We start from the raw sequence: 86,547 nt of genomic DNA on the forward strand, positions 1-86,547 counted from the left end.
GCGGTGGACCTGGACATGGTGGTGGCGTTCAGCAAACGGGCCCGGGAAATGGGCGCACGGCATTTGCTGGTGGTCAGTGCCTTGGGCGCCGACCCGAAATCATCGATTTTCTACAATCGGGTGAAGGGCGAGATGGAAGAGGCGCTCAAAGCGCAGGATTGGCCGCAGCTGACCATCGTGCGGCCGTCTCTGCTGCTGGGCGAGCGCATCAAGCCGCGGCTGGCAGAGCAGTTGGTTTCACCGTTGTCCCGGCTGATTCCAGGGAAATACCGGGGGATCGAGGCCTGCACCCTGGCCCGTGCGCTATGGCGCCTGGCCCTCGAAGAAGAAGACGGGGTGCGGATTGTGGAGTCGGATGAATTGCGCAAGCTGGGCAAGAAGTAAGCCGCTCCCACAGGACCGTGCAATCCCTCACAGCCCCCCTGTGGCCTGGAAGCCTACACCGGCAGCAGTCAGCAAGGACAACGGCAGCAACAGGGTATCAAGCAGCATGCTCCCTGGCAGGTCCAGCCCCGGATAGCTCGGGGCTTGAGCCCCAAACCGATCCTGCGGGCAGCAACCACCGTTGATCACATACAGATCCAGACGCGTACCGGCATACACCACCGGCGCCCCTGGCTTGTTGGCATCCAGCGTGCGCACCGTGGCACAACCACTCAGCAACCCCAGCGCCAGCAAGCCGGCCAGCGCCCGTTTCAATCATCCACCCCGAAGTGGTGCTCGCCCCAACGCGGCAGCATGTCCTGGGGAATGTTCAGCAGGTTGAGAACACGCGCCACAACGAAGTCGACCAGGTCGTCGATGGTTTGCGGCTGGTGATAGAAGCCCGGCGCCGCAGGCAGAATCACCGCGCCCATCTGCGACAACTTGAGCATGTTCTCCAGGTGAATGGTGGAGAATGGCGCTTCGCGGGGCACCAGAATCAACTGTCGGCGCTCCTTGAGGGTCACGTCGGCTGCGCGCTCGATCAGGTTGTTGCAGGCCCCGGTGGCAATCGCCGACAAGGTGCCGGTGGAGCACGGCACCACCACCATCGCTGCCGGCGCGCCCGAGCCCGAGGCCACTGGCGACATCCAGTCTTCCTTGCCATACACGCGGATCTGCCCATCGGCAGCACCGGTGTATTCGGTGAGGAAGGCCTGCATCGCCTGGGGCTTGGCCGGCAGCAGCACATCGGTCTCGGTGGCCATTACCAGTTGCGCAGCCTTGGAGATCAGAAAATGCACCTCGCGGTCCTCGCGCACCAGGCAATCGAGCAGGCGCAGGCCGTACTGGGCGCCTGAAGCGCCCGTCATGGCCAGGGTAACGCGTTCCGGCCCGTTCACTTCAGCGCCTCGGCCAGCTTGCCATGCAGGCCGCCGAAGCCGCCGTTGCTCATGATCACCACGTGGGTGCCCGGGCGGGCCTGGCCCTTGATGCGTTCGATGATCGCTTCGAGGCTGTCGGCAACCACACTCGGTACCTTGCACTGCGCAGCAGTAGCACCGAGGTCCCAGCCCAGGTTGGCCGGCGCGTACCAGATCACTTGGTCGGCGTCGTTGACGCTTTCTGGCAGGCCATCGCGGTGTGCACCCAACTTCATCGAGTTGGAGCGCGGTTCGATTACCGCGATCACCGGCGCCTCGCCAACGCGCTTGCGCAGGCCGTCGAGGGTGGTAGCGATGGCAGTCGGATGGTGAGCGAAGTCATCGTAGATGGTCACGCCCTGTACTTCGGCAACCTTCTCCATGCGCCGCTTGACGCTCTTGAAGGCGCAGAGGCCCTCGATGCCCATGGCCGGCACCACGCCTACATGGCGAGCGGCTGCCAGGGTAGCCAGGGCGTTGGCGACGTTGTGCTGACCGGTCAGCGCCCAGTCCACCACGCCTTGCGCCTGGCCCTCGAACAGCACTTCAAAACGCGAGCCATCGGCGCTGAGCAGGCGGGCCTGCCACTGGCCACCTTCACCCGTGGTGTGTACTGGGGTCCAGCAGCCCATGCCGATGACCCGCTCCAGCGCTTGTTCGGTGGTCGGGTGGATGACCAGGCCTTCGCTGGGGATGGTGCGCACCAGATGGTGGAACTGCCGCTCGATCGAGGCCAGGTCCGGGAAAATGTCTGCGTGATCGAACTCAAGGTTGTTGAGGATCGCAGTGCGCGGGTGGTAGTGAACGAACTTTGAACGCTTGTCGAAGAAGGCACTGTCGTACTCGTCGGCTTCGACCACGAAGAACGGCGTAGCCCCCAGGCGGGCCGACACCGAGAAGTTCTGTGGTACACCGCCAATCAGGAAGCCCGGGCTCATGCCGGCGTGCTCCAGCACCCAGGCCAGCATGCTGCTGGTAGTGGTCTTGCCGTGGGTACCGGCCACGGCCAGCACCCAACGGCCTTGCAGCACGTGGTCGGCCAGCCACTGCGGGCCGGAAACATAGGGCAGGCCCTTGTTCAGCACGTATTCAACCGCCGGGTTGCCGCGCGACATGGCGTTGCCGATCACCACCAGGTCGGGTGCCGGCTCCAGTTGAGCCGGGTCGTAGCCTTGGGTCAGCTCGATGCCCTGGGCTTCGAGCTGCGTGCTCATCGGCGGGTAGACGTTGGCGTCCGAGCCGGTCACGCGATGGCCAAGCTCCTTGGCCAGCACTGCCAGCGAGCCCATGAAAGTGCCGCAAATACCGAGAATGTGAATATGCATGGTCGACCTCGCAAAACATCGAGGCAGGGTAGCCCAGGGCGCGACAAATCGCACCCGCTGTTTCGCTCAGTCGCCCCGGGTGATGCCGTGTTTGCGCAGTTTTCGATACAAGGTATTGCGGCTGATGCCCAAGTGTTCGGCGACACGGGTGAGGTGCCAGTGTTTTGCCTGCAGCACCTCAATGAGCGCTTGCCGTTCTGCGTCCTGCAACACCTCGGTACCCCCACCGGGTTCATTGTCGGACCTGTGGGAGCGGGCGTGCCCGCGAACGGGGGCAGCGCCCTCGCCTTGTGTCGGCTGGGCAGACGGCCTCGCGGGCGCGCCCGCTCCCACAGGCCCAGTGTTGCTGCGCACAATGGCAGGGAGATCCGGGAAAGTGATGCGGCCACCTTCGCAAAGCGCCACCAGGGTACGCAGCACGTTGCGCATCTGCCGCACGTTGCCCGGCCAGGCGAAGTCCAGCAGCGCCTGGCGCGCCCTCGGTTCGATGTCGATCAGTTGGCCCTGCGCCTCCTGGCGCAGCAGGAAGTCCAGCAACTGCGCCTTGTCACTGCGCTCGCGTACGGCCGGCAATGCCACTTCCAGGCCATTGAGGCGGTAATACAGGTCTTCACGGAAACTGCCCTGCTCGACCCGCTGCAGCAGGTCACGGTGGGTGGCGCTGACAATGCGCACGTCCACCGCCTGTGGCTCGCCGCCGATCGGCACTACCTGACGCTCCTCCAGCACACGCAGCAAGCGTGTCTGCAGGGCCAGCGGCATGTCACCGATCTCGTCCAACAGCAAGGTGCCACCATCGGCCTGCAACAGCTTGCCGCGCATGCCCTCCTTGCGGGCACCGGTGAAGCTGCCACCGCGGTAGCCGAACAGCTCGCTCTCGATCAGGCTTTCAGGGATCGAGGCACAGTTGATGGCCACGAAGGGTTGGCTACGGCGTTCACTGGCCTGGTGCACGGCCTGGGCAAAGGCCTCTTTGCCGCAGCCGGTCTCGCCGCGCAGCAGCAGTGGCACATCGCGCTCGAACACCCGCACACTGCGGCGGAAATCATTCTGCAACGCCGGGTCGAGCAGGCATACCAGCGGCTCTGCAACACGCGTGGGCCGCGGTTGAGCAACGGGCACCGACCATACAGGCGCGCGCGCCTGCCCGCGCAGGCTGGCGAACACCTGGCGGCCGTCCAGGGTGCGCAGCGGCCAGGCCGTGCTGCCACCGGGCGTGGCGCGGCCGAACAGCTCATCGTGGCTGCAGGCAAAAAACCGCTCCAACGGCTGGCCCAGCACACCACTGCGTACGCTGCCCAGCAGGTTCAGGGCGCTCTGGTTGGCCGCGCAGATCCGGCCATCACCGTCGAAAGCCAGCAGGCCCTCGCTGAACAGGCCGACCGACTCGGCCTGCAGGTGAAAACGCAGCAGCCACTGCTGCTCGAAATGGCGCAGGAAGTAGCAGCTTTCGATCATCTTGGCCGACAGGTTGACCAAGGCCATGGTATGGAACTGGCTTTGCCGTGAAACGTCGGGGCGTGCCGAGGATACGTCGAGCACTGCCAGCAACTCGCCATGGGGGTCGAACACCGGGCTGGCCGAGCACGTCAGCCCGGTGTGGCGGCCGCGGAAGTGCTCGTTCTGGTGGATGGTCAGCGCCTGGCGCTCGACCAGGCAGGTGCCGATGCCATTGGTGCCTTCACGCGCCTCGCTCCAGTCGGCGCCCAGCCACAGCCCGGCATGCTCGAAGCTGCGCCGCTCGCTGGCCGCGCTGACGCAATTGAGGATCACCCCGCGGGCATCGGTCAGCAACACCGCATGGCCGGCCCCGGAGAGCTGCTGGTGCAGGCTGTTCATTTCGTGGTCGGCGATCTGCAGCACCTGGCGCAAGCGCTCGCGGCTTTCCAGCAAGCGCCCGTGCTCGAGCACCACTGGCGCCTCGATCACCGTTGGGTCGAGGTGGTAGTCCTCCAGGCAACGTAGCCACGAGCGGGCAATGGAGGGGTCGCTGACGCCCTCGCCAGCACCACCATGGGCCACACTGTGGACCTGCCGGGCATGGCGGCTGAAGTGATTGCTCTGCATTGTTGTAGTTCTCCGCAGATAGCGCGTGCCACCAGCATCCTCCACCGGCGAAGGCATTGCAATGCACCCGCGGGTGACGTGTCGTGAACGGCACAAAATGTCACCCCCAGGCGTACCGCAACCGGCACAGGCTGGCTGCCACGTGCCCGCCACACCCGCCCAAGCCATTGATTTTACGGGTGCCGCGCACGCTGGCCCAACCTTTGCTCTACGCTTTCCAACTCCCTAACAAACACAATAGCCAGGAGACACACCATGCGTTACGCACATCCCGGTACCGAAGGCGCGAAGGTTTCCTTCAAGAACCGCTACGGTAACTACATCGGTGGTGAGTTCGTTCCTCCGGTAAAGGGTGAATACTTCACCAACACGTCCCCGGTGAACGGCCAACCGATTGCCGAATTCCCCCGCTCCACTGCCGAAGACATCGACAAGGCACTGGACGCTGCCCACGCTGCCGCCGACGCCTGGGGCCGCACCTCGGTGCAGGATCGTTCCAATGTGCTGTTGAAAATCGCCGACCGCATCGAGCAGAACCTCGAGCTGCTGGCCATTACCGAAACCTGGGACAACGGCAAACCGATCCGCGAAACCCTGAATGCCGACATTCCACTGGCGGTCGATCACTTCCGCTATTTCGCGGGCTGCATTCGTGCACAAGAAGGTGGCGCCGCCGAGATCAACGAAGGCACCGTGGCCTACCACATCCACGAACCGCTGGGCGTGGTCGGGCAGATCATCCCGTGGAACTTCCCGATCCTGATGGCCGCCTGGAAGCTTGCACCGGCCCTGGCCGCTGGCAACTGCGTGGTGCTCAAGCCGGCGGAACAGACCCCGCTGGGCATCACCGTGCTGCTGGAAGTGATCGGTGACCTGCTGCCCAAAGGCGTGCTCAACATGGTGCAGGGCTATGGCCGCGAAGCAGGTGAAGCGCTGGCGACCAGCAAGCGCATCGCCAAGATTGCCTTCACCGGCTCTACCCCGGTTGGCTCGCACATCATGAAATGCGCCGCCGAAAACATCATCCCGTCTACCGTGGAACTGGGCGGCAAGTCGCCGAACGTGTACTTCGAAGACATCATGCAAGCTGAGCCGAGCTTCATCGAGAAAGCGGCCGAAGGCATGGTGCTGGCTTTCTTCAACCAGGGCGAAGTGTGCACCTGCCCATCGCGGGCGCTGGTGCAGGAGTCGATCTACCCGCAGTTCATGGAAGTGGTGATGAAGAAGGTGCTGCAGATCAAGCGCGGCGACCCTCTGGACACTGACACCATGGTTGGCGCACAGGCTTCGCAGCAGCAGTTCGAGAAGATCCTCTCGTACCTCGAGATCGCCCAGCAGGAAGGTGCCGAGCTGCTGACCGGTGGCAAGGTTGAAAAACTCGAAGGCTCGCTGGCCACCGGTTACTACATCCAGCCGACCCTGCTCAAGGGCAACAACCGCATGCGCGTGTTCCAGGAGGAAATCTTCGGCCCGGTGGTCAGCGTCACCACCTTCAAGGACGAAGCCGAAGCGCTGGCGATTGCCAACGACACCGAGTTCGGCCTGGGCGCCGGCGTGTGGACCCGCGACATCAACCGCGCTTACCGCATGGGCCGCGGGATCAAGGCTGGCCGTGTATGGACCAATTGCTACCACCTGTACCCGGCGCATGCCGCGTTCGGTGGCTACAAGAAGTCCGGGGTTGGGCGTGAAACCCACAAGATGATGCTCGACCACTACCAGCAGACCAAGAACCTGCTGGTGAGCTACGACATCAATCCGTTGGGCTTCTTCTAAGCAACTAGCTGCAAGCTTCAAGCTTCAAGAATAAAGCGAATCGCCCGCCGACTCGCTTTTCTCTTGCAGCTTGCAGCTTCAGTCTTGCAGCTCCCTGGCTCGCTTCCTGCAGTACCCATCACCATCGGCGCGGAACCCTTCCGCCCACCAAGAAAAACAACAGGTGAAACTATGCCAAGCGATCAATCCGCCGGCTCGCCGGCAGGCTCTTCCGTCGACTTCGAGAAGGTCGGTTCGGACTATTTCCAGCAACGTGAATTGAAAAAAGGCGCGGCCGGCTGGGTGCTGCTGGTCGGCCTGGGGGTGGCCTATGTCATTTCCGGCGACTACGCCGGCTGGAACTTCGGCCTGGCCCAGGGTGGCTGGGGCGGCATGTTCCTCGCGACCCTGCTGATGGCCACCATGTACTTGTGCATGTGCTTCTCGCTGGCCGAGCTTTCCTCGATGATCCCGACCGCTGGCGGTGGCTACGGCTTTGCCCGTAGCGCCTTCGGCCCCTGGGGCGGTTTCCTTACCGGCACGGCGATCCTCATTGAATACGCGATCGCCCCCGCCGCCATCGCGACCTTCATCGGCGCCTACTGCCAGTCGTTGTTCGGCATTGGCGGCTGGATGATCTACCTGGCGTTCTACGTGGTGTTCATCGGCATCCACATCTTCGGGGTGGGCGAAGCACTGAAGTTGATGTTCATCATCACGGCCATCGCCGCCATTGCCCTGGCGGTGTTCCTGGTGGCCATGGTGCCCCATTTTGATGCAGCCAACCTGTTCGACATCGCCAAGACGGACGCCGTCGGCGCCAGCAGCTTCCTGCCGTTCGGCTATGTCGGGGTATGGGCGGCGATCCCGTATGCCATCTGGTTCTTCCTCGCCGTCGAAGGCGTGCCGCTGGCCGCCGAAGAAACCAAGAACCCCAAACGTGACCTGCCACGCGGCCTGATCGGCGCCATGCTGGTGCTGCTGGCCTTTGCCCTGCTGATCCTGGTGGTCGGCCCTGGCGGCGCGGGTTCCGAGGCGCTGAAAGCTTCCGGCAACCCTCTGGTCGAAGCATTGGCCAAAGCCTACGGCGGCGCTACCTGGATGGGCAGCTTCGTCAACCTGGTCGGCCTGGCCGGGCTGATCGCCAGCTTCTTCTCGATCATCTATGCATATTCGCGGCAGATTTTCGCCCTGTCCCGCGCCGGCTACCTGCCGCGCAAACTGTCGGAAACCAACAAGAGCAAGGCGCCGGTCATGGCCCTGGTCATTCCTGGCATCATCGGTTTTGCGCTGTCGCTGACTGGCCAGGGCGACCTGCTGATCCTGGTGGCGGTGTTCGGCGCCACGCTGTCGTACGTGCTGATGATGGCCGCGCATATCACCCTGCGCATCCGCCGGCCGAAGATGGAGCGCCCTTACCGTACCCCTGGCGGCATCTTCACCTCCGGCCTGGCCCTGGTGCTGGCGTGCATCGCCGTGGTCGCCGGTTTCCTGGTGGACCCGCGCGTGGTGATTGGCGCCGCAGTGATCTATGCGGTATTAATTGCCTACTTTGCTTTCTACAGCCGCCACCACCTGGTAGCGGGCACCCCGGAAGAGGAATTCGCCGCGATCCAGCAGGCCGAAGAGGCTCTGAACTGACCGGCGCCACCCGCCGCGGGGCAACCCGCGGCTCTGGAGATTCTGTATGGCAAGTTTCGTACACACGGTCGGCCACCTGGTCTACCGCTTCGACAGCCTCAAGGATGTCATGGCCAAGGCCAGCCCGGCGCGCTCCGGGGACTACCTGGCAGGCATTGCGGCAAGCAACGACGGCGAGCGCGTAGCCGCGCAGATGGCCTTGGCCAATATCCCGCTGACGCATTTTCTCAACGAAGCCCTGATCCCCTACGAAGCCGACGAGGTCACCCGGCTGATCATCGACAGCCATGATGCCCAGGCATTTGCGCCGGTCAGCCACCTCACCGTCGGCGGCCTGCGTGACTGGTTGCTGAGTGAAGAGGCCAACGAGGATAGCCTGCGCGCCCTGGCGCCGGGGCTGACCCCGGAAATGGCGGCGGCGGTATCGAAGATCATGCGCGTGCAGGACCTGGTGCTGGTGGCGCAAAAAATACGTGTGGTCACCCGTTTTCGCGGCACCATGGGCCTGCGCGGGCGCCTGTCGACCCGCCTGCAGCCCAACCACCCGACCGACGAGCCGGCCGGCATTGCCGCCAGCATTCTCGACGGCCTGCTGTACGGCAACGGCGATGCCATGATCGGCATCAACCCGGCAACCGACAGCATTGCCTCGATCTGCGCCCTGCTGGAAATGCTCGATGCCATCATCCAGCGCTACGACATACCCACCCAGTCCTGCGTGCTGACCCACGTCACCACCTCCATCGAAGCGATCAACCGCGGCGTGCCGCTGGACCTGGTGTTCCAGTCCATCGCAGGTACCGAAGCGGCCAATGCCGGCTTCGGCATCAACCTGAATGTACTGCAGGAGGGTTACGAGGCCGGCCTTTCGCTCAAGCGCGGCACCCTGGGGCAGAACCTGATGTACTTCGAAACCGGCCAGGGCAGTGCGCTGTCGGCCAATGCCCACCACGGGGTCGACCAGCAAACCTGCGAAACCCGCGCCTATGCCGTGGCCCGCCACTTCAAGCCGTTCCTGGTCAACACCGTGGTCGGTTTCATTGGCCCGGAGTACCTGTACAACGGCAAGCAGATCATCCGCGCCGGGCTCGAAGACCACTTCTGCGGCAAGTTGCTGGGCGTGCCGATGGGCTGCGACATCTGCTACACCAACCACGCCGAGGCCGACCAGGACGACATGGACACCCTGCTGACCCTGCTGGGGGTGGCCGGGATCAACTTCATCATGGGTATCCCCGGTTCCGACGACATCATGCTCAACTACCAGACTACCTCGTTCCACGACGCGCTCTACGCGCGCCAGACCCTGGGCCTGAAGCCTGGGCCGGAATTCGAGGCATGGCTGGCCCGCACCGGCATCTTCACCCAGGCCGATGGCCGGGTGCGCTTCGGTGACAACCTGCCGCCGGCGTTCCGCCAGGCCTTGGCACAGCTTGCATAGGGATCACCATGGACCATCGCACCCCTACCCCTGAAAACCCTTGGCTGGCCCTGCGCACGCTGACCCCGGCGCGTATCGCCCTGGGCCGCAGCGGTACCAGCCTGCCGACCGGGGCGCAACTGGACTTCCAGTTCGCCCATGCCCAGGCCCGTGATGCCGTGCACCTGGCGTTCGACCACGCTGGCCTGGCTACCCAGTTGGCTGAACGCGGCCGGGAAAGCCTGGTGCTGCACAGCGCCGCCAGCGACCGCCACGAATATCTGCAACGGCCCGACCTGGGCCGGCGCCTGAACGAAGCATCGGTCGCCACCCTGCGCCAGCACGCCCAGGCCAACCCAGGTGGGGTCGACCTGGCCATCGTGGTTGCCGATGGCCTGTCGGCGCTTGCCGTGCACCGGCATACCCTGCCGTTGCTGAGCCGGTTCGAGGAGCAGGCCGCCGCCGACGGCTGGACCAGCGCACCGGTGGTGCTGGTGCAGCAGGGCCGCGTGGCAGTGGCCGATGAGGTGGGTGAACTGCTGGGCGCGCGCATGACAGTGATGCTGATCGGCGAGCGGCCCGGGCTCAGTTCGCCCGACAGCCTGGGGCTGTATTTCACCTATGCGCCAAAGGTCGGCCTGACCGATGCCTACCGCAACTGCATTTCCAACGTACGCCTGGAGGGCTTGAGTTATGGCATGGCCGCACACCGCCTGCTGTACCTGATGCGTGAAGCCTGTCGGCGCCAGCTGTCCGGGGTGAATCTGAAGGACGAAGCCGAGGTCCATAGCATCGACAGCGAACATGGCCCCGCGCAGCGAGGCAACTTTCTGCTTGGCGAGGGCTGAACACCCTGTCATGCAAAGCGGATTGTGCCGCGGGCCGGGCTTGGGGCAGCATGCCCTCGAAGCTGCTGGCAATCCGCTGTTTTCCCTAATGGACTCTGAGGGCCGCACATGCGCATCATCAAGGCAACACTGGAACACCTCGACCTGTTGACGCCTATGTTCGTCAAATACCGTGAATTCTATGGGCAATTGCCCTATCCCGACAGCTCGCGCAGCTTCCTGGAAAAACGCCTGCAGCGGGACGAATCGGTGATCTACCTGGCGCTCCCGGATGATGACGACAACAAGCTGCTGGGCTTCTGCCAGCTGTACCCGAGCTATTCGTCGCTGTCGCTGAAGCGGGTATGGATTCTCAACGATATCTATGTGGCCGAAGACTCCCGGCGCATGCTGGTAGCAGACCACCTGATGCGCGAAGCGAAGAAAATGGCCAAGGAAACCAACGCCGTGCGCATGCGCGTGTCCACAAGCAGCAACAATGACACGGCGCACAAGACCTACGAATCCATCGGTTTTCGTGAAGATACCGAGTTCAAGAGCTACATCCTGCCAATCATCCCGGATTGACCTGCGTCCGCCCCTGCGCGGGCAAGCTCGCCCAGGGTCGGATACGGCACTACCGCGTGCAGTAACCCCCCGCTACAAACTCCCCGGGCATGATCGTCACTTAGCCGTATAATGGCCCGCCTGTCATGTGTGAAAATTTACCCATCCGCCGGTAAACCGAGCCTACGCCCAAGAACACAGGTGCTGTACATGGATTTCAACCCGCTCGACCTTATCCTGCATCTCGATGCCTACCTCGATTTGCTGGTCACCAATTACGGCCCCTGGATCTACGCCATCCTGTTTACCGTGATCTTCTGCGAAACCGGGCTGGTGGTGATGCCCTTCCTGCCGGGCGATTCGTTGCTGTTCATCGCCGGCGCCGTTGCCGCAGGCGGTGGCATGGACCCGGTATTGCTGGCCGGCCTGCTGATGGCTGCTGCAATCATGGGCGACAGCACCAACTACGTGATCGGGCGCACGGCGGGCGAACGTTTGTTCAACAACCCCAATTCGAAGATCTTCCGTCGCGATTACCTGCAGCGCACCCACGACTTCTATGAGCGCCACGGTGGCAAGACCGTGACCATGGCGCGCTTCCTGCCCATTCTGCGCACCTTCGCGCCGTTCGTGGCCGGTATAGCCCACATGCATTACCCGCGCTTCCTGGGCTTCAGCGTGGCCGGCTCGCTGCTGTGGGTAGGTGGCCTGGTCACCTTGGGCTACTTCTTCGGTAACGTGCCTTTTATCAAGCAACACCTGTCGCTGATGGTCGTGGGCATCATCATCCTGTCGTTGGTACCGATGATCCTCGGCCTGCTGCGTACCCGCCTGGGCCGCGCGGCCAAGGCGCACTGACCGGCCAGCATGTGGTCGTTCCGCGCCTGGCGGCGCAAGCGTGCTTTGGCACGCTACCCGATCACGCCACAGCAATGGCAGGCCGTACGCGAGTGCCTGCCGATGCTGGACGGCATCACCGACGAAGAAGACCACTGGCTGCGCGAAGCCTGCATCCTGTTCCTGCTCGACAAGCACCTGACGTGCCTGCCGGGCGTTGAACTGGGCGACCAGCAGCGGCTGCTGCTCGCCGCCCAGGCGCAACTGCCACTGCTGCACCTGGGCGAACTGAACTGGTACCAGGGCTTTCACGAAATCGTCCTCTACCCCGACGACTTCAAGAGCCCGCAGCGCCACCGCGATGCCAGTGGCGTGGAGCACGTGTGGGACGGCGAGCACAGTGGCGAGGCCTGGCAGCAGGGCCCGATCATCCTGGCCTGGAACGGCGTACTGGCCAGCGGCGGCTGGGAGGCCTACAACCTGGTCATCCACGAACTGGCGCACAAGCTCGACATGCTCAATGGCGATGCCAACGGCCTGCCGCCGCTGCACAGCGACATGCCGGTGGCCGAGTGGGCCACCGCCATGCAGCAGGCCTACGACGACCTCAACCGCCAGCTCGATGCCAACCCCGACGCCGAAACCGCCATCGACCCCTATGCGGCAGAGAACCCCGCCGAGTTTTTTGCCGTCACCAGCGAATACTTCTTTAGTGCCCCCGACCTGCTCCATCAGGCCTATCCATTGGTCTATCAGCAGTTGGCGCTGTTCTACCGGCAAGACCCGCTGGCGCGCCTGCGCCGGCTTCAGGCCGAGCACCCCGACTACCGCGAAAGCCACGCCTGACGCGGCCGCACATCAGGCCAGGCGTGGCATGCCCTGGCAGAATGTGCCTATAATCGCCGCCACTTTTTTGGTCAAACACGGGGGCACTGCCCAATGAGCTACAGCAAGATTCCGGCGGGCAAAGACCTGCCGAACGACATCTACGTCGCCATCGAGATCCCGGCCAACCACGCGCCGATCAAATACGAGATCGACAAGGACAGCGACACGCTGTTCGTCGACCGTTTCATGGCTACCCCGATGTTCTATCCAGCCAACTACGGCTTCATCCCGAACACCCTGGCGGACGACGGTGATCCGCTCGACGTGCTGGTCGTTACCCCGTACCCGGTCGCCCCAGGCTCGGTTATCCGCGCCCGCCCGGTTGGCGTACTGAACATGACCGACGACGGCGGCGGCGACGCCAAGGTCATCGCGGTTCCTCACGACAAGCTGTCGCAGCTGTACGTCGACGTGAAGGAATACACCGACCTGCCAGCCCTGCTGATTCAGCAGATCGAGCACTTCTTTGCCAACTACAAAGACCTCGAGAAGGGCAAGTGGGTCAAGATCGAAGGCTGGGAAGGCGCTGACGCTGCCCGTGCCGCGATCACCAAATCGGTCGCTGCCTACAAGGGCTGATACCGGTTGCAGGAAGAACCCCGCCATGGCGGGGTTTTTTTATGGCCAATCGCTGTACTCGGCGAATACTCCTACACAGCCCTACAGCTGTGCCCTACAACTAACCACTTTTCATACAAGTCCAGTCAACATCAAGTTGATATCCTTGCTGGCACCGCGCCGCTACACTCGCTGGCATGAAGACCTCCGGTGACCGCCTCAGGGCCCTGCTGCACGAATGCGGCCTTACCCCTTCCGATTTCGCTGCCCAACGCGGCGTCACGCCGCAGCACGTCAACAATTGGGTCAAGCGCGGCGTGCCCTTGGCACGGCTGGACGAAATGGCCGACCTGTTCTGTGTGCATCGCCGCTGGCTGCACACGGGCGAAGGGCCCAAGCACCCCAGCCCGATCCTGCGCAACGCCCGGCCGCGAAAGTTGCACACGCCCCCGCCGTCCCCGCTGCTGGTGGACCATGGCCGGCTGGTCAAGGTGCCGTACTACGAACTGCATGACGGCCTGCTCAGCCCAGTCGCCAGCAAACACCTGCGCCTGCCGGCAAAAGCGCTGCAGGGGTTGGGGGTTAGGGCCGACGATGCAATCAGCTTGACGATGCCTGACAGCAACATGCTGCCGCTGATCCCGCAGGAGGCGGTGCTGGTGATCGACGTGAGCATGACCCAGGTGTTCGAGGGCGAAACCTACGCCTTGCTGCACAACGGCGCGCTGAGGGTGAATACCCTCAGCCTCGGCCAACATGGCACGCTGTACCTGCACAGCCATGACCGGCGCAACTATGCGGTTGAGCGCTACACCCCGGCACAGCGCCAGGCGCAGGGCCTGGAAGTGCTTGGCTGGGTGTTCCACTGGTCGTACTTTCGCCAGCAGCGGCCCGGTTGAAACACCCTGTGCCATTTTTTGCTGGGCATCCAGAGCGTGCCCTTGTATGCTACGCCGCACATTCAGCCCCGACCGGCGCAAGCCGCAGTCCAGAGGGCTCGGCGACATCTCACACGGGTGTCTGCCATCTCTTCCAGGCCTTTGATGGCCACACAGTTAAGGCGATTGCGGCTTACCATAAATTAGTCGGAAGCGTCCCCGAGAAGCCGGCCACAAGCCGGCTTTTTAATGCCCCACATGCTCGCCTGCCCCCCACGCTATCGCCCAAGGTCGTAGAGCCGCGGCTTGCCAGCGGGGTGCCCACGTGCGGTATGCTGTGGCGGTCTTCAGGGCGGGGTGAAAGTCCCCACCGGCGGTAAATCGAAAGATGAGCCCGCGAGCGCCCCGGCCATGCCGGGGGTCAGCAGATCTGGTGCAACTCCAGAGCCGACGGTCATAGTCCGGATGAAAGAAGGCGTCAGGCAGGGGCCATCCGGGCGCCCCTGCGCGCGCATTTTGTTCGCCCCGAGACGTTCATCGATCATTCACGAGGAGCGTTTCATGTCCACCCAGCACCACGCGCACTACCCCAATGTTTCCGCTGCCATCGCCGCCTTCAAGGCTGGGCGCCCGGTCCTGTTGCTGGACGATGACGACCGCGAAGACGAGGCGGACATCATTGCCGCCGCCGAAAACATTACGCTGCAAACCATGGCCATGATGATTCGCGATTGCAGCGGTATCGTCTGCCTGTGCCTGGACGAAGCCACCGTCGACGCGTTGCAGTTGGCGCCCATGGTGCAGAACAACCAGGCCCGCCATGGCACCGGCTTCACCGTCACCATCGAGGCGGCCGAAGGGATCACCACCGGGGTTTCTGCCCAGGACCGCCTCACTACCATTGCTGCGGCACTGCGTTCCAGCGCCGAACAGCGTCATATCGTCAGCCCGGGGCATGTATTCCCGCTGCGTGCGCGCAATGGCGGCGTGCTGGCCCGCCGGGGGCATACCGAAGGTTCGGTAGACCTGGCCCGCCTTTCCGGCCTGCGCCCGGCGGCAGTGCTTTGCGAACTGATGAACCCCGACGGGACCATGGCCCGTGGCGAACAGGTGGCGGTGTACGCGCGGCAGTACAATTTGCCGGTGCTGACCATCGAAGAGCTGGCGCGGTACCGGGAGGCGATGGTGGCGCTGGAAGCCGAGCCGGCCTGACAGGCCCAATTCGCGGGCACGCCCGCTCCCACAGGTATTGCGCAGCGCTGAAGGCTGTGATGTAGCTGTGGGAGCGGGCATGCCCGCGAAAGGGCCTGTGAAACCAACCTCATGGCCCCGGAAGTTTGCTCCCCCCGCCCCGCTCTGCTAGTGTCGCGCCGTTCTGAATGCCACCGAGACAGTCGCCATGGCCCGCAAAAAATCCTCCCTCGATTTCGAGCAATCCCTCGCAGACCTGCAAACCCTGGTCGAGCGCCTGGAGAACGGCGAGTTGTCGCTGGAAGACTCGCTGGCTGCTTTCGAGCAAGGCATCGCGCTGACCCGAGAATGCCAAGGTGCCCTGGCGCAGGCCGAGCAGAAGGTGCAAATTCTGCTGGAGCGTGACGGCGAGCTGGCTGCCCAGCCCTTCGACGCGGAGCCCGAAGCATGATCGGCAGCTACCAGGCCAGTTGCCAGAGGCGGGTCGATGCAGCCCTCGAACCGCTGTTCGTCGCCCCGACCAAAGAACTCGAACGCCTCTATGCCGCCATGCGCTACAGCGTGATGAACGGCGGCAAACGCGTGCGGCCACTGCTGGCCTACGCCGCGTGCGAAGCCCTGGGTGCCCCGGCCGAACAGGCCAACGGCGCGGCCTGTGCGGTGGAGCTGATCCATGCCTACTCGCTGGTGCATGACGACCTGCCTGCCATGGATGACGACGACCTGCGCCGGGGCCAGCCAACCACGCACAAGGCCTTCGACGAAGCCTGCGCCATTCTGGCCGGTGACGGGTTGCAGAGCCTGGCGTTCAGCGCCCTGCTCGATCCGCACCTCAGCCCGCAGGCCGACAGCGTCCGCCTGGCCATGGTCCAGGCCCTGGCCACGGCCGCCGGCCCAGCCGGCATGGTGGGCGGGCAGGCCATCGACCTTGGCTCGGTCGGGCTGAAGCTCGACCAGCGGGCACTGGCATTCATGCACAGGCACAAGACCGGCGCTCTGATCGAAGCCAGCGTGCGCCTGGGCGCACTGGCCAGCGCCCGTGCCGGCCAGCAGCAACTGGACGCCCTGCAAACTTATGCACAGGCCATTGGCCTGGCATTCCAGGTTCAGGACGACATACTCGACGTGGAAGGCGACACCGCCACCCTGGGTAAACGCCAAGGGGCAGACATCGCCCGTGACAAACCGACCTACCCGGCCTTGCTGGGCCTGGACGCGGCCAAGGCCTATGCGATCGAACTGCGCGACCAGGCGCTGGTCGCACTGGAAGGGTTCGGCGAAAAAGCCGAGCCGCTGCGGGCACTGGCGCGCTATATCGTCGAGCGCCGCAACTAAGCACGGATACCCGCGCCATTGGGGTGTCACAAGCAGTGGTCGAATGGGCACTTTTCCCACAATGGGGTAAACTGCCGCGTCTTCACACACCTATAACGACTCGCCTGATGCCCACGACGTTTCAAGAGATTCCCCGCGAACGCCCGGTCACGCCGTTGCTCGACCGCGCTGACACGCCTGCCGGCCTGCGCCGGCTGGCCGAAGCCGACCTGGAGACCCTGGCCGACGAGTTGCGCCAGGAGCTGCTGTATACCGTGGGGCAGACCGGTGGGCATTTTGGTGCCGGCCTGGGCGTGATCGAACTGACCATCGCCCTGCACTACGTGTTCGATACCCCGGACGACCGGCTGGTGTGGGACGTTGGCCACCAGGCCTACCCGCACAAGATTCTGACCGGGCGCCGTAACCGCATGCTCAGCCTGCGCCAGAAGGACGGTATCGCCGCCTTCCCGCGCCGCAGCGAAAGCGAGTACGACACCTTTGGCGTGGGCCACTCCAGTACCTCGATCAGCGCAGCGCTGGGCATGGCCATTGCCGCCCGCCTGCAGAACAGCGCGCGCAAGTCGATCGCCGTGATCGGTGATGGCGCCCTCACCGCCGGCATGGCCTTCGAGGCGTTGAACCACGCCCAGGAAGTCAATGCCGACATGCTGGTGATCCTCAACGACAACGACATGTCGATTTCGCGCAATGTCGGCGGCCTGTCCAACTACCTGGCCAAGATCCTGTCCAGCCGCACCTACGCAAGCATGCGCGAAGGCAGCAAGAAAGTGCTGTCGCGCCTGCCCGGTGCCTGGGAAATCGCCCGGCGCACCGAAGAGTACGCCAAGGGCATGCTGGTGCCGGGCACACTGTTCGAAGAGCTGGGCTGGAACTACATCGGCCCGATCGACGGCCATGACCTGCCGACCATGATCGCCACCTTGCGCAACATGCGTGACCTGAAGGGCCCGCAGTTCCTGCACGTGGTGACCAAGAAGGGCAAGGGCTTCGCCCCCGCCGAACTCGACCCTATCGGCTACCACGCCATTACCAAGCTGGAGCCCGCCGACAAGCCTGTCGCGCCGAAGAAGGCCAGCGGGCCGAAATACTCCGCGGTGTTCGGCCAGTGGCTGTGCGACATGGCCGCTGCCGACAACCGCCTGGTGGGCATCACCCCGGCGATGAAAGAAGGCTCCGACCTGGTCGATTTCAGCGAGCGCTACCCGCAACGCTACTTCGATGTGGCGATCGCCGAGCAGCACGCCGTCACCCTGGCAGCCGGCATGGCCTGCGAGGGCAGCAAGCCCGTGGTGGCGATTTACTCCACCTTCCTGCAGCGCGCCTACGACCAGCTCATCCACGATGTGGCGGTGCAGAACCTCGATGTGCTGTTCGCCATCGACCGCGCCGGGCTGGTGGGCGAAGACGGGCCGACCCATGCCGGTAGCTACGACCTGTCTTACCTGCGCTGTATCCCGGGCATGCTGGTGATGACCCCGAGCGACGAGAACGAGCTGCGCAAGATGCTCAGCACCGGCCACCTGTACAACGGCCCGGCTGCCGTGCGCTACCCCCGCGGCACCGGCCCGAACGCGCCGATCAGCGGCGACCTAGAGCCGCTGCAAATCGGCAAGGGCGTGGTCCGCCGCCAAGGCCAGAAAGTCGCCCTGCTGGTGTTCGGCGTGCAGTTGGCTGAGGCCATGCAGGTTGCCGAGCAGATCAATGCCACCGTGGTCGACATGCGCTTCGTCAAACCGCTGGACGAAGCCCTGGTGCTGGAACTGGCTGGCAGCCATGAGCTGCTGGTCACCGTCGAAGAGAACGCCATCATGGGTGGCGCTGGCGCTGCGGTAGGCGAGTTCCTGGCCAGCCAGGCCGTGGTCAAGCCGCTGCTGCACCTGGGCCTGCCTGATATCTACGTCGAACATGCCAAGCCGGCGCAGATGCTGGCCGAGTGCGGGCTGGATGCGGCCGGGATTGAGGCTTCGGTGAAAGCCCGCATGGCCAAGCTCGGCTTGTAATCCCCGGGGCCGCCTTGCGGCCCTTTCGCGACACAAGGCCGCTCCTACAGAGACCGCGCCGCTCTACCGGTTTGTGCAATACCTGTAGGAGCGGCCTTGTGTCGCGATCGAGGGCGCAGCCCTCGCAAAATGGTACTGCTTATGAAGAAATCTGCCTGTGCCGCGCTACTCTGCGCCCCACATTGTTAATCGCCGCCGAACGCGATGACGCGCTGAAGCTTCCCGACGTGCTGATCAGCGCCAGCCGCCAGGTCGAGTCACGCACCGCCACCAGCGCCGCCAACACGGTCTTCACCCGCGCCGACATCGACCGCCTGCAACCCACCAGCATCACCGACCTGCTAAGCCGCGTACCCGGCGTGCAAGTGGCCCCCACTGGCGGCCGTGGCAGCCTGCCGGGCATCTTCATACGCGGTACCAAGGCGGCCCAAAGCCTGGTGCTGGTGGATGGCGTACGCATTGCCAACGCCACTTCGGGCGACAGCGGCCTGCAGTTTCTCGACGTTGACCAGATCGAACGGGTGGAAGTGCTGCGCGGCTCGCGCTCGGCGGTGTACGGCAGCGATGCCATCGGCGGGGTGATCCAGATCTTCACCCGCCGCAGCAACGCGCCCGGCCTGCAGCCGCGGCTGCGCATCGCGGCAGGCAGCCACCAGACCGTCCAGCGTAGCCTGGGGCTTTCTGGCGGCAACGATGCGACCCGCTTCAACCTCGGTGCCAGCCTGGATGAAACAGCCGGCATCGACTCGACCGGCACCTCCTTCGCCAGTGACGGCGACCATGATGCCTACCGCAACCAGTCCTTCAACCTGAGCCTGAGTCACACCTTCAGCGAGCGCTTCGAGGCCGGGGTCAATCTGCTCGACAGCCGTGGCCGCAGTGAATACGACAACCCGTTCGGTGGTTTCGACCCCGTAACCTTCGAGAGCTTTGGCCAGAAGCCCTACACGGACTTCAGCGTCAGCAGCCTGGGCAGCTATTTCGATGCACAGCTCAGCGATACCTGGCGCTCGCGCCTGGAACTGGCCCACAGCGAGAACCGCGACGACAAGCGTGACAAGCTGAGCGCCGAGCGCTTCGTGTTCAACACCTACCGCGATCAGCTGACCTGGCAGAACGACCTCGCCCTGGGCGAACGAAACACATTGCTGATCGGTGGGGACTGGTATGAAGACCGTGTCCATGCCAGTACCGACTTCACCGAAGACAGCCGGTGGAACCGGGCGGTCTTTGCCCAGCACCGCTACCAGGGCGAGCAGTTTTCCACCGAGCTGGGCGTGCGCCACGACCGCAACCAGCAGTTTGGCGGCCAGACCACCTGGAGTGGCAGCCTGACCGTGCCGCTGAACGCGGATAACGATGTGCTGCTGTCCTACAGCGAAGGCTTCCGCGCACCGACGTTCAACGACCTGTATTACCCGCAATACAGCAACCCGAACCTGGACCCCGAGCACTCGAAAAGCTATGAGCTGCAGTGGCGCAGCCAGCTGGCGACCACCACCCGCCTGGAGACCTCGCTGTACCGGACCGACCTGCGCGACGCAATCGTATTTGGCCAGGACTCGATCCCGCGCAACGTCGCCTCGGCACGCATCAACGGCCTGGAAATGGCCCTGTCCCAGCAATGGGCCAGTTGGCACGCCCAGTTGGGCATGGCGCTGATCGACCCACGTGACCGTGACACTGGCCACACCCTGGCCCGCCGCGCCCGGCGCACGTTGAGCCTGGACCTAGACCGTGACTTCGGGCGTTTCAGCGCGGGCGCCAGCTGGCAGGCCGTCAGCAGCAGCTATGACGATGAGGCCAACCGCAACCGCATCGGTGGCCACAGCTTGCTGGGCCTGCGTGGCAGTTGGGCAGCCAGCGACGAAGTGAAACTGGAAGCCAAACTGGATAACGTGCTGGACCGCCGCTATAGCCGCGCCCTGTACAGCTACGAAGGGGCCTACCACCCGTACCGCGAAGAAGGCCGCACGGTGCTGTTCAGCGTGACGTGGACGCCGGGGCTTTAGCGGCCAGCAACGCACACAAGCGGGCGGTGGCTTCGATCATTTGCCCGCTCGGGCGCTCCAGGCCTTTATCGGGTACCACCAGCAAACCGGCGTGGGCAACGGCGCGCAACTGCGGCCAGGCCAGCCAGCGGGTCAACTGCGCCTGGTCACCGGCCAGGATGACCTGGGGGTTGCGTAGCAACACCGACTCCACACTCACCTGCGGCGCCGGTTGGCTGAGGTCGGCAAACACATTGCGCGCCCCGCATACGGCCAGTGCGTCGCTCACCACTTGTCGGCCACCAAGGGTGTACAAAGGCCGATCCCACACCTGGTAGAACACTTGCAAGGGCTCGTCGCGTCGGTACTGCTGGCGCAGTTGCCGCAACCGCTCGCGCAGGGCCCGGGCATACTGCTGCCCTTGCTCGGCACGGCCGACGCGCTCGCCAATCGCGGCGATCTGCTCGATGAGCTGGTCCAGGTCATGGGGTTCGGCGCTGAAGGTCGTGATGCCCAGGCGTTTGAGCTGCTCGCGTTGCGCCGGCGGCACGCTGCCTGGCCACAGCAGCAACAGGTCGGGGCGCAGGCTCAGCAGGCGCTCCATGTTCAGTTGGCCTTGGCGGCCTACCGAGGGCAAATCGCGCAACGCATCTGGCCGTTCGCCCCCATCAAGCACACCCACCAGCAGGTCATCGGCCTGCAGTTCGAGCATGATTTCCGTCATCGAAGGCGCCAGGCTGACCACTCGCAAGGGTTCGCCAGCCAGTGCGCCACAGGCGAACAACGCCAGCAGGCCAGGCAGCAGGCGCATCAGCCGAGCTGTCGTGGAATGCGGTAGAGGTACAAAACCACCACGGTGGATATCGCCAACAGGATCTGCGGCACTGCTTCAAGACCGACCCCTACAGACAGCGCCGCCACCCAGGCCGGGAAGCAGGCGTACAACATGGCCGGGCGCCGTACCCGTGCCAACTCGATCCACGCGGCAGGCTCTTCAGCAGTACCCAAGGCTTTCGAGGTGCCGATGAGTGCACGCTTGTAGGCAGCGAAACGCGGCAGGCTGAGGAACATGGTAGCCGCGCCGGCAATGAACAACGGCATGGCCAGAATCGGCACCAGCGCCTCATCGCCGCCAAAAGCCCAGCTCATGACCGGCAGCGGCAGCAGGCCCACCGCCAGGTACTGCCACCAGGCCAGCGCCAGCCGCCGCTTGACCTCGGCACGGGTCACGCCTGGGGCACCTCGCCCTGGTGTTCGTTGCCCAGCATGTGGCCAAGCTTGCCGGCTTTGGTCGCCAGGTAGTAGCGGTTGTGCGGGTTGTGCCCGGTATGCAGCGGTACACGCTCGGCAACCACGATGCTCATGTCGGTCAGGGCTTTGACCTTGCGCGGGTTGTTGGTCATCAGCCGCAGCGCCTTCACGCCCAAGTGTTCGAGCATGGGCAGGCACATGGCATAGTCACGCTGGTCGGCGGCAAAGCCCAGGCGCTCGTTGGCTTCCACGGTGTCCGCCCCGCCGTCCTGCAGCTCGTAGGCGCGAATCTTGTTCAGCAGGCCAATGCCACGGCCTTCCTGGCGCAGGTACAGCAATACGCCGCGGCCCTCGCGGGCGATTGCCTGCAGTGCGGCCTCCAGCTGCGAGCCGCAGTCGCAGCGCTGGCTGAACAGGGCATCGCCGGTCAGGCATTCGGAATGCAGGCGCCCCAGCACCGGCTGACCATCCGCGATGTCACCCAGGCTGAGCACCACATGCTCCCGGCCGGTGGCTTCATCAAGAAAGCCATGCATGGTGAAGGTCGCGAAGGGCGTCGGGAGTTTAGAGGCGGCAACAAAGACGACGGGCACGTTGTGCTCCTGGAAAAAGTGGGACATATCTCGTGAGCCGATTGTATCAGCAGGTTGCACACTATGGGCTGGCTGAATACCGCGGGGTAAGATCGAAAAGTTCGATACTCAGGCAAGGCAGGCCCGGCCTTAGTGCGGTTTACTATCCGCAGTGAACGGATAGGGCTGCCGCCAGTGTTGGAAAATAGGCTTCAGCTCACCACTGCGCACCAGCTCAGCCATGCGCTTGTCGAACAGGTCACACAGGGCCTTGGCCTGGTCATTGCGGGCAAAGGCCAGGTACAGCGGCAACTCAGCCACATGGGTGCGGCGAAAGCGTTCGGGCTGGGACGACTGGTTCAGTACGTAATCGACTTCAGTCTGGGAATCGATGTAGAAGTCTACACGGTCATGCTCCAGCATCGGCAGGATGCCTTCGCGGCGCTGGATTTCACGGAACTCATGCACATCGGGCAAGTAGCTGCCGTAGGCGTAGCCACGTACCCACGCCAAGCGGTACTTGCCCACATCCTGCGGCGTGGGCACAGGCTTGCTGGCCAGCCCCAGCGCATAGATATGATCCATATCGAAGTGCCAGCGCGGGTACAGGTTGTCGCCGTTCTCTTCCTTGTAGGAGCCGACCCAGGCATCAGCCTCGCCCCGCTTCACCAGCCCGACCGCGCGACTGTAGGGTGCGCTTTGGGCCACCACCTTGACCCCGGCCGGCTCGAACACCTTGCGCAGAACGTCCCAGGCAACGCCGGTACCGTCAGCATTGGTGTAGTCGACCCACTCCTCGCTGACCAGCTGGATCTGCTTTGGCAGGCTGTCGGCAGCCAGCGCCCACGGGGCGACACTCAGCAGCACCGCCAGCAGCACAACCCTCATGGCCATTCACGCGCTCCCTGTTTCAGGCAACCGCCCACACCAGAACCTGCATGCCCAGCCAGGCGAACACACCGGCCAGGATATCGTCGAGCATGATGCCGACGCCCCCGTGCACATGGCGGTCGATCCAGCGGATGGGCCACGGCTTGAGGATGTCGAAGAAACGGAACATCAGGAACCCTGCCAGCAGCCACTGCCAGCCTTCCGGCACCAGCCAGAGGGTGATCCACATGCCAACGATTTCATCCCAGACAATGCCTTCATGATCGTGCACACGCAAGTCAGTGGCGACTTTGCCGCACAGCCAGAAACCGAACAGCATGCTGATGCCCAGCAATAGCCAGTAGCCCCAGTCGGGCAGCATCTGCCACAGGGGGATGAACGGTATGGCCACCAGCGAGCCCCAGGTACCTGGCGCCTTGGGCAAGGTGCCGGAACCAAAGCCGAACGCGATGAAGTGCCATGGGTTGCGCCAGACCGAAGGCGGAACGAACTCCGCAGGCACCTGATTGGGGTGATCGGTCACGGTGTCTCCCTAAAGTGTTGATAGCCCCGCTGGGCGGGGGTGATGTCCTGGCCCTGTGCGTCGCGCAGGGTCACACCGCGACCTTGCAGCACACGACCAATGGTGTGTACCTCGATGAAGCCAAGCTCGGCCAGGGGCGGCAGTGCTGCGGGCGGCAAGGTGAAGGCCAGTACGTAATCATCGCCACCGGTGAGTGCTGCCTGCAGTGCCGCTTCGTGGCCGAGGAATGCCTGCAAGGCAGGAGACACTGGCACCTGGGCCAGGTTCACCTCAAGTGCCACTCCGGATGCCTTGGCAATATGCCCACAATCGGCTAGCAGGCCATCGGAGACGTCGAGCGCCGCCGTGGCCCTGCCCCGCAGCCATGTGCCCAGGGTGAGCTGCGGCATCGGCGACCAGTAATGGGCCAGCAACGGCTCGGCCAGCTCGGCAGGCGCCTCGCGCTCGCCCAGTACCAGGGGCAAGGCACCGGCGGCCTTGCCCAGGGTGCCGCCAACACACAGCAAGTCGCCTGGCCGCGCACCGCTGCGGCGCAACGCCTGGCCAGCCGGCACCCGGCCGAACACAGTCACGGTGATGCTCAATGGGCCCCGGGTGGTGTCGCCGCCAATCAGGCTCATGCGGCAGCGGTGCGCCATGCGGCTTAGGCCGTTGGCGTAGGCTGCAAGCCAGTCCGGGCCAACGCTTGGCAGGGTCAGGGCAAGGGTGAAGCCGATCGGGGTCGCGCCCATGGCAGCCAGGTCACTGGCCGCCACGGCCAGCGACCGCTGGCCCAGCAGTTGTGGGTCGCAAACGGCAGGGAAATGCACCCCGGCCACCAGCGTGTCGGTCGACACCGCCAATTGTTCGCCAGGGGGAAGGTCGAGCAAGGCGCAATCATCGCCGATCCCCAAGGCCACGCCTTCGCCGCCTTGCGCACAGGGCGCGGCAGCGAAGTAATGGTTGATCAGCTCGAATTCACCCATGGCCAGGCAGCGCCGGGATCAGCGCTTGTTCGCCTTGACTTCTGCTTCACGCAGGGACGGGGCAAGCTTGTCGAGCACACCGTTGACGAACTTGTGACCGTCGGTAGCACCGAAGACCTTGGCCAGCTCCACGCCTTCGTTGATGACCACGCGGTACGGTACGTCGACGCGCTTGATCAGCTCCCAGGTGGACAGGCGCAGCACGGCCAGTTCCACAGGGTCGAGCTCGTCCAGACCAATGGTCATGCACGGGGCCAGCGCTTTGTCGATTTCGTCCTTGATCGCCGGGACCCCATGCAGGATCTCGCGGAAATAGGCACCGTCGACGTCGGTGAAATCGTTATCCACCCGGAACTGCGCTTCGACCTCGTTCAGCGAATGCTGGGCCATGTGCCACTGATAGAGGGCCTGGGTCGCAAGCTTGCGGGCTTCGCGACGCTTGGCGCTCTTGGAGGGCTTGCCGGCATCCGCAGGTTTTGGATCGCGCGGGTTGAAACGATCGCTTTCGTCGCTAATCACTTGGCCTCCAACTGCGCCAGCAGGCTGACCATTTCCAGAGCGGACAGGGCAGCTTCAGCACCTTTGTTGCCAGCCTTGGTGCCGGAACGCTCGATGGCCTGCTCGATGGAATCGACGGTCAGTACGCCGAAGGCCACCGGAACACCGAACTCCATGGACACCTGGGCCAGGCCCTTGGTGCATTCGCCCGCCACGTATTCGAAGTGCGGGGTACCGCCACGGATCACGGCGCCCAGGGCGATGATCGCGTCATAGGCGCCTTGCTGGGCGACCTTCTGTGCCACCAGCGGAATTTCGAATGCACCCGGGGCACGGATGATGGTGATGTCGCTTTCGCTGACACCGTGGCGAACCAGGGCGTCAACGGCACCGCTTACCAGGCTTTCGACAACGAAGCTGTTGAAGCGGCCAACCACCAAAGCATAGCGACCTTTGGGGGCGATGAAGGTACCTTCGATGGTCTTCAGGGTCATTCCGATATTCTCATATTCAAGAGCGAGGCCGCTTGCAAGCGGCCTCGACAGGGGTCTGGACTCGAGCTGGGGGCGTCATTGCCGCCTCAAGTCACTCGGAGGGCACGTATTCTACAACTTCCAGATCGAATCCGGATATCGCGTTGAACTTCATTGGCGAACTCATCAGGCGCATCTTGCGCACCCCGAGGTCGCGCAGGATCTGCGAGCCGGCACCCACGGTGCTGTAGGTGGTCGGTGCCTTGGCCGGTACGTCGCCTGCGCTTTCGCGGATGTGCGCCAACAGCACGTCGCCGTCCAGCGGGTGGCCCAGCAGCAGGACCACGCCGCTGCCGGCTTCGGCCACGGCCGCCATGGCCGCGCGCAGGCTCCAGCGGCCCGGCTGCTTGACCAGCAGCAGGTCGCGCAGCGGGTCCATGTTGTGTACCCGCACCAGCGTCGGCTCTTCGGCGCAGATCTTGCCCAGGGTCAGGGCCATGTGCACGTCGCCTTCCACCGCATCGCGGTAGGTGACCAGGTTGAACTCACCCAGCTCGCTCTCTACCGGTTGCTCGGATACCCGTTGCACGGTGCGCTCGTGAATCATGCGGTAGTGGATCAGGTCCGCAATGGTGCCGATCTTCAGGCCATGCTCGGCAGCAAAGACTTCCAGCTCGGCGCGGCGCGACATGGTGCCGTCGTCGTTCATCACTTCGCAGATCACGCCGCTTGGCTCGAAACCGGCCATGCGCGCCAGGTCGCAGGCCGCTTCGGTGTGGCCGGCACGCGCCAGGGTGCCGCCGGGCTGGGCCATCAGCGGGAAGATATGGCCAGGGCTGACGATGTCTTCGGCCTTGGCGTCCCGGGCAGCAGCGGCTTGCACGGTGCGCGCGCGGTCGGCGGCGGAGATGCCGGTGGTGACGCCTTCGGCGGCTTCGATCGACACGGTGAACTTGGTGCCGAAGCCCGAGCCGTTGCGCGGCGCCATCAATGGCAGCTTCAGCGTTTCGCAACGCTCACGGGTCATCGGCATGCAGATCAAGCCACGGGCATGCTTGGCCATGAAGTTGATGTGTTCGGGCTGGCAGCACTCGGCGGCCATGATGATGTCGCCTTCGTTCTCGCGGTCTTCGTCATCCATGAGGATGACCATTTTACCCTGGCGGATGTCTTCGACCAGTTCTTCGATGCTGTTGAGCGCCACGCGGCACCCCCTTGTCAATCAGGATTTCAAGAAGCCGTTGGCGGCCAGGAAGCTTTCGGTAATGCCACTGCCCTTGCTCGGTTCGGCGGCCTTGTCACCCAGCAGCAAGCGCTCCAGGTAACGGGCCAGCAGATCGACCTCAAGGTTCACCCGACGCCCTGCGCGGTAGTCGGCCATGATGGTTTCGGACAGGGTGTGCGGGACAATGGTCAGCTCGAACTCGGCGCCATTGACTTCGTTGACCGTCAGGCTGGTGCCGTCGACGGTGATCGAGCCCTTGTGGGCGATGTACTTGGCCAGCTCCTTCGGTGCGCGTACGCGGAACTGGATGGCGCGGGCGTTATCGCTGCGCGAGATGATTTCACCCACCCCGTCGACATGGCCGCTGACCAGGTGCCCGCCAAGGCGGGTGGTAGGGGTCAGGGCTTTTTCCAGGTTGACCTTGCTGCCGCTCTTGAGGTCGATGAAGGCAGTGCGCTTGAGGGTTTCGACGCTGACGTCGGCCCAGAAGCCGTCACCAGGCAGTTCCACGGCGGTCAAGCACACGCCGTTGACGGCGATGCTGTCGCCCAGCTTGACGTCACCCAGGTCCAGCTTGCCGGTTTCGACGTAGACGCGAACGTCCCCGCCCTTGGGGGTCAGGCTGCGGATGCTGCCAATGGATTCGATGATGCCGGTGAACATGGGGTCTTCCTCAAAACGGTTTGCACGGGGCAAGCCCGGCATTATACGCCGGGTGCCGGCAGGGGCACGGCTGTGACCCGCCAGTCATCGCCCACTGCGCGCATTTCGGTAATTTTCAGCCGCGGTGCTTCACTCATCCGCTCCATCGGCCAGTCCAGCAATGGGCGGGCATGGGAGCCGAGGAAGGTACCGGCGACGAACAACTGGTACTCGTCCACCAGGCCAAGGCGGGCAAAGGCACCGACCAGGCTGGCACCGGCTTCCAGCAGCACTTCATTGACGCCACGCGCGCCCAGGGCATGCAGCAGCGTCGCCAGGTCGACCTGGCCATTGTCACCCGGCAGGCAGAGCAGCTCGTGGCCGGCAGCGGCATAACCAGGGTCATCTGCGACAGCTGTTACCACCAGGGCCGGGCCGGCCTGGAAGAATGGTGCATCCAGCGGCAGGCGCAGGCGGCCATCGACCAGCACGCGCAGCGGTGGGCGGCTAAGGGCCAGGGCGGTGGTTTCGGCATCCAGGCCCAACTCGCTGCCCCGTACGGTCAGGCGTGCGTTGTCGGCCAGCACGCTGGCGGCGCTGGTCAGCACCACACTGGAGCGGGCGCGCAGGCGCTGCACGGCCGAGCGCGCAGCCGGGCCGGTGATCCACTGGCTTTCACCACTGGCCATGGCGGTACGGCCGTCAAGGCTCATGGCCAGCTTGGCGCGCACGAACGGCACGCCATGCTCCATGCGCTTGAGAAAGCCCGGGTTTAGGGCGCGGGCCTCCGCCTCGAGCACACCACTGGCCACTTCGATGCCGGCCTCGGCCAGGCGCCGCAGCCCCCGCCCGGCCACTTGCGGGTTAGGGTCCTGCATGGCCGCTACCACCCGGGCCACCCCCGCCTTGACCAGCGCTTCGGCGCACGGGGGCGTGCGGCCATGGTGGCTGCAAGGCTCCAGGGTGACATAGGCACACGCGCCACGGGCGCGTTCCCCGGCCTGGCGCAGGGCATGCACTTCGGCATGCGGCTCACCGGCGCGCACGTGCCAGCCCTCCCCGACCACTTCGCCGTCGCGCACGATCACGCAGCCTACGCGGGGGTTCGGGTGGGTGGTGAACAGGCCTTTGCGCGCCAGCTCCAGCGCACGCGCCATGTAGTGGGCGTCAAGAATCGCGGCTTGGCTGGGCATGTTCACTCTTTGGCCGGCTCGCGGGCCAGGCGGTCGATTTCTTCACGGAACTCGTCGAGGTCCTGGAAGCGCCGGTACACCGAGGCAAAGCGGATGTAGGCCACCTCATCGAGCTTGCGCAGCTCGGCCATGACCATTTCACCCACCACCAGCGACTTGACTTCGCGCTCGCCGGTGGCACGCAGGCGGCTCTTGATGTGTGCCAGCGCCGCTTCCAGGCGCTCGACGCTGACCGGGCGTTTTTCCAGCGCCCGCTGCATGCCGGCACGCAGCTTGTCTTCGTCGAAAGGCTGGCGCGTGCCGTCTTGCTTGATCAGCCGGGGCAGCACCAGCTCGGCGGTTTCGAAGGTGGTAAAGCGCTCGCCACAGGCCACGCATTCGCGGCGGCGGCGCACCTGCTCGCCCTCGGCGACGAGGCGAGAGTCGATGACCTTGGTGTCGTTGGCACCGCAAAAGGGACAGTGCATGGTGGCAGGCAACAAAAAAAGGGAGGGCCATGGTAGCGCATTGCACTGGCAAGACAAGCCAAAGGGGTTAACATCCATGGGAAATCTGCCCGTTAAGGACTCCTCCATGCACTACCGAGCGCTCGTCGTGCTGTGCTGCGCCGCCCTGCTCGCCGCCTGCGGCAGCGACAGGCCGAAGACCGATACCTCCGTTTCGCCGGCACCGGCCCGCGTGGCCAAAACCACCGAAGCGCCCGGCCCGCTTCCGGCCTACCAGCGCGAATTGAGCGGTACTTTGCTGGAAATCCCGGCCGGCGCCGACGTGGAACTGGCGTTGCTGGTGATCGACGAACGCGACCGCCCGCAGCGCCTGCTGGCCAGCAGCAACCTGACCGCTACCGGCCAGGCCCTGCCCTACCAACTGCGCTTCAACCCCGAAGCGTTCCCGGCCGGCGCACGCGTGGAATTGCGTGGCCGCGCCAGCCGCTCCGGCCAGCTGATCATGCACCTGCCGCCCCTGCGCATCACCCAGGCGCAGACCCAGGCCACCGGGCCACTACGTTTCGAGAAGGCGCCCTGAGTGGCGCCGCTTGCCTTGCAGCAGGCCCTCAGCGGCCTGATAGGTGAGGCGCGACTGGTCGTCCGCGAACTGCCCGGCTGCGCCTTGAAACTGTGGCTGATCGACGACCAGAATATGGACCGCGCCTTTAGCAGCGACGAAACCCGGCGCATTCTCGAAGACCCGCCCTACTGGAGCTTCTGCTGGGCCAGTGGCCTGGCCATGGCCCGTTACCTGGCCGAGCGCCCGGAATGGGTGGCCGGCAAGCGGGTGCTGGACTTTGGCGCCGGGTCCGGCATTGCCGGCATCGCTGCCGCCCGCGCGGGCGCCCGGGAGGTGGTGGCCTGCGACCTGGACCCACTGGCCCTGCAAGCCTGCCGCGCGAATGCCGCGCTGAACGGAGTGCAACTGGGCTACAGCGACGACTTCTTCGCCGAGGACGACCGCTTCGACCTGATCCTGGTCGCCGACGTGCTGTACGACCGGGCCAACCTGCCGCTTCTGGATGCCTTTCTTGGCCGTGGTCGCCAGGCCCTGGTGGCCGATTCGCGGGTACGCGACTTCAGCCACCCGCTCTATCAGCAGCTGGGGGTGCTTGAAGCGCTGACCCTGCCCGACCTGGCCGAGCCGCACGAATTCCGCCGGGTCAGCCTGTACCACGCCAGCCGCGACACCTTATAGTGGTGTTATTCACGAGTTTGCGAGAAGCGCAATGAGCCAAGACACGCCTTACATTTTCGACGCTACCGATGCCACCTTCCAGCAGCTGGTGATCGAGAACTCCTTTCACAAACCGGTGCTGGTGGATTTCTGGGCCGAGTGGTGTGCGCCATGCAAGGCGCTGATGCCCTTGCTGGCGAAGATCGCCGAGGGCTACCAGGGCGAACTGCTGCTGGCCAAGATCAACTGCGACGTGGAACAACAGGTGGTCGCCCAGTTCGGCATTCGCAGCCTGCCGACCGTGGTGCTGTTCAAGGACGGCCAGCCGGTGGACGGCTTTGCCGGTGCCCAGCCGGAATCGGCGATCCGCGCCATGCTCGAGCCGCACGTGCAAATGCCTGCCGCACCGCAGGCATCGCCGCTGGAACAGGCCAAGGCGCTGTTCGCCGAAAGCCGTTTCGCCGAAGCAGAAGCGCTGTTGCAGGCCCTGCTGGGTGAAGACAACAGCAATGCCGAGGCACTGATCCTGTACGCCCGTTGCCTGGCCGAACGTGGCGAGCTGGGGGAAGCGCAGGTGGTACTGGACGCGGTCAAGAGCGATGAATACAAGGCCGCACTGGCCGGCGCCAAGGCCCAACTGACCTTCCTGCGCCAAGCGGCCAGCCTGCCGGAAGTGGCGGAGCTGAAAAGCCGCCTGGCCCAGAACCCTGAGGATGATGAAGCCGCCTACCAGCTGAGCGTCCAGCAGTTGGCACGCCAGCAGTATGAGGCGGCGCTGGAAGGGTTGCTGAAACTGTTCCAGCGTAACCGCAGCTATGACAATGGGCTGCCGCAGAAGGCGATGCTGCAGGTCTTTGAATTGCTGGGTGGCGATCACCCGCTGGTGGGGGTTTATCGTCGCAAGCTGTCGGCGGCGATGTTCTGACCTGAAGCTGATGGCGAGGGCTTCGCCCTCGTTCGCGGGCACGCCCGCTCCCACAAGGTGGACCTCAACACCGGTTTATCCAACCCAGTGATAAACCGGAGCATCCCCACCGTTTTCCACCTTAACCTCACTGCTGTGGCGCAAACGCACCAGCAGCCGCTTGCCCGCCGCTGTACTGCCGGCCAGCCCTTCCAGCCGGTCGAGCAATTGCGGCCCGCTCATCTGCCCCGCCAGGCGCAACACCTCGCGCGCCGCCGTCCATTGTCCGTCATCCTGCCGTGGCGCAGCCACCGGGGCCGCCGCAACGGCATGCGCCGCTGCCGGCACCTCGATCTGCCGCCCCAACTGTGCCCACTCTTCAGGCTCAAGCTCGATGGTGAGGTCCACCGGCCATTCCCCAATCTGTCCACGAATTCTCACGATGCATTCCTTGAGCAAGGTCGATGGCCCATGCTACCGCAAGATGAAACCTGCGCCATGCGGGCTGGCAGGACGCAGAAAAGTTGTTATAACATAACCCAATCATCCAGCCCGCCCCGGAGCCTTCCATGCGTCGCCTGTTGCTCGCCCTGCCCTTCGCTTTGCTGCCACTGGCCGTGGCCCATGCCCACGAAGACCATGACCATGATCACGACCACGCCCATGGCACCTTGGGCGCGCATGAACACGGCGTGGCCAAGCTCAATGTCGTCCTCGACGGCAATACCCTGGAACTGGAGCTGGACAGCCCCGCCATGAACCTGGTTGGTTTCGAGCACGCTGCCAGCAGCGACGCCGACAAGGCCAAGGTTGCCGCGGTGCGCCAGCAGCTGGAGCAACCGTCGAAGCTGTTCGGCCTTGCCTCGGCAGCCGGCTGCAAGGATGACCAGCAAGCGTTGGAAAGCCCGTTGTTCGGTGACGCCGCCAAAGCGGACGACGACGGTGACGAGCATGAGAAGGGCCACATGCACAGCGACATCAATGCCCATTACCAGTTGACATGCGCCACCCCGGAGAAACTCACCCAGCTGGACCTGGCCCCCCTGTACAAAGCCTTCCCGGCCACGCAGAAAATCAACGTGCAGCTGATCGGCCCCAACGGCCAGAAAGGCGTCGAAACCTCGCCCGCCAAGGCCATGGTCGCGTTCTGAGATGAATCAGGCACTGATTGAACTGCAGGACCTGGTGTTCGCCTGGCCAGGCCAGGCGCCACTGCTGGACATCCCGGCATTTCGCCTACAAGCCGGTGAGGCCCTGTTTCTCAAAGGCCCCAGCGGCAGTGGCAAGACCACCCTGCTGGGCCTGCTGGGCGGGGTGAGCCGAGCGGACCAAGGGCGAATCCGGCTGCTTGGCCAGGACCTGGCCGCGCTGGGCCAAGGTGCACGCGACCGGTTCCGCGTCGACCACACCGGCTATATCTTCCAGCAGTTCAACTTGCTGCCCTTCCTGTCGGTAAGGGAGAACGTCGAACTGCCATGCCGCTTCTCCCGCAGCCGGGCGGAACGGGCCATCCAGCGCCATGGCAGTGTCCACCAGGCGGCAGGCGAACTGCTCGCCCACCTGGGGCTGGGCGACCCGGCACTGCTGGCGCGCCGTGCCGACAGCCTGTCGATAGGCCAGCAACAGCGGGTAGCCGCAGCCCGCGCGCTGATCGGTCAGCCCGAGCTGGTGATTGCCGACGAGCCGACCTCGGCGCTGGACGCCGACACCCGTGAAGTGTTCATCCGCCTGCTGTTCGACGAGTGCCGCGCTGCTGGTGCCAGCCTGCTGTTCGTCAGCCACGACCAGAGCCTGGCGCCGCTGTTCGATCGCCACCTGTCGCTGGCCGAACTCAACCGTGCCGCCAAGCCCGTGGAGGCCTGATGTACCTGCTCCGCCTTGCCCTGGCCAGCCTGGCCAACCGCCGTTTCACCGCCTTTCTCACTGCCTTTGCCATCGCCCTGTCGGTATGCCTGCTATTGGCCGTGGAGCGGGTGCGGACCGAGGCCCGTGCCAGCTTCGCCAGTACCATCAGCGGTACCGACCTGATCGTGGGCGCGCGCTCCGGCTCGGTGAACCTGCTGCTGTATTCGGTATTCCGGATCGGCAACGCCACCAACAACATCCGCTGGGACAGCTTTCAGCACTACGCCCATGACCCACGGGTGAAGTGGGCGATTCCGATCTCGCTGGGCGACTCGCACCGCGGCTACCGGGTAATGGGCACCACTGCCGACTACTTCGAGCATTACCAGTACGGCCGCAAACAGCACCTGCAGCTGAGCCAGGGCCGCGAATTCGCCAGTGACCCGTTCGAAGTGGTACTCGGTGCCGAAGTGGCCGATGCACTGCATTACAAGCTGGGGGACAAACTGGTGCTGGCGCACGGTGTGGCTGCAATCAGCCTGGTCAAGCATGACGACAAACCGTTCACCGTCGTGGGCGTGCTCAAGCGTACCGGCACACCGGTCGACCGCACCCTGCACATCAGCCTGGGCGGCATGGAGGCGATCCACATCGACTGGCACAATGGCGTGCCGGCACGTGGCGCCGGGCGCATCAGCGCCGAGCAAGCACGCAGCATGGACCTGCAACCTGCCGCCATCACGGCGTTCATGCTGGGCCTGAACAACAAGATCGCCACATTCAGCCTGCAGCGGGAAATCAACGAGTACCGCAACGAACCGCTGCTGGCGATCCTGCCTGGCGTTGCCTTGCAGGAGCTGTGGAGCCTGATGGGCACGGCGGAACAAGCCTTGTTCGTGGTTTCGCTGTTCGTTGTGCTCACGGGCCTGATCGGCATGCTCACGGCCATTCTCACCAGCCTCAACGAACGCCGTCGGGAGATGGCGATCTTGCGTTCCGTAGGGGCCAGGCCGTGGCATATCGCCGGGCTGCTGGTGCTGGAGGCGCTGTCACTGGCGGCAGTCGGCATCGTCGCCGGGCTGGGCTTGCTGTATGCGGGTATCGCCCTGGCACAGGGGTATGTACAGGCCAACTACGGTTTGTACTTGCCGCTGGCGCTGCCGAGCGCTCATGAATGGAGCTTGCTGGCTATCATTCTGGCGGCTGCACTGCTGATGGGCAGCGTGCCAGCGTGGCGCGCCTATCGGCAGTCGTTGGCCGATGGCCTGTCCATACACCTATGAGTGCGCGTAATGATCAAACACCTCACCGCCTGCTTCGCGGGTAAACCCGCTCCTACATCGGGTCGCGTTCCCCGTGCAGGAGCGGGTTCACCCGCGAAGAAGCCGGCACTGCAAACGCTGCTGATCCTGTTGCTTGCGGCAGCGATGCCGCTTTGGGCCGCCGAACCCAAGGAGCTCGACTGGCCAGCGCTGATCCCGGAAGGCGCCCCGGTCATTCCACCGCAACTCACCCCCTTGCACGACATGTCGCAATTGAGCAACGCCCTGGCCGCCGAGTCTGCGCCAGCAGCCCGGCAGCAGGCGCCGAACGCGCCGGTGGTGAAAAGCCTCGATGGCCAGCAGGTCAAACTGCCCGGCTACATCGTGCCGCTGGAAGTCAGCGAGGAGGGGCGCACCACCGAGTTTCTGCTGGTGCCTTACTACGGCGCGTGCATCCATGTGCCGCCACCGCCCTCGAACCAGATCGTGCACATTTTCAGCGAAATGGGCGTGCGCGTCGAAGACCTTTATCAACCCTACTGGATCGAGGGAAAGATGCAGGTCAAAGCCTCCAGCAGCGAACTGGCCGACGCCGGCTACCAGATGGAAGCCGAGAAAATCTACGCTTATGAGCTGAAGTGAGCGCTATTACCGGTTCATGAAGACGCTTCGTTGAGCTGGGTCAAACATTCTGTTTAGACCCATCCGTACCATTGGACTACTCGATTATTAACGTCCTCTGGGAGCTTCCATGAACAAGTCCTTGCTCGGTGCCGCATTCGCGGCCCTGGCCTTCGCCGCCCCTGTTGCCCACGCCCACCAGGCGGGGGATGTCATCGTTCGCGCTGGTGCAATCACCACTGCGCCGAATGAGAGCAGCAGCGACCTGAAATTCGACGGCAACAAGGTTTCGGGCACCAAGGCGACACTGGACAGCGACACCCAGCTGGGCCTGGCCTTCGCCTACATGCTCACCGACCACGTTGGCCTGGAGTTGCTGGCGGCTACGCCGTTCAAGCACACCGTAGGCGTAAAAGGCCTGGGTGGCGGGCTGGATGGCAAGCTGGCCGACATCAAGCAACTGCCGCCGACACTGTCGCTGCAGTACTACCCGATGGAACCGAACTCCAAGTTCCAGCCGTATGCCGGCGTCGGTATCAACTACACACTGTTCTTCGATGAAGACCTCAGCAGCGCCCGCAAGCAGCAGGGCTTCAGCAACCTGAAGCTGCAAGACTCGGTAGGTATCGCCGGGCAGTTGGGCATGGACTACATGCTCACGGACAACCTGCTGGTCAACGCCGCGGTCTGGTATGTGGACATCGACACCAAGGCCAGCGTCAACGGCCCCACCGCGCTGGGCTACAGCAAGACCAAGGTCGACGTGGATGTAGACCCATGGGTGTACATGGTCGGCCTAGGCTACAAGTTCTGACCTGAACACTGCAGGGCGGCTTCGGCCGCCCTTGCGCGTTGCAGCCACAGCCAATAAGCCAGGGCCGCCGCGCTGATGGCCATGCCCAGGCCGCACACCGCTACCCACCCCCAGTGCGCATAACACCAGTTCGCCAGCACCGCCCCCACCCCGCTCCCCAGCGAATAACAGCACATGTAGGCCGCAATCAGGCGGCTGGCCATTTCGCCACGCCCGGCCAGCAACACCGTCTGGTTGGTGACATGCACTGCCTGCACGGCAAAATCCAGCATCAGCACGCCAAGGACAAAGGCCATCACGGATTGCCCGAGCATGGCCGTGGGCAGCCATGAAAGCGTCAGCAGCAACAGCGCCAGCCCCGTGGTCCGCTCACCCTGCCCTTGGTCGGCCAAGCGCCCGGCACGCGATGCGGCCAACGTGCCCGCTACACCTGCCAGGCCGAACAAACCGACCTCGGTATGGCTGAACGCCAATGGCGCAGCGCTGAGGGGCATGACCATGGCACTCCACAGCACGCTGAATGCAGCGAAGATCAACCCGCCAAACACGCCACGCTGACGTAGCAGCCGGTCGTGCCGGTAAAGGCTGAACTGGCCGGCGATCAGTGCGCGGAAGCTGGTGCGATGCCGGGTTGCAGGCACGGCGGGCAAGCTGCGCCACATCACTGCGGCCAGCACCACCAACAGGCTTGCAGCCACCCAGTACACGCAGCGCCAACCTGCCAGGTCAGCCAGCCCGCCGGAGACCAGCCGCGCCAGCAAAATACCCAGTACCACGCCACTGGTGACGGTACCTACCGCCTGCCCTTGCTGACCGGGGGCGGCCAGGCTGGCAGCGTGCGCCACCATCAATTGCACCATCACGGCCATCAGCCCGGCGATGGTCAACGCCAGCAGCAACACCGCCCAGTTCGGCGCCATGCCGACAGCCGTCAGCGCCAGTGCCGAAAACAGCAGTTGGCCCAGCAGCAGGCGTTTGCGGTTCACCCGGTCACCCAGCGGCACGACCAACAGCAAGCCCAAGGCGTAGCCCGCCTGGGTTGCACCAACCACCCAACCAATCTGCTGCCGCGCTACACCCAGGTCGGCAGCCATCGAGTCCAGCAACGGTTGCGCAAAGTACACCGTTGCCACTGCCATGCCGCTGGCAGTGGCAAGCAGTAGTGTTATCCAGCGTGTCAGTGAAGGCTGCATGGCCCGACCTCGATAATCTGGTTTCATTTTGAAACTACATGCTGGCTATTTAGCAAATGTGGTTTTAATCTGCAACCAGTCATTCAGAACAAGGTGGCTCCATGCTCGCTGCAAACAACGCGCAATGCCCCGTCGCCCGGGCCTTGGAAGTGCTGGGTGACCGCTGGGCGCTGATGATCCTTCGCGACGCTTTTGATGGCCTGCGTCGCTTCAGTGAGTTTCAGAAGAATCTGGGGCTGGCGAAGAACATCCTCGCCTCACGGCTCAAGTGGCTGGTGGAAAGCGGTTTGCTGGAGCTGCAGCCAGCCTCGGATGGCAGTGCCTACAAGGAATATGTGCTGACCGGGAAAGGGCGCGCAGTATTTCCGCTGGTGGTGGGTTTGCGGCAATGGGGGGAACGGTATCTGTTCGAGGCGGGTGAAACGCGTTCCGCGCTGGTGGACGCCGGCAGCGGGCAGGGGCTTGAACCGTTAGAGGTGAGAAGCCTGGATGGGCGGATGTTGCGCCCCGAGGACTGCGTGCGCAAGGTGGTGCGCCATGGCTGATCCAGGGGCTGCTGCGCAGCCCTGTCGCAACTCAAGGCCGCTTGTGTCTTGAGAGAGGGATCTGGTGTTGCCACAGCCGAAGAGGGTGTAGATCAACAGCAAAATGCAGGACTCGAAGATCACACGGTTCCTGTGGGAGCGGGCGTGCCCGCGAACACCGGCGCAGCCGGTGCCAGCCACCGCGTCGCCTGCTTCGCGGGCAAGCCCGCTCCCACAATGAATCGCGCAGGCTTTTCGAATTTTGAGAAAGACAGTGGCTCCTACAGGCAGGGCATCGCTTGGCCCGTGACTTCAGCTTTTACCCAGTAGCCGGGCCAGCCCCTCGACCATCGGCGTAGCCTGCGGGAATGCAAACCGCGCCAGCAAGCGCTGGTTATCGGCCCGCGAATGGCGAATATCACCTGCTCGCGCCGCCGCGTAGGTCACCGCTGGCAAGCTGCCCACGACTTTCTCCAGCGCTGCGAGCATCTGGTTGATCGACGTTGCCTGGTTGAGGCCGATGTTCACCGCACCCTCCTCGACCTGCGGCTGCTCCAGTGCCTGCACCATCACTTGCACCAGGTCGCCTACATACAGGAAATCGCGGGTCTGCTCGCCATCCCCGTACACGGTGATCGGCAGGCCCTGCACAGCACGCTCGCAGAAGATGCTGATAACCCCGGAATAGGGCGAGGACGGGTCCTGGCGAGGCCCGAAGATATTGAAGAAGCGGAACACCACCGGCTCCAGCCCGTGCTGACGGCGGTAGAAGTCCAGGTATTGCTCACTGGCCAGCTTGTCCACGGCATAGGGCGTCAGCGGTGCCTTGGGCGTATCCTCGGCGATCGACTCGCCCTCGCCATTGTTGCCATACACGGCGGCACTGGAGGCGAACACCACCCGGCGCAGACCGTGCTCGCGCATGGCTTCACAAACATTGAGGGTGCCGATGAAATTGCTCTGGTGGGTACGCACCGGATCTTCGACCGAAGCCTGCACCGAAGCCACTGCGGCCAGGTGCACCACGGCACTGCAACCTGCCGCAGCCCGCATGACCAGAGCAGCATCGGCGACATCGCCTTCGATCAGTTCCAGCCGTGGGTGGTCGATCTGCAGGTTGTCCCGTCGGCCAGTGGACAAGTCATCGAGAATGCGTACGGCGTAGCCTTTGTCCAACAACGCATCGCACAGGTGGGAACCAATGAAGCCGGCACCGCCGGTGATCAGGATGGGGGCATCAGCCATGGCGGTAGAAACGGTCCAGTAGGGGCGGCAAGCCGGCGCGCCAGGCACGCGGCTTGATGCCAAAGGTATGAAGGATTTTTTTGCAGGCCAATACGGCATGCTGCGGCTCTTCGCTGGCATCCGGCCGCGCGGCATGCGCTTGCGCCGTGGGTGCCTGCACTGCCAGCTGGCGATATTGGCCGGCCTCGGCCAGGATCGCCTGGCCCAACACCAGCGGCGTGGTCGCCTCGTTGCCGGCGTAATGGTAGGTGCCCCATAGCGGCGCGTTGCAATCGAGTTGCTTGAGCACAGACAGGATCACCCGGGCCGCATCGTCCACAGGTGTGGGATTGCCGCGCCGGTCATCGGCCAGCAGCAACTCAGCCGGTTGCTCGGCACGGGTCAGGAAACGACCGAGCGAGCCATCGATGCTTTCGTCCAGCAACCAGCCAAAGCGCAGCAGCACATGTTGCGGGCACGCCGCACGCACGCTCTGCTCGATCCGCCACAAGGCCTGGCCCCGCAGCCCCAAGGGTACGGGCTCGTCCTTCTCGCTGTAGGCAGTGGCCCGCGAGCCATCGAATACCCGGTAGCTGGAAGGCTGCACCAGGGTGATCTGGTGGTGCTGGCACAGCTCTGCCAGCCGCTCTACTGCCCGCTCCTGCTGCGCCAGGCGCGGCTCGCTGACCGACTCGGCCTGGAACCAGTCGAAGTAATAGGCCAGGTTCACCAGGGCATCGGGGCGATGGTCGTCAAGCAACTGGGTCAGGCTCGCCGGCGTCCAGCCGTTCTCGGGCGGGCGCGGCGCCAGGAATGCGATGTCCTCCTCGGCCCCAAGACGAATCAGCGCTTGCCCGAGGGCATTGCCACCACCCAACAGCATTAGGCGCATACGCATAGAGTCAGCAGATCCGGAGAGGTTGATTAAGGAAAGTGGGTCATTTTGCGGTTTCCGGGCGGGGAAGTCCAACCACAGGGCTTATTGAGTCAAGCCGCCTATTCAATCTCAAACAAACTGTTGCGCAACGGCCCCACGCTCAGCCGTTCCCTGACGTCATCGTCTATACGCGGATCATCCGGACGGTACAGTTTGACCTGTCGGTACGCATTGATGCGATTGATCTCCTCACCCAGGTACTCCCACACCACCCGTGTGCAGGCCGGGTTGCGCCGGTCGCCGCTGGAAACCCCGGCCTTCAGGCCGTTCAGGCGGGTGATCCGGCTTTTGAAGCTGGGAATCAGGATGGTCTGGCTCATTTCGTTGAAGGTCAGCGACTCGTAGTCGATGAGGAATACCCGGTCCTGCAACTGAAACGCTGCGCCCAGATAGCGACAACGGACTTCGGCATGCAGGTCCGTGGCGCTGGAGCGCTCCTGCCGCTCCTGGCGCTCGAACAGGAAACGCCCCCGCTCTTCCCACAGGTGCACCAGCGACACCAGGATCGTGCCGGGCACCGACATGCAGTTCGAATACTCGAAGTAATAACCGCAATACCGCGACAGGTTGCCAGCGTGCTCATGCAGCGGGCGGAACAGTTCACTGATCGGGTCGCTGGGTTGCTCGGCCAGGGTCGAGACGCGGGCACCGATCAGGCGGGCGAACTGCTCGGCTGGCAGGTTCAGCTCGTAATCCTCGACGCCAAAGAAATCACCGATGCGTTTCAGGTTGAAAGCCGTCGGACGGCTCTGCCCGCTGAGGTACTTGTTGAACTGCGCTCGGTTGATCGAGAGCTGGCGGCAAACTTCGGAAATAGAGCGGTAGTGGCTGCAAGCCAGTTTGAGGTTGGTAGCGAAATGCTCACTCATGTACGGAATCCAGGTGACGCGAATGACGCCATTGTAGCATCAAGTCGCATCAAGTCAGAGCAACCCGCGAAATTGTAACGACTCTTGTCATGGCCAACCATGCGCCCCAACGAATAGCGGTGCGCCTGCCGTCCGCTGATCAATCCACACGAAGAATAAGAATCGAGGTCATTTTCCAATGCTCGAAGCACTCAACGATTTCCTCTCGGGGAAACTCCTCATCGTGCTGATCGTCGGTCTCGGCGGTTACTTCACCATCCGTTCGCGGTTCGTACAGTTCCGCCATTTCGGCCACATGTTCGCCGTGTTCAAGGAATCGCTGCGTGGCCAGGCAGGCCAGTTGAGCTCCTTCCAGGCCCTGATGCTGAGCCTGGCTGGCCGCGTGGGCGCCGGTAACATCGCCGGGGTCGGCATTGCCGTGACCTTGGGCGGCCCTGGCGCGGTGTTCTGGATGTGGGTCACTGCCCTGGTCGGCATGGCCAGCAGTTTCTTCGAATGTACCCTGGCCCAGGTGTACAAGCGCGCCGATGGCGACGGCCTGTACCGTGGCGGCCCGGCCTACTACATCCAGCATGGCCTGAAGCTGAAAAGCATGGCCATCGTGTTCTCGATCCTGCTGCTGGTGACCTACGGCTTCGCCTTCATCGGCCTGCAGTCGTACACCGTTACCCATTCGCTGCAAAATGCCTTCGACTTCAAGCCGAGCCACACCGGGCTGGTGCTGGCCGTGCTGCTGGCCATCACCTTCATCGGTGGCATCAAGCGCATCGCGGCGGTCTCGGACCTGCTGGTGCCGGTCAAGACCCTGGCCTACATCGGCGTGACCCTGTACGTGATCGGCACCCAGATCGACCACGTACCCGCCATGCTGGAAACCATCTTCAAGAGCGCTTTCGGCCTTGACCCTGCGTTTGGCGGCCTGCTCGGCAGCGCCATCGTCATGGGCGTGAAGCGGGGCGTGTTCGCCAACGAAGCAGGCTTGGGCAGTGCACCGAACGTTGCCGCCGTGGCGGCAGTGAAACACCCGGGCGCGCAGGGCGTGGTCCAGGCCTTCAGCGTGTTCCTCGACACCTTCGTGATCTGCACCTGCACCGCACTGCTGATCCTGCTGTCGGGCTTCTACACCCCAGGCTTCGAGGGCGACGGCATTGTCCTGACCCAGAACTCGCTGGCCGCGGTGGTGGGTGACTGGGGCCGCGTGTTCGTCAGCGTTGCGCTGTCGCTGTTCGTGTTCACCTGCATTCTCTACAACTACTACCTGGGCGAGAACAGCCTGCAGTTCCTCAGCCGCAACCGCGTGGTACTGATGGTGTTCCGTGGCCTGGTACTGGCGCTGGTGGTGTGGGGTTCGATGCAAGACCTGTCGACCGTGTTCGCCTTCGCCGACATCACCATGACCTGCCTGGCCTTCGTCAACCTGATCGCCCTGGCCCTGTTGTTCAAGATTGGCCTGCGGGTGATGCGCGACTACGACGACCAGCGCAAGGCCGGTATCAAGCAGCCAGTGTTCGATTCGACCAAGTTCGCCGACCTGGACCTGGACCGCAACGCTTGGCCAGCCAACCCTCAGCTGGAAACAGCCGCTGACAAAGCAGCCGTCCAGGCCCAGCCACAGCGCTGATATCCTGCCCTGCCCAAGCCGCCCCGTTCGTGGGCGGCTTTTTTCTCCGCTCACCGCCACGGATGCTTTCCATGCGTGCAGTCAAGAATCTTCTCGTTCTCTATACCGGTGGCACCATCGGCATGCTCGAAACCCCGGAGGGCCTGGCACCGGCCGGCGGTTTCGACGGGCGGATGCGTGAACACTTCGCGCAACTGTCCGATGCCCCCCAACTGCAGTGGACCCTGCAAGAGCTGAACCCGCTGCTGGACAGCGCCAACATGCAACAGCACAACTGGCTGGCCATGCGTGATGCCATCGTCACGGCGGTGGATGCTGGCCATGATGGGGTGCTGGTGCTGCATGGCACCGATAGCCTGGCTTATAGCGCGGCTGCCTTGTCGTTCCTGCTGCTGGGCTTGCCCGTGCCGGTACTGCTGACCGGTTCGATGCTGCCGGCCGGCGCCGCCGACAGCGACGCCTGGCCCAACCTGTGTGGCGCGCTGCGCCTGTTCGAACAAGGGCTGGAAGACGGCGTGCAGTTGTACTTCCATGGGCAGCTGGTGCACGGTTGCCGGGCTACCAAGTTGCGCAGTGAAGCGTTCGATGCGTTCGTTGCCCTGCCGCGGCATCGCGACAGCCAGCGTGCGGCAGTCATCCCGGCCGAGCTGGATTACCGCCAGCCGCGCCAGCCGGTCAACCTGGCGGTCGTGCCTGTGTTCCCCGGGCTGCAGGCCAGCCATCTGCAGGCCTTGTTGGGCAGCGGCGTGCAGGGCTTGCTGCTGGAGTGCTATGGCAGTGGTACCGGGCCGTCGGATGACCTGGCGTTGCTCGAGGTACTGCGTGCAGCGCGCCAGCGCGGTGTGCTGCTGGCGGCAATCAGCCAATGCCCTGAAGGCTCGGTGGTATTCGATACCTATGCGGCAGGCAACCGACTGCGTAGCGCGGGCCTGGTCAGTGGCGGCGGCATGACCCGCGAGGCAGCGCTGGGCAAGATGGTTGCGCTGCTGGGGGCAGGGTTGGATGTGGAATCAGCAGAACGCTGGTTTGCCCTGGACCTGTGTGGGGAGCGGGCGTAGGCACTACCCGCACTCGCCCGGGCAAGAAAAGAAGATGGCGGAAGGCAGCGGGAGTCGAACCTGCCCGGGAACGGCTGCCGTCCCCAACCGGGTTTGAAGCCCGGCCGCGCCACCGGGCGCGATTGCCTTCCTTGAACTCAGTGCCTGGCGTACTGCTGGGCCAGGGCGCTGTCAGCGCGAATGTGACGCTGCTCGGCCACCCTGCGGGTCAGGCCGATGCGGTCGAAGTATTCCAGAATCTGCACACTGCGCTTGCGACCGATGCCCAACATATCGCGAAATGCAGCAACCTGCACTAATGAAGTGCCAGCCGCCTGCCCTAGCAGCAGCTCTGTCATGCGCTGTAGCGTCGCTGCGGGGTAGAACAGGTCGCGCACCACCTGGTGCACTACGCCTAAACGCGCCAGCTTGCGCAACAACAAACGAACGTCAGCTTCAAGGCAGTTCTCTTCTGCCGCCAATGTCCTGACCCAGGGCGGATCGAATTGCCCCGCCAGCAACCTGGGCTGCAGGCGCGCCCACAGTGCCTCGTCGGCTTCACTCAACTGGACCTTGTGATCCGGCAAATGCAGCCAGGGCCCACTGGCGGCAATCGCCCCGTCCTCTAGCAGTTCCTCAAGCAGGCTGACAAACGCAGGCCGCTCCAACGGCAATGCAGTAAAGCGCCGCAGGCGGTCACGGTCGGGGCCCAGCTGATCGGGTTCTTGCTCGTGGAAGCGGGCAAGTTGCGCCAGCACCTGCCGTTTCAGCGCCTGCCACTGGGCGCTGGCGAACAGCAGCTGGCCCTGCCGCGTGGCCACCACCAACACGTTCGCCGGTAGCTGCCAGGTTTCGCGCAGGCGATTGAACTGTCGCTCCAGGCGCTGCGGGTCGATACCACCGGGCGCACTGGCGAGCAGTGCCGGCAGTGCCTGCTCCAGGCCCTGAGCATCTCGCAGCGCCTGCAACTGGCGTAAACGCTCGTGGCTGCGGCGCTGGCGGCTGGGGGCAAACGGATCGAGTACCTTGCCGCCGCCCAAGGTGCGCTGAGCACGCTGGTCGCGCAGTACCAAGCGGTCGCCATGCACGGCCTGCAACGGCGCATTGAGCAGTAACTGGGCAAACATGCGCTGGCCGGCGGCCAGGCTTTCACCTTCCAGCAACGCGACACGGGCCGTCACGTCCTGGGTGCCGAGGTGCACATGCACGGCACTGAAGTGCTCGAACGCCCGCAGCTCGCCCGGCAGCAGGTTCAACTCGATATCCACCCGAACACTGGGCGCGTGCAGCCACTGCGGTAGCAGCCAGTCGCCACGGTGAACTTGCTCCGCGCTAAGGCGTTCGGCTGCGATATTGAGCGCTACTCGCTGGCCGGCCTGCGCTACCAAGGCGGCCTGGTTTTGTGCATGCAGGCCTCGCACCCGCACCGCCTTGCCGGCCTTCCCCAGGACCAGGGTATCGCCGGCACTCACCCGGCCGGCCAGCGCCGTGCCGGTCACCACCACCCCCGCACCGGTGACGGCGAAGGCGCGGTCGATAGCCAGGCGAAAACCGCCTTGCGCACTGCGTTGCCGCACAGCGGTTTGCGCCTGCAGCAAGGCTTGGCGCAACGCGTCGATGCCCTCCCCGCCAAGGCTCGACACCGGGAACTGCCGCGCCCCGGCATAGGGCCCTGGCGCCAGCAGCTCACTGACCTGCGCCTGCACCTGGGCCAGGCGCGCCGGCTCGACGCGGTCGCACTTGCTGACCGCCACCAGTGCCTGGGGGATACCCAACAGCTCGATGATTGCCAGGTGCTCACGTGTCTGCGGCATGACGCCATCGTCTGCCGCCACCACCAGCAGCACCACATCTATGCCATGGGCCCCGGCCAGCATGTTGTGGATAAACCGCTCGTGGCCCGGCACATCGATGAAGCCCGTCAGCGGTGCACCTTCGGCCAGCGCCGCGTAGCGGTAACCCAGGTCGATGGTCATGCCCCGCTCACGCTCTTCCTGGCGCAGGTCACCGGCCTGGCCGGTCAGTGCCTTCAGCAGTGCGGTCTTGCCATGGTCGATGTGGCCGGCGGTACCAACGATCACTGCACCGGCCCCAACTGCAACGCCGGCAATTGCGCCAGCCATTGGGCTTCGTCGTCCAGCTGGCGCAGGTCCAGCCATAGCGCGTCGTCGTCGATGCGACCAAGCACCGGCACCGGCAGGCCCCGCAGGGCTCGCTCCAGCACGTGCAGGCTGCGCCCGCGCAACTTCTTCGACACCTGCGGGCGCAGGCACAGCGCGGCACTGGGCAGGCGCGCAACCGGCTGGCTGCCACTGCCTATCATGCCCAGCGCAGGTTCTACGCTGACGACCCATTGCGCACCAAGGCGGGCCTGGAGGTCTGGCAGCAGGCGTTCGGCCTGGGCCTGGATATCGGCCTGGCCACGGGTCAACAAGCGCAAACTGGGCAGGCGCTCGGCCAACCGGTCCGGGTTGCGGTACAGCGCCAGCACCGCTTCGAGTGCGGCCAGGGTGATCTTGTCGACCCGCAGCGCACGCTTGAGCGGGTTTTTCTTGATTCTGGCAATCAATGCCTTGCGCCCGACGATGATCCCGGCCTGCGGGCCGCCCAGCAGCTTGTCGCCACTGAAGGTCACCAGATCGGCGCCATCAGCCAGGGCCTGGCGCACCGTGGGCTCGGCCGGCAGGCTCCAGCGGGTGAGATCGAGCAAACTACCGCTGCCGAGGTCTTCGAGCAGTGGCAGGTCATGCTGGTGGGCGATTCGCGCCAGCTCGGCGGTCGGCACCTGGGTGGTGAAACCTTGAATGCTGTAGTTGCTGCAGTGCACGCGCATCAATAACCCGGTTCGCGGGCCAATGGCAGCTTCGTAGTCGCGGGCATGGGTGCGGTTGGTGGTGCCGATCTCGTGCAGCTTCACGCCGGCGCGGGCCATGATGTCCGGGATGCGGAAGGCGCCGCCGATCTCGATCAGTTCGCCGCGCGCGATAATGCCCTCCTTGCGCGCACCCAGGCTGTTGAGCGCCAGCAGTACTGCCGCGGCATTGTTGTTGACCACGGTAACCGCCTCGGCGCCGGTCAGCTCGCGGATAAGGCCCTCGATCAGGTCGTCGCGGTCACCACGCTTGCCGCTGGCCAGGTCGAACTCCAGGTTGAGCGGGTAGCGGGCGGCGGTCTGCATCGCCTCGATGGCTTCTTCCGGCAGCAGGGCACGGCCGAGGTTGGTATGCAGCACGGTGCCGGTGAGGTTGAACACTCGGCGTACCTGGCTGCGTTGCTGGGCGGCCAGACGTTCGCCGGCGCGGCCCAGAAGGATCTCGAGAGACAGCTCGGCGGCACTGAGCTGGCCGCTGCGCGCGGGCTCCCGCAGGTCGTCCAGCAATTGGCGCAGGGCGCTCAAGACCGCATCGCGGCCGTGGCGGTCGATCAGTGGGAGGCAGGCCGGATGGCGCAGGAGGGTGTCGATGGACGGCAAACGTGGGGTGTCGCTGGCGAGGCTGTTGGACATGCGGTACTACCTAGGATTGATCCGTCGTCGGTACTGGCCTGTTCGCGGGTGAGCCCGCCCCCACAAAAGCCTGCGCAGGTGTCTGATCCTGTTCCAGGTCTTGTGGGAAAGGGTTCACCCGCGAAGCAGGCGACTCGGTTTTTCAGTGTAGACACTCACCCACTAACCGGGCGCAAGCATCAGGTTGGGCGCCAGGCGATGAAAACCTTCCTCGTCCAGGCGCATGTCCAGCGCAAGGCTGGCCAGGTCGTCGGCCAAGGGCTCGGCCGCTGCGTCGTTTTCGAGGTAGTTCTGCTTGAGGTAGCTTTCACACCCCGGGCAGCACTCGGCCCGCAGGGGCGCCTTGCCGGGTAGATGGCGGTCATTCTCAAGGCTGGTATAGCGCAAGTCCTTGCTCGACTCGCAGTACACGCACTTGACCCGCACCACATGCCACTCACAGGCACACAACGAGCACACTAGATAGCGCAGGCCGTTGTGCTTGCCACGGTTGCGTACCACCCCGGCCATCGCTGGCGAGCCGCAAGCCGGGCACTGGGCCAGACTGCCAGCGGGTTTGAGTTCAGGCGCCGGCAATGCCAGCAGCCAACTGGACCAGGCCGCCTGCAACGCAGCCCCGAGCAATGGCACCAATGCGGCCGGCACCGCGTCATAATGCCCTGCCAGCAACGCCAAACCCCAACCTTTGCGCTGGTTGTCATCACTGCCACGCAGCACCTGCAAGGCCTCCGCCAACGGACCATGGGGTTCGTCGCCAAAGTGACCGAGCAAGGCCTGCAGCCAGACCAGCCAAGCTCCGTCACGTACCAGGCTGTCTGCCGCCAGCGGCGGCAAACCATGGCTTATGCACAGGCGCTGGCGCGCCTCAGCCACCGGCAGGGCGCCAGGGGGGTTATCCACAAGCTGCTGCTGCACACGGCACAACCGCGCAACCAGCCTCAGATAGTCGCCCAGGGCATTGCCCTGGGCCAGCGTGTCCAAACGCGCAGCCCGCACTTCAAACAGGTTGGCCGGCGGCAGGTGCAGAAACGGCGGCATCACCGCCGACGCTTCGATCTGCCCAGGTTCGAGTATCGTGCTCAAGCGCTCATCCTTCTTTTCGTCCGTGATGACTCGGCGGCTTGTCGCCAGTCACCTCGCGATACCACAGTTCATGGTGCTTGCGTGCCCAGGCGCGGCTTACCCAGCCGTGCAGCATGGCGCCAATCGAGCCTTTGATCCAGATACCGGCGTAGATGTGCACGATAATGCTGAGGATCAGCACGAAGGCCGCCAGTGCATGCAGCAACGCCGACAGGCGAATTACCTCGATGCCGAACCAGTGGCTGAAATACGCTCGCCAGATCACCACACCACTGACCAGCAAGACCAGCATGCACACCAGCAGGGTCCAGAACAGCAGCTTCTGCCCGGCGTTGTACTTGCCGATCGGCGGTACGCCCTCCTCTTGGTTACGCATCACCCGGTCAACCCGGCGCAGCCAGAGGCGATCATTCGCGGTGATGAAGTTGGCCCGCCAGAAGCGCACCACCAGGCCAACGAAGAACACGAACATCGCCACCCCGAGAAACGGGTGCAGGATGCGCGTCCACGGCCCACCGCCAAACAGGTTGCTGAGCCAGAACAGTGCCGGGTGAAACAGCGCCAACCCCGACAGCCCGGCGAGAAAAAACAGGATCGCCACCAGCCAGTGGTTGCTGCGCTCGTTGGCGTTGTAGCGCAAGATGGGTTTGTTGTCGTTCATGGCCGCTGCTCCCCTTGCCCACCGGGCTTGCTCGGATCATAGACATGCACTGCAGGGTCCACTGTCTGCACGCTCGGGTCGGCTGCGGCCGGGTGTTCGTCCTCCTCCACCCGCTGTGGCCCGACCCGCACATAGTGGAAGAACCCGGCCAGCACCGCTGCGCCCATCGCCAACAACGCCAGGGGCTTGGTAAAGCCCTTCCACAACCCTACCAGCGGGCTGATCACCGGCTGGTCCGGCAGGCCGGCATACAGTTTGGGGGTATCGGCATGGTGCAACACGTACATCACGTGGGTACCGCCGACGCCATCCGGGTCATACAACCCGGCGTTGTCGTAGCCACGCGATTTCAGGTCGACGATGCGTTCGGCGGCATGCACCTTCATCTCGTCCTTGGTGCCGAACACAATTGCCCCGGTCGGGCAGGTTTTCACACAAGCCGGCTCCAGGCCCACGGTCACGCGGTCGGAACACAGGGTGCACTTGTACGCCTTGTGGTCTTTCTGCGAGATGCGCGGAATGTTGAACGGGCAGCCGGTGATGCAATAGCCACAGCCAATGCAGTGGTCCTGGTTGAAGTCGACGATACCGTTGGCATGCTTGATGATCGCCCCTGGGCTTGGGCACGCCTTGAGGCAGCCTGGCTCGGCACAATGCATGCAGCCGTCCTTGCGGATCAGCCATTCCAGGTTGCCGTCGTCGCGCTCGTGCTCGGTAAAGCGCATCAGCGTCCAGGTCTCGGCAGTGAGGTCCTGGGGGTTGTCGTAAGTGCCATGGTTGTGGCCGACCTCGTCACGCAGTTCGTTCCACTCCGAACACGCCACCTGACAAGCCTTGCAGCCGATGCACTTGGTGGTGTCGATCAGCTTGGCGACTTCCTGCTGCTGGCGTACCGAGGGCGGCACGGTGGTGGTGGCCGAGCGGGCGATGATGTCTTGGCTGGCCATCAGAGTTTCTCCACTTTGACGAGGAACGACTTCGACTCTGGCGTCTGCGTGTTGCCGTCACCCAGGAATGGCACCAGGGTGTTGGTCAGGTAGCCATGCCGGGTTGCGCCGGTGAAGCCCCAGTGCAGCGGAATGCCGATCTGGTGCACGGTCTGGTTGTTGACCTGCAGCGGGCGAATCCGCTTGGTCACGACCGCCACCGCGTCGATATGGCCACGCTTGCTCGACACCCGCACCCGGTCGCCAGCCTTGATGCCTTTTTCATTGGCCAGCACCTCGCCGATCTCGACGAACTGCTCGGGCTGGGCGATCGCGTTGAGCCGGCAATGCTTGCTCCAGAAGTGGAAGTGCTCGGTCAGCCGGTAGGTGGTCGCCGCGTACGGGAATTCATCGTGCTTGCCGAGGGTGTCCCATACCGAGTCGAAGATGCGCCCGGCCGGGTTGCTGATCGCCTTCTTGTTCTGCGGGTGCAGCGGGTTGATGCCAATCGGCGTTTCGAACGGCTCATAGTGCTCGGGGAACGGGCCTTCGGCCATCTTGTCGATGGCGAAGAACCGCGCCACGCCCTCGGGGTTCATGATGAACGGGTTCATCCCCGCCTCGGGTGGCGAGTCGACCTTGAAGTCGGGCACGTCGGTTCCGGTCCAGGTCTTGCCGTTCCACCACACCAGGCGTTTCTTTTCCGGATCCCAAGGCTGACCTTGCGGGTCGCTGGAGGCACGGTTGTAGAGGATGCGGCGGTTGGCCGGCCAAGCCCAGGCCCAATTCTGCACCTGGTGCATGCCGTACGGGTCGCTGTTGTCGCGGCGAGCCATCTGGTTGCCCTGCTCGGTCCAGCAGCCGGCAAAGATCCAACACCCCGATGCCGTGCTGCCATCGTCCTTGAGTTGACCGAAGCCCGACAATTGCTGGCCAGCCTTGAGGGCTGCACCGGCAGCATCGGTAAGGTCGGTGACCGCCCAGCCGTTCATTTCCTTGGCCAGTTCCTCGGGGGATGGCTCATCAGCAATCTTGTACGGCCAGCTGATGTTCATGATCGCATCAGGGTAGGTACCGCCCTCGGTCTGGTAACGCTGACGCAGGCGCAGGAACAGCTCGCTCATGATCTGCACGTCGGTGCGTGTTTCGCCCGGCCCGTCGGCACCTTTCCAGTGCCACTGCAGCCAGCGGCTGCTGTTGACCAGCGAGCCATCTTCCTCAGCGAAGCAGGTGGTAGGCAGGCGGATCACTTCGGTCTGGATGTTGGCCGTGTCAACGTCGTTGAACGGCCCCACGTTGCGCCAGAACTCCGAGGTTTCGGTGGCGAGTGGGTCCATGACCACCAGCCACTTGAGCTTGGCCAAAGCCGCAGTGACGCGGTTCTTGTCCGGCAGCGCGGCGATCGGGTTGAAGCCTTGGCACATGTAGCCGTTGACCTTGCCCTGCCCCATCATCTCGAACATGCGCAGCACATCGTAAGCCGGCACATCAAGCTTGGGCAGCCAGTCATAGCCCCAGTTGTTTTCAGCCGTGGCGTTGGCACCGTACCAGGCCTTCATCAGGCTGACATGGAACTTGCCGTAGTTCTGCCAGTAAGACAGCTGCCCCGGGCGCAGCGGTTTGGAGGCGCGCTTGTCGATATAGGCTGCGTAATCCTGTTCGGCATCGCCGGCCAGGGTCAGGTAGCCCGGCAGCGAATTGGACAGCAGGCCAAGGTCGGTGAGGCCCTGGATGTTGGAGTGGCCACGCAACGCGTTGACCCCACCACCGGGCATGCCCACGTTACCCAGCAGCAACTGCACCATGGCAGCACTGCGGATGATTTGCGCACCGATCGAGTGTTGCGTCCAACCCAGGGCGTAGAGAATCGTCATGGTCTTGCCCGGTACCGAGCAGCTGGCGATCTCTTCCCAGACTTTCATCATGGCGTCCTGCGGCATGCCACAGGTCATGCTCGCCAACTCCGGGGTATAGCGGCTGTAGTGCTGCTTCATCAGCTGGAACACACAGCGCGGGTGCTGCAGTGTCGGGTCGACCTTGGCGTAGCCATCCTCACCCAGCTCATAACCCCAGCCGGACTTGTCGGCGTACACGCGCTTGGCCTCGTCGTAGCCGCTGAACAGCCCGTCTTCGAAGCCATAGTTCTCTTTGACGATAAACGACACGTCGGTGTAATTGCGCACGTATTCGTGCTGGATCTTGTCGTTGCTCAGCAGGTAGTTGATCAGCCCGCCCATGAAGGCGATGTCGGTACCGGTACGGATTGGCGCGTAGTAGTCGGCCACCGAAGCCGTTCGGGTAAATCGCGGGTCGACCACGATAAGCCGCGCCTTATTGTGCGCTTTGGCCTCGGTCACCCATTTGAAGCCGCACGGATGCGCTTCTGCTGCGTTGCCACCCATCACCAGGACCAGATTCGCGTTGGCGATATCGGACCAGTGGTTGGTCATGGCGCCACGGCCATACGTCGGGGCAAGACTTGCCACCGTCGGGCCATGTCAGACACGTGCTTGGTTATCGAACCCCAACATGCCTGTTGCGCGGATGACCTTGTGGGTCAGGTAGCCAGCCTCGCTGGAGGCGGCGGAGGCAGCGAGAAAACCGGTGGTGAGCCAGCGATTGACCGTTTGCCCCTGGGCGTTCTTCTCGATGAAGTTGGCATCGCGGTCCTGCTTCATCAGGTCGGCGACACGGTCGAGCGCCTCGTCCCAGCTGACCCGCACCCACTCGTTGCTGCCCGGCTTGCGCATCTCGGGGTACTTGAGACGGCTGGGGCTGTGGATGAAGTCGAGCAGGCCGGCGCCTTTCGGGCACAGGGTGCCGCGGTTGACCGGGTGGTCGGCGTCGCCTTCGATGTGGATGATGTTCTGTTTGACGTTCTTGCCCGCGTCACCCTGGCTGTACAGGATCAGGCCGCAGCCGACCGAGCAGTACGGGCAGGTGTTACGGGCTTCTTTGGTGTGCGCCAGCTTGAAGTGGCGCACCTGCTCGGCGAAGGCAGGTGTCGGGGCCATGCCCAACGCCGCTAGGCTCGAGCCTCCAAGGCCGACGGCGGCGACCTTGAAGAACTGCCGACGGTTCAGGTCCATCGTGCACTCCTGATCAGGTTTGGACGCTCGGAACATAGCCGGCGCCTCTTGAGTAATCACGGTGGCGGCTTTTTGATGGCCGCCAATGAATAAGACTAGTCAAGAAACGAGAAGGTGCGATGACATGGGTCAGGGAATGGGCAGCGGGCTTTACTGCCGGTCGTTCACCGATCCTGAAGGACGAAAGCCTCCTTGCCCAAGCCGCAGTCAGGGCAGCGCCATTGTTGCGGGACATCTTCGAATGCCGTACCCGCCTCGACACCATGTTCCGGATCACCCCGTACCGGATCGTAGACGTACCAGCAGGTTTCACAATAGTACTCGCCACCCCGTTTCGTCATCACTATCTCCTTGTCCACTACGTCAGTGATCCTACCCTCAGGCTCACCCTATCCTGCGTAATGCGTCGACCAGATAATCGACCATTACTTTGACTTTCTGTGACACATGCCGACCAGGCTGATGGAGGACCCACGCCATCCCCTGCAACGCTCCCACGTACTTCCACTCGGGCAGCACTTCCACCAGCTCGTTGGCGGCTATCGCCTCGCCAGCAAGCCTCACAGGTAGGCAGGAGATACCAAGCCCCGAGAGGGTGGCATTCAATACAGCCTCGGCACTGTCTGAAACGTAGCGACCTAAAAAACTGACATCACAACGACCTTGGGCCGATAAAAACTCCCAAGTCTGGCTCTCGCGGATATCGGAAAAAGGTATGCAACTATGCTCCACCAACGCCGAAGGATGTTCGGGTCGACCGTACTTTTCTAGGTAGCTGTCTGCAGCACAGACTATAAAGTCGATAGGGAACAACTTACGCGCTACCAGTCCTAACGGCGGGGCCTTGGTAATTCTGATACCGATGTCGATGCTTTCTGCGATGAAGTCCAAGTTCCCATCACTTGAAATGAATTGCACATTAACACCTGGGTAGCGCTCAAGGAACTCAGGGATAAGTTGATGACACGTCCCATGCAATGAGCGGGGCACTGCGATCCGAATAAGCCCCTGCGGGCTTTCGTGAAAGCGCTCCTTGAGTCTGAATACATTTACAGAGGACTGAAGCAATTCTTTGCAGTGCGAATAGACCTGAGCCCCTTCGGCATTGACTTTCAATTGCCGGGTACTGCGCTCTAGCAAACGAATCGATAATGCATTTTCAAGCTTAGATACTTGCTTGCTGACTGCCGATGCGGTTACACCCAGCCGGGCCGACGCATCCACAAAACTTCCCGCCTCCACCACAACAGCAAACGCCGCCATGCAAGGCAACATATCTACATGAGTTTTTTGAAGATAGCCTTGATAGTCCATTATGATGACCACTCATATTTATAGGCCAACAACCAAAACATACGCCCTTGGCACAGGGCCCCAAAAAATCACAGCAAACATTTGTATTGTTTTGAAAGCATCACCCGTAAAGATGCAGAAGCACAGCCCCTAACAACACCAGACTAACCCCGCCGATCTGAATAACCGACAGCCGCTCGCGATAAAAAAAGTATCCCAGGATCGCAGCAATGCCGCCCGACAGGGTGCTGATGACAGTGACGACGGCAACCGAGCCATTGAGCGCCCCCCAGGAAAACGCGGAGAACCCGCCTAGGTTGAAAAGACTGGCACCGCATAATGAGCCAAAAGTCTTCAACCCAATAGTCGCGCGGTCCCGCAGCAACCTGAAGGCTTCCGGGATGAGAAACATGACCCCCACTGCATAGCCCAGCGCTAACATGTTCACCGGCCCTAGTGCCGGCAGGGCGAACTTGCCCTGAATCCAAAAGCTGATGCCGTAAAGCATGGCCGCCAACAAGGCAAACCCTACAGATATCGTGCTGTTGGTCTTGCGTTCGAAATCACCTCCGAGATCACTGCGACTCGCCAGTAAAACTCCGAAGACGCAAACGAGAATGCCGCTCACCTGCCAGGCTGACAGCGCATCCCCGCCCAGCCACGCCAGCAGGGTTGTAAAAACTCCATACGAGGTGACTAGGGGTGCCACAACCGCCGTTTTGCCGACAGCGAAAGCCTTCGACAACGCCAACGCCCCCACCACAGTACACAGAGAAGCTACTATCCCTAACCCTACCGCACGCCATGGCGCAGATATGAATTTTCCCCACTGACTGGCTGAAATGACAATAATGATCGCCATTAACAAAAGCCCCAGAAACTGTCCGAAGAACACTGCCCGCTTTACCCCAACCGCTCGTGCGTTCACGCCGACCAAAAAGTCCGTCGCCCCCCAAAACGCCGCCGCCAACAACCCCATAAATACGTCCACAGCAATGTTCCTTATTATGACTTATCCATGCACCCCTCCGAACAATAATCGGGATCATGCCAAAAATCAAACCCCTGTATGGGTTGAGACTTAATAGCTAGGCGCACTTTTGCGAAAACGCCCGCCCAACAACCCAAATACCAGACTAGTCAATACCATTGAAACAAGAGCAAGCATCAAAAGAACACTATAGGAACTTTCCGACAAGACTCCAGCCTGAAGTCCTACGCCGAGCAACACTAATTCCACAAGACCTTTTGTATTCATCAGTACGCCAATCTCAATGGAAACATTTAGTCGCAACCCCAATACCCTGCCGGCAATATATGAGCCCAGAAACTTACCGAAAGTCCCCGCCAGCAGGAACAACAGCAACCACAACCAAAAATCTGGCTCGCCGAAAGCATTCAGTGAAACCTGGATACCCGACCCGGCAAAAAAGATCGGAGTAAGAAACAGATGACCGAACCTCCCGATCCATCGACGCCATGCCTGCTCCATTGAGAACAGGTCGTGAAACACGTATGCCGCCATGACCGCGCCGATAGCCTGGTGAAATCCGAGCATCGCGGTAACCTGCGCTGATGTCAGGCAGTAGACAAAGGTAAGCGCGACACGGGAACGTTCACTTAGCGCAGTGTGACCGATCCATTTTTTCAACAATGGGCGGACCACTAGGAACATCAGACCGGCATAAGCCACAAGACCGCCTACCCTGAACACGCTCTCGAACACGCCAGCCGACCCACCGGACTGCAATGCCAACACCAGCGCTAGTGCAAGCCAAGCGAACACATCGGTGTACACCGCCGCCGAGAGCGCCAATCGACCAGCTTGTCCGTCGATGCCCGGATGCTCCTGGATAATCCTCACCAATACCGGCAGCGCAGTCACCGACAGTGCAACACCACAGAAGATCACGTAGGACCAATAAGGCTGCGTCGGCGCGATGGACGCCTTCGACCAGGCACCAATGACACAGCCCAGGAAAAACGACAGCACGATTCCGAGGCTCGCAATCAAGGCCGGAGCACGCTGCGTTCCCCGTTGCTGTCCGACACCTGCGGCATGCCAGGGCACTTCGACCATCAGTATGATCAACCCCAGTTCGCCTAGCGCCCGGACAATCTCCATCGAGTTGGGTGTCAGCACCTTCGCCGACACTTGCGGAAACCATGCCCCCAGTAACGTGGGCCCCAGCAGTATGCCGGCAACAATTTCCCCGACAACCCGGCTCTGGCCAAGCATTGTCGCCACACGACCGCAGACTGCACAGGCAAGCAAAATCAAACACACCAGCACTAACCAGCTCGACATGGATTTCCCCTCACCCAAGACCCGCCGTTGATCCTCTAGCTAGGCAAGCACCAGCTTCAGACGCTCATGAACGGTTTCCGCATCTCTGCGCAGTACTTCAGGATCTGTATGGATGAGATAGACAAAACCCCAGGTCGACAGAAAGTCCCGCGTTGCCTCGATGACCTCGCCCTTCTCCACGAGAAAGCCAAGTTCATGGAACGAATCGAGATGCTTGACCAGCTTGATACCTTCAATTCCCGTCACAGTGCCGCTCTGTTCAGAAATCAGGCAACAGATACAGAAATGTTTGTCGTAGTGCGGGACCGCCAAGCTTAGTGGTGCATGACCCAGGTAGATATCTATGTTGAGGTCGTAGCAGTTCAGCCCGGTGCACAACTCGATTAACGAAGGTACATTCGCCCCGGGCAGTCGACCGTTCTGTTCGATGATGAAGTGTCCCGCCGGGTTTATCTTGAACTCAAGATCATTGATCCCGACATTGGCTTCGATGGCCGAATTGACCCGAGATACGTAGGCAAATGCCTCGCGTGCCTGATCGCTTATGGGCGAAATGGATCGAATATTGCGATAGACGCTGGGGTTGTCGCCAACCCGGATCTTTTCGTATTCCGCGAAGCAGAGAATCTGTCGCCCCATCGCTCCCAGATTCGCCGTAACGATGAAGTATTCAGGGCCTTCGACATATGCCTCCACCAGTGCATACTTTTCCTCTTGTGCCCCAGGCTCAAAATTGCTTTCGATAGCCGCCAGTGCCTTGTACGTATCACTCCTAGACTGGCAAACCTTAACATTCCTCGCACCTGTGCCCAGGGTCGGTTTGACCACCACGGGGAATGCAATTCCCAGATCATGCCCCTCGGCCAGTTCATCCATGGACAGCCTGAACGCAGGCATCACCGGAACTCCCTCTTGTTGCAGGCGATGCTTCATTTCAAGCTTGTTCATCCGGGCCAAATAGGTCGGGACCGGATTGCCTGCCAGCCCCAGGTGGGCCGCCAAACGGTCACAGATTCGCAGTGCAGAATCGGAACCGGGGATAACCGCATGCACATTCTTTCCCGCTATGCTGACCTTGGCCTGCTCCAGGCTCTCGACATGTACGACCTCGTCAAAACCGTCCACCCCATGAAGCTTCTGCAAACGCCCCGGAAAATGCTTGCGTGTGACCAGGGCCAATGCGTGATACCCCTTGCGGCGAATATCCTGTCCGTAGCGCCGTCCCGAGCTGATCGGGTCGATGACGACCACTGTTTGTCCTTGAGTGCTCATCCCAGGCTCCGCATGGTCTTGTACATGAACTGGTAGTAACGCAGCGCGACGTTGTAGCGGATCATTACTCCCAGCGAGAGTTCACGTACCACATCCTCGCCACCCGCCGCGTAATGCTGCAGCACTGTTTCGTACCAAGCGGCGCTGTGCCTGGTGTCGATGCTGATATGGGCCTTGTGATAGGCAATCACGTCTTTTGGCAAGCCAAGGCGCTCCATGGCCGCCGTAGTGGCGCCAAAGCGTACCGGCGCCGATCCCTCCACCAACCCCATCGCACCAATGAGGCGCATGTTGTACTCGCGGCGTACGGCCCACATCAGCAGGATGTTGCCATTCATCAGACATTCAAGTGGTGGCAACTCCACACTGATACCCGTCTTGTCCAATAGGTCCCGCATGTAGCTGGACGAAGTGCGGAACATTGTGGTGTGCACGGCGGCAAAGTCACCATTGCCCATTTCATCCCAATAGTTCTCGCCGGCGACCATCTTGCAATGAATCGGCATTCCCAATTGCGCCACTGCCATTAGGTCATCGAACGAACCATCGACCATTTCTTCCATGCAGATGTAGTAAGCGACTTGTTCGATACTGGCCTGATGGCGCATGAAGTCCACGAAGAATCGGATATCTTCGTTGATCTTTTTCTCGCACATCACGTACCACGGGAGAAACTCTTCCTGCGTGGTGGGCAGCTCCCGCAGATCCACCAGGCGCTCCTCAGCGGCAGTCCATTCATCCTCGAGGCATTCCACAACGTTGCGAGACAACCTGACCGACTGTCGTGCGGCGACCAACTGTGCCGGGTCACCGAGAAAACAGCGGTAATAGTCGGCGAGTTTCTTTTGAGTATCACGAGCCAATTGTGTCATTTCCCCTCCTCAGTACAGAACTGTCGGCAATTCACTGGAGCGCAGGTCAAAAGCGTCATGGGACGGCCCAACCTCGTACAATCTCGTGAGGCGGTTGTGGGCTTCGAGAAGGGTGGGGACATGGCCTTCCTCGACCCACCACAACACCATCCGAGGGCTTGAGATGGGATTGAACCACTCCCTCCCACGCCGCATGAGCGCCTTGTGCGGGGTGTTGTAGAGAAAGTCCTTGAGCGACTCGACATTCCTCCACAGCGAGAGCGTGTAGAGATAGCCCTCGCCCCATAACTGATCCAGGAGCGGCTGGTCCTCATCGGTCTCACGCCAGATGAATCCCGGATGCTGTTCCGCCAAACCGTTCACATAACCGGTCGAGCTATAGAATCCTTCCATTCTTCTGTCCCCTTTGGGGAACCTGGGCTTCACAAGATCGAACTGTGCAAGTCTTCGTTTCATGACGCCTCCCAGCTTTGGACTTCAATAATGTTTCTATCGGGATCACGGACGTAAACAAAAGTGCAAACACCCACCCCCTCGACAGGTTGTTTCGCCAACTTGCCAAGCAGCCATCCGCCTGCCCCGATCACTTTTGCGCATACCGCTTCAAGATCAGAAACTTCGAATGCGACGTGGGTAAAACCACGCGAATTGGCAAACTTTTCCGGCGCGCCTCGGAAGTCGCCATACTGGAATACTTCCAGCGTTGGACCGTCATCCCCGTACCCTGGCAGTCGAAGATGAAGGCCTTCGATCTCTGGTTGGACCAATCCAGTTCCATCTGCAACTGATTGCCCTGAAAGCCGACGCACGGGGCCGACTGGAACACAGCCGAAAACATCAATATAGAATCTGGCTATCTTTCTCCAGTCGCTTGCGACGAGGTTAGTATGTGAATACTTGACCTTGGCCATGCTTACCCCCGAACTTAGTCTCGAAAGACAAAAGTCTCATGCTCGACTTGCCGATCCTTATCCCGCGCCCGTTCCCACGTGGTATTGAGAATGATACGAACTACATCTTGAGTCAGCGGCTTTACCCGATGCAGCGTGGTATCGGCCTTAAGCAGATAAACATCACCAGTGAGGTGAAAGTAAGAGTCGATCTTGTTTTCCACCAACAGGTTTTCTACCCGGGGGGACTGCTTGTCCCAATTAGTATGTGGTACGCACTCCAGCAGCCCTCCGGCCTCAAGCGCCGGGGCTTCGACGATCCAAATGATCGTGTAGGGGTAGTCGCCCCAATGCCAACCATGGGTATCGCCTGACTTGTGCTGGCTGTTGATGATGAAGTTATCCCATTTCCATGGAGTTGGGATAACTTCCTCCTTGACTATATGCCCTATCAAACTCATCAAGTAACGAGACTTATAAGCATTCGGAATATATCGTCCATGAGCCTCGATGCTTTCTTGGGGAACATTGCTCAAGTAACGCGGGGTATTACCGGTTGACTCAATTAAAAAATCCCGGCGCTTGGAAAAATTTGCCAACAGATACTTTACATCCTCAGAAATTCGATCTCGCACATCAGGATCGATCAAGTGATTTATTTTTAAGTACCCATCTCTGGCGAACCGATGTTGCTCCCAAAAAAAGTCGCGACCTTCGAAAGGGTCTGTTTCCAGTATATCCTTCCCCTGCTCCATACCTTTTTTAACAGCAGCACTATCTGACATAAGAACACTCCGCACTTATCAAGGGGTCATGCATTTACCAACAGATTCAAATCCTAACCCCTAACTTTGCACGGATACACCCCACACACAGACTTGCACTCGTTCCTCAAACCATATAATTCACTCTTAAAAGTATCGCACCTTAATACTTCTGGTCAGATAGCCGACCTGACTGGAGGCGGTGGAAGCAGCGAGAAACCGATGGTGAGCCCGCGGTTGACCGTTGTCCCTTGGGCGCTGCTCTCTATTTAGTTGGCATCGCGGTAAGCACTTCGCCTCAACTGACTCGCGCTAACTCTTTGCTGCCCGACCGCGCATTCCTGGGTACCTGAGGCGGCTGGAGTTGTGGATAAAGTCGAGAAGACCCAAATTACTGACCAGCAATAGCAGGTGTTTCGGGTTTCGATGGTGTGCGCAAGCGAGAAGTGACGCACTTCGGCAAAGGTCGGCACCGGGGAGATGCTTAACGCCGCCAGGCTCGAGCCCCAAGGGCCACGACGGCGACCTTGAAGGAGTGTCGACGGTTGAGATTTATCGTGCACTTCTTATCAGATTTGAGCGCTCGAACATGGCCAGCGCCTCTAGGTAGTCGCGGCGGCGGCCAATGGATGGCCGCCAAGAAGTGAGACTAATAAGCCATCGAGAAGGTGCGATGACATGGGTCATGGTCCGATCACACATCAATTTCGGAAATGGACTACATCATCAAACGCCAGCTACCTGTTAGCTTCACGAAAAAGCCTACGGATGGTGCCCCGATGAACAATAACTACAGCCGTGTCGCAATCTTCATGTGCGTATTCTTACTGGCAGCATGGTCAATGGCTGAACCTTTAAAAGCCTCCCCTGCCATCACCGCCGAAGCCGCCCGGACAATGACCGCCGCCGCCGAGCGCGCCGCCCGCGCCCAGGGCTACGCCATCGTCATCAGCATTGTCGACAACCATGGCAACCTCAAGCACTTCCACCGTATGGACGGCGCCAGCAGCGGCAGCATTCAGGTAGCACAGCTCAAGGCCATGACCTCGGCCCGCTTTCCGCTTTCTTCCAGATCGCTCGCAGACAGAAGTGCCGGGCTTCCCGCCAACCCCTACGCGTCATTGCCGGGCTTCACTCTGCTAGGCGGCGGCCTGCCGATCATGGACGCCAACGGTCAGCATATCGGCGGCATCGGTATCAGCGGCGCGACGCCCGAGCTGGATGCGCAGTTCGCCCAAGCTGCGCTGGATGACGACGACGTCTGAACTGGCACAGGTTCTCTGTGCGGCAGGGACTTGGAAAAATTTTTTTGGGTACTTGAGGCGGCTTATTGATAGCTATCAATGGATAAGGCTAGTCAAGAATCGAGAAGGTGCTACGCCCTATCGCAGCAGATGCTGCCGCTATCAGGTACCGCGTCGCCTGCTTCGCGGGCCAGCCCGCCCTCATAGAACAACAGATAACTTATTGATTTAGCAGGGGCTCTGTGGGAGCGGGCGTGTCGAGGCGTCGAACCGCCGCGAACACCGGCGCAGCCGGTGCCGTCCACCGCGTTGGATTCTTCGCGGGCGCGCCCGCTCCCACAGAGGCCGCGTCGCGCTTACGAATTGAGTTCTCTGCGCGACAGCGCAGCCCATAGGGCTGGGTGATCTCCCACAGGTGCTGCGCATGCTTCGAGATAACGCGGCACCTGTGCAGGCTGTGTGGGAGCGGCTTCAGCCGCGAACACCGGCAACGCCGGTGCCATCCACCGCTGGCCAATCAGCAAGGCGGCAGGTTGCGCACCACATTCAGCGCCGCGCTGCTCTGGGCCACCGGCATGATCTCGACGGTATTGATGTTCACATGCGCCGGCTGCTCGGCGATCCAGGCCACCGTAGCAGCGATGTCCTCCGGCAGAAGGGCTTGCACATCACGATAGAGGGCTTGCACGGCATCCAGGTCGCCATTCAGGCGCACCATCGAGAAGTCGGTGCCTGAGCACAGCCCCGGCTCGATGTTGCTCACCCGCACGCGGGTGCCCGCCAGGTCGGCGCGCAGGTTGAGGCTGAACTGGCGGACGAAGGCCTTGCTGGCGCCATACACGTTCCCGCCCGGGTAGGGATAGGTGCCGGCGATAGAGCCGATGTTGATGATCATGCCGCTGTCGGCTTCCACCATCTGCGGCAGGATCTTGTGGGTAACCATGGCCAGGCCGGTGATGTTGGTGTCGATCATCCGCTGCCAGTTTTCCGCGCTGCTGGCCTGGGCACGGTCTACGCCCAGCGCCAATCCGGCGTTGTTGACCAGCAGATCGATCTGCAGGGAAGCATCACGAATCTGCTCGACCGCCGTTTCAAGCGACATCGGGTCGGTGACATCCAGCGCCAGCGGAATGAAATTGACGCCAAGTTCTGCCTCCAGGGCCCGCAGTTTGTCCATGCGCCGGGCGCCACCAATCACGCGGTAGCCTTTGCCGATCAGGCTGCGGCAGATAGCCCGGCCAAAGCCCGAGGAGGCGCCGGTTGCGAATGCGGTTTTCATCAGTTGTCTCCTATGGATTGGATCAGACCAGGTACTTCACGCCCAGGCTGGTGAACAGGCAGAGCATCGAGAACACCAACGCCTTGCGCACCACTTCGTTGCCTTTACGCAGGGTCAGGGCGCTGCCCATGTGGTTACCGAGGATGTTGCAGGCCACCAGCGGCAACGCCAGCAGGTAGACAACCTTGCCGGCAATCACGAAGGCCACCAGGGCCCCAATGTTGGAAGCGAAGTTGAAGGTTTTGGAGTTGGCCGAAGTGGACACCAGGTCCATGCGCAGCAGGTAATGGAAGGCGATGATGAACATGCTGCCGGTACCGGGGCCTAAAAAACCGTCATAGAAACCAATGGCCAGGCAGGTCAGCGGCACCACCGTATACAGCATGCGCGATGACAGTTCGCGCTCCTCGACCGGGCGGTCCTTGGGGGTGAGGAAAATGAGGATGCCGAACGGGATCAGCGCCAGGATGATCTTGCCTACTGCCTCTTGGGAGATAGACACGATCAGGTGCGCCCCCAGGTAGGCTCCGAGCAGCGAGAACGGCACCCCGACCAGCGCTACCTGCCAGACCATCTTGCTATTGGCCAGGAAGTTGCGGATGGCCGCCAGCGTGCCGAGGGTACTGACCAGTTTTTCCTGGCCCAGGGCCACCTGGGGCGGCATGCCAACCAGCAGAAAGCCTGGCACCAGAAACAACCCGCCACCACCGGCAATGCTGTCGACGAAGCCGGCAATGAAGGCGATCGCGCCGAGCATGAAGATCGCCAGCACCCAATGTTCCGCCCAGAAGGCGCCTAACAGCTCCATGGCATTACTCCCTTGCATCCGCATATTGAATCGATTCAATTATTGTATTTACAAAAATATAATCGATTCAATTTATTTTTCACACGTCCGCGCTACGAATTGATGCGACTTAATTAACACTATGATTTCATTAGATTTTATTAGAATCGCTAGCGCATAGTCTCAATGGCGAGAGCCTGCGGATCGCCATGCACCGCACCTACATGACGAACACGAACGACTCAATCGAGGTAGTTTATGCGCAAGAATCTCAATTACACTCCTCAGACCTTTCGTGCTAGGCTTCCGCGTTCTCGCAGACTCTGGTGCCATTTCTATGTGGGTTCCTCATTACAGCGACCTGACGCAGCCGGTCTACCTGATGATCGCCGACGCCCTTGAGCAAGACATTGGCAGTGGTCGGCTGATGGCTGGCGAACGCTTGCCCACGCTCAAGGACCTGGCCGAATCACTGAAGGTGACCCCTGGCACCATCGGGCGCGCCTATGACGAAGCCGCCAAGCGCGGCCTGGTGGTGGGCGAAGTCGGCCGCGGTACATTCGTGCTGCAGCAGCGGCAGGTGCAAAGCCCTACCCCAGCCGCACGACCGAAACCCGCAAGCACCGAGCGCGAGAGCGGCCAGATCGACCTATCGATCATCAAGCCCAACGACGCCCACATGACCGACTGGCTGCGCGGGGCCATCAATGAACTGGCCGAGTCGCCTGACCTGGCTCAGGTGTTGGACTATGTCACCGAGGGCGGCCACGCGACCCACAAGCAAGCCGGCGCAGCCTGGATCCAGCGCTGGTTGCCGGAGGCACGCTGGCAGCAGGTGGTGCTGACTGCCGGCGCCCAGCACGGCCTGCTGGTGGCCATCAGCAGCCTGTCGAAGAGCGATGATGTGGTGCTGTGCGAGTCGTTCTGCTACCCAGGTATCATCTCGCTGGCCCACAGCATGGGCCGCCGCCTGCGGGGCGTGGCCATGGACGAGTACGGGCTGGTTCCCGAGGCGCTGCGCGCGGCGTGCCTGGAGCACCGCCCTTCGCTGCTGGTTTGCGTCACCACACACCAGAACCCGACCAACTCGATCATGCCCCATGCGCGGCGCGAGGCCATCGCTGAAATCGCCCGCGAATTCGACCTGTTCATCGTCGATGACGACATCTACGGTTTTCTCGAACCAGCACCGGATTACAAGCCGCTTGCCGCGTATGCCCCTGAGCGCTCGGTGTACCTCACCAGCCTGTCCAAGAGTGTGCTGCCGGCACTGCGCATCGGTTACCTGTACGCCCCACCGCAAACCCTGTCGCGGCTATCGTCGATGGTACGTAGCAGCGTCTGGATGCCCTCACCGTTGATGGCACAACTGGCCAGCAACCTGATCAACAGCGGTATGGCCGACCAGTTGGTGCAGGTACAGCAGCAGGAAGCGGCCGAACGCCAGCAAATGGCCCGAGAGATCCTGGGCAAGTACAGAATCCGCAGCCAGCCCAACAGTTTCCACATCTGGCTGGAGCTGCCCGAGCCCTGGACCAGTGACGAGTTCGCCAATCTGGCGCGCAGTAATGGCGTCACGGTAGTCAGTGGCAGCCAGTTCCTGCCCGAGCGCAGCCATGCCACCTGCGCCGTGCGTATCGCCCTGATGGCGCCCAGCCGCCAGGAGCTGGGCTTTGCCCTGACCAAACTGGTTAGCCTGCTGGATTCGCCGGAGCCGCGGTTGTTCTATTGATCAGACTTGGTACTTGACCAAATCCGGGGCCGCGCAAGCTGTTTAGATTTTGAGGAAGACAGTTGCTCCCACAGGCCATAAAAAACCCAGGGCAAATGCCCTAATGCCAGTCAGTTAAGCGATTGGGGCCGCTTTGCGGCCCATCGCCGGCAAGCCGGGCTCCCACAGGAACAGTGCAGACCTCAAGCTTTGCGCGGTCCCTGTGGGAGCTGGCTTGCCGGCGATGGGCTGCACAGCAGCCCCAATGTGCCTTATAGGCTTAACTGACTGGCATTAATTAGGGCAAATCCCCGGGTTTCTGACCTGGCTGAACGCCTACCGCTCTGATCAGAACGGAATATCGTCATCGAAGCTGTCAAAGTCGGCCGCCGGCTGCGGTGCAGGCTGCTGCGGCGCCGGGCGCTGAGGGGCCTGTTGCGGGCGCGGGGCCTGCTGGCGTGGGGCCTGGTTGTACTGCTGCTGGCCACCGCCGTAGTTGCCGCCACCCTGGTTGTACGGGTCACCGCCCTGCTGCTGGTTCTGCGGACGGCCGCCGAGCAACTGCATGGTGCCGTTGATGTCGACGATGATCTCGGTGGTGTAGCGCTTGATACCGTCTTTTTCCCACTCGCGGGTCTGCAGCTTGCCTTCGATGTAGCACTGCGAACCCTTGCGCAGGTACTCGCCAGCGATTTCGGCAACCTTGCCGAACAGCGACACACGGTGCCACTCGGTACGCTCGACCTTCTGGCCCGACTGCTTGTCGGTCCACTGCTCGCTGGTAGCCAGGCTCAGGTTGGTCACGGCGTTACCGTTGGGCAGGTAGCGGACTTCGGGATCCTGGCCACAAGTGCCGACCAGAATGACTTTGTTAACCCCACGGGCCATAACGTTCTCCTAGGCTTCGCACGCCGAAGAGGCTGGATTCACCAGTCGCTCGAGGGTCGCACGGTCCAAAATTTTCGTATCCAGTTTGATATAGATGGCCGCTTCCTCAGCAACCACCACAGCGTCGGTCACACCCGGCACGGCCATCAGTCGCTCGGTCAGGCCGGCTTCCCGGGCCGCCTCTGGCGTCAGCGGCATGCGCAAGCTGGTCACATACGGCGGCTCGTTCATGGACAACGCGACGATCAGCCAGATTGCACACAACACCGCACAGCCGAGGAATACCGTGTCCAGCCCACCGTGCTGGAACAGCCAGCCACCCAGAATTCCACCCAGTGCCGCACCAAGGAACTGGCTGGTGGAATAAACCCCCATTGCCGTACCCTTGCCACCGGCAGGCGACACCTTGCTCACCAGCGAAGGCAGCGAGGCCTCCAGCAGGTTGAATGCGGTAAAGAATACCACGGTGCCAATCACCAGTCCGCGCAAACCGTCAGCCCACTCCCAGAAGTATATCTCTGTCAGCAGCAGGACACTGACTGCACCGGCCAACACACGCTTCATCTTGCGCTTTTTTTCGCCGTAGATGATGAACGGCACCATTGCAAAAAATGAGATGAACAGTGCGGTCAGGTAGACCCACCAATGCTGCTCTTTTGGCAGCCCGCCACGCTCGACGAAGGCCAGGGGCAGCGCGACGAAGCTGGCCATGAGGACGGCGTGCAGCACGAAGATGCTCACGTCCAGGCGCAAAAGGTCCGGATGACGCAGGGTCGGGCCGAGTGCTTTGTGCGCCACACCCGACTCGCGATGCTGCAGAAGGCTGTGGGTACTGGGCACGACGAAGGCGATCAGCAGGATGCCGACCAGGGCAAGCCCGGCAGTGGCCAGGAACAATCCTGACAAACCAAAGGCACTTGTCAGCAGTGGCCCGACGACCATGGCCACAGCAAACGACAGGCCGATGCTCATGCCGATCATGGCCATGGCCTTGGTCCGGTGTTGTTCACGGGTCAGGTCCGAGAGCAGCGCCATGACGGCAGCCGAAATTGCCCCGGCACCTTGCAGGATGCGCCCCGCGATCACCCCCCAGATAGAGTCGGCCTGGGCCGCCAGGACGCTGCCCAGGGCAAAGATCACCAACCCCAGGTAGATGATCGGGCGCCGCCCGATGCGGTCGGAAATCATCCCGAACGGAATCTGCAATACCGCCTGGGTCAGGCCATAGGCCCCAATAGCCAGGCCAATCAGCGCAGGTGTGGCACCGGCCAGGTCCATGCCGTAGGTGGCCAGTACCGGCAAGACCATGAACATGCCCAGCATACGAAAGGCAAAGACCAGGGCCAGGCCACCAGCAGCGCGGGTTTCGCTGCTGCTCATGCGCTCGTTGTGGGTGTCATGCATGGCGTAACCTCGTGTGAACCGGCGGCGATTCTATCAGTCCGACAGCTTGACGGCATCTACGCGACGCTTTGCCGCGTACTGGCAGGGGGCCGTATAATTCTTTGTTTATGCCCGCCAAGCGAGGCCGCAGTGGACAAGATCCTGATTCGTGGGGCACGTACCCACAACCTGAAGAACATCGACCTGACCTTGCCCCGGGACAAGCTGATCGTGATCACCGGCCTGTCCGGTTCCGGCAAGTCTTCGCTGGCGTTCGATACCCTGTACGCCGAAGGCCAGCGCCGCTACGTGGAATCGTTGTCGGCCTACGCCCGGCAATTCCTGTCGATGATGGAAAAGCCCGACGTCGACACCATCGAAGGTCTGTCCCCGGCAATCTCCATCGAACAGAAATCGACGTCGCATAACCCGCGCTCGACGGTCGGCACCATCACCGAAATCTACGACTACCTGCGCCTGCTGTACGCCCGCGTCGGTACCCCACGCTGCCCGGACCACGACATTCCGCTGGAGGCGCAAACCGTCAGCCAGATGGTCGACCTGGTGCTGGAGCGCCCCGAAGGCAGCAAGCTGATGCTTCTGGCGCCGGTGGTGCGCGAGCGCAAGGGCGAGCACCTGGCAGTGTTCGATGAAATGCGCGCGCAGGGTTTCGTACGCGCCCGGGTCAACGGCAAGCTCTATGAGCTTGATGAGTTGCCCAAGCTAGATAAGCAGAAGAAGCACAGCATCGATGTGGTAGTAGACCGCTTCAAGGTGCGCGCCGACCTGCAGCAGCGCCTGGCCGAATCGTTCGAAACCGCGCTGAAACTGGCCGACGGGATTGCCCTGGTGGCACCGATGGACGACGAGCAAGGCGAAGAGACGATCTTCTCCGCCCGTTTCGCCTGCCCGGTGTGCGGCCACGCGATCAGCGAGCTTGAGCCCAAGCTGTTTTCCTTCAACAACCCAGCGGGTGCCTGCCCGACTTGCGACGGCCTGGGTGTGAAGCAGTTCTTCGACACCAAGCGCCTGGTCAATGCCGAGCTTACCTTGGCCGAGGGTGCCATCCGCGGCTGGGACCGCCGCAACGTGTACTACTTCCAGATGCTCGGCTCACTGGCGGCACACTACGGCTTCAGCCTGGAAGAGCCATTTGGCGAGCTGTCTGCCGAGCACCAGAAGGTGATCCTGCAAGGCAGCGGCAAGCACAGTGTCGACTTCAAGTACCTCAACGACCGCGGCGATATCGTCAAGCGCTCGCACCCGTTCGAAGGCATTGTGCCGAACTTGGAGCGCCGCTACCGCGAGACCGAATCGGCCACCGTGCGTGAAGAACTGGCCAAGTTCCTCGGCACCCAGCCCTGCCCGGACTGCCGCGGCACCCGCCTGCGTCGCGAAGCGCGCCACGTGTGGGTTGGCGAGAAAACCCTGCCGGCGGTCACCAACCTGCCCATTGGCGATGCCAGCAGCTATTTTGCCGAACTGACCCTGACCGGCCGCCGCGGCGAAATTGCCTCGAAAATCCTCAAGGAAATCTGCGAACGCCTGCAATTCCTGGTCAACGTCGGCCTCGACTACCTCACCCTGGACCGCAGTGCCGACACCTTGTCGGGGGGCGAGGCCCAGCGTATTCGCCTGGCCAGCCAGATCGGCGCAGGCCTGGTGGGGGTGATGTACATCCTCGACGAACCGTCGATCGGCCTTCATCAACGCGACAACGACCGCCTGCTGGCTACGCTCAATCACCTGCGCGACCTGGGTAACACGGTCATTGTGGTGGAGCATGATGAAGACGCCATCCGCCTGGCGGACTACGTGGTGGACATCGGCCCAGGTGCGGGCGTACATGGCGGGCAGATCGTTGCCGAGGGTTCGCCGCAGGAGATCATGGACCATCCTGACTCGCTGACGGGCAAATACCTGTCAGGGCGCAAGAAGATCGTCGTGCCCGCCAAGCGCACGCCGCGCAACAAGAAGCTGCAACTCAAGCTGAAGGGGGCACGCGGCAACAACCTGCAGAATGTTGACCTCGAGGTGCCGATTGGCTTGTTGACGTGCGTGACCGGGGTATCTGGCTCGGGCAAATCGACGCTGATCAACAACACCCTGTACCCGCTGGCAGCGACCGCCCTGAATGGCGCGAGCAGCATCGAGGCGGCGCCGCACAGCAGCATGGACGGCCTGCAGCACCTGGACAAGGTCGTGGATATCGACCAGAGTCCGATTGGCCGTACGCCGCGCTCGAACCCGGCTACCTACACCGGCATTTTTACTCCGATCCGTGAGCTGTTCTCCGGCGTGCCCGAGTCGCGCTCCCGCGGTTATGGCCCTGGGCGCTTCTCGTTCAACGTCAAGGGCGGCCGCTGCGAGGCCTGCCAGGGCGATGGCTTGATCAAGGTGGAAATGCACTTCCTGCCCGACATCTACGTACCCTGCGACGTCTGCAAGAGCAAGCGCTACAACCGCGAGACCCTGGAGATCAAGTACAAGGGCAAGAACATCCACGAGGTGCTGGAGATGACCATCGAGGATGCCCGCGAGTTCTTCGATGCGGTGCCGGCGTTGGCGCGCAAGCTGCAAACACTGATGGACGTGGGTTTGTCCTACATCAAGCTGGGGCAATCAGCGACCACGCTGTCCGGTGGTGAGGCGCAGCGGGTGAAGCTGTCGCGTGAGCTGTCCAAGCGTGACACCGGCAAGACCCTGTATATCCTCGACGAGCCGACTACGGGCCTGCACTTTGCCGATATCCAGCAACTGCTGGATGTGCTGCACCGCCTGCGCGACCACGGCAACACCGTGGTGGTGATCGAGCACAACCTGGACGTAATCAAGACGGCCGACTGGCTGGTGGACCTGGGGCCTGAGGGTGGCTCCAAGGGTGGGCAGATCATTGCCTGCGGTACGCCGGAGGAACTGAGCGAGATGAAACAGTCGTATACCGGGTATTACCTGAAACCGCTGCTGGAGCGGGATCGGGCCTGAGGCATTTGGGGGCGCTTTGCGCCCCATCGCGACACAAGGCCGCTCCTACAGGCGATCGCATGAACCTTTGGGTTGCGCGATCGCCTGTAGGAGCGACCTTGTGTCGCGATGGGCTGCAAAGCAGCCCCCGGCTATTACATCTGCGATTGCAGGTAATTTTCCAGGCCAATGGCCTTGATCAGACCCTGCTGCTTTTCCAGCCAGTAGGTATGATCTTCTTCAGTGTCGGCCAACTGCGCACGCAGAATGTCGCGGCTGACATAGTCCTTGTGCAATTCGCACAACTCGATGCCTTTGCACAACGCAGCGCGCACTTTGTATTCAAGCTTGAGGTCGGCTTCGATCATTTCCGGCACGGTGCTGCCGACTTCCAGGTCGTCTGCACGCATGTCAGGCGTACCTTCGAGCATGAGGATACGACGCATCAGCGCATCAGCGTGTTGCGCCTCTTCTTCCATCTCGTGGTTGATACGCTCGTAGAGTTTGGACAGGCCCCAGTCTTCGTACATGCGCGAATGAATGAAGTACTGGTCGCGTGCCGCCAGTTCGCCCTTCAGCAGCGTGACGAGGTAGTTGATTACGTCTGGATGGCCTTGCATCGCCCTGTTTCTCCATGTGGAAGCTTCTATGCCACATAGTGTGAACCAGCTTTTGCCCAGGGTCACTGAAAAACGCGCGAACCGTGCAAAAAATCGTCTAAACAGTAGTGATATTCATTGAAAAACCGCCCAAATGAGGGCGGTTCTTCTTATCACTTCGAGTTAAGCGAGATTCACGCCCAACGCCTTGGCGATGCCTTCGCCATAGGCCGGGTCGGCCATGAAGAAATACTGCAACTGGCGCTGGATGACATCGTCACTGACACCCGCCATGGCCCCGGCGATGTTGCTGATCAGCAGCGCCTTCTGCTCGTTGCTCATCAAGCGGAACAGCGCGCCGGCGTGGCTGTAGTAGTCGTTGTCCTCACGGTGATCATGGCGGTCCGCTGCACCGGTGAGCGCCAGTGCAGGTTCAGCGTGACGCGGTGACTGCTTGGGTGCGTCGGCGTAGCTGTTAGGCTCGTAATTCGGCGCCGCGCCATAACTGCCGGTCGCCATGGAGCCGTCGCGCTGGTAGCTGTGCACAGCGCAGCGCGGTGCATTCACCGGCAGTTGCTGGTGGTTGGTACCGACACGGTAGCGGTGGGCGTCAGCGTAGGCGAACACGCGGCCCTGCAGCATGCGGTCGGGTGACAGACCAACGCCAGGCACCATGTTGCTTGGCCCAAACGCTGCTTGCTCGACTTCAGCGAAATAGTTGAGCGGGTTTCGGTTAAGCTCCAGCACCCCCACCTCGATCAGCGGGTAGTCCTTCTGCGACCAGGTCTTGGTAACGTCGAACGGGTTTTCCTCACGGCTCGCCGCCTCCGCTTCGCTCATGACCTGCATGCACACGGTCCAACGCGGGTAGTCGCCACGCTCGATGGCTGCAAACAAGTCGCGCTGAGCATAGTCCGGATCGGTACCGGCCAGGCGTGCCGCTTCTGCGGGGGCGAGGTTCTTGATGCCTTGCTGGGTCTTGAAGTGCCACTTCACCCAGGTGCGCTCGCCTTGCTGGTTGATCAGGCTGTAGGTGTGGCTGCCAAAGCCGTGCATGTGGCGATAGCCATCCGGGATGCCTCTATCCGAGAACAGAATGGTCACCTGATGCAGCGCTTCAGGCGAATGCGACCAGAAGTCCCACATCATCTGGGCGTTCTTGAGGTTGGTCTGTGGGTGGCGCTTCTGGGTGTGGATAAAGTCCGGGAACTTCAACGGGTCGCGAATGAAGAACACGGGGGTGTTGTTGCCCACAATGTCCCAGTTGCCTTCTTCGGTATAAAACTTTACAGCGAAGCCACGCGGGTCACGCTCGGTATCGGCTGAACCACGCTCGCCACCAACGGTGGAAAAACGCAGGAAGGTTTCGGTTTGCTTGCCGATTTCGCCGAAAAGCTTGGCGCTGGTGTAGGCCGTTATATCGCGGGTGACGGTGAAGGTGCCGTACGCACCCGAACCCTTGGCGTGTACGCGGCGCTCCGGAATGTTCTCGCGATTGAAATGGGCGAGCTTCTCGATGAGGTGGAAGTCGTCGAGCAACAATGGGCCACGTGGGCCGGCGGAGCGGGAGTTCTGGTTGTCGGCTACTGGTGCACCGCTGGCGGTGGTAAGAGTCTTGCTCATGGGCTCTCCTTATCGGTCTTGGAACGCCGGCTGATCGGCTATGGGGAGAGTATCGATGAGCCGGACTACGAGAACAAATTCATTAGATGACTTGTATCAATAGAAATAAACAATAGTTGCAGACACAAAAAACCGGGCACTAGGCCCGGTTCTTTGTAGCAGACAGAACGTCTTACTCAGCAGCTTCTACAGCACCGCCGACAGGACGATCAACCAGCTCGACGTACGCCATAGGCGCGTTGTCGCCAGCGCGGAAACCGCACTTCAGGATGCGCAGGTAGCCGCCCTGACGGGTGGCGTAGCGCTTGCCCAGGTCGTTGAACAGTTTGCCAACAGCGGACTTCGAACGGGTACGGTCGAAGGCCAGACGACGGTTAGCAACGCTGTCTTCCTTGGCCAGGGTGATCAGCGGCTCGGCAACGCGGCGCAGTTCCTTGGCTTTCGGCAGGGTGGTTTTGATCAGCTCGTGCTCGATCAACGACACTGCCATGTTCTGGAACATAGCCTTGCGGTGAGAGCTGGTACGGCTCAGGTGACGTCCACTTTTACGATGACGCATGATTCATTCCTTACCAAACACTACGTTCGGTGATTACGACGATCAGGCGGTCGCCTTGTCGTCTTTCTTAAGACTTGCAGGCGGCCAGTTGTCGAGGCGCATGCCGAGAGACAGACCACGAGAGGCCAGGACGTCCTTGATTTCAGTCAGGGACTTCTTGCCGAGGTTAGGAGTTTTCAACAGCTCTACTTCGGTACGCTGAATCAGGTCGCCGATGTAGTAGATGTTCTCCGCCTTCAGGCAGTTGGCCGAACGTACAGTCAGTTCCAGGTCGTCAACCGGACGCAGCAGGATCGGATCGATCTCGTCTTCCTGCTCGACTACGACAGGCTCGCTGTCACCTTTGAGGTCGACGAACGCGGCCAGCTGCTGTTGCAGGATGGTCGCAGCGCGGCGGATAGCCTCTTCAGGGTCCAGGGTGCCGTTGGTTTCCAGATCAATGACCAGTTTGTCCAGGTTGGTACGCTGTTCAACACGGGCGTTCTCGACCACATAGGCGATACGACGCACCGGGCTGAACGAAGCGTCCAACTGCAGACGGCCAATGCTACGGCTTTCGTCTTCGTCGGTTTGACGGGAGTCGGCCGGCTCGTAACCACGACCACGAGCTACAGTGAGCTTCATGTTCAGGGCGCCGTTCGACGCCAGGTTCGCGATTACGTGATCGGGGTTGACGATCTCGACATCGTGATCCAGCTGAATATCGGCAGCGGTAACCACCCCCGAACCCTTTTTCGACAAGGTCAGCGTAACTTCGTCACGACCGTGCAGTTTGATAGCCAGGCCTTTCAGGTTCAACAGGATTTCAATGACGTCTTCCTGAACACCTTCGATCGCGGAGTACTCATGGAGTACGCCATCGATCTCGGCCTCGACTACTGCACAGCCAGGCATGGAGGACAACAGGATGCGGCGCAGCGCGTTGCCCAGGGTATGGCCGAAACCACGCTCGAGAGGCTCGAGCGTAATCTTGGCGCGGGTCGGACTGACTACCTGCACATCAATATGGCGGGGAGTCAGGAACTCATTTACCGAAATCTGCATGGATGCACCTATTTTCTAGCCCTTACTTGGAGTAGAGCTCGACAATCAGGTTCTCGTTGATGTCGGCAGACAGGTCGCTGCGAGCAGGAACGTTCTTGAAAACGCCCGACTTTTTGGCAGCATCCACGTCAACCCACTCAACGCGGCCACGCTGGGCGCAGAGTTCAAGGGCTTGAACAATGCGCAGCTGGCTCAGCGACTTCTCGCGAACCGCGACCACGTCACCCGGACGAACTTGGTAGGATGGAATGTTTACAGTTTTACCGTTGACGCTGATCGCTTTGTGCGAAACCAGCTGACGGGACTCGGAACGAGTCGAGCCGAAGCCCATACGGTAAACGACGTTATCCAGACGGCACTCGAGCAGTTGCAGCAGGTTCTCACCGGTTGCGCCTTTTTTCGAGGCAGCAGCTTGGTAGTAACCGCGGAACTGACGCTCCAGAACACCGTAGATACGACGAACTTTTTGTTTCTCACGCAGCTGGGTGCCGTAGTCGGACTGACGGCCACGGCGCTGGCCGTGGATACCTGGGGCTGCTTCGATGTTGCACTTCGATTCCAGAGCGCGAACGCCGCTCTTCAGGAACAGGTCAGTGCCTTCACGACGAGACAGTTTGCATTTTGGACCAATGTAACGTGCCATTCTTCTGTCTCCTGATTACACGCGACGCTTCTTCGGCGGACGGCACCCGTTGTGCGGGATAGGCGTCACGTCGGTGATGCTGGCGATCTTGTAGCCGCAGCTGTTCAATGCACGAACGGCGGACTCACGACCTGGACCTGGACCCTTGACGTTTACGTCGAGGTTTTTCAGACCGTATTCCAGCGCAGCTTGACCAGCACGCTCAGCAGCAATCTGAGCTGCGAACGGGGTGGATTTGCGCGAACCACGGAAACCCGAACCACCGGAGGTCGCCCAGGACAAAGCATTGCCCTGACGGTCGGTGATGGTCACGATGGTGTTGTTGAAAGATGCATGGATGTGGGCGATGCCATCAACCACTGTCTTTTTAACTTTTTTACGAGGACGAGCAGCAGGTTTTGCCATGTCTATATTCCTGGGCGATTACTTGCGGATCGGCTTACGCGGGCCCTTACGGGTGCGTGCGTTGGTCTTGGTGCGCTGACCGCGAACCGGCAGACCTTTACGATGACGCAGGCCGCGGTAGCAACCCAGGTCCATCAAGCGCTTGATCTTCATGTTGACGTCACGACGCAGGTCACCTTCAGTGGTGAACTTCGCGACTTCGCCACGCAGGGTTTCGATTTGCTCGTCGCTCAGATCCTTGATCTTTGCGGCTGGGTTTACACCAGCGTCTACACAGATCTTCTGTGCAGTTGTGCGACCGACACCATAGATGTAGGTCAGCGAGATAACAGTATGCTTGTTATCTGGAATGTTGACGCCTGCAATACGGGCCATTCAGTGGGACTCCAATTGACAGCTACCTACGCCCCGGAAGCCAAGAAATAGGGCGCGAGATAATATCGCTGTAGAAACGAATAATCAACCCAGCAGCACACTAGCTGCTGGGTTTGAAGCGCAGATCACACTCAGCCTTGGCGCTGTTTGTGACGCGGTTCCGCGCTGCAGATCACTCGTACGACGCCTTCGCGACGGATGATCTTGCAGTTACGGCACAGCTTTTTCACCGATGCACGAACTTTCATTACCGACTCCTCGAACCTTAGGGGCGTATCAGCGCAGCAGACCGCTGCCACCGTAGCCTTTCAGGTTGGCTTTCTTCATCAGGGATTCGTACTGGTGCGAAACGAGGTGCGATTGTACTTGGGACATGAAGTCCATCACAACCACTACCACAATCAGCAACGAGGTCCCGCCAAGGTAGAACGGCACATTTGCTGCCACCACCAGGAACTGGGGCAGAAGGCAGACGGCCATCATGTAAAGAGCACCGAACATGGTCAAACGGGTCAGTACGCCATCAATGTAGCGCGCCGACTGCTCACCAGGACGGATACCCGGAATAAAGGCACCGGACTTCTTCAGGTTTTCCGCTACGTCTTTCGGGTTGAACATCAACGCTGTGTAGAAGAAGCAGAAGAAAATGATCCCTGCACTAAACAGCAGAATGTTCAACGGCTGACCAGGAGCGATCGACTGCGAGATGTCCTGCAACCAGCCCATACCTTCGGACTGACCGAACCAGGCACCCAGCGAAGCCGGGAACAGCAAAATGCTGCTCGCGAAAATGGCCGGGATAACCCCCGCCATATTCACCTTCAACGGCAAGTGGCTGGTCTGCGCAGCGAAGACCTTGCGGCCCTGCTGACGCTTGGCGTAGTGAACGGCGATACGACGCTGACCACGCTCAATGAACACCACGAAACCGATAATCGCTACTGCCAGCAAACCGATTGCGACCAGGGCGAAAATGTTGATATCGCCTGTGCGTGCAGACTCGAAAGACTGCCCGATTGCTCTCGGAAGACCGGCAACGATACCCGCGAAGATCAACATCGAGATACCGTTGCCCACACCGCGCTCGGTGATCTGCTCGCCCAGCCACATCATGAACATCGCGCCCGCCACGAAGGTGGAGACGGCGACGACATGGAAGCCCAGGCCTACAGAAAACGCCACGCCCTGGTTGGCCAGGCCAATGGACATGCCAATGGCTTGAACCAGTGCCAGGATAACGGTGCCGTAGCGGGTGTACTGGCTGATCTTGCGACGGCCAGCTTCACCTTCCTTCTTCAACTGCTCCAGTTGCGGGCTGACCGCAGTCATCAGCTGCATGATGATCGATGCCGAGATGTACGGCATGATCCCCAGTGCAAAGATGCTCATGCGCTCGAGCGCGCCACCGGAAAACATGTTGAACAAGCTAAGAATGGTCCCCTCATTCTGCCGAAACAGATCCGCCAGACGGTCCGGATTGATGCCAGGTACCGGGATATGTGCGCCTATCCGATAGACGATGATCGCCATGAACAGAAAGCGCAGACGAGCCCAGAGTTCCGACATCCCGCCCTTACCGAGCGAAGAGAGAGCACCTTGCTTAGCCATTTATTCCTCGAATTTGCCGCCAGCTGCTTCGATAGCCGCACGCGCACCCTTGGTGGCTGCGATACCCTTGATGGTGACTGCGCGAGTAACTTCGCCAGACAGCATGATTTTCACACGCTGAATGTGCTGGTTGATCACGTTGGCATCCTTCAGGGATTGCACGGAGATCACGTCGCCTTCCACCTTGGCCAGCTCGGACAGACGCACTTCAGCGCGGTCCATGGCTTTCAGGGAAACGAAGCCGAATTTCGGCAGACGACGGTGCAGCGGCTGTTGACCGCCTTCGAAGCCAGGAGCGATCGAACCACCCGAACGGGAAGTCTGACCTTTGTGGCCACGGCCGCCGGTCTTACCCAGACCGCTACCGATACCACGACCTGGACGATGCTTCTCGCGACGGGAACCCGGCGCTGGACTCAGATCATTGAGTTTCATCGATTAGCCCTCGACCTTCAGCATGTAGTAAGCCTTGTTGATCATCCCGCGGTTCTCGGGAGTATCCTGGACTTCTACAGTGTGACCGATGCGACGCAGACCCAGGCCTTTAACACACAGTTTGTGGTTAGGCAGACGGCCCGAGACGCTCTTGATCAGCGTTACTTTTACGGTTGCCATGATCAGAAGATCTCCTCGACGCTCTTGCCGCGCTTGGCAGCAATGGATTCAGGAGATTGCATGGCTTTCAGACCCTTGAAGGTGGCGTAAACCACGTTCACTGGGTTGGTCGAACCGTAGCACTTGGCCAGAACGTTCTGAACACCAGCAACTTCCAGGACAGCACGCATTGCGCCACCGGCGATGATACCGGTACCTTCCGAAGCAGGCTGCATGTAAACCTTCGAGGCGCCGTGGGCAGCCTTGGTGGCGTACTGCAGGGTAGTGCCCTTCAGGTCAACCTGGATCATGTTGCGACGGGCAGCTTCCATGGCTTTCTGGATCGCGGCTGGTACTTCGCGCGATTTGCCACGGCCGAAGCCGACACGACCTTTACCATCACCTACCACGGTCAGCGCGGTGAAGGTGAAGATACGGCCGCCTTTTACGGTTTTGGCAACGCGGTTAACTTGAACCAGCTTCTCGATGTAGCCTTCGTCGCGCTTTTGATCGTTATTTGCCATAACTTAGAACTCCAGCCCGCCTTCACGAGCAGCATCAGCCAGCGCTTTGACGCGGCCATGGTACTTGAAGCCGGAACGGTCAAAGGCAACTTGAGATACACCGGCGGCTTTCGCACGCTCAGCTACCAGCTTGCCAACCTTAGTGGCCGCGTCGATGTTGCCAGTGGCGCCATCACGCAGTTCTTTGTCCAAGGTCGAGGCGCTTGCCAGAACCTTGCTGCCGTCGGCCGAAATGACCTGGGCGTAGATGTGCTGCGAGGAGCGGAACACGCACAGGCGCACGACTTCGAGTTCGTGCATCTTGAGACGTGCTTTGCGAGCGCGACGCAGTCGAATAACTTTTTTGTCGGTCATTTACTAGGCCCTACTTCTTCTTGGCTTCTTTACGACGGACTACTTCGTCCGCGTAACGCACACCTTTACCTTTGTAAGGCTCTGGCGGACGGAAGTCGCGGATTTCAGCGGCCACCTGACCCACCAGCTGCTTGTCGATACCCTTGATCAGGATGTCGGTCTGGCTTGGGGTTTCAGCGGTGATACCGGCTGGCAGTTCGTAGTCCACTGGGTGCGAGAAGCCCAGAGCCAGGTTCAGGACGGTGCCTTTAGCCTGTGCCTTGTAACCAACACCGACCAGCTGGAGCTTGCGCTCGAAGCCTTGGCTTACGCCTTGGACCATGTTGTTCACCAGAGCGCGGGTGGTACCGGCCATGGCGCGAGCTTGCTGGTCACCGTTGCGAGCGACGAAACGCAGCTCGCCAGATTCTTCGGTAACTTCAACAGACGAGTGAACGTTCAGTTCGAGAGTGCCTTTGGCACCCTTCACCGAAAGCTGCTGGCCGGCGAATTTGACTTCGACGCCTGCTGGCAGCTTAACGGGGTTCTTAGCGACGCGAGACATGCCTATCTCCCCTTAGAACACTGTGCACAGAACTTCGCCGCCGACACCGGCAGCGCGCGCAGCGCGATCAGTCATCACACCTTTGTTGGTGGAGACGATAGACACGCCCAGACCGCCACGTACTTTCGGCAGCTCTGCGACGGACTTGTACTGGCGCAGGCCTGGACGGCTGGAGCGCTTCAGTTCTTCGATGACCGGACGGCCTTCGAAATACTTCAGTTCGATCGACAGGGAAGGCTTGGCCTCACCAGTTACCTGGTAGCCAGCGATGTAACCTTCGTCTTTCAGAACTTTGGCAACCGCGACCTTCAGGGTGGAGGAAGGCATGCTTACGACGGACTTTTCAGCCATCTGGGCATTACGGATGCGAGTTAGCATGTCCGCTAACGGGTCCTGCATACTCATGGGCTAGATGCTCCTGATACAAGAATTATTAGCCTTGCGGCTATCACAACCACCCGAACAGGCAGGGGAAAACCCCAGGCTCAGGTGAGCCGGTCATTCTAGACACAAGGTAGAAACGAAACAAGCCCCATGTAGGGGCTTGTTTTATGGCAAGGTCACCGGCGGTCGGAAGATTGCTCCCCTTGCGCCGGGATCTCGCCTGCAGCGATTACCAGGAGGCCTTGACCAGACCTGGTACGTCACCGCGCATTGCAGCTTGACGCAGCATGTTACGGCCCAGGCCGAACTTACGGTATACACCGTGAGGACGACCGGTCAGGCGGCAACGGTTGCGCAGGCGCGAAGCGCTAGCGTCGCGTGGCTGCTTCTGCAGAGCGACTACGGCAGCGAAACGCTCTTCAGGAGAGGCGTTGACGTTGACGATGGTCGCTTTCAGTTCAGCACGCTTCTTAGCGAACTTGGCTACCGTGAGCTGACGCTTCAGCTCGCGGTTTTTCATGCTCTTCTTGGCCATTTTCCTACTCCAATCAGTTGCGGAACGGGAACTTGAAAGCACGCAGCAGAGCGCGGCCTTCGTCGTCCGAACGAGCAGTGGTGGTCAGGGTGATGTCCAAACCGCGCAGAGCATCGATCTTGTCGTAGTCGATTTCCGGGAAGATGATCTGCTCTTTCACGCCCATGCTGTAGTTGCCACGGCCATCGAAGGACTTGGCATTCAGGCCGCGGAAGTCGCGAACCCGAGGCAGGGAGATCGCCAGCAGGCGGTCCAGGAATTCGTACATCTTGTCGCTACGCAGGGTCACCTTGACGCCGATCGGCCAGCCTTCGCGGACTTTGAAGCCAGCGATGGACTTGCGAGCGAAAGTCACAACCGGCTTTTGACCGGTGATCTTTTCCAGGTCGGCAACAGCGTGCTCGATGACTTTCTTGTCGCCGATCGCTTCGCCCAGACCCATGTTCAGGGTGATCTTGGTAACGCGCGGAACTTCCATCACGTTCGACAGCTTAAGTTCTTCCTTAAGCTTAGGAGCGATTTCGTTCCGGTAAATCTCTTTCAGTCGTGCCATGGTCTTCTACCTAGCAGTGTTCAAGCATCAACCGCTTTTTGGGTCGACTTGAAGACACGAATTTTTTTACCGTCTTCTACTTTGAAGCCAACGCGATCAGCCTTGTTGGTTTCACCGTTGAAGATGGCAACGTTGGAAGCGTGCAGAGGCGCTTCTTTCTCGACGATACCGCCCTGTACGCCCGCCATCGGGTTAGGCTTGGTATGACGCTTGACCAGGTTCACGCCACCGATAACCAGACGGTCATCAGCCAGAACCTTCAGCACCTTACCGCGCTTACCTTTGTCTTTGCCGGCGATCACGATGATCTCGTCGTCACGACGAATCTTTTGCATGTCGGATCTCCTTACAGCACTTCAGGGGCGAGCGAGACGATCTTCATGAACTTCTCAGTACGAAGTTCACGGGTCACTGGCCCGAAGATGCGAGTGCCGATCGGCTCTTGCTTGGTGTTCAGCAGAACAGCAGCGTTGCCGTCGAAACGAATGATGGAACCGTCAGCGCGACGTACACCGTGACGGGTACGGACGACAACAGCAGTCATCACCTGGCCTTTTTTGACCTTACCGCGCGGAATTGCTTCCTTGACGGTTACTTTGATGATGTCACCGATGCCAGCGTAACGGCGGTGGGAACCGCCGAGCACCTTGATGCACATGACGCGACGAGCGCCGCTGTTATCGGCCACATCGAGCATGGATTGAGTCTGAATCATAAAATTTCTCCGACCCCTAGCCCTTAGACTTCAACAGCGCGTTCGAGGACTTCAACCAGTGCCCAGGACTTGGTCTTGGCCAGCGGACGGGTTTCGGTAATGGAAACCTTGTCGCCGATTTTGCACTGGTTGGTTTCGTCGTGCGCGTGCAGCTTAGTCGAACGCTTAACGTATTTACCGTAGATCGGGTGCTTGACGCGACGCTCGATCAGAACGGTGATGGTCTTGTCCATTTTGTCGCTGACGACACGGCCAGTCAGCGTACGGACGGTTTTTTCAGCTTCAGCCATGATCACTTACCTGCCTGCTGGTTGAGCACAGTTTTCACGCGAGCGATGTCACGCTTAACTTGCGAGAGCAGGTGCGACTGCCCCAACTGGCCAGTTGCTTTCTGCATACGCAGATTGAACTGGTCGCGCAGCAAGCCGAGCAGTTGCTCGTTCAGTTGCTGTGCCGATTTTTCACGAAGTTCATTCGCTTTCATCACATCACCGTCCGCTTAACAAAGGAGGTGGCGAGAGGCAGCTTTGCAGCAGCCAGGGCGAAAGCTTCGCGCGCCAGCTCTTCAGAAACACCCTCGATCTCGTACAGGACTTTGCCTGGCTGGATCTGGGCAACCCAGTATTCCACGGAACCCTTACCTTTACCCATACGAACCTCGAGAGGCTTCTTGGAGATCGGCTTGTCCGGGAACACACGGATCCAGATCTTGCCGCCACGCTTAACGTGACGGGTCAGCGCACGACGTGCGGACTCGATCTGGCGAGCGGTGAGGCGACCGCGAGCAACAGCTTTCAGGGCGAATTCGCCGAAGCTGACTTTGCTACCGCGCAGTGCCAGACCACGGTTGTGGCCAGTCATCTGCTTGCGGAATTTTGTACGCTTTGGTTGCAACATTTGGCGTACCCCTTACTTAGCAGCTTTTTTACGAGGCGCTGGTGCTTGTGGTTTCAGTTCTTCTTGGCGACCACCAATAACTTCGCCTTTGAAGATCCAAACCTTCACACCGATCACACCGTAAGTGGTGTGAGCTTCGTAGGTGTTGTAGTCGATATCGGCACGCAGGGTGTGCAGCGGCACACGACCTTCGCGATACCACTCGGTACGAGCAATCTCAGCACCGCCGAGACGACCGCTCACCTGGATCTTGATGCCCTTGGCACCAATACGCATGGCGTTCTGTACGGCGCGCTTCATGGCGCGACGGAACATTACGCGGCGTTCCAGCTGCTGAGCTACGCTCTGCGCAACCAGCATAGCGTCGAGTTCCGGCTTGCGGATCTCTTCGATGTTGATGTGCACAGGCACACCCATCTGCTTGGTCAGGTCCTGACGCAGCTTCTCGACATCTTCACCTTTCTTCCCGATAACGATACCTGGACGAGCGGTGTGGATGGTGATGCGTGCAGTTTGAGCCGGACGATGAATATCGATACGGCTTACGGACGCGCTTTTTAGTTTGTCTTGGAGGTACTCACGCGTTTTCAGATCCTTCAACAGGTAATCTGCGTAAGTAGCACCGTCTGCGTACCAGACGGAGGTGTGCTCCTTGACGATTCCCAGGCGAATGCCAGTGGGATGTACTTTCTGACCCATCTGATCGACTCCGTTACTTGTCCGCAACCTTGACAGTGATATGGCAAGACCGCTTGACGATGCGATCAGCACGGCCTTTGGCACGTGGCATGATGCGCTTCAGCGAACGCCCTTCGTTGACGAAGACGGTGGAGACCTTCAGGTCATCAACGTCTGCGCCTTCGTTGTGTTCGGCGTTGGCTACGGCCGACTCGAGGACTTTCTTCATGATTTCAGCAGCTTTTTTGCTGCTGAAGGCCAACAGGTTGAGCGCTTCGCCCACCTTCTTCCCGCGGATCTGGTCGGCGACCAAGCGGGCTTTCTGGGCGGAGATTCGAGCGCCCGACAACTTAGCGGCTACTTCCATTTCCTTACCCCTTAACGCTTGGCTTTCTTGTCAGCCACGTGCCCGCGATAGGTGCGGGTACCGGCGAACTCGCCCAGTTTGTGGCCGACCATGTCTTCGTTCACCAGAACTGGGACATGTTGACGACCGTTGTGTACCGCGATGGTCAGACCGACCATTTGTGGCAGGATCATCGAACGACGCGACCAGGTTTTAACTGGCTTGCGATCATTCTTCTCCACCGCCACTTCGACCTTCTTCAGCAGGTGAAGATCGATAAAAGGACCTTTTTTCAGAGAACGTGGCACTGTCGTATCCCTCTAGTTACTTGCGACGACGGACGATCATGTTGTCGGTACGCTTATTACCACGGGTTTTAGCACCCTTGGTTGGGAAGCCCCATGGCGATACCGGATGACGACCACCGGAGGTACGACCTTCACCACCACCGTGTGGGTGGTCAACCGGGTTCATGGCAACACCACGAACGGTTGGGCGAACGCCGCGCCAGCGTTTGGCACCAGCTTTACCCAGCGAACGCAGGCTGTGCTCGGAGTTCGAGACTTCGCCCAGGGTCGCACGGCACTCAGCCAGGACTTTACGCATTTCACCAGAGCGCAGACGCAGGGTCACGTAGACACCTTCGCGAGCGATCAGCTGAGCCGAAGCACCAGCGGAACGAGCGATCTGTGCACCTTTACCCGGCTTCAGTTCGATGCCGTGGATGGTGCTACCTACTGGAATGTTGCGCAGCTGCAGGGAGTTACCAGCCTTGATTGGGGCCAGTGCACCTGCGATCAGCTGGTCGCCAGCGCTCACGCCTTTAGGGGCGATGATGTAGCGACGCTCACCGTCTGCGTAGCACAGCAGGGCGATGTGAGCAGTACGGTTCGGGTCGTATTCGATACGCTCGACAGTGGCTGGGATGCCATCTTTGTCGTTGCGACGGAAGTCGACCAGACGGTAATGCTGCTTATGACCACCACCCACGTGACGAGTGGTAATGCGGCCATTGTTGTTACGACCACCAGACTTCGATTTTTTCTCGATCAGCGGTGCGTGAGGAGCGCCTTTGTGCAGCTCCTTGTTGACCACCTTGACCACGAAACGGCGGCCAGGGGAAGTCGGTTTGCATTTAACGATTGCCATGATGCACCCCTTCCTTACTCAGCACTGCTGCTGAAATCGAGATCTTGGCCTGGCTGAAGGGAGACGATCGCCTTCTTCCAGTCATTACGCTTGCCCAGACCACGTGCGGTACGCTTGGTTTTACCCAGAACGTTGACAGTCGACACGTTTTCAACTTTTACGTTGAACAGGCCTTCGACAGCTTTCTTGATTTCCAGCTTGGTTGCATCAGTAGCAACCTTGAATACGAACTGGCCTTTTTTCTCAGCCAGAACGGTAGCCTTCTCGGAAACGTGCGGGCCAAGGAGGACTTTGAATACGCGTTCCTGGTTCATCCCAGCAGCTCCTCGAATTTCTTCACGGCCGAGACAGTGATCAACACTTTCTCGTATGCGATCAGACTGACCGGGTCGGAACCTTGTACGTCACGTACGTCGACGTGCGGCAGGTTACGAGCAGCCAGGTACAGGTTCTGATCAACAGCGTCGGAAACGATCAAAACATCGCTCAGACCCATGCCGTTCAGCTTGTTCAGCAGATCTTTGGTTTTTGGCGCTTCAACAGCGAAGTCCTGAACCACGACCAGACGGTCGCTACGCACCAGCTCAGCGAGGATGGAGCGCAGTGCTGCGCGGTACATCTTCTTGTTGAGCTTCTGCGAGTGATCTTGAGGGCGAGCTGCGAAGGTTACACCACCGCCACGCCAGATCGGACCACGAGTGGTACCAGCACGAGCACGGCCAGTACCCTTCTGACGCCATGGGCGCTTACCGCCACCAGCCACGTCGGAACGGGTCTTCTGCTGCTTGGTACCCTGACGGCCGCCAGCCATGTAGGCCACGACTGCTTGGTGAACCAGCGTCTCGTTGAATTCGCCACCGAAAGTCAGTTCGGAAACTTCGATCGCCTGAGCGTCATTTACATTAAGTTGCATGTCAGTTTCCCCTTAACCGCGAGCCTTGACAGCTGGACGTACAACCACGTCGCCACCAGTAGCGCCAGGTACGGCACCTTTGATCAGCAGCAGGTTGCGTTCAGCGTCTACGCGAACTACTTCCAGGGACTGAACAGTCACGCGCTCGGCGCCCATGTGACCGGACATTTTCTTGCCCTTGAACACACGACCAGGAGTCTGGCACTGGCCGATGGAACCAGGAACACGGTGCGACACGGAGTTACCGTGGGTGTTGTCCTGACCACGGAAGTTCCAGCGCTTGATGGTACCGGCAAAGCCTTTACCTTTGGACTGACCAGTAACGTCAACCAGCTGGCCTGCAGTGAAGAGTTCAGCTTTGATCAGATCGCCAGCCTGGAAATCGCCTTCTTCAAGACGGAACTCCCAAACACCGCGACCAGCGGCAACGTTGGCCTTGGCGAAGTGGCCTGCCTGAGCGGCAGTCACACGCGAAGCACGACGCTCGCCGACAGTGACTTGCACTGCACGGTAGCCATCGGTTTCTTCAGTTTTGAACTGGGTGACGCGATTCGGCTCGATCTCAATGACCGTGACCGGAATGGAGACACCTTCTTCGGTGAAAATGCGGGTCATACCGCACTTGCGACCGATTACACCAATAGTCATGTTGTAAACCTCATGAGTGTACGGGGCTTTCACCCGCTATGGCCGCCCATTTCAGAGCGTTACACGACTAGACCGAAGTCTTAGCCGAGGCTGATCTGTACTTCCACACCTGCCGCCAGATCAAGCTTCATCAGCGCGTCAACGGTTTTATCCGTTGGCTGGACGATGTCCAGAACACGCTTATGAGTGCGGATCTCGTACTGGTCACGCGCGTCTTTGTTGACGTGCGGGGAAACCAGAACGGTGAAACGCTCTTTGCGGGTAGGCAGTGGAATTGGACCACGCACTTGTGCACCAGTACGTTTCGCGGTTTCCACGATTTCCTGGGTGGATTGGTCGATCAGGCGATGGTCGAAAGCCTTCAACCTGATACGGATTTGCTGATTTTGCATTGGATTTCAGACTCCAGGCTGTTCCCAACGGACGCACTACGCCCGCTAAAAGGAGGCGTGATTCTATAGACGCCCCCATTTAGTGTCAACCCAATAAAAAAAACCCCCGCTGAGCGGGGGTTTTTTCAATCGGTCGAGAGATTACTCGATGATTTTGGCTACGACGCC

98 protein-coding genes, 1 tRNA gene, 1 pseudogene and 1 riboswitch (1 of these 101 only partly in view) are annotated in these 86,547 nt (G+C 61.4%); of the genes and pseudogenes, 29 read left to right on the top strand and 71 right to left on the bottom strand.

Annotated elements, in window-relative coordinates; genetic code table 11:
- Nucleotides 1–384, top strand: the 3' portion of a protein-coding gene (locus tag ACF8SD_RS09455) for an oxidoreductase (protein ID WP_009685749.1). It extends 261 nt beyond the left edge of the window; 384 of the gene's 645 nt are visible here — the last part of the coding sequence; the start codon falls outside the window, past its left edge; the stop codon is at nt 382–384.
- Nucleotides 385–411: 27 nt separating this feature from the next.
- On the opposite strand, the gene ACF8SD_RS09460 is transcribed toward ACF8SD_RS09455, so the two are convergent.
- The 4 genes from ACF8SD_RS09460 to ACF8SD_RS09475 all read right to left on the bottom strand — a co-directional run bounded on the left by ACF8SD_RS09460 (nt 412) and on the right by ACF8SD_RS09475 (nt 4,738).
- Nucleotides 412–699: a YceK/YidQ family lipoprotein gene (locus tag ACF8SD_RS09460; protein ID WP_054904355.1), complete on the bottom strand. Its 288-nt coding sequence runs from the start codon at nt 697–699 to the stop codon at nt 412–414.
- Complete coding sequence (gene ubiX / locus ACF8SD_RS09465) at nt 696–1,325, bottom strand: flavin prenyltransferase UbiX (RefSeq protein WP_029886945.1); 630 nt, start codon at nt 1,323–1,325, stop codon at nt 696–698. The genes ACF8SD_RS09460 and ubiX overlap by 4 nt, the downstream gene beginning before the upstream one ends.
- The gene (gene mpl, locus ACF8SD_RS09470; RefSeq protein ID WP_392484305.1) at nt 1,322–2,671 is read right to left on the bottom strand and encodes a UDP-N-acetylmuramate:L-alanyl-gamma-D-glutamyl-meso-diaminopimelate ligase; all 1,350 of its coding nucleotides are present in this window, start codon (nt 2,669–2,671) and stop codon (nt 1,322–1,324) included. Before mpl ends, ubiX begins: the two co-directional genes overlap by 4 nt.
- A gap of 66 nt (nt 2,672–2,737) precedes the next feature.
- Entirely contained in the window at nt 2,738–4,738 is a 2,001-nt protein-coding gene (locus ACF8SD_RS09475) for a sigma-54-dependent Fis family transcriptional regulator (protein WP_392484306.1), read from the bottom strand.
- A gap of 255 nt (nt 4,739–4,993) precedes the next feature.
- On the opposite strand from ACF8SD_RS09475, the gene ACF8SD_RS09480 reads away from it, so the two are divergent.
- From ACF8SD_RS09480 to ACF8SD_RS09545, 14 genes and pseudogenes are all read left to right on the top strand, one after another.
- Nucleotides 4,994–6,514, top strand: coding sequence for an aldehyde dehydrogenase family protein (locus tag ACF8SD_RS09480; protein ID WP_274411473.1), 1,521 nt, complete (start codon nt 4,994–4,996; stop codon nt 6,512–6,514).
- 171 nt (nt 6,515–6,685) lie between these two features.
- Nucleotides 6,686–8,134: an ethanolamine permease gene (gene eat / locus ACF8SD_RS09485; protein WP_173887469.1), complete on the top strand. Its 1,449-nt coding sequence runs from the start codon at nt 6,686–6,688 to the stop codon at nt 8,132–8,134.
- Between the two features lie 46 nt (nt 8,135–8,180).
- On the top strand, nt 8,181–9,575 hold the full coding sequence (locus ACF8SD_RS09490; RefSeq protein ID WP_173887468.1) for an ethanolamine ammonia-lyase subunit EutB: 1,395 nt from the start codon (nt 8,181–8,183) through the stop codon (nt 9,573–9,575).
- An 8-nt stretch (nt 9,576–9,583) separates the two neighbouring features.
- A complete protein-coding gene (gene eutC / locus ACF8SD_RS09495; protein ID WP_009685740.1) occupies nt 9,584–10,402 on the top strand; it encodes an ethanolamine ammonia-lyase subunit EutC in 819 nt (272 codons plus the stop codon).
- Nucleotides 10,403–10,510: 108 nt separating this feature from the next.
- Nucleotides 10,511–10,969, top strand: a complete 459-nt coding sequence (locus tag ACF8SD_RS09500; protein WP_392484307.1) for a GNAT family N-acetyltransferase — start codon at nt 10,511–10,513, stop codon at nt 10,967–10,969.
- A 189-nt stretch (nt 10,970–11,158) separates the two neighbouring features.
- Complete coding sequence (locus ACF8SD_RS09505; protein WP_009685738.1) at nt 11,159–11,806, top strand: DedA family protein; 648 nt, start codon at nt 11,159–11,161, stop codon at nt 11,804–11,806.
- A gap of 9 nt (nt 11,807–11,815) precedes the next feature.
- Complete coding sequence (locus tag ACF8SD_RS09510) at nt 11,816–12,631, top strand: zinc-dependent peptidase (RefSeq protein WP_173887466.1); 816 nt, start codon at nt 11,816–11,818, stop codon at nt 12,629–12,631.
- A 93-nt stretch (nt 12,632–12,724) separates the two neighbouring features.
- The gene (ppa, locus tag ACF8SD_RS09515) at nt 12,725–13,252 is read left to right on the top strand and encodes an inorganic diphosphatase (protein WP_003255365.1); all 528 of its coding nucleotides are present in this window, start codon (nt 12,725–12,727) and stop codon (nt 13,250–13,252) included.
- 176 nt (nt 13,253–13,428) lie between these two features.
- Nucleotides 13,429–14,130, top strand: coding sequence for an XRE family transcriptional regulator (locus tag ACF8SD_RS09520; RefSeq protein WP_173887465.1), 702 nt, complete (start codon nt 13,429–13,431; stop codon nt 14,128–14,130).
- A 318-nt stretch (nt 14,131–14,448) separates the two neighbouring features.
- A riboswitch (FMN riboswitch) is annotated at nt 14,449–14,590 on the top strand.
- Nucleotides 14,591–14,670: 80 nt separating this feature from the next.
- Nucleotides 14,671–15,321: a 3,4-dihydroxy-2-butanone-4-phosphate synthase gene (ribB, locus tag ACF8SD_RS09525; protein WP_173887464.1), complete on the top strand. Its 651-nt coding sequence runs from the start codon at nt 14,671–14,673 to the stop codon at nt 15,319–15,321.
- A gap of 187 nt (nt 15,322–15,508) precedes the next feature.
- Complete coding sequence (locus tag ACF8SD_RS09530) at nt 15,509–15,751, top strand: exodeoxyribonuclease VII small subunit (RefSeq protein WP_173887463.1); 243 nt, start codon at nt 15,509–15,511, stop codon at nt 15,749–15,751.
- Complete coding sequence (ispA, locus tag ACF8SD_RS09535; RefSeq protein WP_009685725.1) at nt 15,748–16,635, top strand: (2E,6E)-farnesyl diphosphate synthase; 888 nt, start codon at nt 15,748–15,750, stop codon at nt 16,633–16,635. The genes ACF8SD_RS09530 and ispA overlap by 4 nt, the downstream gene beginning before the upstream one ends.
- Nucleotides 16,636–16,742: 107 nt before the next feature.
- Nucleotides 16,743–18,638, top strand: a complete 1,896-nt coding sequence (gene dxs / locus ACF8SD_RS09540) for a 1-deoxy-D-xylulose-5-phosphate synthase (protein ID WP_392484308.1) — start codon at nt 16,743–16,745, stop codon at nt 18,636–18,638.
- A gap of 141 nt (nt 18,639–18,779) precedes the next feature.
- A pseudogene (locus ACF8SD_RS09545) lies at nt 18,780–20,650 on the top strand (TonB-dependent receptor domain-containing protein).
- On the opposite strand, the gene ACF8SD_RS09550 reads toward ACF8SD_RS09545, so the two are convergent.
- The 12 genes from ACF8SD_RS09550 to nrdR form a co-directional block, all read right to left on the bottom strand.
- On the bottom strand, nt 20,622–21,440 hold the full coding sequence (locus ACF8SD_RS09550; protein WP_173887461.1) for a cobalamin-binding protein: 819 nt from the start codon (nt 21,438–21,440) through the stop codon (nt 20,622–20,624). The pseudogene ACF8SD_RS09545 and the gene ACF8SD_RS09550 sit on opposite strands and share 29 nt — an antisense overlap.
- A complete protein-coding gene (locus ACF8SD_RS09555; RefSeq protein WP_392484309.1) occupies nt 21,440–21,859 on the bottom strand; it encodes an MFS transporter in 420 nt (139 codons plus the stop codon). Before ACF8SD_RS09555 ends, ACF8SD_RS09550 begins: the two co-directional genes overlap by 1 nt.
- On the bottom strand, nt 21,856–22,473 hold the full coding sequence (ribA, locus tag ACF8SD_RS09560; RefSeq protein ID WP_029886268.1) for a GTP cyclohydrolase II: 618 nt from the start codon (nt 22,471–22,473) through the stop codon (nt 21,856–21,858). The genes ACF8SD_RS09555 and ribA overlap by 4 nt, the downstream gene beginning before the upstream one ends.
- A gap of 129 nt (nt 22,474–22,602) precedes the next feature.
- Nucleotides 22,603–23,346 carry an ABC transporter substrate-binding protein gene (locus tag ACF8SD_RS09565; protein WP_173887459.1) on the bottom strand — a complete coding sequence of 248 codons (744 nt, stop codon included), beginning with the start codon at nt 23,344–23,346 and terminating at the stop codon, nt 22,603–22,605.
- Between the two features lie 16 nt (nt 23,347–23,362).
- Nucleotides 23,363–23,866 (bottom strand): phosphatidylglycerophosphatase A, encoded by a 504-nt coding sequence (locus ACF8SD_RS09570; RefSeq protein WP_173887458.1) that lies wholly within the window; start codon nt 23,864–23,866, stop codon nt 23,363–23,365.
- Nucleotides 23,863–24,831 carry a thiamine-phosphate kinase gene (gene thiL, locus ACF8SD_RS09575; protein WP_392484310.1) on the bottom strand — a complete coding sequence of 323 codons (969 nt, stop codon included), beginning with the start codon at nt 24,829–24,831 and terminating at the stop codon, nt 23,863–23,865. Before thiL ends, ACF8SD_RS09570 begins: the two co-directional genes overlap by 4 nt.
- A gap of 18 nt (nt 24,832–24,849) precedes the next feature.
- Complete coding sequence (gene nusB / locus ACF8SD_RS09580) at nt 24,850–25,350, bottom strand: transcription antitermination factor NusB (RefSeq protein ID WP_029886266.1); 501 nt, start codon at nt 25,348–25,350, stop codon at nt 24,850–24,852.
- A complete protein-coding gene (ribE, locus tag ACF8SD_RS09585; protein WP_003255395.1) occupies nt 25,347–25,823 on the bottom strand; it encodes a 6,7-dimethyl-8-ribityllumazine synthase in 477 nt (158 codons plus the stop codon). Before ribE ends, nusB begins: the two co-directional genes overlap by 4 nt.
- Nucleotides 25,824–25,914: 91 nt before the next feature.
- Entirely contained in the window at nt 25,915–27,006 is a 1,092-nt protein-coding gene (gene ribBA / locus ACF8SD_RS09590) for a bifunctional 3,4-dihydroxy-2-butanone-4-phosphate synthase/GTP cyclohydrolase II (RefSeq protein ID WP_182366123.1), read from the bottom strand.
- 18 nt (nt 27,007–27,024) lie between these two features.
- Nucleotides 27,025–27,690, bottom strand: a complete 666-nt coding sequence (locus ACF8SD_RS09595) for a riboflavin synthase (RefSeq protein ID WP_009685712.1) — start codon at nt 27,688–27,690, stop codon at nt 27,025–27,027.
- Nucleotides 27,691–27,731: 41 nt separating this feature from the next.
- Nucleotides 27,732–28,862 (bottom strand): bifunctional diaminohydroxyphosphoribosylaminopyrimidine deaminase/5-amino-6-(5-phosphoribosylamino)uracil reductase RibD, encoded by a 1,131-nt coding sequence (gene ribD, locus ACF8SD_RS09600; RefSeq protein ID WP_392484311.1) that lies wholly within the window; start codon nt 28,860–28,862, stop codon nt 27,732–27,734.
- A gap of 2 nt (nt 28,863–28,864) precedes the next feature.
- The gene (gene nrdR / locus ACF8SD_RS09605; RefSeq protein WP_009685710.1) at nt 28,865–29,329 is read right to left on the bottom strand and encodes a transcriptional regulator NrdR; all 465 of its coding nucleotides are present in this window, start codon (nt 29,327–29,329) and stop codon (nt 28,865–28,867) included.
- A gap of 106 nt (nt 29,330–29,435) precedes the next feature.
- Here nrdR and ACF8SD_RS09610 point away from each other — a divergent pair, with 106 nt between their 5' ends.
- The 3 genes from ACF8SD_RS09610 to trxA are packed head-to-tail and all read left to right on the top strand — an operon-like array spanning nt 29,436 to nt 31,452.
- Entirely contained in the window at nt 29,436–29,888 is a 453-nt protein-coding gene (locus ACF8SD_RS09610) for a YbaY family lipoprotein (RefSeq protein WP_173887454.1), read from the top strand.
- Nucleotides 29,889–30,548 (top strand): class I SAM-dependent methyltransferase, encoded by a 660-nt coding sequence (locus ACF8SD_RS09615; protein ID WP_392484312.1) that lies wholly within the window; start codon nt 29,889–29,891, stop codon nt 30,546–30,548. It abuts the gene before it with no gap.
- A gap of 31 nt (nt 30,549–30,579) precedes the next feature.
- Complete coding sequence (trxA, locus tag ACF8SD_RS09620; protein ID WP_392484313.1) at nt 30,580–31,452, top strand: thioredoxin; 873 nt, start codon at nt 30,580–30,582, stop codon at nt 31,450–31,452.
- A gap of 75 nt (nt 31,453–31,527) precedes the next feature.
- Here trxA and ACF8SD_RS09625 read toward each other — a convergent pair whose 3' ends face one another.
- Nucleotides 31,528–31,872, bottom strand: a complete 345-nt coding sequence (locus tag ACF8SD_RS09625; RefSeq protein ID WP_173887452.1) for a hypothetical protein — start codon at nt 31,870–31,872, stop codon at nt 31,528–31,530.
- Between the two features lie 128 nt (nt 31,873–32,000).
- Here ACF8SD_RS09625 and ACF8SD_RS09630 point away from each other — a divergent pair, with 128 nt between their 5' ends.
- The 5 genes from ACF8SD_RS09630 to ACF8SD_RS09650 all read left to right on the top strand — a co-directional run bounded on the left by ACF8SD_RS09630 (nt 32,001) and on the right by ACF8SD_RS09650 (nt 35,973).
- Nucleotides 32,001–32,582: a DUF2796 domain-containing protein gene (locus ACF8SD_RS09630; protein WP_173887451.1), complete on the top strand. Its 582-nt coding sequence runs from the start codon at nt 32,001–32,003 to the stop codon at nt 32,580–32,582.
- Nucleotide 32,583: 1 nt separating this feature from the next.
- Nucleotides 32,584–33,294, top strand: a complete 711-nt coding sequence (locus ACF8SD_RS09635) for an ABC transporter ATP-binding protein (protein WP_173887450.1) — start codon at nt 32,584–32,586, stop codon at nt 33,292–33,294.
- Nucleotides 33,294–34,559: an ABC transporter permease gene (locus ACF8SD_RS09640; protein WP_173887449.1), complete on the top strand. Its 1,266-nt coding sequence runs from the start codon at nt 33,294–33,296 to the stop codon at nt 34,557–34,559. The genes ACF8SD_RS09635 and ACF8SD_RS09640 overlap by 1 nt, the downstream gene beginning before the upstream one ends.
- A 108-nt stretch (nt 34,560–34,667) precedes the next feature.
- Nucleotides 34,668–35,180 carry a DUF3299 domain-containing protein gene (locus ACF8SD_RS09645; RefSeq protein WP_029886261.1) on the top strand — a complete coding sequence of 171 codons (513 nt, stop codon included), beginning with the start codon at nt 34,668–34,670 and terminating at the stop codon, nt 35,178–35,180.
- Between the two features lie 109 nt (nt 35,181–35,289).
- Nucleotides 35,290–35,973 carry an OmpW family protein gene (locus ACF8SD_RS09650; RefSeq protein WP_009685701.1) on the top strand — a complete coding sequence of 228 codons (684 nt, stop codon included), beginning with the start codon at nt 35,290–35,292 and terminating at the stop codon, nt 35,971–35,973.
- On the opposite strand, the gene ACF8SD_RS09655 is transcribed toward ACF8SD_RS09650, so the two are convergent.
- Complete coding sequence (locus ACF8SD_RS09655) at nt 35,961–37,166, bottom strand: MFS transporter (protein WP_392484314.1); 1,206 nt, start codon at nt 37,164–37,166, stop codon at nt 35,961–35,963. The genes ACF8SD_RS09650 and ACF8SD_RS09655 overlap by 13 nt on opposite strands.
- Nucleotides 37,167–37,267: 101 nt before the next feature.
- Here ACF8SD_RS09655 and ACF8SD_RS09660 point away from each other — a divergent pair, with 101 nt between their 5' ends.
- Nucleotides 37,268–37,711 (top strand): helix-turn-helix domain-containing protein, encoded by a 444-nt coding sequence (locus tag ACF8SD_RS09660; protein ID WP_173887447.1) that lies wholly within the window; start codon nt 37,268–37,270, stop codon nt 37,709–37,711.
- Nucleotides 37,712–38,002: 291 nt separating this feature from the next.
- On the opposite strand, the gene ACF8SD_RS09665 is transcribed toward ACF8SD_RS09660, so the two are convergent.
- The 3 genes from ACF8SD_RS09665 to ACF8SD_RS09675 all read right to left on the bottom strand — a co-directional run bounded on the left by ACF8SD_RS09665 (nt 38,003) and on the right by ACF8SD_RS09675 (nt 40,720).
- Nucleotides 38,003–38,935: an NAD-dependent epimerase/dehydratase family protein gene (locus ACF8SD_RS09665; protein ID WP_392484315.1), complete on the bottom strand. Its 933-nt coding sequence runs from the start codon at nt 38,933–38,935 to the stop codon at nt 38,003–38,005.
- The gene (locus tag ACF8SD_RS09670; protein WP_082416229.1) at nt 38,928–39,812 is read right to left on the bottom strand and encodes a sugar nucleotide-binding protein; all 885 of its coding nucleotides are present in this window, start codon (nt 39,810–39,812) and stop codon (nt 38,928–38,930) included. Before ACF8SD_RS09670 ends, ACF8SD_RS09665 begins: the two co-directional genes overlap by 8 nt.
- A 98-nt stretch (nt 39,813–39,910) precedes the next feature.
- On the bottom strand, nt 39,911–40,720 hold the full coding sequence (locus ACF8SD_RS09675; RefSeq protein WP_029885046.1) for a helix-turn-helix transcriptional regulator: 810 nt from the start codon (nt 40,718–40,720) through the stop codon (nt 39,911–39,913).
- A 178-nt stretch (nt 40,721–40,898) separates the two neighbouring features.
- On the opposite strand from ACF8SD_RS09675, the gene ACF8SD_RS09680 reads away from it, so the two are divergent.
- Nucleotides 40,899–42,341 (top strand): sodium:alanine symporter family protein, encoded by a 1,443-nt coding sequence (locus ACF8SD_RS09680; RefSeq protein WP_110676885.1) that lies wholly within the window; start codon nt 40,899–40,901, stop codon nt 42,339–42,341.
- Between the two features lie 71 nt (nt 42,342–42,412).
- Nucleotides 42,413–43,399 (top strand): asparaginase, encoded by a 987-nt coding sequence (locus ACF8SD_RS09685; RefSeq protein ID WP_392484316.1) that lies wholly within the window; start codon nt 42,413–42,415, stop codon nt 43,397–43,399.
- A 35-nt stretch (nt 43,400–43,434) separates the two neighbouring features.
- On the opposite strand, the gene ACF8SD_RS09690 is transcribed toward ACF8SD_RS09685, so the two are convergent.
- The 16 genes from ACF8SD_RS09690 to ACF8SD_RS09765 all read right to left on the bottom strand — a co-directional run bounded on the left by ACF8SD_RS09690 (nt 43,435) and on the right by ACF8SD_RS09765 (nt 60,062).
- Nucleotides 43,435–43,530 (bottom strand) — tRNA-Sec (locus tag ACF8SD_RS09690).
- A 6-nt stretch (nt 43,531–43,536) separates the two neighbouring features.
- Nucleotides 43,537–45,459 (bottom strand): selenocysteine-specific translation elongation factor, encoded by a 1,923-nt coding sequence (selB, locus tag ACF8SD_RS09695; protein WP_392484335.1) that lies wholly within the window; start codon nt 45,457–45,459, stop codon nt 43,537–43,539.
- The gene (gene selA, locus ACF8SD_RS09700) at nt 45,456–46,883 is read right to left on the bottom strand and encodes an L-seryl-tRNA(Sec) selenium transferase (protein ID WP_392484317.1); all 1,428 of its coding nucleotides are present in this window, start codon (nt 46,881–46,883) and stop codon (nt 45,456–45,458) included. Before selA ends, selB begins: the two co-directional genes overlap by 4 nt.
- Before the next feature lie 162 nt (nt 46,884–47,045).
- Nucleotides 47,046–47,966, bottom strand: a complete 921-nt coding sequence (gene fdhE, locus ACF8SD_RS09705) for a formate dehydrogenase accessory protein FdhE (RefSeq protein WP_173887442.1) — start codon at nt 47,964–47,966, stop codon at nt 47,046–47,048.
- Between the two features lie 4 nt (nt 47,967–47,970).
- Entirely contained in the window at nt 47,971–48,627 is a 657-nt protein-coding gene (locus ACF8SD_RS09710; RefSeq protein ID WP_009685688.1) for a formate dehydrogenase subunit gamma, read from the bottom strand.
- Nucleotides 48,624–49,574, bottom strand: coding sequence for a formate dehydrogenase subunit beta (gene fdxH, locus ACF8SD_RS09715; protein ID WP_009685687.1), 951 nt, complete (start codon nt 49,572–49,574; stop codon nt 48,624–48,626). Before fdxH ends, ACF8SD_RS09710 begins: the two co-directional genes overlap by 4 nt.
- The gene (fdnG, locus tag ACF8SD_RS09720; RefSeq protein ID WP_392484318.1) at nt 49,574–52,642 is read right to left on the bottom strand and encodes a formate dehydrogenase-N subunit alpha; all 3,069 of its coding nucleotides are present in this window, start codon (nt 52,640–52,642) and stop codon (nt 49,574–49,576) included. The genes fdxH and fdnG overlap by 1 nt, the downstream gene beginning before the upstream one ends.
- Before the next feature lie 164 nt (nt 52,643–52,806).
- Complete coding sequence (locus ACF8SD_RS09725; RefSeq protein WP_392484319.1) at nt 52,807–52,983, bottom strand: rubredoxin; 177 nt, start codon at nt 52,981–52,983, stop codon at nt 52,807–52,809.
- Between the two features lie 43 nt (nt 52,984–53,026).
- Nucleotides 53,027–53,956, bottom strand: a complete 930-nt coding sequence (locus ACF8SD_RS09730; protein ID WP_392484320.1) for a LysR family transcriptional regulator — start codon at nt 53,954–53,956, stop codon at nt 53,027–53,029.
- 100 nt (nt 53,957–54,056) lie between these two features.
- Nucleotides 54,057–54,926, bottom strand: a complete 870-nt coding sequence (locus ACF8SD_RS09735) for a DMT family transporter (protein ID WP_392484321.1) — start codon at nt 54,924–54,926, stop codon at nt 54,057–54,059.
- 90 nt (nt 54,927–55,016) lie between these two features.
- Nucleotides 55,017–56,243: a cation:proton antiporter gene (locus ACF8SD_RS09740; RefSeq protein ID WP_392484322.1), complete on the bottom strand. Its 1,227-nt coding sequence runs from the start codon at nt 56,241–56,243 to the stop codon at nt 55,017–55,019.
- Nucleotides 56,244–56,282: 39 nt separating this feature from the next.
- Nucleotides 56,283–57,494, bottom strand: a complete 1,212-nt coding sequence (locus ACF8SD_RS09745; protein WP_392484323.1) for an ATP-grasp domain-containing protein — start codon at nt 57,492–57,494, stop codon at nt 56,283–56,285.
- 17 nt (nt 57,495–57,511) lie between these two features.
- Entirely contained in the window at nt 57,512–58,387 is an 876-nt protein-coding gene (locus ACF8SD_RS09750) for an iron-containing redox enzyme family protein (protein ID WP_392484324.1), read from the bottom strand.
- Between the two features lie 9 nt (nt 58,388–58,396).
- Nucleotides 58,397–58,843: a DUF3291 domain-containing protein gene (locus tag ACF8SD_RS09755; protein WP_392484325.1), complete on the bottom strand. Its 447-nt coding sequence runs from the start codon at nt 58,841–58,843 to the stop codon at nt 58,397–58,399.
- Nucleotides 58,840–59,298, bottom strand: coding sequence for a VOC family protein (locus ACF8SD_RS09760; RefSeq protein ID WP_392484326.1), 459 nt, complete (start codon nt 59,296–59,298; stop codon nt 58,840–58,842). Before ACF8SD_RS09760 ends, ACF8SD_RS09755 begins: the two co-directional genes overlap by 4 nt.
- Before the next feature lie 14 nt (nt 59,299–59,312).
- Nucleotides 59,313–60,062 (bottom strand): ArpA protein, encoded by a 750-nt coding sequence (locus ACF8SD_RS09765; RefSeq protein ID WP_392484327.1) that lies wholly within the window; start codon nt 60,060–60,062, stop codon nt 59,313–59,315.
- A gap of 692 nt (nt 60,063–60,754) precedes the next feature.
- Here ACF8SD_RS09765 and ACF8SD_RS09770 point away from each other — a divergent pair.
- The gene (locus tag ACF8SD_RS09770) at nt 60,755–61,306 is read left to right on the top strand and encodes a heme-binding protein (protein WP_392484328.1); all 552 of its coding nucleotides are present in this window, start codon (nt 60,755–60,757) and stop codon (nt 61,304–61,306) included.
- Nucleotides 61,307–61,802: 496 nt separating this feature from the next.
- Here the strand turns inward: ACF8SD_RS09770 and ACF8SD_RS09775 are convergent, their stop codons facing one another.
- The gene (locus ACF8SD_RS09775) at nt 61,803–62,564 is read right to left on the bottom strand and encodes an SDR family NAD(P)-dependent oxidoreductase (protein ID WP_392484329.1); all 762 of its coding nucleotides are present in this window, start codon (nt 62,562–62,564) and stop codon (nt 61,803–61,805) included.
- Between the two features lie 22 nt (nt 62,565–62,586).
- Nucleotides 62,587–63,372, bottom strand: a complete 786-nt coding sequence (locus ACF8SD_RS09780; protein ID WP_392484330.1) for a sulfite exporter TauE/SafE family protein — start codon at nt 63,370–63,372, stop codon at nt 62,587–62,589.
- 316 nt (nt 63,373–63,688) lie between these two features.
- Between ACF8SD_RS09780 and ACF8SD_RS09785 the strand changes: the two genes are divergently transcribed.
- Entirely contained in the window at nt 63,689–65,083 is a 1,395-nt protein-coding gene (locus ACF8SD_RS09785; protein WP_392484331.1) for a PLP-dependent aminotransferase family protein, read from the top strand.
- Between the two features lie 327 nt (nt 65,084–65,410).
- On the opposite strand, the gene ACF8SD_RS09790 is transcribed toward ACF8SD_RS09785, so the two are convergent.
- Nucleotides 65,411–65,950 (bottom strand): single-stranded DNA-binding protein, encoded by a 540-nt coding sequence (locus ACF8SD_RS09790; RefSeq protein ID WP_051101244.1) that lies wholly within the window; start codon nt 65,948–65,950, stop codon nt 65,411–65,413.
- A 9-nt stretch (nt 65,951–65,959) separates the two neighbouring features.
- Nucleotides 65,960–67,354, bottom strand: coding sequence for an MFS transporter (locus tag ACF8SD_RS09795; RefSeq protein WP_392484332.1), 1,395 nt, complete (start codon nt 67,352–67,354; stop codon nt 65,960–65,962).
- Between the two features lie 129 nt (nt 67,355–67,483).
- On the opposite strand from ACF8SD_RS09795, the gene uvrA reads away from it, so the two are divergent.
- Complete coding sequence (gene uvrA / locus ACF8SD_RS09800) at nt 67,484–70,318, top strand: excinuclease ABC subunit UvrA (RefSeq protein WP_392484333.1); 2,835 nt, start codon at nt 67,484–67,486, stop codon at nt 70,316–70,318.
- Nucleotides 70,319–70,452: 134 nt separating this feature from the next.
- Here uvrA and bfr read toward each other — a convergent pair whose 3' ends face one another.
- The 30 genes from bfr to rpsJ all read right to left on the bottom strand — a co-directional run bounded on the left by bfr (nt 70,453) and on the right by rpsJ (nt 86,379).
- Complete coding sequence (bfr, locus tag ACF8SD_RS09805; RefSeq protein WP_009681979.1) at nt 70,453–70,917, bottom strand: bacterioferritin; 465 nt, start codon at nt 70,915–70,917, stop codon at nt 70,453–70,455.
- 162 nt (nt 70,918–71,079) lie between these two features.
- Nucleotides 71,080–72,519, bottom strand: a complete 1,440-nt coding sequence (locus ACF8SD_RS09810; RefSeq protein WP_173887438.1) for a catalase — start codon at nt 72,517–72,519, stop codon at nt 71,080–71,082.
- A gap of 172 nt (nt 72,520–72,691) precedes the next feature.
- Entirely contained in the window at nt 72,692–73,078 is a 387-nt protein-coding gene (rplQ, locus tag ACF8SD_RS09815; RefSeq protein ID WP_003255451.1) for a 50S ribosomal protein L17, read from the bottom strand.
- 42 nt (nt 73,079–73,120) lie between these two features.
- Nucleotides 73,121–74,122, bottom strand: coding sequence for a DNA-directed RNA polymerase subunit alpha (locus ACF8SD_RS09820; protein ID WP_003255452.1), 1,002 nt, complete (start codon nt 74,120–74,122; stop codon nt 73,121–73,123).
- 22 nt (nt 74,123–74,144) lie between these two features.
- Complete coding sequence (gene rpsD, locus ACF8SD_RS09825) at nt 74,145–74,765, bottom strand: 30S ribosomal protein S4 (RefSeq protein WP_009681977.1); 621 nt, start codon at nt 74,763–74,765, stop codon at nt 74,145–74,147.
- 15 nt (nt 74,766–74,780) lie between these two features.
- Complete coding sequence (gene rpsK, locus ACF8SD_RS09830) at nt 74,781–75,170, bottom strand: 30S ribosomal protein S11 (RefSeq protein ID WP_003255454.1); 390 nt, start codon at nt 75,168–75,170, stop codon at nt 74,781–74,783.
- Nucleotides 75,171–75,188: 18 nt separating this feature from the next.
- The gene (gene rpsM, locus ACF8SD_RS09835; RefSeq protein WP_009681976.1) at nt 75,189–75,545 is read right to left on the bottom strand and encodes a 30S ribosomal protein S13; all 357 of its coding nucleotides are present in this window, start codon (nt 75,543–75,545) and stop codon (nt 75,189–75,191) included.
- Between the two features lie 131 nt (nt 75,546–75,676).
- Entirely contained in the window at nt 75,677–75,793 is a 117-nt protein-coding gene (rpmJ, locus tag ACF8SD_RS09840; protein ID WP_002555468.1) for a 50S ribosomal protein L36, read from the bottom strand.
- 28 nt (nt 75,794–75,821) lie between these two features.
- A complete protein-coding gene (gene secY, locus ACF8SD_RS09845; protein WP_003257108.1) occupies nt 75,822–77,153 on the bottom strand; it encodes a preprotein translocase subunit SecY in 1,332 nt (443 codons plus the stop codon).
- Nucleotides 77,154–77,588 carry a 50S ribosomal protein L15 gene (gene rplO / locus ACF8SD_RS09850; RefSeq protein ID WP_003255461.1) on the bottom strand — a complete coding sequence of 145 codons (435 nt, stop codon included), beginning with the start codon at nt 77,586–77,588 and terminating at the stop codon, nt 77,154–77,156. It abuts the gene before it with no gap.
- Between the two features lie 3 nt (nt 77,589–77,591).
- Nucleotides 77,592–77,768 (bottom strand): 50S ribosomal protein L30, encoded by a 177-nt coding sequence (gene rpmD, locus ACF8SD_RS09855; RefSeq protein WP_003255463.1) that lies wholly within the window; start codon nt 77,766–77,768, stop codon nt 77,592–77,594.
- Nucleotides 77,769–77,770: 2 nt separating this feature from the next.
- Entirely contained in the window at nt 77,771–78,271 is a 501-nt protein-coding gene (rpsE, locus tag ACF8SD_RS09860; protein ID WP_003255465.1) for a 30S ribosomal protein S5, read from the bottom strand.
- A 3-nt stretch (nt 78,272–78,274) separates the two neighbouring features.
- Nucleotides 78,275–78,625 carry a 50S ribosomal protein L18 gene (gene rplR / locus ACF8SD_RS09865; protein WP_009681973.1) on the bottom strand — a complete coding sequence of 117 codons (351 nt, stop codon included), beginning with the start codon at nt 78,623–78,625 and terminating at the stop codon, nt 78,275–78,277.
- A 10-nt stretch (nt 78,626–78,635) separates the two neighbouring features.
- Nucleotides 78,636–79,169: a 50S ribosomal protein L6 gene (rplF, locus tag ACF8SD_RS09870; RefSeq protein WP_009681972.1), complete on the bottom strand. Its 534-nt coding sequence runs from the start codon at nt 79,167–79,169 to the stop codon at nt 78,636–78,638.
- A 12-nt stretch (nt 79,170–79,181) separates the two neighbouring features.
- Nucleotides 79,182–79,574 (bottom strand): 30S ribosomal protein S8, encoded by a 393-nt coding sequence (gene rpsH, locus ACF8SD_RS09875; RefSeq protein WP_009681971.1) that lies wholly within the window; start codon nt 79,572–79,574, stop codon nt 79,182–79,184.
- A 208-nt stretch (nt 79,575–79,782) separates the two neighbouring features.
- Nucleotides 79,783–80,088 carry a 30S ribosomal protein S14 gene (rpsN, locus tag ACF8SD_RS09880; RefSeq protein WP_009681970.1) on the bottom strand — a complete coding sequence of 102 codons (306 nt, stop codon included), beginning with the start codon at nt 80,086–80,088 and terminating at the stop codon, nt 79,783–79,785.
- A gap of 13 nt (nt 80,089–80,101) precedes the next feature.
- Nucleotides 80,102–80,641 (bottom strand): 50S ribosomal protein L5, encoded by a 540-nt coding sequence (gene rplE, locus ACF8SD_RS09885; protein WP_003255474.1) that lies wholly within the window; start codon nt 80,639–80,641, stop codon nt 80,102–80,104.
- Nucleotides 80,642–80,661: 20 nt separating this feature from the next.
- Nucleotides 80,662–80,976: a 50S ribosomal protein L24 gene (gene rplX, locus ACF8SD_RS09890; RefSeq protein ID WP_003255476.1), complete on the bottom strand. Its 315-nt coding sequence runs from the start codon at nt 80,974–80,976 to the stop codon at nt 80,662–80,664.
- A gap of 11 nt (nt 80,977–80,987) precedes the next feature.
- Entirely contained in the window at nt 80,988–81,356 is a 369-nt protein-coding gene (gene rplN / locus ACF8SD_RS09895; protein ID WP_008089810.1) for a 50S ribosomal protein L14, read from the bottom strand.
- A 23-nt stretch (nt 81,357–81,379) separates the two neighbouring features.
- Nucleotides 81,380–81,646 (bottom strand): 30S ribosomal protein S17, encoded by a 267-nt coding sequence (gene rpsQ, locus ACF8SD_RS09900; RefSeq protein ID WP_023534981.1) that lies wholly within the window; start codon nt 81,644–81,646, stop codon nt 81,380–81,382.
- 2 nt (nt 81,647–81,648) lie between these two features.
- On the bottom strand, nt 81,649–81,840 hold the full coding sequence (gene rpmC / locus ACF8SD_RS09905) for a 50S ribosomal protein L29 (protein ID WP_002555481.1): 192 nt from the start codon (nt 81,838–81,840) through the stop codon (nt 81,649–81,651).
- Entirely contained in the window at nt 81,840–82,253 is a 414-nt protein-coding gene (gene rplP, locus ACF8SD_RS09910; protein ID WP_003255479.1) for a 50S ribosomal protein L16, read from the bottom strand. Before rplP ends, rpmC begins: the two co-directional genes overlap by 1 nt.
- A 12-nt stretch (nt 82,254–82,265) precedes the next feature.
- Nucleotides 82,266–82,952 carry a 30S ribosomal protein S3 gene (rpsC, locus tag ACF8SD_RS09915; RefSeq protein WP_003255481.1) on the bottom strand — a complete coding sequence of 229 codons (687 nt, stop codon included), beginning with the start codon at nt 82,950–82,952 and terminating at the stop codon, nt 82,266–82,268.
- 13 nt (nt 82,953–82,965) lie between these two features.
- Nucleotides 82,966–83,298 (bottom strand): 50S ribosomal protein L22, encoded by a 333-nt coding sequence (gene rplV / locus ACF8SD_RS09920; RefSeq protein WP_003103908.1) that lies wholly within the window; start codon nt 83,296–83,298, stop codon nt 82,966–82,968.
- Nucleotides 83,299–83,309: 11 nt separating this feature from the next.
- On the bottom strand, nt 83,310–83,585 hold the full coding sequence (gene rpsS, locus ACF8SD_RS09925; protein WP_003255482.1) for a 30S ribosomal protein S19: 276 nt from the start codon (nt 83,583–83,585) through the stop codon (nt 83,310–83,312).
- Nucleotides 83,586–83,601: 16 nt separating this feature from the next.
- Nucleotides 83,602–84,426 carry a 50S ribosomal protein L2 gene (rplB, locus tag ACF8SD_RS09930; RefSeq protein WP_003255483.1) on the bottom strand — a complete coding sequence of 275 codons (825 nt, stop codon included), beginning with the start codon at nt 84,424–84,426 and terminating at the stop codon, nt 83,602–83,604.
- 14 nt (nt 84,427–84,440) lie between these two features.
- Complete coding sequence (rplW, locus tag ACF8SD_RS09935; RefSeq protein WP_003255484.1) at nt 84,441–84,740, bottom strand: 50S ribosomal protein L23; 300 nt, start codon at nt 84,738–84,740, stop codon at nt 84,441–84,443.
- On the bottom strand, nt 84,737–85,339 hold the full coding sequence (gene rplD / locus ACF8SD_RS09940; protein WP_003255485.1) for a 50S ribosomal protein L4: 603 nt from the start codon (nt 85,337–85,339) through the stop codon (nt 84,737–84,739). Before rplD ends, rplW begins: the two co-directional genes overlap by 4 nt.
- 12 nt (nt 85,340–85,351) lie before the next feature.
- A complete protein-coding gene (gene rplC, locus ACF8SD_RS09945; RefSeq protein ID WP_003255486.1) occupies nt 85,352–85,987 on the bottom strand; it encodes a 50S ribosomal protein L3 in 636 nt (211 codons plus the stop codon).
- Nucleotides 85,988–86,067: 80 nt separating this feature from the next.
- Nucleotides 86,068–86,379 (bottom strand): 30S ribosomal protein S10, encoded by a 312-nt coding sequence (rpsJ, locus tag ACF8SD_RS09950; protein WP_003186070.1) that lies wholly within the window; start codon nt 86,377–86,379, stop codon nt 86,068–86,070.
- Nucleotides 86,380–86,547 lie beyond the last annotated feature (168 nt).

The organism is Pseudomonas sp. CJQ_9 (assembly GCF_043106615.1).
Taxonomy (GTDB): domain Bacteria; phylum Pseudomonadota; class Gammaproteobacteria; order Pseudomonadales; family Pseudomonadaceae; genus Aquipseudomonas; species Aquipseudomonas juntendi.

What these genes read in the sequence shown, in the direction of transcription:
- ACF8SD_RS09760 (WP_392484326.1), bottom strand. Translation starts at nt 59,298, where the DNA reads ATGGCCAAGGTCAAGTATTCACATACTAACCTCGTCGCAAGCGACTGG.
- rplF (WP_009681972.1), bottom strand. Translation starts at nt 79,169, where the DNA reads ATGTCTCGCGTCGCTAAGAACCCCGTTAAGCTGCCAGCAGGCGTCGAA.
- ACF8SD_RS09665 (WP_392484315.1), bottom strand. Translation starts at nt 38,935, where the DNA reads ATGGCTGATGCCCCCATCCTGATCACCGGCGGTGCCGGCTTCATTGGT.
- ACF8SD_RS09795 (WP_392484332.1), bottom strand. Translation starts at nt 67,354, where the DNA reads ATGCATGACACCCACAACGAGCGCATGAGCAGCAGCGAAACCCGCGCT.
- ACF8SD_RS09675 (WP_029885046.1), bottom strand. Translation starts at nt 40,720, where the DNA reads ATGAGTGAGCATTTCGCTACCAACCTCAAACTGGCTTGCAGCCACTAC.
- rpmJ (WP_002555468.1), bottom strand. Translation starts at nt 75,793, where the DNA reads ATGAAAGTTCGTGCATCGGTGAAAAAGCTGTGCCGTAACTGCAAGATC.
- rpsQ (WP_023534981.1), bottom strand. Translation starts at nt 81,646, where the DNA reads ATGGCTGAAGCTGAAAAAACCGTCCGTACGCTGACTGGCCGTGTCGTC.
- ACF8SD_RS09520 (WP_173887465.1), top strand. Translation starts at nt 13,429, where the DNA reads ATGAAGACCTCCGGTGACCGCCTCAGGGCCCTGCTGCACGAATGCGGC.
- selA (WP_392484317.1), bottom strand. Translation starts at nt 46,883, where the DNA reads ATGTCCAACAGCCTCGCCAGCGACACCCCACGTTTGCCGTCCATCGAC.
- ACF8SD_RS09610 (WP_173887454.1), top strand. Translation starts at nt 29,436, where the DNA reads ATGCACTACCGAGCGCTCGTCGTGCTGTGCTGCGCCGCCCTGCTCGCC.
- ACF8SD_RS09710 (WP_009685688.1), bottom strand. Translation starts at nt 48,627, where the DNA reads ATGAACGACAACAAACCCATCTTGCGCTACAACGCCAACGAGCGCAGC.
- dxs (WP_392484308.1), top strand. Translation starts at nt 16,743, where the DNA reads ATGCCCACGACGTTTCAAGAGATTCCCCGCGAACGCCCGGTCACGCCG.
- ribD (WP_392484311.1), bottom strand. Translation starts at nt 28,862, where the DNA reads ATGCCCAGCCAAGCCGCGATTCTTGACGCCCACTACATGGCGCGTGCG.
- rpsH (WP_009681971.1), bottom strand. Translation starts at nt 79,574, where the DNA reads ATGAGTATGCAGGACCCGTTAGCGGACATGCTAACTCGCATCCGTAAT.
- ACF8SD_RS09780 (WP_392484330.1), bottom strand. Translation starts at nt 63,372, where the DNA reads ATGGAGCTGTTAGGCGCCTTCTGGGCGGAACATTGGGTGCTGGCGATC.
- rplN (WP_008089810.1), bottom strand. Translation starts at nt 81,356, where the DNA reads ATGATTCAGACTCAATCCATGCTCGATGTGGCCGATAACAGCGGCGCT.
- secY (WP_003257108.1), bottom strand. Translation starts at nt 77,153, where the DNA reads ATGGCTAAGCAAGGTGCTCTCTCTTCGCTCGGTAAGGGCGGGATGTCG.
- trxA (WP_392484313.1), top strand. Translation starts at nt 30,580, where the DNA reads ATGAGCCAAGACACGCCTTACATTTTCGACGCTACCGATGCCACCTTC.
- nrdR (WP_009685710.1), bottom strand. Translation starts at nt 29,329, where the DNA reads ATGCACTGTCCCTTTTGCGGTGCCAACGACACCAAGGTCATCGACTCT.
- rplX (WP_003255476.1), bottom strand. Translation starts at nt 80,976, where the DNA reads ATGCAAAAGATTCGTCGTGACGACGAGATCATCGTGATCGCCGGCAAA.
- ACF8SD_RS09790 (WP_051101244.1), bottom strand. Translation starts at nt 65,950, where the DNA reads ATGGCCCGTGGGGTTAACAAAGTCATTCTGGTCGGCACTTGTGGCCAG.
- ACF8SD_RS09505 (WP_009685738.1), top strand. Translation starts at nt 11,159, where the DNA reads ATGGATTTCAACCCGCTCGACCTTATCCTGCATCTCGATGCCTACCTC.
- ACF8SD_RS09750 (WP_392484324.1), bottom strand. Translation starts at nt 58,387, where the DNA reads ATGACACAATTGGCTCGTGATACTCAAAAGAAACTCGCCGACTATTAC.
- fdxH (WP_009685687.1), bottom strand. Translation starts at nt 49,574, where the DNA reads ATGGCCAGCCAAGACATCATCGCCCGCTCGGCCACCACCACCGTGCCG.
- rpmD (WP_003255463.1), bottom strand. Translation starts at nt 77,768, where the DNA reads ATGGCAACCGTAAAAGTAACGCTGATCAAGAGCGTCTCGGGCCGTCTG.
- ACF8SD_RS09475 (WP_392484306.1), bottom strand. Translation starts at nt 4,738, where the DNA reads ATGCAGAGCAATCACTTCAGCCGCCATGCCCGGCAGGTCCACAGTGTG.
- ACF8SD_RS09770 (WP_392484328.1), top strand. Translation starts at nt 60,755, where the DNA reads ATGGACTACATCATCAAACGCCAGCTACCTGTTAGCTTCACGAAAAAG.
- ACF8SD_RS09810 (WP_173887438.1), bottom strand. Translation starts at nt 72,519, where the DNA reads ATGAGCAAGACTCTTACCACCGCCAGCGGTGCACCAGTAGCCGACAAC.
- rplV (WP_003103908.1), bottom strand. Translation starts at nt 83,298, where the DNA reads ATGGAAGTAGCCGCTAAGTTGTCGGGCGCTCGAATCTCCGCCCAGAAA.
- ACF8SD_RS09670 (WP_082416229.1), bottom strand. Translation starts at nt 39,812, where the DNA reads ATGCGTATGCGCCTAATGCTGTTGGGTGGTGGCAATGCCCTCGGGCAA.
- eat (WP_173887469.1), top strand. Translation starts at nt 6,686, where the DNA reads ATGCCAAGCGATCAATCCGCCGGCTCGCCGGCAGGCTCTTCCGTCGAC.
- rpsJ (WP_003186070.1), bottom strand. Translation starts at nt 86,379, where the DNA reads ATGCAAAATCAGCAAATCCGTATCAGGTTGAAGGCTTTCGACCATCGC.
- ACF8SD_RS09775 (WP_392484329.1), bottom strand. Translation starts at nt 62,564, where the DNA reads ATGAAAACCGCATTCGCAACCGGCGCCTCCTCGGGCTTTGGCCGGGCT.
- rpsM (WP_009681976.1), bottom strand. Translation starts at nt 75,545, where the DNA reads ATGGCCCGTATTGCAGGCGTCAACATTCCAGATAACAAGCATACTGTT.
- thiL (WP_392484310.1), bottom strand. Translation starts at nt 24,831, where the DNA reads ATGGGTGAATTCGAGCTGATCAACCATTACTTCGCTGCCGCGCCCTGT.
- mpl (WP_392484305.1), bottom strand. Translation starts at nt 2,671, where the DNA reads ATGCATATTCACATTCTCGGTATTTGCGGCACTTTCATGGGCTCGCTG.
- ACF8SD_RS09480 (WP_274411473.1), top strand. Translation starts at nt 4,994, where the DNA reads ATGCGTTACGCACATCCCGGTACCGAAGGCGCGAAGGTTTCCTTCAAG.
- rplW (WP_003255484.1), bottom strand. Translation starts at nt 84,740, where the DNA reads ATGAACCAGGAACGCGTATTCAAAGTCCTCCTTGGCCCGCACGTTTCC.
- ACF8SD_RS09660 (WP_173887447.1), top strand. Translation starts at nt 37,268, where the DNA reads ATGCTCGCTGCAAACAACGCGCAATGCCCCGTCGCCCGGGCCTTGGAA.
- ACF8SD_RS09530 (WP_173887463.1), top strand. Translation starts at nt 15,509, where the DNA reads ATGGCCCGCAAAAAATCCTCCCTCGATTTCGAGCAATCCCTCGCAGAC.
- ACF8SD_RS09635 (WP_173887450.1), top strand. Translation starts at nt 32,584, where the DNA reads ATGAATCAGGCACTGATTGAACTGCAGGACCTGGTGTTCGCCTGGCCA.
- ACF8SD_RS09655 (WP_392484314.1), bottom strand. Translation starts at nt 37,166, where the DNA reads ATGCAGCCTTCACTGACACGCTGGATAACACTACTGCTTGCCACTGCC.
- ACF8SD_RS09725 (WP_392484319.1), bottom strand. Translation starts at nt 52,983, where the DNA reads ATGACGAAACGGGGTGGCGAGTACTATTGTGAAACCTGCTGGTACGTC.
- ACF8SD_RS09630 (WP_173887451.1), top strand. Translation starts at nt 32,001, where the DNA reads ATGCGTCGCCTGTTGCTCGCCCTGCCCTTCGCTTTGCTGCCACTGGCC.
- rplC (WP_003255486.1), bottom strand. Translation starts at nt 85,987, where the DNA reads ATGACTATTGGTGTAATCGGTCGCAAGTGCGGTATGACCCGCATTTTC.
- rpmC (WP_002555481.1), bottom strand. Translation starts at nt 81,840, where the DNA reads ATGAAAGCGAATGAACTTCGTGAAAAATCGGCACAGCAACTGAACGAG.
- ACF8SD_RS09640 (WP_173887449.1), top strand. Translation starts at nt 33,294, where the DNA reads ATGTACCTGCTCCGCCTTGCCCTGGCCAGCCTGGCCAACCGCCGTTTC.
- ACF8SD_RS09500 (WP_392484307.1), top strand. Translation starts at nt 10,511, where the DNA reads ATGCGCATCATCAAGGCAACACTGGAACACCTCGACCTGTTGACGCCT.
- ppa (WP_003255365.1), top strand. Translation starts at nt 12,725, where the DNA reads ATGAGCTACAGCAAGATTCCGGCGGGCAAAGACCTGCCGAACGACATC.
- ACF8SD_RS09765 (WP_392484327.1), bottom strand. Translation starts at nt 60,062, where the DNA reads ATGTCAGATAGTGCTGCTGTTAAAAAAGGTATGGAGCAGGGGAAGGAT.
- rplQ (WP_003255451.1), bottom strand. Translation starts at nt 73,078, where the DNA reads ATGCGTCATCGTAAAAGTGGACGTCACCTGAGCCGTACCAGCTCTCAC.
- rpsC (WP_003255481.1), bottom strand. Translation starts at nt 82,952, where the DNA reads ATGGGTCAGAAAGTACATCCCACTGGCATTCGCCTGGGAATCGTCAAG.
- rplP (WP_003255479.1), bottom strand. Translation starts at nt 82,253, where the DNA reads ATGTTGCAACCAAAGCGTACAAAATTCCGCAAGCAGATGACTGGCCAC.
- ACF8SD_RS09595 (WP_009685712.1), bottom strand. Translation starts at nt 27,690, where the DNA reads ATGTTCACCGGCATCATCGAATCCATTGGCAGCATCCGCAGCCTGACC.
- ACF8SD_RS09755 (WP_392484325.1), bottom strand. Translation starts at nt 58,843, where the DNA reads ATGAAACGAAGACTTGCACAGTTCGATCTTGTGAAGCCCAGGTTCCCC.
- ACF8SD_RS09650 (WP_009685701.1), top strand. Translation starts at nt 35,290, where the DNA reads ATGAACAAGTCCTTGCTCGGTGCCGCATTCGCGGCCCTGGCCTTCGCC.
- ACF8SD_RS09820 (WP_003255452.1), bottom strand. Translation starts at nt 74,122, where the DNA reads ATGCAGATTTCGGTAAATGAGTTCCTGACTCCCCGCCATATTGATGTG.
- ACF8SD_RS09685 (WP_392484316.1), top strand. Translation starts at nt 42,413, where the DNA reads ATGCGTGCAGTCAAGAATCTTCTCGTTCTCTATACCGGTGGCACCATC.
- bfr (WP_009681979.1), bottom strand. Translation starts at nt 70,917, where the DNA reads ATGCAAGGCCATCCAGACGTAATCAACTACCTCGTCACGCTGCTGAAG.
- rpsD (WP_009681977.1), bottom strand. Translation starts at nt 74,765, where the DNA reads ATGGCACGTTACATTGGTCCAAAATGCAAACTGTCTCGTCGTGAAGGC.
- ACF8SD_RS09730 (WP_392484320.1), bottom strand. Translation starts at nt 53,956, where the DNA reads ATGGACTATCAAGGCTATCTTCAAAAAACTCATGTAGATATGTTGCCT.
- ACF8SD_RS09740 (WP_392484322.1), bottom strand. Translation starts at nt 56,243, where the DNA reads ATGTCGAGCTGGTTAGTGCTGGTGTGTTTGATTTTGCTTGCCTGTGCA.
- rplB (WP_003255483.1), bottom strand. Translation starts at nt 84,426, where the DNA reads ATGGCAATCGTTAAATGCAAACCGACTTCCCCTGGCCGCCGTTTCGTG.
- ACF8SD_RS09510 (WP_173887466.1), top strand. Translation starts at nt 11,816, where the DNA reads ATGTGGTCGTTCCGCGCCTGGCGGCGCAAGCGTGCTTTGGCACGCTAC.
- rplO (WP_003255461.1), bottom strand. Translation starts at nt 77,588, where the DNA reads ATGAAACTCAATGATCTGAGTCCAGCGCCGGGTTCCCGTCGCGAGAAG.
- rpsK (WP_003255454.1), bottom strand. Translation starts at nt 75,170, where the DNA reads ATGGCAAAACCTGCTGCTCGTCCTCGTAAAAAAGTTAAAAAGACAGTG.
- ACF8SD_RS09550 (WP_173887461.1), bottom strand. Translation starts at nt 21,440, where the DNA reads ATGCGCCTGCTGCCTGGCCTGCTGGCGTTGTTCGCCTGTGGCGCACTG.
- rplD (WP_003255485.1), bottom strand. Translation starts at nt 85,339, where the DNA reads ATGCAACTTAATGTAAATGACGCTCAGGCGATCGAAGTTTCCGAACTG.
- rpsE (WP_003255465.1), bottom strand. Translation starts at nt 78,271, where the DNA reads ATGGCAAATAACGATCAAAAGCGCGACGAAGGCTACATCGAGAAGCTG.
- ribE (WP_003255395.1), bottom strand. Translation starts at nt 25,823, where the DNA reads ATGACCCTGAAGACCATCGAAGGTACCTTCATCGCCCCCAAAGGTCGC.
- ispA (WP_009685725.1), top strand. Translation starts at nt 15,748, where the DNA reads ATGATCGGCAGCTACCAGGCCAGTTGCCAGAGGCGGGTCGATGCAGCC.
- ACF8SD_RS09785 (WP_392484331.1), top strand. Translation starts at nt 63,689, where the DNA reads ATGTGGGTTCCTCATTACAGCGACCTGACGCAGCCGGTCTACCTGATG.
- ACF8SD_RS09565 (WP_173887459.1), bottom strand. Translation starts at nt 23,346, where the DNA reads ATGGCCATGAGGGTTGTGCTGCTGGCGGTGCTGCTGAGTGTCGCCCCG.
- ribB (WP_173887464.1), top strand. Translation starts at nt 14,671, where the DNA reads ATGTCCACCCAGCACCACGCGCACTACCCCAATGTTTCCGCTGCCATC.
- rpsN (WP_009681970.1), bottom strand. Translation starts at nt 80,088, where the DNA reads ATGGCCAAGAAGAGCATGAAAAACCGCGAGCTGAAGCGTCAGCTCACG.
- rplE (WP_003255474.1), bottom strand. Translation starts at nt 80,641, where the DNA reads ATGGCACGACTGAAAGAGATTTACCGGAACGAAATCGCTCCTAAGCTT.
- ACF8SD_RS09680 (WP_110676885.1), top strand. Translation starts at nt 40,899, where the DNA reads ATGCTCGAAGCACTCAACGATTTCCTCTCGGGGAAACTCCTCATCGTG.
- eutC (WP_009685740.1), top strand. Translation starts at nt 9,584, where the DNA reads ATGGACCATCGCACCCCTACCCCTGAAAACCCTTGGCTGGCCCTGCGC.
- rplR (WP_009681973.1), bottom strand. Translation starts at nt 78,625, where the DNA reads ATGACCGACAAAAAAGTTATTCGACTGCGTCGCGCTCGCAAAGCACGT.
- ACF8SD_RS09490 (WP_173887468.1), top strand. Translation starts at nt 8,181, where the DNA reads ATGGCAAGTTTCGTACACACGGTCGGCCACCTGGTCTACCGCTTCGAC.